Consider the following 81250-nt stretch of genomic DNA (forward strand, 5'->3'; position numbering starts at 1 on the left):
CGGTCTGGTCGTGGAACACCGCGCTGGCGCTGGTCTGCGGTAACGCGGTGATCTGGAAACCGTCGGAAAAAACGCCCCTCACTGCGCTGGCCTGTCAGGCCCTGTTCGATAAAGTCGCGGCTGAATTTTCGGATGCCCCTCAGTACCTCACCCAATGCATTGTCGGCAGCCGCGAAGCCGGTGAGGCGTTGGTCGATGACATCCGCGTCGCATTGATCAGCGCCACTGGCAGCACGCGCATGGGCCGCGAAGTGGCGCCGAAACTTGCTGCACGTTTCGCCCGCAGCATTCTGGAGCTGGGCGGCAACAACGCGATGATCCTGACCCCGAGCGCCGATCTGGACCTGGCCGTGCGCGCGGTGCTGTTCAGTGCTGTCGGCACGGCGGGTCAACGCTGCACCACCCTGCGCCGTCTGATCGCGCATTCGTCGGTGAAGGCCGAGTTCGTCGAGCGCCTGAAAGCCGCGTACGCGAAAGTGCGCATTGGGCATCCGCTGGAAGGCAATCTGGTCGGTCCTTTGATCGACAAGCAAAGCTACGAAAACATGCAGGAAGCGCTGGAGCAGGCGTTGAGCGAAGGCGGCAAGGTGTTCGGCGGCAAGCGCCAGCTGGAGGATAAATTCCCCAACGCTTATTACGTCTCGCCGGCCATCGTCGAGATGCCGGAACAGAGCGAGGTCGTGCGCAGCGAAACCTTCGCGCCGATTTTGTACGTGGTGGGCTATGAGGAATTCAGCGAGGCGGTTCGTCTGAACAATGACGTCCCCCAAGGTCTGTCGTCCTGCATTTTCACCATCGACGTGCGCGAAGCCGAGCAGTTCATTTCGGCACTGGGCAGCGATTGCGGCATCGCCAACGTCAACATTGGCCCGAGTGGTGCAGAGATTGGCGGCGCGTTCGGTGGCGAGAAAGAAACCGGCGGTGGCCGCGAATCCGGCTCGGACTCCTGGAAAGGCTACATGCGTCGCCAGACCGCGACGGTGAACTACTCCCGCGAACTGCCGCTGGCGCAGGGGATTACGTTTGATTGATGGTTTGTGTAGGAGCGTGGCTTGTCCCGCGATCTGGCGCGCAGCGGCAGTAAGTTCTTGAACCCGGTTTGTCTGAATCAACCGGGGAAACGCATTACGACTGCTGCTCAGCCGATCGCGGGACAAGCCACGCTCCTACAGGTTTAAGCCATCCGCGCGCATGCATTACCACGCGGAGCGTGGGAACGATCAATGGTCTGGCTGTCTCTTTCCGAGGTTTTGCGATGCCGTTACGCGAAGAATGTCTGTGGGAAACGCTGACGCCGCAAAGGCCGGAAGCGCCCGCGTTGAGCGGGGAAGTGACGGTCGATGTGTGCGTCATCGGCGCAGGCATCACGGGTTTGTCGGCGGCCCTTCATCTGCTTGAGCAAGGCAAGACGGTCGCTGTTGTCGAAGCTCATCGCACCGGGCAGGGCGGGTCCGGCCGAAACGTGGGACTGGTCAATGCCGGCCTGTGGATTCCGCCTGACGAAATCGAAGCCGGATTCGGCGAGACAGTCGGCAGCCAGCTCAACACCATGCTCGGCAACGCGCCGTCGCTGGTCTTCAGCCTCATCGAAAAATACGGCATCGACTGCCAGGCGACGCGCAAAGGCACGCTGCACATGGCCCACAACGCCAAAGGCGAGCTGGACCTTCGCAGCCGTGAAGAACAGTGGAAACGTCGCGGCGCGCCTGTGGAATTGCTCACCGGCAAGGCCTGTCAGGACGCGACCGGCACCACCGAGATCACCTCCGCTTTACTTGATCACCGCGCGGGCACCATTAATCCGATGGCCTATACCAGCGGGCTGGCGGCGGCCGTCACGCAGTTGGGCGGTCAGCGTTTCGACCACTCGCCGGTCAGACGCCTTGAGCGACAAGGCTCGCGCTGGTGCGTGATCACTGAAAACGGCGCGGTGCTTGCCGAGCAAGTCGTCATCGCCTCCAACGCCTACACCGAGGGCGAGTGGACGGAGCTTCGGCGCAACTTCTTCCCCGGCTATTACTATCAAGTGGCCTCGGGGCCGCTGACCGAAGACGCGGCGCAGCGGATTTTACCGGGCGGGCAGGGCTCCTGGGACACGCGGCAGGTGCTCAGCAGCATCCGTCGCGATGCCGATGGCCGGTTGTTGTTGGGCAGTCTGGGCAATGGCAATCAAAAGCCTGGCTGGTTTCTCAAAGCGTGGGCCGATCGTGTGCAACAGCATTATTTTCCGTACCTCAAAACGGTCGAGTGGGAATGCACCTGGACCGGCTGCATCGCGTTTACGCCCGATCACTTGCTGCGAATGTTTGAGCCTGCACCAGGACTGGTCGCGGTCACCGGTTACAACGGACGCGGCAACACCACTGGGACAGTCGTCGGCAAAGCATTCGCCGATTACCTGTGCAGCGGCAACGCCAGTGTTTTACCCATCCCCTTTGCGCAGATGCAGCCGCTGGCGGCCGTCGGACTGCGCAGTTCTTTGTACGAGGCTGGCTTTTCGCTATACCATGCGGGACAGTGCCTCAGAATCGTAATCTAAGAAGAATTCTCTCTCCAAAACAACGCTTTCTCCTACATCCACTACCCTCAAATGGTGCGGCCCGTAGCGGATCCGCACCGACGGTGTGCAGTTCGGTGACGCACGCTGTAACAACAGGGTTGTACAGGTGAGAACGGCGCGGTTGCGCGTCTGTCTCGCCAGGGTTGCTCTTTTAAAGTCGCGAGGTTGCACCTTGCGCGGTTTAGACGGTTGCACGCCCCGTGAAAAAGGGCAGAAATCAGTCGGATAGCGACAAAACGACGAGTTTCTCAAGAATAAAAAACCGATGGCACGCCACTTGCTCGCAGCAGCTCTGTGGTCGCAGTGCTAATTAAAAAACCCAGGAGCACCAACTCATGTCGCAGACGTTCTACAGAAAAGGCTTTCTCGCACTCGCCGTGGCTACTGCCATGGGTGCGGCTTCATTTGCGCAGGCAGCCGACATCAAGATCGGCGTTGCAGGCCCGATGACCGGCGCCAACGCCTCATTCGGCGAACAGTACATGAAGGGCGCTCAAGCGGCTGCCGATGCCATTAACGCTGCGGGCGGCGTCAACGGCGACAAAATCGTCCTGACCGCCTACGACGATGCGTGCGAACCGAAACAGGCCGTTGCCGTCGCCAACAAGGCCGCGTCCGACAAAGTTGCCGGCGTTGTCGGTCACTTCTGCTCCTCCTCGACCATCCCGGCGTCGGAAGTCTATGACGAAGCCGGCATCATCGCGATCACTCCTGGCTCCACCAATCCGACCGTGACCGAGCGCGGCCTGAGCGCCATGTTCCGCATGTGCGGTCGTGACGATCAGCAAGGCGTCGTTGCCGGCGACTACATCGTCGACGTGCTCAAGGGCAAGAAGATCGCCGTCATCAACGACAAAGACACCTACGGCAAAGGCCTGGCAGACGCCACCGCCAAGCAGCTCACCGCTCGCGGCGTGAAGCCTGTGCTGGAAGAAGGTCTGACCCGTGGCGAAAAAGACTTCAGCGCCCTGGTCACCAAGATCCGCTCCGTTGGCGCTGACGTCGTTTACTTCGGCGGCCTGCACCCGGAAGCCGGTCCACTGGTTCGCCAACTGCGTGAGCAAGGCCTGAAAGACGTGAAGTTCATGTCCGACGACGGCGTTGTGACCGACGAGCTGGTGACCACCGCTGGCGGCGCGCAATACGTCGATGGCGTGTACATGACCTTCGGCGCCGACCCGCGCATGCTGCCAGACAGCAAGGCTGTGGTTGAGCAGTTCCGCAAATCCGGCTACGAGCCAGAAGGCTACACCCTCTACGCTTACGCTTCGGTTCAGGCCCTGGCTGCTGGCTTTAACGGCGCCAAGTCGAACAAAGGCGAGGACGCTGCCAAGTTCCTGAAAGCCCATCCTGTCAAAACCGTCATGGGCGAGAAAGCCTGGGACACCAAGGGCGACCTGAAAGTCTCTGACTACGTGGTTTACCAGTGGGACAAGGACGGCAAATATCACCAACTCGAAAAGCAGAAGTGAGTTAAGCGCTTAGTCGGATCGGCCGTTTCCCGGGGGTGAGCCGGGAAACGTTCTGATCCGGTAATCGGCGCTGTCTGACAGCGGCGCCGGATTTCTTCTGTTGCCACTGTGTGCGCCGCTCTGTTCCTCACGAGGGAATGGTCGCCGCGCGTCAGGCTGGCCTTTCAAGTTCGTGAGCGTGCGTGATGGACGGTATTTTCCTGCAGCAAATGGTCAACGGCCTGACACTGGGCTCGGTCTATGGCCTGATCGCCATCGGTTACACGATGGTCTACGGCATCATCGGCATGATCAACTTCGCCCACGGCGACGTGTACATGATCTCCGCCTACCTCGCAGCCATTGGCCTCGCCGTACTGTCGTTCTTCGGCGTTGAGTCATTCCCCTTTCTGATTCTCGGCACACTGATCTTCACCATTGTGGTGACCGGTGTGTACGGCTTCGTCATCGAGCGCGTGGCGTATAAACCGCTGCGTAACTCGACCCGTCTGGCGCCGCTGATCAGTGCGATCGGCATCTCCCTGATTCTGCAGAACTACGCGCAGATCGCTCAGGGCCCACGCCAGCAAGGCGTACCGACCCTGCTCGAAGGCGCCATGCGCTTCGATGTCGGCAGCGGCTTCGTACAGATCACCTACACCAAAATCTTCATCCTGATCGCCGCCTTCGTCGGCATGGGCGTACTGACCTACATCATCAAGTACACCAAGCTGGGCCGCATGTGCCGCGCCACGCAGCAGGATCGCAAGATGGCCTCGATTCTGGGCATCAATACCGACCGGGTCATTTCCTACGTATTCATCATCGGCGCGGCCATGGCGGCACTGGCCGGCGTGCTGATCACCATGAACTACGGCACCTTCGACTTCTTCGCCGGCTTCGTCATCGGCATCAAGGCGTTTACCGCAGCGGTCCTGGGCGGCATTGGTTCGTTGCCGGGCGCCATGCTCGGCGGGCTGATCCTGGGGGTGGCCGAGTCGCAGTTCTCCGGCCTGATCAACTCTGACTACAAAGACGTGTTCAGTTTCGGCCTGCTGGTAGTGATTCTGATCTTCCGTCCCCAAGGCCTGCTGGGTCGCCCACTCGTGGCGAAGGTATAACCATGTCTGCACCTACTAAACCCATTGATATCAAACAAAGCCTGATCGACGCGGTGATCGCCGGACTGCTGGCGTTGATCGTGTTCGGCCCGATCGTCGGCATCGTGCTCGACGGTTACGGCTTCAACCTGCAACCAGGGCGCGTCGCCGTGCTGGTGGGCGTGGTCGTTGTCGGTCGTTTCTTCATGAGCCTGTTCCTGCAGACGCCGAAGGGCGTGGCCATCGCCCAGAGCTTCGAAAACTCGGGCTCAGGCGTGCACGTGCTGCCACCGGGTTACAAGACGCGCCTGCGTTTCATCATTCCGCTGATGATTCTGATTGCGGTGATTTTCCCGGTCTTCGCCGACAAGTATGTGCTGACCGTGGTGATCCTCGGCCTGATCTATGTGCTGCTGGGCCTGGGCCTTAATATCGTGGTAGGGCTCGCTGGTCTGCTCGATCTGGGTTACGTGGCTTTCTATGCGATTGGCGCGTACGGCCTGGCACTGGGTTATCAGTATCTGGGCCTGGGGTTCTGGTCGGCGTTGCCGCTGGCAGCCATTGCGGCGGCGCTTGCCGGTTGCATCCTCGGCTTTCCGGTGCTGCGCATGCACGGGGATTACCTGGCGATCGTGACGTTGGGCTTCGGCGAGATCATTCGTCTGGTGCTCAATAACTGGCTGTCGTTCACCGGCGGACCCAACGGCGTGGCGGTGCCTGCGCCGACCTTCTTCGGCCTGGAGTTCGGACGTCGCGCCAAAGACGGCGGCATCCCCATCCACGAGTATTTCGGCTTCGAATACAACCCGGACCTGAAATTCATTTTCATCTACACCGTGCTGTTCCTGGTGGTGCTGGCGGTGCTGTACGTCAAGCATCGCCTGACGCGCATGCCGGTCGGCCGCGCGTGGGAGGCACTGCGTGAAGACGAAATCGCCTGCCGCTCCATGGGCCTGAACCACGTGCTGGTCAAGCTTTCGGCTTTCACCATCGGCGCCTCGACCGCAGGGCTGGCCGGCGTGTTCTTCGCCAGCTATCAAGGCTTCGTCAACCCGACCTCGTTCACCTTCTTCGAGTCGGCGTTGATTCTCGCCATCGTCGTGCTCGGCGGCATGGGCTCGACCGTCGGCGTGGTTATCGCGGCGTTCGTGCTGACCGTCGCACCGGAACTGCTGCGCAGCTTCGCGGAATACCGCGTCTTGCTGTTTGGCATCCTCATGGTGCTGATGATGATCTGGCGTCCCCGTGGCTTGATCCGCATCAGCCGTACCGGCGTGCAGCCACGCAAAGGCGTGCTGGCTAAAGTGGAGGGCGCGTGATGAGCGACGAAATCGTTCTGTCCGTCGAAAACCTGATGATGCACTTCGGCGGCATCAAGGCCCTCAGCGACGTCAGCCTGCAAGTGCGGCGCAACTCGATCTTCGCCCTCATCGGCCCGAACGGCGCCGGCAAGACCACGGTGTTCAACTGCCTGACCGGTTTCTACAAAGCCACCGGCGGGCGCATCGAGCTCAACGCGCGGGGCAAGAAAACCAACGTCATTCAGTTGCTCGGCGAACAATTTCGCGCTGCTGACTTCGCGTCGCCCAAGCGCTTTGGCAGCCGCCTGTACTACAAAATGTTTGGCGGCACGCACCTGGTAAACCGTGCGGGGCTTGCGCGTACCTTCCAGAACATTCGCCTGTTCAAGGAAATGTCCGTCGTCGAGAACCTGCTGGTCGCACAGCACATGTGGGTCAATCGCAACATGCTGGCCGGCATCCTCAACACCAAGGCCTATCGCAAGGCCGAAGAAGACGCCATGAACACCGCGTTCTACTGGCTCGAGGTGGTGGATCTGGTGGACTGCGCGAACCGTCTGGCCGGTGAGCTTTCCTACGGCCAGCAACGCCGTCTGGAGATCGCGCGGGCGATGTGCACGCGGCCGCAGGTCATCTGTCTGGACGAACCGGCAGCCGGCTTGAACCCGCAGGAAACCGAGGCGTTGAGCGGCATGATTCGCCACCTGCGCGACGATCACGACATGACCATCGTGCTGATCGAGCACGACATGGGCATGGTCATGGGCATTTCCGACGACATCGTCGTGCTCGACCACGGCAACGTGATCGCCAAGGGCAAACCGGAGCAGATCCGCAACGATCCGAAAGTGATCGCGGCGTATCTGGGCGCTGATGAAGAGGAGTTGGTATGAGTAAGCCGATCCTCGAACTGAAAGAGATCGACGTGTATTACGGTCCGATTCAGGCCTTGAAGAAAGTCTCGATGCACATTGACGAGGGCGAGACGGTCAGCCTGATCGGCTCCAACGGCGCGGGTAAATCCACGCTGCTGATGTCGATCTTCGGCCAGCCGCGCGCGGCCAGTGGACAGATCATCTATCAGGGCACCGACATCACCCACAAGTCGTCGCACTACATCGCGTCCAATGGCATCGCGCAGTCGCCGGAAGGCCGCCGTGTGTTCCCGGACATGTCGGTGGAAGAGAACCTGATGATGGGCACCATCCCCATCGGCGACAAACACGCCAGCGAAGACATGCAGCGCATGTTCGAGATGTTCCCGCGGCTCAAGGAGCGTCGCAATCAGCGGGCGATGACGATGTCCGGGGGCGAACAGCAAATGCTCGCCATTGCGCGGGCGTTGATGAGCCGTCCCAAGTTGCTGTTGCTGGACGAACCGAGCCTGGGGCTGGCACCCATCATCGTGAAGCAGATTTTCGCAACGCTGCGCGAGCTGGCGCAGACCGGCATGACCATCTTCCTGGTCGAGCAGAACGCCAACCATGCGCTGAAGCTGTCGGACCGAGCTTACGTGATGGTCAACGGCGAGATTCGCCTGACGGGCACGGGTAAGGAATTGCTCACCAACGAGGAGGTCAGAAACGCCTATCTTGGCGGTCACTGATTGCTGATCAATGCGGCTCAAACAAGCCTCGGGTGGATAACTTCCGGGGCTTTTTTATGCGGGAGCCGAATTGTGGAAAACAATTTTGGGCAGATGCGAAAACGCGACATATAGCCGCTGCAAATCGCTGTTTTGTCACGCTTTTGACTTGTTCAGTTTTACTGTGGAGGTGACTGTGAATAAGTTGGGAGCAGCTGGCTGGAGGCCTTTATTTACGTGGCTTGCAGCATGCTGATCAATATTTGACCAGCGCTTTCGGCCGGTATTTTGAGGGGGTTTGTCAACGTTCTTGTGGCTGGTTTTTTATACAGTCTTTATAAGGTGTCTGCCTGTGGATAAGTCTGTGTGCAACCGTTGGAAAGACCGCCGCAGATAGCGCAATCTCTGGCGTTCACGCAGCAATCCTGTCCGCGCACCCAAGTCTTGAGAAAGTCGACGGCAGATGGCCCATGGCCGGTCAAGTAAAAACATGCGCTGAGTTACCCACACGCCGCGTATGCCGGGACTTTCGGCGTTTTAGAGTTGCCCCCAGAAAATGTACGTCTGACTGTGGATAAGGTGGGCAAAAGTGTCTGCAGGCCACATGGTGTAAGGGTTGGGAGCAATTGGTTATTTTTTATACAGCAGAGCGGTTGTATGACCATGTTGCGGATGGTGCTTGATCCCGGCCTGTGCGGGCGGGCATTCTCCAGAACCTTCCTACACGCAACGCTGCTTGCGTGACATTCCCGCTTGGCTTGATAAGCCCGCATCTTTAGTCAGGAGAAAGAAATGACCTCTACCGTATTCATTACCGGGGCCACTTCCGGGTTTGGCGAAGCCTGCGCCCGTCGTTTTGCCGAGGCGGGGTGGTCGCTGGTGCTGACCGGTCGCCGTGAAGACCGCTTGCAGGCGCTGAGCGCCGAATTGTCGAAACAGACCAAGGTGCACACGCTGACGCTGGACGTGCGCGATCGCGCAGGCGTGGAGCGCGCCGTGGAAAGCCTGCCGGCTGAATTCGCGAAGATCCGCGGCTTGATCAACAACGCAGGCCTGGCGCTGGGGATTGATCCTGCACCCAAGTGCGATCTGGATGACTGGGACACCATGATCGACACCAACATCAAAGGGCTGGTTTACACAACGCGCACGCTGCTTTCGCGTCTGATCGCCTACGGCCGCGGCGCCAGCATCGTCAACCTTGGCTCGGTTGCGGGGAATTATCCGTACCCGGGCGGTAACGTATATGGCGGCACCAAAGCGTTCGTCGGACAGTTCTCGCTGAACCTGCGCAACGACCTGGTCGGCACCGGCGTACGGGTGACCAACCTTGAGCCGGGCCTGTGTGAGAGCGAGTTCTCGCTGGTGCGTTTCGGCGGCGATCAGGCCAAGTACGACGCCACCTACGCAGGCGCCGAGCCGATCCAGCCCCAGGACATCGCCGACACCATCTTCTGGATCATGAACACGCCGGCCCACGTCAACGTCAACAGCCTGGAGCTGATGCCCGTGAGCCAGACCTGGGCCGGGTTTGCGATTGATCGCAGTCGCGGGGAGAAATAAGTAGGGTTTTAGGAGATTAGCGTCGCCCGACACGCGGCGCGTTCCAGAGGGCAGCGCCGTCCATGTGGGAGTGAGCTTGCTCACAAGACGGCATTCCAACCGCTGAATATTTAGCGGATGTACCTGCCCATTCGCGAGCAAGCTCGCTCCCAAAGGGGTCGCCGCCAATCTCTGATGGGATGGCCATCAGGGAATCAGCTCAGCCGATAAAAAACTCGGCCAGCCCGATGTAGCAGGTCGCCAGGTGATACGGCGTTGTCGACGGCATGTCGCTGCGGCTGATCTGTCCCTGGCTGTCGAGGCACTCGTTCCAGCCGGTAGGATGCAGGAACTGCGTTTGCAGCGCAGTCAATTGGCGCGCCAGCAGATGTTCGCTCTCAGGCCGTAACGTCAGCGCGCGCAGGTATTCAGCCTGAGCCCAGATGCGCTGCGTGCCGTCTTTTACCGAACCGTCCACTTCCAGCATCGCCGCGACCGCGCCAGTCGTCTGGTCGACACCCTGTGCTTCGGCGTGGGCGAATGCAGTCTCCAGCGAGCGATACAGCGGCGTGCCCCGCAGACGCGCGGACGATGCCAGCAGATAAAACCATTCAAACTGATGACCCGGCTCGGACCAGTTATCCACAGCGTCCAGCAGTTTCTCCAGCATGACGCCGTGATCGACGTCCACGAAGCGTCGCTGCATGGCTTCTACCAGGGCATCCAGCGCCGCCAGCGTGTCAGCGTCATCACGCACGGCCAAGGTGCCGAGAAATGCTTCGGCCAGATGCATCAGCGGGTTTTGCAGCGGGCCGGCGTTGAGCGAAGACCAATCCTCGGCCAGCACGGATTCGTACAAGCCATCGCCATCGGCGAAGCGTTCGGCGACCACGTTCAGCGCGGCATTAAGCACCGACTCCACCAACGGCTCACGGACCTTGCCCCAGTAGTGCGCGCAGGCGAAGACGATGAAGGCGTGAGTGTAGAGATCCTTGCGGCGATCCAGCGGTGCGCCCTGTGGATCAATGCTGTAGAACCAGCCGCCGTGCTCGGCGTCGTGAAAGTGCTGCTGCAACGAACGAAACAGCGAGGCCGCGCGGGTGGCGGCGTCGGGCACGTCGGGGTGATCGATCAGGCTTGAAAACAGAAACAGCTGACGCGCGCAGGCCATGGCCCGGTAGCGCTGTGGCGGCAAAGGCCGATGCTGGGCGTCGAGCGCCTCGAACGGCAACGCCATCTCGGCATTCCACCCCGGGCCCTGCCACAACGGCACGACCACGCGCATGAAGTGCTGCTGCAGCTCAGTAAACAGGGCGGACAGTTCAGACTTGGCGGTGGGAAGGGAAGCGTCAGGCATTGGATGGCGTCACGGCAGTGGCAAATTGCGCGACATGGTAGCAGGAGGTGAGGCGGGCGGGGCAGCGGGGATCGATTGATCCCCGCCGAACCCTATAACGCATGGTTTAGCCCGCGAACAACCAGATGCCGGCTGCGGCCGACAGCGCACCTGCGATCCGCACCACTGGTGCCGCCGCGGTTGGCAGAAACCGCACCACGGCATAACCCGCTGCATGCAGCGCAGCCGTCGCGCCGACGAATCCGAGGGCATAGCCCCACGGGCTCGACATTTCAGGGAGCTCCAGACCGTGGGCGACGCCGTGGAACAGCGCAAACAGCGCCGTCGCTGCTACAGCCATGAACAGTGGCGGGCGTACGGCCAGCGCGACCGCCAGGCCCAATGCAAACACCGATGCCGCAATGCCGCTCTCCAGTGCCGGCAATGCCAGGCCTTCAAACCCGAGCAAGCCGCCCATCAGCATGGTGCCGACAAACGTGCACGGCAGCGCCCAGCGCGCGGCGCCTTTTTGCTGTGCAGCCCAAAGCCCGACAGCGATCATCGCCAGCAGGTGATCGATGCCGCCCAGTGGATGGCTGATGCCGGCCACAAGACCGCTTTCATCATGGCCGGGGTGGGCGAAGGCCAGCGCCGGAACGAGGAGCAGCGCCAACGCGCCGAATACTTTTTTGCCGTTCATGAATGAATTCCTTGCTTCACTTGGGTGTTAGCCATTTGGGTGGACGAAATCAGGCCGCAGTCAGCAGACCCTGGCGCTCGATGAACGCGATGATCTGCTCCAGGCCGTGACCGGTTTTCTGGTTGCTGAACACGAACGGCTTGTCGCCGCGCATCTTCTTCGTGTCGCGGTCCATCATCTCCAGCGATGCACCCACCAGCGGCGCGAGGTCGATCTTGTTGATCACCAGCAGATCGGATTTGCAGATGCCGGGGCCGCCCTTGCGCGGCAGCTTGTCGCCGGCTGACACGTCGATCACATAAATGGTGAGGTCCGACAGCTCCGGGCTGAACGTCGCGGACAGGTTGTCGCCGCCGGATTCGACGATGATCAGGTCCAGCCCCTCGAAGCGCCGATTGAGCTGGTCGACCGCTTCCAGATTGATCGAAGCGTCTTCGCGGATCGCCGTGTGCGGGCAGCCACCGGTTTCGACGCCGATGATGCGCTCGGGCGCCAGTGCTTCATTGCGCACCAGAAAATCAGCGTCTTCACGGGTGTAGATATCGTTGGTGACCACCGCGAGGTTGTAACGATCGCGCAGGGCCAGGCACAGCGCGAGCGTCAGCGCGGTCTTGCCGGACCCGACCGGACCGCCGATGCCGACGCGCAAAGGTTGGCTGTTCATTCGTTCTCTCCGTTAAGCATGGTGTGCGGTTCGAGGTGCTGCGGCGATGGCAGCCACCTCATGATCGGAACAGGCGGCTGTACTGCCGCTCATGGTTCATGCTCGCCAGCGCCAGACCGAATGGCGCGCTGCCGATGTGTTCAGGATTCAGTACGGTCGCGTCGTGCTGGGCCTTCTGCAGCAGCGGCAGCAACTCACTGGTCAGGCGCTGTGCAGCTTGCTGCCCCAGTGGCAGGGTTTTCATCAGCACCGCCAACTGGTTTTCGAGCCAGCTCCAGAGCCAGGCAGCGAGCGCGTCCTGAGGGCTGATCTGCCAGGCGCGCGCGGCCAGTGCCCAACCCAGCGCCAGATGTGGCTCGCCCATACGCTGTAGAAAGTCCCGCGCGGGCTGATCCATTTCCGGCAGACCGTTGAGCAATTGCTGCAGCGAGTAGCCCATCTGCCGGCTTTCCAGATGCAGTTCGCGGGTTTCGCGGCTGGCGCGATGCTCTTCGCTCAATTGCAACAAGGCCGCCCAGTCGTCTTCGGCAGCCGCCGTGCAGTGCGCCAGTAAAAGCGGCGCCTCGAATCGTGCAAGGTTGAGCAGCAACTGGTCGCCAATCCAGCGGGCGGCGCTGGCCGAGTCGTGGACGGTCGATTGCTCGACCGCCATTTCCAGGCCCTGGGAATAGCTGTAGCCGCCGATCGGCAGCTGGGGGCTGGCCAGACGCAGCAGCGCCCAGGCTGCGTTCACGTGCGTACGCCGAATTGATGAATGCGCGGCGCGTAATTGAAATCTTCCTCACCGGCGCGCGAGTGGTGATGGCCGCCGCCATAGGCGCCGTGCTCGGGCTGGAAGGGGGCTTCGATGGATTCGGTCGTGGCGCCCAGTTGATCGAGCATGGCCTTGAGCACGTAGTCGTCGAGCAGACGCAGCCAGCCGTCGCCTACTTGCAGTGCCACATGGCGGTTGCCCAAGTGATACGCCGCCCGGGTCAGCTCGAACGTGTTGCTGCACGTCACGTGCATCAGTTGCTCGGGGCGCGCGCAAACACGCACGATCCGCCCGTCTTCAGCCTTGAGAAAGTCGCCATCACGCAGCGGCGGCTGGCCCCGCTCAAGGAACAGCCCGACGTCTTCGCCCTCGGCACTGAAACAGCGCAGCCGGCTTTTGCTCCGCGCCTCGAATATCAAATGCAGCTCTGCGGCCCATTCAGCCTGAGGTTCGACCCGTTGATGAATCACCAGCATCAGAAAGCTTCCAGCAATGTGCGATGCAAGGGCTAGAGCAAGTGGCTTGCCAACAGATGGACAGGGCAGAAATTGCCAGAATACGGTGCAGTAAGGGCGGGGCTGATCACCTGAGTGCGACTTATCGGTGCGTCAGTTGCGAAGGCGCACCTCCGTGGTGCGAAGGGAGGGTCATGAAGCCGTGTTGCAGAGGAGTGAAGCGTCGCGACTCACTCGGTGCTGCCCAATCCCTGCCAACGCTTGGCGCCGATGAAGATAAAGCGCAGTTGCTGAGTGATTTTCGCGCGGGGGGTCAAATGTTCGGCCAATGCCGGGGGCGGCGGATCGATCAGCTCCGGAAGCATGGCAAACACGCTTTTTACCACGAGGTCGGCCATGACCGAGAGGTCGTCGGTGTTCAGGTGATGGAATTTGGGCATCGACGCCAGGTCGGTCGCGAGGTCGGCGATGATGCCTTCGCGCAGCGCACCGAGCGCCTGTCGGACCTTCAGCGAGCCGCCGTATTGTTCGCGCGCCAGGAACAGAAACTGCGAGCGGTTGGCGGCCACGACGTCCAGAAAGATGCGGATGGAGGCGTCGATGATGCCGCTGTCGATGTTGTCGTTGTGCCGCACGCGGCGGATGGTTTCGCGGAAGGTCTGACCGACTTCGCTGACCAGCGCCAGGCCGAGGTGGTCCATGTCATCGAAGTGCCGATAGAAACCGGTGGGTACGATGCCGGCTGTTTTCGCCACCTCGCGCAGGCTCAGACTGCCGAAACCGCGTCCGCTCTCCATCAGACCCCGGGCTGCATCGAGCAGGGCATGGCGAGTCTGCTGTTTCTGTTCGGCGCGGGGCAGCATGGGGCGTGTATCTGATAGAGGCATGGGCCGCAACTCTAGCAAATGCGTTTGCGTGGCGTCGAACCCGGTTTGACGTCGGGCAATAAAAAGCCCGGCGATCAGGGCCGGGCTGTTCTCATCGTGGGGTTGTTGCGGATTGAGAGTGCTCAAACCGGCCTCTTCCCGGCTTAAGCCGGTTCCACTAACAAGCGCCGCGTTGTTTCCATAGGACTGGCTTTAGCCGGGAAGCTTTTGACGCAGCGGGTAAAAATCAGGAAATGCGCTGATACTGCTGAATCAGCCGATCAGGGCCGTTTTCGGCGACGCGCTGATATTGATTGATCAATCGGTCGGGGCCGTCCTGCGCAAGGGTCGGCAAACCGGAATGCTGTGTCGCCTTTGCTTCGCCGAGGATCGCTTGTTCGCTGGCAGGCATCGCGAACGCGCTCGAGGCAAGCAGGGAAAGGGTCAGGGCAATCAACTGGCGTTTCATGGAAGGATGCTCGGGTGTAAAGGGTGATGTGAACGTGCTGGCGATTTTACCGCTGCCCGCTTGATAAAGAAGTTCAGCGAGCTGATGGTGACCATCGACAGAAATGATGCGCCTCTGGACTCGTTGCCCGGCGGGCCTTTCAGCGAGTTTCAGAGGGATCGCCAAGCCCGTCTGGACGTACGGTATCGGTGGGGTGCGGAACTTTTCTGGCCTTGAATACAGATTTGATCAAACCGACGCGGCTTTTCTCAGTCGAAGCGTTACGACGTACGAGACGCGCCCTGGATGGCGCATCGGTTTTTGGGGAGACAACGCAATGACGCGAGGCCGTAAAATCTTCGCCTGGACAGCCGCAATCCTGCTGCTGTTGCTGGTGATTCTGATCATTGTGATCGCCACGTTCGACTGGAACCGACTCAAGCCGACCATCAACGAGAAGGTGTCTGCAGAACTCCATCGTCCCTTTGCCATCAACGGCAATCTGGCCGTGAGCTGGCACCGCGAGCCCGATGAAGGCGGCTGGCGCGCCTGGGTGCCGTGGCCGCACCTGTCGGCGGAAGACATCGCACTGGGCAACCCGGAATGGTCAAAGACGCCGCAGATGGTCACGCTCAAGCGCGTCGACCTGCGTTTGTCTCCCTTGCCGTTGCTGGCCCAGCGCGTGGTCATCCCGCGTATCAACCTGACCGAGCCCAACGCGAAGATCGAGCGTCTGGCCGATGGCCGCGCCAACTGGGTCTTTGATCTGCCCAAGAGCGACCCGAACGCCAAACCGTCGAGCTGGGTGGTCGACATCGGCTCGATCGGCTTCGACAAAGGCTTCGTGAGCTACAACGACCAGAAGATCAACACGGCCGTCGATGTCGTCATCGACATGCTGGGCAAGCCGATCCCCTACAGCGACATCGTCGGCAGCAGCGAGGCGAAGAAGGTTCAGGACAAGGGCGCTTCGGCTCAGGACTATGCCTTCGGCTTTACTGCCAAAGGCCAGTACCACGGCCAGAAACTCAACGGCAGCGGCAAGGTAGGTGGGCTACTGGCGCTGAAAGACGCGGCGTTGCCATTCCCGGTGCAGGCCGACGTCAGCGCGGGCGCCTTGCGTGTTGCGATCGCAGGCACGGTTACCGATCCGCAGAATCTGGGTGAACTGGACCTGCGCCTGAAATTGTCCGGCGACAGCCTCAGCAATCTCTATCCGCTGACCGGCGTGACGCTGCCGGATTCCCCTCCGTACTCCACAGACGGCCGCCTGATCGCGAAACTGCACGACCCGGCGGGTGCGTCGTTCCAGTACAAGGGCTTCAACGGCAAGATCGGCGACAGCGACATCCACGGTGATCTCGGCTTTGCCGCCAGCGAACCTCGCCCCAAGCTGACCGGCGCGCTGGTGTCCAACCAACTGCTGATGGCGGACCTCAAGCCGCTGATTGGCGCCGATTCCAATGCCGAGCAGAAAACCCGGGGCGGCGAGAGCAAGCAGCCGACAGGCAAGGTGCTGCCGGTCGAGGAGTTCAAGACCGACCGCTGGGCTGCCATGGACGCCGACGTCGAGTTCACCGGCAAGCGCATTGTGCAGAGCGCCGACCTGCCGTTCACCGACCTGTACACCCACGTGGTGCTCAACGATGGTGTGCTGAGTCTGGAACCGCTGCGGTTTGGTGTGGCAGGCGGCAAGCTCGACGCCGACATCAAGCTCAACGGGCACACCCAGCCGCTGGAGGGCCGCGCGAAACTGTCGGCTCGCGGCTTCAAGCTCAAGCAGCTGTTCCCCACCTTCGAACCGATGAAAACCAGCTTTGGTGAGCTCAACGGTGATGCCGACCTCAGTGGCCGTGGCAACTCGGTGGCAGCGTTGCTGGGCACGTCCAACGGCGAGCTGAAGATGCTGATCAACGACGGCGCCGTCAGCCGTGGCCTGATGGAGATTGCGGGCCTGAACGTTGGCAACTACGTGGTGGGCAAGCTGTTCGGCGACAAGGACGTGAAGATCAACTGTGCGGCCACTGATGTCGGCTTCAAGGACGGCTTGGCGAGCACGAAGGTGTTTGTGTTCGATACCGAGAACGCGATTATTTACGTCGATGGCACGGCGAACCTGAAGACCGAGCAACTGGACATGAAGGTGACGCCCGAATCGAAAGGCTTCCGGGTCTTCTCCCTGCGTTCGCCGCTGTATGTGCGTGGGCCGTTCAGCAAACCCAACGCGGGTGTTGAGTCAGGTCCGCTGTTGCTGCGCGGCGCGGGCATGGTGCTGTTGGGCGCTGCAGTCGGACCGGCGGCGGGATTGCTGGCACTGGTGGCACCGAGCAGCGGCGACGCGCCTAACCAGTGCACCGGGTTGCTGGAGCAGATGCGCTCGGGCAAGGCGCCTAAGACTGTGAAATAAGGTCGGCGCAGGATTCTGTGCCGTCTTCACTCACACAATATGCCCGGGTTCGGCGCAGGCTTGCTTGGTACCCGGTCCCACAGAACCGCGTTCGGCGCCTGATTCAGCGTCAGGTTGATCTGGCCCTTGTGGGAGCGAGCTTGCTCGCGAAGAGCCCGGTATCCGCTAAACATCCCGCCTGAAAGTTACCCACAAAAAAGCCAGGGCATGTGCCCTGGCTTTTTGCATTGCGTGTCGCGTATCAGAGGCCGTCGAGCAGGTCGGCCATGTCGTCGGCGTGCTCTTCTTCCTGCGCCAGGATCTCTTCAAAGATACGGCGGGTAGTCGGGTCTTGGTCGCCGATGTACTGAATGATTTCGCGGTAGCTGTCGATCGCGATACGCTCGGCCACCAGGTCTTCGGTGATCATCTCTTTCAGTGTGTTGCCGGCCACGTACTGGGCGTGGGAGTTCTTGCTCAGCAGGTCCGGGTTGAATTCCGGCTCGCCACCCAGCTGCACGATGCGCTCGGCCAGCTTGTCAGCGTGTTCGAGCTCTTGATTGGCGTGTTCCAGAAACTCATCAGCGGCGGCGTGGGACTTGATGCCCTTGGCCATGAAGTAGTGGCGCTTGTAACGCAGGGTGCAGACCAGCTCAGTGGCCAGCGACGAGTTCAGCAGACGCAGGACCTCATCACGATCACCGTTGTAGCCTTCAGTGACGGCGCCGTCTTCGACGTTTTTGCGTGCGCGCTCTCGCAGGGTGGCGACGTCGGTCATTGGGTGCAGATTGATCATCAGATTTCTCCAGGGCTTTTACGGTTTTTTCCGTCGCGCTCTGTTGCGCCATACGTCAAGCAGGCGCCCGGCGAGATCGGGTCTTAAGGTGTGAGTGGTGGGCGCTGGCAAAAGTTTGATTTTTGTTCGGGGACTTTTTGACGCAGTGTCAGATGGTCGGGTTGTAGGGGGACGAGGGTGATGCGGAGTCAAGACGGGGTGCGCTTGCTTCAAGGGAATCACTCGCGACAGCGGCAGCGCCGGGCATCTTTGCGATGCCTCGGCGCTCGTGATCGCGAGCGGACTCACCCATTCATACGGACGGCGTCAGATCACATGGCGCGTTCGTTGGCGTCACGCTGTTCGCAGGTCATGAAACCCTTGCTGTTGACGCGGCCATTGTTGTCGAAGGTGACGTAGTACGCCTGCTGATGGCCTTCGCGGTTCAGCACGTAGTTGTTGCAAGTACCTGGGTGGGCGCGACGCTGAATGGAGGTCGATGGCGTGCCGCCGATGGTCAGGACCTGTTCTTTGGTCATGCCTTCTTCGACTTGCTTGACCAGCGGCTCATTGCGATAGGTCGCGTAATCAACCGGGTTCGGCAGGGTGGTCGATGCGCAACCGGCCAATGCGGCCATGGAAATCACTACTGCCAGGGATTGCTTGAACATTCGAATCGCTCCGCGAAAAAGGCCATTGTTGGCCCGTTGCTGTTAGGAGCATTCAAGATGCAAAAGAGTTCGATCAAATTGATGGCGATGGGGCATTACCCGTACTGTCATGTTTTATGAATGTTTCCCGGCTACTTTGACGTGGCTGACTTGACCCCGCAGCGCTGAACAAAAACGCTCACTGAGGAACGCTCCTTAATGTCGCAAGAGCAGGCCACCCGTTATCCCATCGTCTTGGTACCGGGATTGATAGGCTTCGTGAAACTGGTGGTCTATCCGTATTGGTTCGGCATCGTGCCGGCGCTGCGTCGGGGCGGCGCGCAGGTGATTCCGGTCATGGTGTCGGCGGTCAATTCCACCGAGATTCGCGGCGAGCAATTGCTGGCCCGAGTCCAGGAAGTTCTCAAGGAAACCGGCGCGGCGAAGGTCAACCTGATCGGTCACAGTCAGGGAGCGCTGACCATTCGGTATGTTGCTGGCGTACGCCCGGACCTGGTCGCCTCGGTCACCTCCGTCGCGGGGCCCAACCATGGCTCCGAACTGGCCGACTACTTTGAAGCGCATTACCCGCCCCATACCCTGAAAGGGCGTGTGGTCAACGCTGCCATCCGCCTCACCACGCTCATCACCAGCCTGCTCGACACCGGTTATCGCGGTACGCGCCTGCCCGTGGATGTCGACGCTGCGCACCATTCGCTGACCGCACGCGGCGTGGCGCACTTCAACCGGCGGTTCCCCCAGGGATTGCCCGAACACTGGGGCGGGCAGGGCGAGGAGGAGGTCGGCGGCGTGCGCTATTACTCGTGGTCAGGGACCCTGCAACCGGGGCGTACCGACCGCGGCAAGAACCTCTTTGATACGTCAAATCTCACTTGCCGAATATTTGCTCGCACGTTCACGAAAGAGCGGGGTCAATCTGATGGCATGGTCGGGAGATGCAGTTCTCACTTGGGTAAAGTCATCGGTGATGACTACCCGCTCGACCATTTCGACATCGTCAACCAGCACTTCGGGCTGGTGGGCAACGGAGCCGATCCCGTGGGGTTGTTCCTTGAACATGCCGCGCGTCTCAAAGCCGCCGGTCTTTGACTTATTTGGCCGTAGTTCGTGATCAGTCGACCCGTGAGGTCGCGTAGGAAGAGATGCGATGAGCGATAAAGAGCTTTATGAAATCGAGTACACGCTGGCCGGTGAGCACCATGTCGATCTGATTGAAAACCTCGACGTGCCAATCATCGAGGTTGTGCACGAGCTGGCGCTCAAGCACAACGTGGCCGTTGAAGATGACCCCTTCGATACCGGTGAGGACACCATCGGTCTGCCCCACGTGCTGGGCATTACCGACGTGTCGATTCACGCTGCGCAGGAGCACGACAAAGCCTGATAGCCGGTTTCATCCGACGGACAGCGTTAATGCATTGCGGCCTTGCGCAGCGGTGTGGTCCAGCGTTCTGCCAGGATCACCCCGCCCAGCGTCAGGGCACCGCCGATGAAGTGATACGACGCCAGCTGCTCGCCCAGTGCGAGCGCAGCGACCAGCGCCGTCAGGATCGGCACCAGGTTGAAAAACAACGTGGTACGGCTTGGCCCGAGGATGGAAATCGCTTTCATCCACAGCAACGGCGCGAGCATTGAGGTCGGGATGCACGCGTAGAGCACCAACGGAATGTTGCTCGCATTCAGGCCGGTTTTCGGTGAAATCGCGAACAGCGGAAACAGCGCGATGATCGCCACCAGAATCTGCAAATAAAGCAGCTGCAACGGCGGCATGCGCAACTGCCACTTCTTCAGCAGCGTGCTGTAGGTCGCATAGGCCAGCGTTGCGACCAGCATCATCACGTCGCCGATGTTGATGCCATGGGCAATCAGCAAGCTCCAGCTCCCTTGGGACACCACCCACAACACGCCCGCAAACGACACGATCGCGCCGACCAGCGCGCCTGCGGTCAACCGGGTGCCGAGGCTGGCGATCGACATGCCCAGGGTCATCACCGGCACCAACGACAGAATGATGCCCATGTTGGTGGCCGTCGTGATGTTCGCTGCGTAGTACGCCAGGCTCTGATAAATCGCCATGCCCAGCACGCCCAGAACCACCACCTTGCCGATGATGGGTTTGATCTGCGCCCGATTGCGCAGCACGGGACCCAGCAGAAACGGCGTGAACAGCAAGCCGGCCAGTAACCAGCGATAGAAGCCGATCTCGGCCGGGAAAATACGGCCCGCGGCGGCTTTGGTGATGACGTTGTTGCCCGCCCAGATCATGACGGTGAGCAGTGGATAAAGGTATTGCATGACCGGCCCGGCGGCTGAATGAGGCGCCATTATCGGCCTGTCAGTGCGCACGTCCAGCGCACGCTGCGCATTTGCAGAAATATGCAGCAACATTCTTTGGCTACACTGCTCCGAAAGCCATGCAGGTGCGTGGCGCTTCCGGAGAAAAGCGATGACCATGCTGCGTATTCCTCTGCTGGTGATGGGCCTGCTGCTGAGCGCCCAGGGTTTTGCCGCCACCGCCCAACAAAACAAGATGACCACCTGCAACGCCGATGCCTCGGCCAAATCCCTCAAAGGCGACGAGCGCAAGGCGTTCATGAGCTCCTGCCTGAAGGCCGCGCCTGCGGCTGCCGCCACTCAGCAGGAAAAGATGAAAACCTGCAACGCCACCGCGAGCACCCAAGCGCTCAAGGGCGATGCGCGCAAGGCGTTCATGAGCGATTGTCTTAAAAAGAAATAATTTTCCGAGCCAATGGCGGGCGTCGAAAGGCGGCGCCGGCCCCTGTACTTTCTGCGATTGCGGCCGATGATCTGGCCTGCAATCGCAGCCTCCCAACGCTTGAGCCCTGAAGGGCTTTCGCGTCGCTGGTTCTCCACTCAGAACGCTGGCAGACTGCCCATCCTTCACGCCGCTCGTTTTGAGGCTGTATGCCAACGTTTACGCCCCGTCAAGTCTATCTGGCCAGTTGCATTCTCGTGTTCGGCGGGTTGCTGCTGGTCTTGCCGCTCAACCTTCTGCCCAGTCTGCTAGCGGGTTTGCTGGTGTACGAACTGGTCGACATGCTCACCCCACAGCTGCAACGGCTGATTGCCGGCGAGCGTGCGCGGTGGCTGGCGGTGGCGTTGCTGGGGACTCTGGTGGTGACGGTGCTGGCGTTGCTGTTTGCCGGCGCGATCAGTTTCCTGCTGCACGAGGCGGAAAACCCCGGCGCGTCGCTGGATAAATTCATGATTCTGGTGGACCGCGCCCGCGGTCAGCTGCCGCCCTTCATCGACAACTACCTGCCGGCCAGTGCCACCGAGTTTCAGGTGTCCCTCAGCGCGTGGCTGACCAAGCACCTGGGAGAGCTTCAGCTGCTCGGCAAGGGTGCGGCGCACATGTTCGTGACGTTACTGATTGGCATGGTGCTGGGCGCGATCATCGCCTTGCAGCGCATCCCCGATGTCACCAAGCGCAAGCCATTGGCGGCGGCACTGTTCGAGCGTTTGCACCTGCTGACTCAGGCCTTTCGCAATATTGTTTTCGCGCAGATCAAGATCTCGCTGCTGAACACGGCGTTCACTTCTATATTCCTGGCAGTGATCCTGCCGCTGTGTGGCGTGCACTTGCCGCTGACCAAAACCCTGATCGTGCTGACCTTCCTGCTGGGCTTGCTTCCGGTGGTCGGCAACCTGATGTCCAACACGCTGATCTTCATCGTCGGCATGTCGTTGTCGATCTGGGTGGCGGTGGCGGCGTTGGGTTATCTGATTGTGATCCACAAGGTCGAGTATTTCCTCAACGCACGGATCGTCGGCGGGCAGATCAGCGCCAAGTCGTGGGAGTTGCTGCTGGCGATGCTGATCTTCGAAGCCGCCTTCGGCCTGCCGGGGGTGGTGGCAGGGCCGATTTATTACGCGTACCTGAAGAGCGAACTGCGCCGGGCAGAGCTGGTGTAGCGGCAGGTTTCAACCATTCGCGGCTACCCGCGGTGTGGAGGACCGGCTTCAGCCGGGAAGAGGCCTGCGCGGACACCCTCAATTTCGCGGCATCACACCCGACGCCTTCCCGGCTAAAGCCAGTCCTACGATGCGCCTCCGATGTAGTAGGACCGGCTTCAGCCGGGAAGAGGCCTGCGCAGACACCCTCAATTTCGCGGCATGACACCTGACGCCTTCCCGGCTAAAGCCAGTCCTACGATGCGCCTGCGATGTGTAGGACCGGCTTCAGCCGGGAAGAGGCCTGCGCAGACACCCTCAATTTCGCGGCGTGACACCCGACGCCTTCCCGGCTAAAACCAGTCCTACTATGCGCCTGCGATGTGTAGGACCGGCTTCAGCCGGGAAGAGGCCTGCGCGGACACCCTCAATTTTGCGGCGTGACGCCTGACGCCTTCCTGGCTAAAGCCGGTCCCACTAAGTGCACACGGTCAGTCAGTGGGACCGCGATGTTCAGTAGGACCGGCTTCAGCCGGGAAGAGGCCTGCGCGGACAGCCTCAACTTCGCGGCGTGGCGCCTGACGCCTTCCCGGCTAAAGCCAGTCCTACGATGCGCCCGCGATGTAGTAGGACCGGCTTCAGCCGGGAAGAGGCCTGCGCGGACACCCTCAATTTCGCGGTGTAACACCTTGCAGTGGTCTAATTTCCCCGGACACCTCGATAAGTGGAAAATACATTTATCGAGGAGTTCTACATGACCAGAAAACGCAACAGGTTTGACGACAGCTACAAATTGGAAGTTGTAAAGATGGTCAGGGATCAGGGGCTGACCGTTCCGCAGGTTTGCCAGGACCAGAATCTCGGTGAGACGGCCGTACGACGGTGGATCCGCCAATACGACGCCGAGCAGTTGGGCCAGGCCGGGATAGGAAACCCGCTGACGGCTGAGCAACAGCGCATTCGGCAGCTGGAGCAGGAAAACCGGCAGCTCAAGATGGACAACGACATCCTAAAAAAGGCTACCGCCTTCTTTGCCCGCGAACTGAAGTGACGTATCGGCTTGTTCGGCAACTGCAACAGAAGGCTTATCCGGTGGCGCATGTCTGTCGTCTGCTGAACGTCAGTCGATCAGGTTTTTACGAGGCCCGTAAGCGTGCACAAGCACCTGTTCGGCTCAGTTGTCCCATTGTCGCGCAGCTCAAGGCATCGTTTGCCGTGAGCGACGGCTGCTCCGGCAGCCGCTCTTTAACCAAGGCTCTGCGGGCCAAGGGCATGGAAATAGGCCGCTGTAAAGTCCGCCGCCTGATGCGAGCCCATGGTTTGCGCTCGGCGTGGAAACCTAAGTTTGTGCATACGACCGACAGCAAGCATGACCTGCCAATCGCTGAAAATGTGTTGAACCGTCAGTTTGAACCGCAGGCTGTGAATACCGCCTGGGTCGCCGACATTACCTACATAGGAACGCGCAGCGGCTGGCTTTATCTGGCCGTGGTGCTGGACTTGTTCTCGCGCAAGATCGTGGGTTGGGCGATGGCCCCAAACATGCCTGCAGAGCTGGTGTGCAGCGCGATGCAGATGGCCGTCGCGCAGCGTCAACCGCCGCCTGGCCTGATCGCTCACTCCGATCGCGGCAGCCAATATGCGAGCGCAATCTACAGATCGCTGCTGGCCAGGCACGGCATGCAGCAAAGCATGAGCCGTAAGGGCAACTGCTGGGACAATGCGGTGATGGAACGCTTCTTCCTGAGCCTGAAAATGGAGCGGGTATGGCGGCGCAATTACGCCAACCATGGCGAAGCGATACGCGACATCACTCAATACATCGTTGGGTATTACAACAACGAGCGGCTGCACTCAAAACTGGGGTATCTGCCACCGACCGTTTACGAACGGACGATGGCCTTGAAACAACCTATCGAGGTGTCCGGAATTAGTTGACCACTACACCTGACGCCTTCCCGGCTAAAGCCGGTCCCACAAAGTGCACACGGTCAGTCAGTGGGACCGCGATATTCAGTAGGACCGGCTTCAGCCGGGAAGAGGCCTGCGCGAACACCCTCAATTTTGCCGCATGACACCCGACGCCTTCCCGGCTAAAGCCGGTCCCACAAAGTACACACGGTCAGTCAGTGGGGCCGCGATGTTCAGTAGGACCGGCTTCAGCCGGGAAGAGGCCTGCGCGGACACCCTCAATTTCGCGGCGTGACGCCTGACGCCTTCCCGGCTAAAGCCAGTCCTACGATGCGCCTGCGATGTGTAGGACCGGCTTCAGCCGGGAAGAGGCCTGCGCAGACACCATCAATTTTGCGGCGTGACACCTGACGCCTTCCCGGCTAAAGCCAGTCCTACAAGCGCCCCGCGGGGGATCAGCCGTAACGCTTCTTGGCTTCGATCGCCAGCCCGCTGCCGATGCTGCCGAAGATGTTGCCCTCGACGTGCCGGGCCTTGGGCAGCATGGCGGCGACGCTGTTGCGCAGGGCCGGGATGCCGCTGGAGCCGCCGGTGAAGAACACGGTGTCGACATCGGTCACACCCACGCCTGCGTCATTCAACAGATTCGTCACACTGCCGCGCACGCGTTCGAGCAAGGCGTCAATTGACGATTCGAACAACTGCCGCGTGAGGTCCACGCTCAGGCCGGGCTCGACGCGGTCCATCGGCACCAGGCGATTTTCCGAGTGGGTCAGCTGGATCTTGGTTTCTTCGACTTCCATCGCCAGCCAGTGACCGGCGCGTTGATCGATCAGTCTGAACAGCCGATCAATGCCCTGGGTGTCTTCGATGTCATAGCGCATGCTGCCCAGCGCCAGTTGCGACTTTTGCGAATACACCGAGTTGATCGTGTGCCAGGTCGCCAGGTTCATGTGTGTGCTGGTTGGCATGTAGGCGCCGCTTTTCATCCGGCTGCCATAACCAAACAGCGGCATCACGCCCTGCAGGCTCAGCTGCTTGTCGAAGTCGGTACCGCCGATGTGCACGCCGCCCGTGGCGAGGATGTCGGTGTGACGGTCATCAATCAGGCGACGCTCCGGCGACAGGCGCACCAGCGAGAAGTCCGACGTACCGCCGCCGATGTCGACGATCAGCACCAGCTCTTCACGGTTCAGCGTTGACTCGTAGTCGAAGGCCGCTGCGATGGGCTCGAACTGGAAGGAAACCTCCCTGAAGCCGATCTTGCGCGCCACATCGGCCAGCGTGTCTTCTGCCTCCTGGTCGGCGGCAGCGTCGTCATCGACGAAATGCACGGGACGGCCCAGCACGACGTGCTCAAAGGAATGACCGGCAGCAGCTTCAGCACGCTTTTTAAGTTCGCCGATGAACAGCCCGAGCAGGTCCTTGAACGGCATCGCTGTCCCGAGCACGCTGGTGTCGTGCTTGATCAACTTGGAACCCAGCAGGCTCTTGAGCGAGCGCATCAGGCGGCCTTCGTAGCCCTCGAGGTACTCGTGAAGCGCAAGACGACCGTAGACCGGGCGGCGCTCTTCGATGTTGAAAAAGACCACCGAGGGCAGCGTGATCTTGCCGTCCTCCAGTGCGATCAGCGTTTCCACTCCAGGGCGTAGCCAGCCGACCGTGGAGTTGGACGTGCCAAAATCGATGCCAAGGGCACGGGCCGGGGATGGAGTGCTCATCTGCTTTGCATACCAGTCAAAAAACGGCCGCGCAGTGTATGCGAGTGCGCGCCGGATGCGTAGCGCGAAACGTCGGTTTATCGCCCGTCCGGCATCTATTTCCAGCCCCTGGCTTGAACTGTGGCCCCGAGCCCCAATCTAGCAGGCAACTCTTAATGCATTTGGCCGGTCTGGACAGCGTTTCAATTCGCGGGACGGCGTGCCGATAACATTGCAACGTTCAACGCAGCCAGCGTTCACATGTGGAACACGCTGCGGACTGGGCTGGATATTCCAGAATTGGGTGACCGTCAGATGGACTTCAAAGACTATTACAAGATCCTTGGCGTAGAGCCGACGGCGGACGAGAAGACGATCAAGACCGCCTATCGCAAGCTCGCGCGCAAGTATCACCCCGACGTCAGCAAAGAGCCTGGCGCGGAAGACAAATTCAAAGAAGCCTCCGAAGCGTATGAAGCGCTCAGCGACCCTGAAAAGCGCGCCGAATACGACGAGATTCGCAAATACGGCAGTCAGGGCCGGTTCCAGCCACCGCCTGGCTGGCAGGGCCGCGGCGGCGCGGGCGCGGGCGCGGGTCAGGGCTTTGGTGGCGGCGGCTTCGAAAACGGCGATTTCTCCGACTTTTTCAGTTCCATTTTCGGTAATCGCGGTGGTCAGCAAGGCGGTCGGGCGCAGAGCCCGGGGCGTCGAGGGCAGGACGTGGAGATGGAACTGGCGGTGTTTCTGGAGGAGACCCTCTCCACCGAGTCCAAGCAGATCAGCTTCAAGGTGCCGCAACACAGCGCCAATGGTCAGCGCATGGCCGACATCACCAAGACGTTGAATGTGAAGATCCCCGCTGGCGTCACCGATGGCGAGCGCATCCGCCTCAAGGGGCAGGGCGCGCCGGGCGTTGCCGGTGGGGAGAAGGGCGATCTGTACCTGATCATCCGCCTGGCGCCGCACCCGATGTTCGACGTCGAGGGGCATGACTTGATTATCACGGTGCCGATCGCGCCGTGGGAAGCAGCGCTCGGCACCAAGGTGGCGGTGCCGACGTTGACCGGCAAGATCAGCCTGACCATCCGCCCGGACAGTCAGAACGGTCAGCGGCTGCGGGTCAAAGGCAATGGTCTGTTGAACAAGCAGGGCCAGCGCGGCGATCTGTACGCGCAACTGAAAATCGTCATGCCCAAATCCACCGATGAGGCGACCAAAGCGCTGTGGGAGAAGCTGGCCCAGCAGGCCGCGTTCGATCCGAGGGCTCAATGGAGTAACTGATCATGAGCAATACCCTGGTCATAGACATGCAGGAGTTCTGTGAGGTGGTCGACCTGCCGGCCGCCTTCGTCATCGAGATTGTCGAGCACGGCATTCTCGAACCCCAGGGAAGGCAGCCGGATGAGTGGCTGTTCGACAGTGCCGCGTTGTCGATCGGCAGGCGTGCGGTCAAATTGCATCGCGAATTGCAGCTGGAATGGGACGGCGTCGCTTTGGCGCTGGACCTTCTGCAAGAGCTCGAACACGTCAGGGCGGAAAACCGCATGCTCAGGCAGCGGCTGGGGCGGTTTGTGGATTGAAGCGCTGGACTGAAGCTCACTCCCCACACGGGTTGTGCTCGCTGCTCAACGCTTATTAACCTTTCTTCGGCAATTCCACGTTAAACGTCGTGCCGTCTCCGACGTTGGACACAACCGTGATGCTGCCGTTATGGGCATTCACCACCTCTTTCACGATGAACAACCCCAGGCCCAGGCTGGTGGAAGGGTTGTGGATGCCGGTTTTTTCGTTGGCCGAGCGGACCAGCGGGTCGAAGATGCTGCCGATGGCTTCCTCCGCGATAGGCTCGCCGCCGTTATGCACCGAGAGGCTCACATGGTTTTCGCTGCCGGTGAGCTTCACGGTGACCTGCCGCGTCGCCGCGCCATGCTGCAAGGCATTGCCAATCAGGTTTTGCAGCAACTGCGCGATGCGTGCCCGATCCCACTCGCCCCGGGTGTCACCGGTGCTGGTGAACACGGCGTTGCAGTCGGGCTGCCCCGCCGTCGCGGCGTCGATGGCCTCGCGGCAGGCGAGGGTCATCTCCATCGGCTTGCGCTCGACCGGCAGCGTGACCCCCAGACGGCTGCGGACGAACTCCAGCAAGTCGCTGATCATTGTCCCCATCAACAAACTGCTGCTTTTGATGCGTTTGATGTACCCAAGCTCGGCGTCTGCCAGCGTAGTCTTGCGCATCAGCACCTCGGACGACATACCGATGGCCTGCAAGGGCGCGCGCAGGTCGTGACCGAGAATGGCGAGAAAGATGTCACGGGAACGTGTCACGCGATCGGCGTAGGCCGCCGTCGACTCGGCCAGGGCTTCATCGATGGCTTCGTTGAAGCGGATCATGTCGGTGATGTGACTGACCTGTGGATCTATCTGGTTTTCTGCCCAGAAGCGCACGACCGTGGCCCGAAGGTGGCGGAACTCTGAAGTCATCTGCACCAGGTCAAACCCGACGATATGGCGCAATTCACCATGACTGGAGGCGGCCTGATCGAGTGTCGGGGTTTTGCCGATGTCTTCGCCTTGCGCCTTGGCGATGCGTTCGGCTTTGGTCTGAGCGGTGTTCATGTCACGCGCCGCCGCGAGCAGGATCGCCTCGGCATGGTCGCGCAGCTCGGCTGAACTCATCTGGGCGGCGGCGGGCGTCAGCGTGGCCGCAAACCGTTCCCACTCATCGACGATGCGATCCACATTCTGAACGATGAAGTCCGAAAGACGCATGGGGAACTACCTTGCTGCCGGGGCGCTGAATGAGAGCGCGCATAGTACCGCCATGTTGTTGCAGGAAGCATCACGCATTTGCACGCTTTCATTGTAGGAGCGTGGCTTGTCCCGCGATCGGCGACAAAGTCGTCGTGAAAAGCGGCGATCACGGAATAGCTTGATCTTCGCATTCATGGATTTCACTGGCGCTGCGCACCAGATCGCGGGACAAGCCACGCTCCTACAAAAAAGGACTAATACCCTTAGAACAGAAAATACCGCTGCGCCATCGGCAGCACGTCCGCCGGCTCGCACCACAACAGCACGCCGTCGGCCTTGACCTGGTAGGTCTGCGGGTCGACGTCGATGTTTGGCAGGTAGTCGTTGTGGATGAGGTCCGCCTTCGTGACGCTGCGGCAGCCTTTGACCACGCCGATCTGTTTCTTCAGGCCCAGCTGCTCCGGGACCCCGGCGTCAAAGGCCGCCTGGCTGATGAACGTCAGGCTGCTGGCGTGCAACGAGCTGCCGTAGCTGGCAAACATCGGGCGGTAGTGAACCGGTTGCGGGGTCGGGATCGAGGCGTTGGCGTCGCCCATCAGGCTGGCGGCAATCGAGCCGCCCTTGAGGATCAGCGTCGGTTTCACCCCGAAGAAGGCCGGCCGCCAGAGCACCAGGTCCGCCCATTTACCTACTTCAATGGAGCCCACTTCATGGCTGATGCCGTGGGTGATGGCCGGATTGATGGTGTATTTGGCGATGTAGCGTTTGGCCCGGAAGTTATCGTTGCCTTCGCCGTCCCCCGGCAGCGGGCCGCGCTGGCGTTTCATTTTATCGGCGGTCTGCCAGGTGCGCATGATCACTTCGCCCACGCGGCCCATGGCCTGGCTGTCGGAGCTGAGCATCGAGAACGCGCCCAGATCGTGAAGGATGTCCTCGGCGGCAATGGTTTCGCGGCGGATGCGGCTCTCGGCGAACGCGACGTCTTCGGCGATGCTCGGGTCCAGGTGATGGCAGACCATCAGCATGTCCAGGTGCTCGTCGATGGTGTTGCGGGTGAACGGCCGGGTCGGGTTGGTCGAGCTCGGCAGCACGTTAGGGAAGCCGCAGGCCTTGATGATGTCCGGAGCATGACCGCCGCCGGCGCCTTCGGTGTGGTAGGTGTGAATGGTGCGGTTCTTGAACGCCCCCAGAGTGGTTTCGACGAAGCCGGACTCGTTTAGCGTGTCGGTGTGGATAGCCACCTGCACGTCGTACTGATCGGCGACGCTCAGGCAGTTATCGATGGCCGCAGGCGTGGTGCCCCAGTCTTCGTGCAGCTTGAGACCGATGGCGCCGGCCTTGACCTGTTCGATCAGCGGCTCGGGCAGGCTGACGTTGCCCTTGCCGGTAAAGCCGATGTTCATGGGGAACGCTTCGGCAGCCTGCAACATGCGCATCATGTGCCACTTGCCGGGCGTGACCGTGGTTGCGTTGGTGCCCGTCGCCGGGCCGGTGCCGCCGCCGATCATGGTGGTGACGCCGCTCATCAGCGCTTCTTCGATCTGCTGCGGGCAGATGAAGTGGATGTGCGTGTCGACGCCACCGGCGGTGAGGATCATGCCTTCGCCAGCGATAACTTCGGTGGCGGCGCCGATGGCGATGGTCACCCCGGGCTGAATGTCCGGGTTGCCGGCCTTGCCGATGGCTGCGATGCGCCCGCCCTTGAGGCCGACATCGGCTTTGACGATGCCCCAGTGATCGACGATCAGCGCGTTGGTGATCAGCGTGTCGACGACTTCGGCAGCCACGCCCTGGCCCTGGCCCATGCCGTCACGAATGACCTTGCCGCCGCCGAACTTCACTTCCTCGCCATAGACGGTGAAATCCTGCTCGACCTCGATCCACAGCTCGGTGTCGGCCAGACGCACACGGTCGCCGACAGTGGGGCCGAACATGTCGGCGTAGGCTTGTCGGCTGATCTTCATACTTCGTTCCTCGAATCAAAGCGGCAAGCCTCAAGCGGCAAGCGGCAAGTAAAAGCGAATGTTGTGTACGCCGCGGACTGCTGTGCTTGGCGCTTGTGGCTTGGCGCTTGCAGCTTGACCTGGCTGGAAAGTGAACGCGTTTTACAGTTCACCCATAACTCTTCCCGCAAACCCGAAAACCCGCCTCAACCCGGCCAGGTCCACCAGTTCCACTTCCCGCGCCTGTCCCGGCTCGAAGCGCACGGCGGTGCCGGCGGGGATGTTCAGGCGCATGCCCCGGCTGGCGGCGCGGTCGAAGGTCAGGGCGTCGTTGGTTTCGAAAAAATGAAAGTGCGAGCCGACCTGAATAGGCCGGTCTCCGCTGTTGGCGACGCTAAGGATGATGGTCCGGCGACCGGCGTTGAGCTCGATGTCGCCGGGCTGGATCTGGTATTCACCAGGAATCATGCGCTCTTCCTCGACAGTAACTTGTAGTAAATGGCCGTGGCCTTGTATTCGCCGTCGGGGTTGCAGGCGTAGTCCGGCAGCAGGCCAGACAGCTCATACCCCGACGCGCGATAGAAATCTTCGGCATCGGAACCGGCCAGTGTGTCCAGAAACAAAAGCCCGCGCTGGTGCTGCTGCGCTGCCTGTTCCACGGCGGTCATCAACTGCGTCGCCAGCCCGCGCCGGCGTGCCTGACTGAGCACCAGCAATTTCTGTACCTCGGCGCGGTTCAGGCCATTGGCCTTCTGGCACAGCGCCAGTTGCACCGTCGCCAGCACCTGGTCTTCCTCTGCCACCACCCAGAGCAGCAGGTCGCCCTGCTCAACCTCGGCCTTGACCCCGTCCCACCACGTGGCCGCCTCTTCAGCGCCGAGATCGGCCATGAAGCCGACCGAGGCCCCGTGGCGGACGGCGTCCAGCAACAGCGCCACCAGGCCTGAGCGGTAATGCGCGAAGCTTTCTGACGTGACACGGCGTAAATGGGCGGCATTCATGGGCGAAATCCTTTCAGGATGAACATTCAGGCGACAGGCGTGATGCCGGGCGCTTGCGAAGGTGGGGCAGAGGCGCCGGGCGACAGGTCCAGCTGCATGAAGGTCAGGTCCAGCCAGCGACCGAACTTGTTCCCCACCTGGGGCATTTGCCCGGTGGTGATAAAACCCTCGCGCCCATGCAGGTGAATCGACGCCGCATTACCGCTTTCGATGGCCGCGACCATCATGTGCTTGTCGCAGGCGCGGGCGCGCTCGATCAGCGCTTTCATCAGCAGCGGACCCAGGCCGTTGCCCCGTTGATCGGCACGCACGTAAACCGAGTGCTCGACGGTGTGACGAAACCCCTCGAACGGTCGCCAGTCGCCGAACGACGAATAGCCCAGCACCTGATCCTCGTCGTCTACGGCGACCAGAATCGGGTACGCCTGTGCCTGGCGCGCAGCAAACCAGGTTTCGCGGTTGGCAAGGTCCACCGGCTGCTCGTTCCAGATCGCCGTGGTGTTGAGCACGGCGTCGTTGTAGATCGCCAGCACGGCCGGCATGTCAGTCAGCAAAGCGTCACGGATCGAATAGGTCATGTTCGTTTCCACGGGTTCCTGTGTGGCTGTTTCAACGGGCTTCTCAGGTTCAATGGGCCGTTCAGGCAATCGGCTGATGCACGGTGACCAGCTTGGTGCCATCCGGGAAGGTCGCCTCGACCTGGATCTCCGGGATCATTTCCGGGATGCCTTCCATCACCTGGTCACGGGTCAGCAGGGTGGTGCCGTAGTGCATCAGGTCGGCGACGGTCTGGCCGTCACGCGCACCTTCCAGCAGGGCGGCGGAGATGAAGGCCATCGCTTCCGGGTAATTAAGCTTCACACCGCGTGCCAGCCGTCGCTCGGCGACCAGGCCTGCGGTGAAGATCAGCATCTTGTCTTTTTCGCGTGGGGTCAGATCCATGGGTTTTGTCCGTCTTAAATAGCTGAATAAGTCAGCGCTGCAATGTACTTGTAGGAGTGAGCTTGCTCGCGATTGCGGTGTGTCAGAGGCATATTCCTATCTGACGGATCGCTATCGTCCGGATGCGGCCCAGACCAAGCTCACTCCTACAGGATGTCTATGCGTGTTCCCGAGGGAGCGGATCGGGGAACGCGCTCCATCAAGTACTCCAGATCCTCGGCGCCATCGCCTCCCGGCCCAACAGGGCAGGGCGCAGCAGCCTCCATAATTCAATCAGCCAGGCCCGCGCGTGCAGGGCTTCGTCTGCCAGGCAGCGGGCGATGATCAACCCTGGCAACTGGCTGAGGTCGCCGCGCACGGCTGAATGCGCGGCCAACTCGCGGCAGCGCTCCATCAAATCAGCATCGATTTCCCCGGTTACGATCAGCGTCGCAAACACCGGTTTACCGCACAGGCCAATAGGCGAATCCAGCAAGCCGTCATTGCCGACGATGCGCTGGCGCTCGTGCCACAACAGCTTGCCGTCACGCCGGATATCCAGATGCGCCTGAAAGTGGCCCTGATCGAAACGCTCGCCACTGGCCGGCCGGCCCAGCGCAACCACGTCCCAATAGAACAGCCGGGCGTCGCCTTCCAGATCAATCCGCGTGGTCAGTTCAGCCTTGGCTTCGCTGAAGACGATGGATTCCTGCGGCAGCCATTCCAGCGTGCCGCCTGCAGCGACGTTTATGTCCAGTTGCTGATAGGCCGGGCCCACCGCGCGGTACCACTTCGCTGCGCCGGGGCTGGTCAATTGCGCCCAGGCGTTGGCGCCGACGCTGGCGCTGATGTCCAGCCGATCGCCGCCGGCAATGCCGCCCGGCGGGTGAACGATGATGTGTTGGCAGACCTGCGGCCCTTCGGCGTACAGATGCTTTTGCACCCGCAACGGACCTTTGTGGCGTCGTTGCGTCGGGCGCGTGCTGTCGCCGAAACGCCCATACGCCAACTCCAGCTCGGCATGCCAGCTGGGGGTGAACAGGGCGGTGTGGGCAGGAAGATTCATAAGTCGATTATCGTGTTATCCAAGGACCGTACCTTAGCTGATCGGCGCATTAATTAAATGGTGACCAGACCCCGAACGCCTTCGGCCTCCATGTTATCGCCGCGCCCTTGCTGGACGATCTCGCCGCGGGACATGACGATGTACTGATCCGCCAGCTCGGCGGCAAAGTCGTAGAACTGCTCGACCAGCAGGATCGCCATGTCACCGCGGGCGGCGAGCTTTTTGATCACCGCGCCGATCTCCTTGATCACCGAGGGCTGAATGCCTTCGGTGGGCTCGTCGAGAATCAGCAGGCGAGGGCGACTGGCGAGGGCGCGACCGATCGCCAGTTGCTGTTGTTGACCGCCGGACAGGTCGCCACCGCGCCGGTGCTTCATCTGCAGCAACACCGGGAACAGCTCGTAGATGAACGCCGGGACTTCCTTCGCCTCCGATCCCGGAAAGCGTGACAGGCCCATCAGCAGGTTTTCCTCAACGGTCAGCCGCCCGAAAATCTCCCGGCCCTGGGGCACGTAGGCGATGCCGGAATGCACGCGCTGGTGGGGCTTGAAACCGGTGATCGTCTTGCCTTCCCACTGCACCACGCCTTCTTTGGCGGGCAGCAGCCCCATCAGCACTTTCAACAGCGTGGTCTTGCCCACACCGTTGCGACCGAGCAGGCACGTGACCTCGCCGATTTTTACGTCAAACGACAGGCCCCGGAGGATGTGGCTGCCGCCGTAGAATTGATGCAGCTGAGTGACGGTTAACAATTTGATTTCCTCGGATTCATCAGCTGCAAGCTGCAAGAAAAAGCGGGTCATGCGTTTGGCTTCAGCTCGCCGCTTGCAGCTAAAAGCTTGCCGCTGGGCGGTTTACCGCCCCAAATACACTTCGATAACTCTTTCATCCGCCTGCACGTCTTCCAGCGATCCTTCCGCCAGCACGCTGCCCTGGTGCAGGACGGTGACGTGGTCGGCGATGCTGCCGACGAAGCCCATGTCGTGCTCGACCACCATCAGCGAGTGCTTGCCGGCCAGGCTTTTGAACAGCTCGGCGGTGAATTCGGTTTCGGCGTCGGTCATGCCGGCGACAGGCTCGTCGAGCAGCAGCAGTTGCGGGTCCTGGACCAGCAACATGCCGATCTCCAGAAACTGCTTCTGACCGTGGGACAGCAGCCCGGCGGGGCGCGACATCGACGCGCTCAGGCGAATGGTCTCCAGCACCTCGTCGATGCGGTCGCGCTGTTCGCCATTGAGCTTTGCCCGCAGGCTGGCCCACACCGATTTGTCGGTCTTCTGCGCCAACTCCAGGTTTTCGAACACGCTCAGCGCTTCAAACACCGTGGGCTTCTGAAACTTGCGGCCGATCCCTGACTGGGCGATCTGCACTTCGCTCATCTTGGTCAGGTCCAGGGTTTCGCCGAACCAGGCCTTGCCGTGACTGGGGCGGGTCTTGCCGGTGATGACGTCCATCAGCGTGGTCTTGCCCGCGCCGTTGGGGCCGATGATGCAACGCAGCTCGCCGACGCGGATGTACAGATTCAGATCATTGAGGGCCTTGAAGCCGTCGAAGCTGACGCTGATGTCTTCCAGCGTCAGGATCGTGCCGTGCAAGGTATTCAGCCCTTTGCCGGCAGCCTGGCCGAGACCGATGGCGTCGCGGCTGGTACCGGCGTCGCTGTTTGGATCAAGCACTGGGTCGAATGCGGGCGTGGGAGTCACTTTCATTGCTAGCCCCTTTTCTTGATCAGGCCGATCACGCCTTTGGGCAGGTACAGCGTCACCACGATGAACAGCGCGCCGAGGAAGAACAGCCAGTATTCAGGGAAGGCCACGGTGAACCAACTCTTCATGCCATTGACCAGACCGGCGCCGAGCAGTGGGCCGATCAGCGTGCCGCGACCGCCCAGGGCGACCCAGACGGCCGCTTCAATGGAGTTGGTCGGCGACATTTCGCTCGGGTTGATGATGCCCACCTGCGGCACGTACAACGCCCCGGCCAGGCCGCACAGCACGGCGCTCAACACCCAGACAAACAGCTTGAAACCGCGCGGATCGTAGCCGCAGAACATCAAACGGTTCTCCGCATCGCGCACGGCGGTCAAGACACGACCGAACTTGCTGCGCGCCAGACGCCAGCCGACAAACAGGCTGCCCGCCAGCAGCGCCACCGTCAGCAGAAACAACACCGCGCGAGTGCCCTGGGAGGTGATGCTGAACCCCAGAATGCTGCGGAAGTTGGTGAAACCGTTGTTGCCGCCAAAGCCGGTTTCGTTGCGGAAGAACAGCAGCATCCCGGCGAAGGTCAGGGCCTGGGTCATGATCGAGAAGTACACGCCCTTGATCCGCGAGCGGAAGGCGAAGAAGCCGAACACCAGCGCCAGCAACCCCGGTGCCAGGACCACCAGGCACATGGCCCAGAGGAAATGCTGCGTGCCGACCCAGTACCACGGCAGTTCGGTCCACGACAAAAAGGTCATGAACGCCGGCAGACCGTCGCCCGACGCCTCGCGCATCAGGTACATGCCCATCGCGTAACCGCCCAGGGCGAAGAACAGCCCATGGCCCAGGGACAACAGGCCCGCGTAACCCCAGACCAGATCCAGTGCCAGCGCAACGATCGCGTAGCAGAGGATTTTGCCCACCAGCGTCAGGGTGTAGGCCGAGACTTGCAGGCTGTTGCTCTCGGGTAGCAGGGACAGCAACGGCAGGGCGATCAGCAAGGCAAGAATCACCACGCCGACCGCGACCGTGACTTGGGTGCCGGCGCGTTGCGCGGCAGTGACCATCAATGGCTGATTCATCAGTCGATCACCCGTCCTTTGAGTGCGAAGAGGCCTTGCGGACGTTTCTGAATGAACAGAATGATCAGCGCCAGGATCAGGATCTTGCCCAGTACCGCGCCGATCTGCGGTTCGAGAATCTTGTTGGCGATGCCCAGCCCGAAGGCCGCCGTGACGCTGCCGGCCAGTTGACCGACGCCGCCGAGCACGACCACGAGGAAGGAGTCGATGATGTAGCTCTGGCCCAGGTCAGGACCGACGTTGCCAATTTGGCTGAGTGCCACGCCGCCCAGGCCGGCAATGCCGGAGCCGAGCCCGAAGGCCATCATGTCGATGCGCCCGGTGGGCACGCCGCAGCAGGCGGCCATGTTGCGGTTCTGGGTGACGGCACGCACGTTCAGGCCCAGGCGGGTTTTGTTCAGCAGCAGCCAGGTCAGCACGACGACAAACAGCGCGAAGGCGATGATGACGATGCGGTTCCAGGGCAGCACGAGATTGGGCAGCACCTGAATGCCGCCCGACAGCCATTCCGGGTTCGCCACTTCGACGTTCTGCGCGCCGAACACCACGCGAATCAGTTGGATCAGTATCAGGCTGATGCCCCAGGTCGCCAGCAGTGTTTCCAGCGGGCGACCGTACAAGTGGCGAATGACCGTACGTTCCAGCGCCATGCCGATGCACGCGGTGACGAAAAACGCGATCGGCAGCGCCACCAGCGGATAAAACTCAAGGGCGCCGGGGGCGTAGCGCTGAAACATCATCTGCACGACGTAGGTGGCGTAGGCGCCGAGCATCAGCATCTCGCCGTGGGCCATGTTGATCACGCCGAGCAGGCCGAAGGTGATCGCCAGCCCCAGCGCCGCCAGCAGCAGAATCGACCCCAGCGACAGGCCGGCGAAGGCTTGCCCGAGGATCTCGCCGATCATCAATTTGCGTTTGACCTGAGCCAGGCTTGTCTCCGCCGCCAGACGCACGGTGGGGTCGGTTTCAACGTTGGGTTCGAGCAGGGTTTCCAGCCGGGTGCGGGCCAGCGGGTCACCGGTCTCACCGAGCAGGCGCACCGCGGCGAGCCGCACGGTAGGGCTCACGTCCACCAGCTGCAGGTTGGCCAGCGCCAGATTAAGGGCCGAATGGACGCTGTCGTCCTGTTCGCTCGCCACTTGTTGCACCAGCAGGGGCAATTGCGCCGGGCGCCCGCTTTTCTGCAGGATTTGCGCGGCGGCCAGGCGAACCTTGGGGTCGGCAGCGAGCAATTGATGGCTGGCCAGCGCGGTGTTGATCAGGCCGCGAAGGCGGTTGTTCAAGCTGATGGCCTGTGGCGTGTCGGGGTTTGGCGCATCGGCCAGCGCGGGAGCGGCAGGGTCGACGGCGATGAAGCTGTCGCCGTTCTGGATGAACGCCCGGTTGCTGCTGTCGGCGGCGACGCGGCCGTCCTGCAGGGCAACCAGCAACTCGACGCGCGCCGGATCAGGCCTGGCGGCCCAGGTTTCCAGCAGTTGGGCGCGCTCGGAGGATTGAGCCGCGACAAAGTCGCCGGCATCACTGGCATGGGCGGCGAAAGGCAGCCACAGGCACAGCGCGAGAATGAGGTGGTGGAAGTATCTGGGCATATCGAGTCCTGGGAGCACCCGCATGACGCAATGTCAGACGAGGAACTGTAGGAGTGAGCTTGCTCGCGATGGCGGTATACCAGCCGACATCATCGTCACAGGCAGATCGCGATCGCGAGCAAGCTCACTCCTACAGGGATAGGTTCAGCCGGAACATTTCAGCCGGCCGTTTACCCTGTGTTCCTTAGTTGCTCTTCACTGCGTAGTCAGGCTTTTTGTCGTTGCCCGGAATGAACGGACTCCAAGGCTGGGCGCGAATCGGCTCTTTGGTCTGCCACACCACGTTGAACTGACCGTCAGCCTTGATCTCGCCGATCATCACCGGTTTGTGCAAGTGGTGGTTGGTCTTGTCCATCGTCAGGGTGAAGCCCGACGGCGCGGCGAAGGTCTGTCCGGCCATGGCTTCGCGGACTTTATCCACGTCGGTGGATTTGGCTTTCTCGACCGCTTGCGCCCACATGTGGATACCCACGTACGTGGCCTCCATCGGGTCGTTGGTCACGGCCTTGTCGGCGTTCGGCAGGTTGTGCGCCTTGGCGTAGGCCTTCCAGTCGGCGACGAACTTGGTGTTGACCGGGTTCTTCACCGATTCGAAGTAGTTCCACGCCGCCAGGTTGCCCACCAAGGGTTTGGTGTCGACGCCGCGCAGTTCTTCTTCGCCGACCGAGAACGCCACCACGGGTACGTCGGTGGCTTTCAGGCCCTGATTGCCCAGCTCTTTGTAGAACGGCACGTTGGAGTCGCCGTTGACCGTGGAAATCACTGCCGTCTTGCCGCCCGCTGCGAACTTCTTGATGTTCGACACGATGGTCTGGTAATCACTGTGCCCGAACGGGGTGTAGACCTCTTCGATGTCCTTGTCCGCCACACCTTTGGAGTGCAGGAACGAGCGCAGAATCTTGTTCGTGGTGCGCGGGTAGACGTAATCGGTGCCCAGCAGGAAGAAGCGCTTGGCCCCGCCGCCGTCTTCGCTCATCAGGTATTCAACCGCCGGAATCGCCTGCTGATTAGGCGCGGCGCCGGTGTAGAACACGTTCGGCGACATCTCTTCACCTTCGTACTGCACCGGGTAAAACAGCAAGCCGTTCAACTCTTCGAAGACCGGCAGCACCGACTTGCGCGACACCGAAGTCCAGCAGCCAAACACCACGGCGACCTTGTCCTGAGTCAACAGCTGGCGGCCCTTCTCGGCAAACAACGGCCAGTTCGACGCCGGGTCGACTACCACAGGCTCAAGCATCTTGCCGTCGACGCCGCCCTTGGCGTTGATTTCATCAATGGTCATCAGCGCCATGTCCTTGAGCGAGGTCTCGGAGATGGCCATGGTGCCGGACAAAGAATGCAGAATGCCGACCTTGATGGTCTCGGCCGCCTGAGCGGTCCAGGTCAAACCCATCGCTGCGATCGATGCAGACAAAGTGAACGCTTTCAGCAAACTACGACGCTTCATTGGCTAGCTCCATTCTCTGATTTTTTTAGATGACGGCTGTTGGCGGTGCACAGTTGAGTCTGCTTAGGCTTTAGCAAACGCTGGGCCAAGGCTGCGCGCGTCGCAAAATGGAATCAAAACGTCGCGTGAACCCGGCGCCGCGCACCAATGTGGATCGATGCGGGGCGGGTGGTGCGTCATGCGCGCTCAACTGGTGCGAGCCTGTCGGGCATTACCGGGGAGGCTGGGATTAGCCGATTGGCCCGTGGTGCTACCTCACGAAAAGCTCACGCTCCCCCGTAAACAGATCAAAGGTTTCGTAGGCGATGTTGTCCGGCGCGGTGAAATAGGCAAACGCCTGTCCGTTCACTTCCTCAAACGCCCTGAGTTGCAGACGGGTGCCGGGCGGGATAGCGACATGGTCGGCAAGAAAATCCGAGAACATGTTCTTCTTCGGTACCGACGGCGCAAAGATCAGAAACACCGGGTGCGTATTACTTGATGCCTGGTCCGTCACGAACCTGTCCAGGCTCCAGCGCACGGCATTCCCTCGGCTGATCGACGCCGATTGCACCCCCGAGTCCACAAACACCGCGCCGAGCTCACGTCGCAGTTGCTGCAGACCCTCGTTCGTAACGCGCGCTGCACGGAACGCATCGCCTTTCCATGACCGCAAGCGGTAGAACTGGTTGAGAAACGCTTGGGTCCGGGGCGTCCGCGCTCCGCTTCTCAGGAGTTGATTGATCTCTGCGGAACCGCCTTCGATGTAGTCGAGCAGTTCGGGGTACAGCTCCGCTCTCGCGCGTTCGGCCAGGGCCAGGAACCGGGGTTCATCGAGGGACGGTTCAGCGATGCTAATGCCTTCAGACGGGAACGGCCATCCGGTGAGCAGCAGGCTTAGGTCATGCCGGGCCTGTCGACTCGCGCTCGGTGCCAGGCGCACCACCGGCTGCGAGACCTTGCGCCAGCCCCCGGTCCTTGTCCGCACAACGTATTCGTCCTCATGGATCAGCAGCGCGGGGTCTCGGTAATAGGTGCGGTACAGGCGGCACCGCCCGAACAGGTTGAACCGTCGAGCCACGTAGGCCTTTTCGGAATCGAGGGTGATCTCGGTGAATTTTTTCGGATCAAGCCGCGTGATCATGCCCGACTCGGTAAAGTAGGGCGCTCCAGCGGGTGACAGCAGATAGCCGATCTGCACCTGTCCATGGCGTCCGATGCGGCGGACCAGGTGCGGGCGTTTTATTGCCGCCAGTTGACGGCCCTTGAAGGCTGCGCCACCTGCTCGTGAGACACCGGCAGTCAGCAGATAACCGGCCGCGTCCATAAACTCCTGTGCAGCACCGTCCCAGTCGTTTTCATCGACTTTCTGAAAGCCGCTCCAGGCGTTGGCCAGGCCCATTCCAAGCGCGAGGGGGATCATGACCGGCGGGGGCAACAGCAGCAGCGCCACGCTCACGACCATGTCGAAGGTTTGCCACCGGGACTCGCCGGTGTCGGGCTGGATCAGCAGCGATTTCGCCTCCTCTTTCAACTGGCGGATCCTGACCCCGAAATAGTCGTCGAACAGATCGCCGGTCTGCGTCACAAACACCACTGGATGCGTAAAGTGGGACGGGATGGGAACCGGATTCGGCAGCGACGCCAGTACATCCGGGAGACGCCAGTGCTTGAGCGACTCCTCGTAATCAAGCATCAGTCGAGCCTGCCCCCTATCGGCCAGCGGCAGCAGCCTCGCCATGTAGGATTTGTACGTGTCGCGTTCCAGAAACGCCTGCGTGAGGTGGAACATGCTGTCGAATGCGCGGAACACTACGTTATCCGGGGCGTTGAGCGTGCAAAGGACAAGAGGCCCCTTGCTGAATTTGCCGACCGGGGCAATCAACATGACGTCCGGGATCATGACCCCGCTGATGTGCAGCATTCGTACCTCGATACTGAACTCGTCCACCTCTGTACGCTGCTGCGAATCCGGGCCGTCCAGTACCGCTTTGATCCAGCGCAGACGGTTTTCGGGAAATCCGTTGAGCTGACTCTCCGCATACGCCATGCCCAGTCTCGCCAGCAGCAACTCGCGGTGGTGGTGCTTCAGCTGGGCAGCGTACTCGGAGTGATCAAGGTGCTCGGCAAGGTAGTCGTCCAGCCGCTTTGGAATCTGGATTCGCGCCAGCAGCTCTTTCACGAAAACGCCGGAAAGCCCCGGTATCGCTGCACCGTGTTCGTCTGCAGCCCGTATATCGCTGGCGTACTGGATGGTCGTCCGTAGGGCGTCTTTGTGGGCCACTGCGTGCAACGAGTGGGTCTGCGACCGGGTTGTCGTTTCTGTCGGGGTAAGAGGGTAAAACAGGGACGCGTTGAGATGCGGGAACGTCGCAATGACCTGAATCTGTCGAGGCGCCAGTTGAATGTTTTTCTCTGCCAGTGCGGCGGTGACCGTGGCATCGACGTAGGCCGTCAGGACGTGGGCGCCGTCAGCTTGCGGCGTGTTGAAGTGCTCCAGACTGATGCGGCGGATGGCCCGGATAGACTGCGCGTAAGCCGTGGCATCGCGGGTCCATTCGGCCCGCTGTTCTTCACTCATTTTGTCCCACCAGTCAGGCATCTGCTCGCGGACCACATCGCAATCCAGCTGCCGCTCGATGCGGTGGTTGTCGAACAGCTGATCCGAGGCCATCAACTCGAGAATGAGGCGCTGAAACGACGGCTGATTGAGGTTCAGGGATTGAGCGATGTTCACTGCGTGGTCGAAGTCAGCCTTCTGTTTGATGATCTGCGACGTCAGCAGCAGGCTCATGAAATTATTGCCCAGCTTCTGCAGGCCCCAGCGTACAGGGGGCTGCTCAACGTCAGCGTTGGGCAGCGCCATTGTGATGACATCGTTGAGCCTGAGATGGCCCAGTAACTGGCGGCGTTGCGTCTCGTCGGCAAGGCGGCGGGTGAGGGTGGCGGTGAGCTGATTCACTGAATCGAATCGTTCCAGACTGCTGGCAGGGGTGTAAAGGACGACCTCTCCGACTGACTCGTCGTCGGTAGCCGGAACCTGATCGCTGCGTTGCTCGGTGATCACAAACGCCCCGGTCAGGGGAAACAGTGCGGTGGAGTGTGTTCTCAGCCACAGGTTGAACACGTCGTGTTTCTGCAGCGGGTCTGCCGAGGTGTCCATGCCGTAATCCAGCGTGGCATCGAGCATGCTGTACAGATGCGGCCGAAATTCACCTTTTGCGACCCGCATCTGGCCCTCCAGCCTGAGCAATTTGACCCGGTCGGCGAGGAAGTCCTCACGCCGCGTTTTGCCGGAGGGCTGAACCTCTGCCCAATGATCCGAGAGTGTCTGTTTGTAGCGGTCGGGCAGGGCCTGCGCGACGGCTGCATACAGAGCGATCAGTGCGTCGCGGTCCAGCCCGCCGATGGAGGGCGTGTCAGACAAAGGAAACTCGGTGGCGTAGAGCCCGGCAGACTCGACGTTCTGCCACTGAAAAAGCCCGGTGAAATGGGCTGTCAGGCTGGCAATCAGCGGGTAGCTGCTGGTGACTTCGGTTGCGCCGGGTTCGATGCTTCGCTCCTGGCAGACCAGCCGGGCACGGGCGTAATCGAACGCCAGCCCGCGATGGCTCAGGCGAAGGCAGTCAGTGAGCGTCTGTTCAAGGGCCTGGGTGAAATCGGGGAGTGTGTAAATCGTCAAGGCAGAGCTGTCGACGTCGAGCATGGATGGAGCGGTAACGTTCGTGGAATTCATGGCGCCTGTTCGTATGCATGAGGGATGACTCGCAGAACCGACGGGTTCGGCGACTCGTTTCATGGAGTCAGGGCGTGAGGCGTACGTCTGTAGGCGGAACCAGGTCTGGAGGTAAAGGAAAAGCGACCAGACGGGTAGGAGTTTTCGCGGAGGAGGTGGGGCATTCGACGAGCAAAAAAACAGGTGCGAAGCCTGAAACCCGAAATGAGGAGGAATTCATCACTAAACCACCCAAAAGAGGTTCCAGGCTCCGCGAGACGCAATCTAAGCTGTTGTCGCCGTTTTGGCAAAGCGCGAACGCACTATTCGATCGAGCATCCATACCGCCATCATCGAAACCCCTACCAGCGGAAACGCCACGCCCAGCGCGACCATCACCACGGTCGCAGTTTTCCAGCGCGGCAGGTCATGACGCAACGGCGGAACGCCGAAACCGTTCTGCGGGCGACGCTTCCACCAGATCACGATTCCGCTCACCGAACTCAGCAGCACCATCAGGCAGATGAACAGAATCAGCAGCTGGTTTACCCAGCCGTACATCTTGCCTTCGTGCAGCATCACGCCCAGTTCAGTGGCCTTGGACACGGTGCTGTAATCGCTGTAACGCACGTCCGCCAGCACCTTGCCGCTGTACTGATCGACATGCAGCGTGGCGTCATTGCGCGGGTCGTCGGCGAACACGGAGACGGTGAACACGCCATCGGCGGTTTTCGGTTGGGTGATGCTGTAGCCCGGTTCGATAGTGCGCGCCTTGGCGATGTCCACTACCTGCTGCAGGGAGATGCCCGGCGCTGCGGGAGCGCTGGACATGTGCGCGTGATTCATGTGCTCGGCGTGATCCCCGGACGACGCCGGCATCGGCGTGTTTTCCATGGCCCACGGCACGGTCTGCACACTGGCGCTGTTCAAGGCGCCCGCCTGCTTGTCCGACTTGGGCACGTCATTCCACATCGCCGCCGGAAACGTGTTCCAGACATCGGCATACACCTTCCCCCACATGCCGGTCCAGGTCATGCCGCTCAGCAACATGAACAGCAGCGCCACCGACCCCCAGAATCCGGTCACCGCGTGCAGGTCGCGCCAGAGAATGCGGCCTCGGGCGGAGAGACGAGGCCAGAGCACGCCGGCGGGTGATCGACCGCGTGGCCACCACAGGTACACGCCCGAAACCACCAGCACGATGCCCCAGCCGGCGGCCAGTTCCACCAGCCGATCGCCGACGGTGCCGATCATCAGTTCGCCGTGCAGTTCGCGCGCGATGGCTTGCAGGTTTTGCTTTGCGTCCTGGGTGCCAAGCACCGTGCCGCTGTAGGGATCGATGAACACGTTCATGTCGCGGCCTGCGTTTTTGACCACGAACTGCGCGCTGCCCTCGGCATTCAGCGGCGGCAGGTATTTGCTCACCTGAGCCTGTGGAAAGGCCGTCAGCACACGCTTTTGCAGGTCATCGGCACTGAGTGAGTGGTGCGCGGGTTTAACCGTCAGCAGGTCGCTGTACATCAGCGCGTCGAGCTGAGGTTTGAACAGGTAAATGATCCCGGTGACCGCCAGCAGAATCATGAACGGCGCGACGAACAGGCCGGCATAGAAATGCCATCGCCACGCCAGGTTGTAGAAAGACACATTAGGTTTGGACATGGTGCAACGCTCCCGTCAGGGAAAACACGGCGCAACCCGCTGGCAGCAGAGAAGCCGTCAGCGGGTGCGAGTCAATTTGTGGCGTTCAAACGACTGACGAGAGGGGCGGCGCGCGACTGCGGGCGTTGGGGAAGACGTTGCGTTGAGCGTGGCCGAGTTGCGTGGCTTCGTTGTAGAAGTCGGCGGGTCTGGGCGGGACAGGGGCCAGGACGGCGACGGTTTTGGTGAGCGCCGGGCAACTGAACAGCAGTGTGCAATAGCCGCATTTGGCCCAGATGACGTGATCGACGCCGGCGTCCAGTTCGGCCTTGGCGTGGCCGCTGTGTTCGCCCGCGCCCATCTCCATGGCCATGTCCATCGAGGCCGACATGTCCATTTCGCCCTGCATCGACATCGACATCGAAGTCGGCGCGGGCATTGCCATACCGCTGTGATGCTCCATGGGGATCGACTGGGAGATCAGCGGGCCGATGAAGATCATCAGCATGGCGAACAGGCTCAGCCACGCACCCTGCGAGTGACGAGGGGCGTGGGCTGATCGGGCGCGGTTCGCGGGCGGACGGTTCAAGGGGGCAGCGTCGGGATTCGGCGGGTCAGTGGGCGTGGGCCGGGGCAGCAGCATCGGGTGGCTGTTTCAATACCATCACCTCAACGGTCAAGTCGCCCGCTTTCTCAAAGTGCAGTGTGAGGGGGAAGCTCTGCCCGTCGATCAGTCGGGCGCGGTCTTTCAGATCCAGCAGCATGACGTGATAGGCCATGGGGGCGAATGTCGCGGTGCCGCCGCCGGGGATATCCACCGTCTCGACGTGCTGCATTTTCATCAGGCCGTCCTGGCTGACGTGCTCATGCAGCTGAGCGGCACCGGCGATGGGGCTGTCGACCGCTTTCAGCTTATCGTTCTCCGCGCCTCCATTGGTGATCACAAAATAGGCAGCAACGGTGGGCGCGTTGGGCGGCAACGCCATGGACCATGGCTGCGCAACGACGAGTTGGCCCTTGGTGTAATCCTGGGCTTCAACGAAAGCCGCTGGCAGCGCAAGGGCGATCAGCAGGAGGATTTTGTTCAGCATCAACGCAGGTCTCCGGTTCATTCAGGTGCGCCAGGGCAAGGTCGACTCATCAGACCCGGGGCGATGCGTGCGGATTGCGTTCAGGCCAGTGCTGACGGGGCGGCGCACGCAGCACCAATACCGCAACAGGGAAACGCACCGGTTCGACCAGGGCGAACAATCCAAAACCCATGAGGGTCGGCACTGCAACCAGTGGCGTGGCGTTTGGGCAGCAGGCGCAGTGCTGCACGAACGCGATGTCGGGGTGATAGGACGATTGTTTATCGATGACTTCAACGGGCGTCATGGCCAGGCGTGATGCGGCGTCTGTGCAGCCGCTTCCCCAGACCAGCCGCTCACCCTCGGGGCGCGGCATGGTCGGCGTCATCGGCATCGCCAGCACGCCGAACAACAGTGCGAAACAGGCCACCCAGGCGAACGCCCGGCGCCGCTTCTGCGTGATGATTTGATCTTGTTGTTTTCTCATGCCGGCCATTTAGCCTGATCGGCCGCCAGATGTAAAAAGCCCGCCCGCGACGTTATGTCGCGGGGCGGGTTTGGTTCAGGAAGGGTTCAGCAGGGGGCCAGGCGGATGCCACACAGCTAGCTGGCATCTGCAGCATTCTGCAACGCAGCCAACACCTCGCCCACACTCCACAACGCCCGATCCACCTCCGGCAGCACCGGCCGTTGCAACACCAGCACCGGCACCCCGCGCTGCCGTGCCACTTCCAGCTTCGGCTCGGTCGCGGTGCTGCCGCTGTTCTTGCTGATGAGGACATCGATATTGCGAGTCTCGAACAGCTCGCGCTCTTCTTCGAGAAGGAAAGGCCCACGCGCGCCGATCACTTCACAGCGTTCGTTGCCGGGGTAGATGTCCAGGGCCCGCAGCGTCCAGAACTGATGGGCGGGAATCTCGTGCAGGTGCTGCAAAGGTTCGCGGCCCAAGGTGAACAGGGGGCGTTGAAAGGGGGTGAGGGCGGCGATCAATTCTGCCCAGTCCGCAACTTCGCGCCAGTCATCGTCCGGCCCCGCCTGCCACGCGGGTCGACGCAATGCCCAGCAGGGAACACCGGTCAGCCTTGCCGCCGTGACAGCGTTCTGGCTCATCTGCGCAGCGTAAGGGTGCGTCGCGTCCAGGATCAGATCGATGCCTGTTTGCTGTACGAAGTTTGCCAGCCCTTCAGCGCCGCCGAACCCGCCCACACGGACTTCGCAGCGCAGGTCGGTGGGCACGCGACCCACGCCCGCCAGGCTGTAAACGTGCTGAGGCCCCAGCGTACGGGCGATCGCCAGTGCGTCGGTGACGCCGCCGAGCAATAGTACGCGTTTCAGGGTGTGTGAGTTCAATCAAAACCTCCCGCGTGGCCGACGATCCCGCCCTGCCGGTCGATGGCGAAGACCTCGACCTCAACCTGCGCCGGCACCACGCTGCGGGCGAAATTCAGCGCGTGCTGACAGACCGCATCACCCAGCGCGATGCCGACGGCGGAGGCCATGGCCAGCGCTTGCTGACTGGTGTTGGCCTGGCGAATGTTCTGTTGCAGCTCGGCGTCCGCGCCCACATCGGCAGCCCAGCGCGCGAGCTGAACCAGATCGATACTGGAGTGGCGACTGTGCAGGTCCATATGGCCCGCCGCCAGCTTGCTGATCTTGCCGAAACCGCCGCAGACACTGAGCCGCTCTACCGGGGTTTTGCGCAGGTGCTTGAGCACAGCGCCGACAAAATCCCCCATCTCGATCAGTGCGATGTCCGGGATCTGATACACGCGACGCATCGTGTCTTCGCTGGCGTTGCCGGTGCAGGCAGCGATGTGCTGGTAACCGTTGGTGCGCGCGACGTCGATGCCCTGGTGGATCGACGCGATGTACGCCGCGCAGGAGAAGGGACGGACGATCCCGCTGGTGCCCAGAATCGACAGGCCGCCGAGAATCCCCAACCGCGGGTTCATGGTTTTCAAAGCCAGCGTGCTGCCGTTTTCGACGCAGACCGTCACTTCAAACCCGCCGCCATAGCTCACCTCTTGGGCCAGATGCGTCAGGTGTTCGGCCATCATCCTGCGCGGCACCGGATTGATCGCCGGCTCGCCGACACCCAGCACCAGACCCGGGCGGGTGACGGTGCCCACGCCTTCGCCCGCGACAAATCGCACGCCGGGCTCAGGGACCAGCCTGACTTGGGCAGACACCAGCGCGCCGTGGGTAACGTCCGGATCGTCACCGGCATCCTTGAGCGTGCCGGCCTCGGCGCCGCCCGCAATCAGACGGCAGAATTCCAGGCGCATCTGCACGCACTTGCCTTTGGGCAGCGTGATTTCGATGGCATCGTTGGTCTCGCCGGCCAGCAACAGGCGCGCGGCGGCGAGGGACGTCGCCGTGGCGCAGCTGCCAGTGGTCAAGCCGCTGCGTAACGGCGCAGGCTGTTCGGCGGTTTCGTCGCGCATCAGGGTTTGATCGCTTCGAGCAAGGTGATCGGCAGCGCCTGACGCCAAGTGTCGAACTCGCCCAGTGGTTTGGCGTGGGCCAGGTGAATGCGGGTCAGTTCGCCGCCGTATTGCTCGCGCCAGTTAACCAGCATCGCTTCGCTTTGCAGCGTGACGGCATTGGCCACTAAACGGCCGCCGGAGCGCAGGTTTTCCCAGCACGCGTGCAGCACACCCTCGCGCGTTACGCCGCCGCCGATGAAGATCGCGTCCGGTTGTTCAAGGCCTTCCAGCGCATCGGGCGCACGTCCGCGAATCAGTTGCAGGCCTGGCACACCCAGCGCATCGCGGTTGAGTTCGATCAGTTGTTGCCGTCCCTCATCCGCCTCGACGGCGATGGCGCGGCAGGTCGGGTGCGCGCGCATCCACTCGATGCCGATGGAGCCGCAGCCTGCGCCCACGTCCCACAGCAGTTCACCGGGAACGGGGGCGAGCCTTGCCAGGGTGATGGCCCGCACGTCGCGCTTGGTGAGCTGACCGTCATGCCGAAATGCCTCGTCCGGCAGACCGCCCAGCGGCGAAAGACGCAATGCATCAGGCTGGGCGCGGCATTCGATGGCGACCAGGTTCAGCGCCGCGATGTCCGTGGCGTTCCACTCACCGGCGGTGCCTTCGATCTGTCGCTCGGCGCTGCCGCCCAAGTGTTCGAGCACCATCATGCGGCTCGGGCCAAACCCGCGTTCGCGGAGCTGCGCCGCGATGGCCGCCGGGCTGGAGCCGTCGTTGCTCAGCACCAGCAGCCGCAGGCCGTGTTGCAGGTGAGCATTCAAGGCCGCGGCCGGGCGGGCGACGACTGACAGCGTCACCACGTCCTGCAACGCCCAACCCAGACGGGCCGCCGCCAGCGAATAAGAAGACGGCGCTGGAATCACCCGCATCTCAGCGAAGGGGACGTGTTTCGACAGGCTCGCGCCGACGCCGAACAGCATGGGGTCGCCGCTGGCCAGCACGCAGATCGGGTCGCCACGCTGCTCCAGCACCGGGCTCAGGGAAAACGGGCTGGGCCACTGGCGCTGCTCGGCCTGAATGCACGGCGGCAGCAAGGCCAGCTGCCGCGGGCCGCCGAACACCTGCCGCGCCTGCAGCAGCGCGTGCCGAGCGTTTCGGCCCAGACCTTTATAGCCGTCCTCACCGATTCCCACGACTGTCAGCCACGGTGACATGAATTGCCCTCAACCCGATTGCGTGCAACAGGCCCGCCTGCTCGGCCTGTGAAAGTGGCCGGCATGATACCGCGCCGACGGGGCCGGTTCGTATGGCTTTGTGAATCCGACAGAGCGTCTTTTCATGGCAGCGGCCAAAGCAGGCATAATACGGCCCCTGTAACTTTTCGTTTCTCTTTGCGTCCGCCCATTCGCACCAGGTGATCCATTGACCGAGCCGTTGTCCGCTCGCCCCTCCGCTACGCCCATTCGCCCCTCGGCTTGCCCGGGGTTGCTGCGTATCGTCCCGGCGCTGGATGGCGGTATCTGCCGGATCAAGCTGCCGGGCGGGGTGCTTTCAGCGGATCAGGCGCTGGCCGTGGCGGATGCTGCCGAGGGGTTCGCCGGCGGTGTGATCGAGGCGACCAATCGCGGCAATCTGCAGATTCGCGGTATAGGCGCCAACCATGACGGGCTGATCGCCTGCCTGCTCGATGCCGGTCTGGGGCCAAGCAATCCGGCCAGTGACGACGTACGCAACCTGATGCTCAGCCCGACCGCAGGCATCGATCCGCAGCAACTGCTGGACGTGCGTCCGCTGGCCGGGCAGATCCTGCATACCCTTGAGCACCACCCGCGTTTCCATGAGCTGTCGCCCAAATTTGCCTTGTCGCTGGACGGCGGCGAGGGGTTGGCGATGCTCGAGCATCCCCATGACGTCTGGCTGTCAGCGTTGCAGGTCGATGGCCGGACGCTGCTGGGTTTCGGGCTGGCGGGCTGTCCCGCGACCGACTCACCGGTGGCTGCAGTGGCGCCGGAAGCAGCGCACGCATGGGTGGTCGCGGTGCTGGAAACCTTTCTGGATCTCGCTCGGCCCGATCAGGCGCGCATGCGCGATCTGCTGAAAGAAACGCCCGTGCACCGATTCCTCGAACACGTCGCCGCGCGTTTGCCGCAGCCATTCGTAGTTGATCAAAAAGTAACCAGCTGGCGGCGCGAACCGATCCGCTCTTTTGCGCACATCGGCACGTACGCCCAGGCAACAGCCGGCGTGGTGGCCGTGGGCGCAGGCGTGCCGTTGGGGCGGTTGCGGCCGTCCATGTTGCGTGAAGCCGCGCGATTGGCGATTGCGTGTGGCGACGGCCAGCTGTGCATGACACCGTGGCAAAGCCTGACGCTGCGCAATGTCCCGGCGGAAAAGTCAGCGCTCGCAGTGGATGGCTTGGGTCGGGCGGGCCTGCTCGTCGATGCCGCTCAAGCACTGTCGAAAATCGTCGCCTGCACCGGCTCCGCTGCCTGCGCTAAAGGGCTGGCTGACACCAAGGCCGACGGGCTGCGTCTGGCCGCATTGCTGCAAGAAAACGCCATCAGCCGCGCGGTGCACCTGTCCGGCTGCGCGCGCTCGTGCGCTGCTGCCCATGTGGCACCGGTGACCCTGCTGGCAGCGTCGCCCGGTCGTTACGACCTTTATTTTCGTCATGCAGAAAAGGCCGGGTTCGGCGATCTGCATGCACGTGACCTCACTATTGAAGCAGTCGGCGCGTTGTTGAGCGCCGACTCACGGAGCAACACCAATGATTGATTACATCCGCGACGGCCAGGAGATCTACCGCAACTCCTTCGCGATCATTCGTGCCGAAGCCCGGCTCGATTCCATCCCGGCCGACCTGGAAAAACTCGCCGTACGGGTGATTCATGCCTGCGGCATGGTCGATGCGGTCGAAGGGCTGCGTTTTTCGCCCGGCGCGGGCACGGCAGGTCGCCGCGCGCTGGCCGCCGGTGCGCCGATTCTGTGTGACGCACACATGGTCGCCGAAGGCGTCACGCGCACTCGCCTGCCCGCCAACAACCCAGTGATCTGCACCCTGAAGAACGAACGCGTGCCCGAGATGGCGCGGGAGCTGGGCAACACTCGCTCGGCCGCTGCGCTGGAGCTGTGGCGCCCGCATCTGGAAGGCGCGGTTGTGGTGATCGGCAACGCGCCGACCGCGCTGTTCTATCTGCTGGAAATGCTCGACGCCGGCGCTCCGAAACCCGCGTTGATCCTGGGTTTCCCGGTGGGCTTCGTCGGCGCCGCTGAATCCAAGGACATGCTGGCTGCCGACAGTCGCGGCGTGCCTTACGTGATCATGCAGGGCCGTCGCGGCGGCAGTGCCATGGCGGCGGCGGCGGTCAACTCACTCGCCACGGAGATCGAATGATGGCACCCCGCGGTCGTCTGATTGGCCTGGGCGTGGGGCCGGGTGATCCGGAACTCATTACCGTCAAGGCGCTGCGCCTGCTGCGCGAGTCGCCGGTGGTCGCGTACTTCGTCGCCAAGGGCAAGAAGGGCAACGCGTTCGGCATCATCGAAGGCCATCTGCAGCAGGCTCAGACGCTGATGCCGCTGGTGTACCCGGTGACCACCGAGGCTTTGCCCGTTCACCTGTCTTACGAGCAAGTGATCAGCGATTTCTACGACCGCAGCAGCGCCGATGTGGCGGCGCATCTGGACGCCGGACGCGACGTGGCGGTGATCTGCGAAGGCGACCCGATGTTCTACGGGTCTTACATGTACCTCCACGATCGTCTGTCCGATCGCTACGAAGCCGAAGTGATTCCCGGTGTCTGCTCGATGCTCGGCGGCGCGTCGGTGCTGGGTGCGCCGCTGGTGTACCGCAATCAGAGCCTGTCGGTGCTGTCTGGCGTGTTGTCCGCCGAGGAACTCAAACGCAAGCTTCAGGATGCCGACGCTGCGGTGATCATGAAGCTGGGGCGCAACCTGCCGAAAGTGCGCCAGGTGCTGATGGAAACCGGCTTGGCGGAGCGCGCGCTGTACGTTGAGCGCGCGACCATGGCCAATCAGAAGATCGTGCCGCTGGCCGAGGTTGACCCAATGTCGTCGCCGTATTTCTCGCTGATCATTGTCCCCGGCGAACGGTGGCAAGGCTGATGGTCACGACCAGCATCAAGGCTCCGGCGATTGTCATCCTGGGCAAAGGCGCGCTGGCGACGGCGCGACGTATCCAGCAGCTGTACCCCCAATCGCTGATTTACGGGCTGGCCGGGCGCGTCGAAGAGGCCGACCGCAGCTACTCGGAGTTTGGCGCGACACTGCGTCAGCTGTATCAGCAAGACACGCCGATCATCGCGCTGTGCGCAGCGGGCATCGTCATTCGCACGTTGGCGCCGGTGTTGCTGGAGAAGGGCGTCGAGCCGCCGGTGCTCGCCGTTGCCGAGGATGGCAGCGCAGTAGTGCCGCTGCTGGGCGGACTGGGTGGCGTCAACGTCATGGCCCGGGAAGTGGCCGCCGCGCTGAACACCGCAGCAGCTATCACCACCAGTGGCGAGTTGCGCTTCGGCACCTGCCTGCTTAACCCTCCAGCCGGTTACGCGCTCGGCGACCTGGAGCTGGGCAAGCGCTTCGTCAGCGACTTGCTGTCGGGCGAAAGCGTGCGTGTCGAGGGCGCGGCGCCCTGGTTGGCCCAGGCCCAGTTGCCTGAGGATGATCAGGCGCAGCTGGCGATCCACGTGGGTTACGCCGAGCGCGAGCCCAGCGATCACGAGCTGCTGATCTACCCGCGCAATGTGCTGGTGGCGCTGAGCGGTGATCTGGCCGATCCCGCCGAGGCGGTAAAAAGCGCGCTCCACGATTCGCGCATTGCCGTGCAGGCGCTGGGTTGTTTACTGGCCAGCAAGGCCGAGATGGCCAGTCCGGCGCTGCACGCGGCTGCCGAATCACTGGGCGTACCGTTGCGTTTCACCGCCGCCGGTACCCCTGCGGAAATGACCCAGCAGGTGTTGCCACAACTGTTGCCACCGCTCACCCCGGCGGCGGGCATCGCCATTGCTGTCGCGCCGCAGCCGCTGGAGGTGCAGGAGATTGGCTGTGCACGGGGGCGGCTGGCGGTGATCGGCCTCGGCCCGGGCGCTACCGACTTCATGATTCCCGCCGTTAAAGCCGAGCTGGCGCGCGCCAACGATGTGCTGGGCTACGAGACTTACGTGCGCATGGCCGGGCCGTTCCGCGCCGACCAAGTGCTGCACTGCACCGACAACCGCGAAGAAATGCTGCGCGCCCGGCACGCATTCGAGCTGGCCGCTGAAGGGCGCTCGGTGGTAGTGGTTTCTTCGGGTGATCCCGGCGTCTTCGCCATGGCGGCGGCGGTGCTGGAAGCGCTGCATGAGTCGGACAATCCCGACTGGCACCGGGTGGATCTGCACATCCTGCCGGGCGTGTCGGCTTCGCTGGCAACCGCCGCGCTGGCGGGTGCCCCGTTGGGCCACGACTTCTGCGTCATGTCCCTGTCGGACAACCTCAAGCCGTGGGAGATCATCGAGAAGCGGCTGGACCTTGCCTGCCAGGCCGATCTGGCGCTGGCGTTCTACAACCCGATTTCGCGCTCCCGGCCCTGGCAGTTAGGGCGCGCCCTGGAAATCGTCCGCCAGCATCGAGGCCCTGACACCCCGGTGACCCTGGGACGCGACATCGGCCGGCCCGCCCAGACGTTACGGGTCATCACCCTCGGCGAGCTGACGCCGGAGCAAGTCGACATGCGCACAATGGTGCTGGTGGGGTCGTCGCTGACCTGCGTATTCCCTCGCGCCAATGGCCAGCCGTGGGTCTACACGCCGCGTTGGTATGGTGCCAAGCCGGCGTGACTGACTGTTCGGTTTGCGCTGTGGGATTTGTCTCATAGCTGACGCAGGCCTATCAGCCGGTCGATGGCGAAACCTATCCAGCCGCCTGTAGAAACGCCAGCCGGTGGACGACTGGGCGCGTCGTCCACTGCCGTTGCCTTGCGCGAAGCTGCTGCCAACCGCTTGCTTTGCTTGATGTTTAGCTCTCCCCATGGCCAGTAGCGGTGCCGTCGCTTTGTAGGAATAGTTGCCTGAATGTGCCGAACCCGGCTACCAACCCTTGGGTGGCGCGGCGGGCAATGTTCGTTAATCTCGGAGGTGTCCACGACGGACTTACCTGCCAGTTAAAGGATTAACGAATGAAACATGAAACAAGCATGACCGACGCCGAACGCAGTGCTTTCATCGACCAGTGCCAGATGGCCAACTGCACCCACTCGTTGATCGAGCACTTCTCCGCAATGGATAACGCTGTTCCGGATCTCCCGGACGACCCAAGCCAAGGGGCCGTTGCGGCGGGCAACCTACTGGCCTTCGCCGAAGGCGTTTCGCGGCAGAACAAAGACGACGTCATTGACTCCCTTCTGTTCGCCACGCTCGTCGCCAACAAAGCGTTCAACCCGGAGAAGCAGAGCGAGCAGTGGTACCAGCAATACAACAAGGTGTTGACGACGCTGGGCTGGTTTTCCACCAATTGGAGGTACAGCCGCTATTACTCGACGCACCGTCGATTCAGCATGGAGCAAGCAGGGCTGGAGATCATCTCTTCCGCTATCGCCGCCGCCGCACTGCCCGGGCCTGCGTCCGTCGCCATGCTGAAGGTCGCCGGTGATGCCGTCGCCGCGCTGAAAGCCCAGGAAAAACCGCTGCGAATTTTCGAGCGTCAGACCAAGACCCACCGTGGCGCGAATTTCCGCATCGGCGCTTGTACTGAATCCAGCGACGGCACTGTCAACCTGGCGATGGGTGCGGTGAATTTCTCCACCGATTCGGCTGTCACCAACGTCCTCTTTTGGGAATGGAACAGTGCTGAAGTGCAAGCTTTCCGGGGTGAGAACCATCTGGTGTTGAACACACGCGTCTATGCGGCACTGCGTACACAGATCCAGCAGCGTTTGAACAAGAGCGCCTCAGCCGCCATCGAGGAATTCCAGATCTAATCAGATAGGGGGAGGCGCCCGTCGCCTCCTTCTCAAGGAGATGTGCCCATGCATCAGGGAATGATCGAAACGCAGGTCAGCGCAGGGTGCCTGCTGTTCACGCACAGTGCCTGTACTGACTTAGAGAAAAGTGACGCCGCCGATTGCGTGCTGTACACGCAGCTTGCGGCGACCAAGAAACACGCTCGCTTTACCTCCACCTCTGCCTGGAACGACACATGGCTCGCTGCTTTCATCCGTTTCGGCTGGGCGCTGAACACCCATGAGACGTTGAGTTGCCCGGCGCTGGAACTCGGGCCCGGCTCGGTGTGGGGATGGTTGAAGAGCAAGTGGCCGATTTTCATGCCCAACGACATGCTGTCTGACAGTGAGTCGGCCCTCTGGCGTTCTGTTTCCAGCCGACCCAATCAGCCAGCAGTCGACCTGTTGGCCCGCCAGGCGCTCGGGCCCTTAGTGCCGAGGGATACAAGCGACGTGCAAAAAGGCCAGAAGGTGGTGCTGCAGTTCGGCTTTCTGAACCTGAACGCAGGGCTGTCCGTTGCGCTCGTGAGCTTCACGCACCGAACTGCGCTGAAAGACGACTTTGTGTTCGAGACGCTGCAGCCCCACGATATCGTCGGCAATATCGATCTGCGCTTCTATTCCCTGCGACTCATGGACCTGGTCTACACGCCCCTGCGCAAAAACGTCAGCCAGGCGCTGGAGGGTCGTCGCCCCAGCCTGGTGTGCGCGTTGGCGGGAGCTGACGCATGAGCGCGACAGGCGCGGTAGTCGGCAATGGTCTGGTCTCACTGTCCGCCGGCATCAAGAGGCAGGATCGCGAGGACTTGTTCGACTGCCTGCTGCGAGCCGAGCGAGTGGCGGGTAAGGTCAGTCGGGATGAACATTTCACCTACTGGGCATACCGGTATGGCACGGCACTGGAGCAACGAAGTTTCAGGAAACTGAGCCCGATCATTCATGAACCAATGGTGATCGGGAGCGCGTCGGAACTGGAGGAAATCAGCTTCAGTGTTATCGAATCACGCGGCTCCGCTCGGTTGGCGCGACAGGCGAAGGCGTCGCTTCAGTCCATGCGCATCCATCGTTATGCGACGCATTTTTTTGAGAGCATCAACGCCAGCAGCGTCATCGCCGGCTTTCAGGTCATTCCGTGCGTGGCGGACCCTTCGGGGAATGTGATGGTGCTGCTGTGCGGCATCCAGATGACCGGCAACGTCGAGACGAGGGATTTCGACTTCTGGTCTGAATCACGCAGTGAGCTGACATTGCGCATCACCGGAGGGGTCTACCGTTTTGACCGCACCGACTACGCCAGACACCGAGATGCCGTTGCCAGGGAGCTGGACGGCCATGGCGCACGGGCGATTCAGACCTTTGCGATCTGAGCGCCCATCAGGTCAGCAGGTAGCCCTTGATGCCCGTGAAAATGATCTGGGCGGCGAGCGCGCACACAAACAACCCCATCAGGCGGCTGACAATCTGCAGGCCTTGATCGCCGAGAATCCGCTCGATGCTGTTGGACAGATAAAGGATGACGCCGACGGTCAGGCTGGCCAGCGCGATGCTGACGATGGCCGTGAGTTTGTCATCCCAGTGCGGCTGGCTGATGCCCATTACAAGCAGTGCGCCGATGGTGCCGGGGCCGACGGTGATGGGGATGGTCAGCGGCACAATCGCAACGTCCTGCTGGACGTTGTCGGTCTGCACGCCGGATTTGCCCTGCGCCATGGCCAGCGCGGAGATGAACAGCACGCTGCCGGCACCGATACGGAAAGCGTCAGCGGTAATGCCGAACACCCCGAAAATCACCCGCCCGAACAAGTACAGCAAGACGCTGGACACCAGCGTCGCGAAGGCGATCTTCCACGCCAGGCGTCGGCGTTCCTTGCGCGAATAACCGCGGCTCAGGGAAATGAAACAGGACAGGACGAAGAACGGGCTATAGAGCACCAGCATCTTCAGGTAAACGCTGAACAGCACGTGAAGCATGGTTTGAGCTCATGGCGGCAGACTGGGACGGCGCCAAGTCTATCAGCCCGTAACGGCCACCTGGCGGTCAGTTTTGCTCGTAACGGTCTTCGCCGCGGGTGGCGCGGGTCGCGTCATCCCGGGCACGTTGCTCCACCCAGTATTCGACCAGATCGCGTAACTGCGACATCTCTACCGGCTTGGACATGTGCCCGTCCATGCCGGACTGCCGCGCGCGATCCTTGTGCTCCGCCAGAATGTGCGCGGTCAATGCCACCACAGGGGTGCGAATGCGCTGGTTTCCGGTTTCCCAGGCGCGGAACTGCTGCGTCGCCGAGAACCCGTCGAGGATCGGCATTTCGCAGTCCATCAGCACCAGGTCATAGCGCCGGGTCTTCATCGCCAGCAGCGCCTCTTCGCCATTGCTGGCAGTGTCCGGCTGCAGGTTGAGCTTGCCGAGCATGCCACGAATGACCTTGGTGGAAATGCTGTTGTCTTCGGCAACCAGAATGCGGAAGTCGCTGGGCACGTCGATGTCGCCGATCGCCCCGGGGACTGCAGAAAAGGGCGCATTGCCTATGTTGCGCTGATTGAGCTCGTCCGCCAGCGTGGTCTTCAGCGTGTACCCGGCGACCGGTTTGGCGAGGATGCGTTTAACCCCGGCATTGCGCGCGATGATCTTGCTCGGCGCGTTGCTGATGCCGGTGAGCATGATCAACAGAATGTCGTGGTTCAGGCTCGGGTCTTCCTTGATCTTGGCGGCCAGTTGCATGCCGGTCATGCCGGGCATGTTCTGGTCGAGCAGGACGATATCGAAATAGTCGCGCAGGTGAGCCTTGGTGCGCAGCAGCGCCAGCGCCTCTTTGCCCGATGGCACGGCGCTGACGTTGAGCCCCCACGCGCTGCACTGCTGGACCAGCACCTTGCGGCAGGTATCGTTGTCGTCGACCACCAGAACCCGCGCGCCTTTGAGCGGGCTGTCCAGATCGGCGGGGGGCTGCTCCAGTCGTTGTGCATCAAGGGGCAGACTCAGCCACAGCGTGCTGCCCTGATTGGTGCCGCTCTGAATGCCGAACTCGCCGCTCATCAACAGAATGAGCTGCCGGGCGATGACCAGCCCCAGGTGACCGCCCACCTTGCTGGCCGCCAGGAAATTCTTGCTATGCAGTTCAGCGTGCAGCAGCGCGTCGCGCTCGTTGGGCGTCAGCGGCGTGCCGCTGTCCTGAACGGCGATGCGCAGTCGTGGCTTGCCGCCGCGGGAGTCGAGGGCGACGACCAACAGGATCTCGCCCTCGTCGGTCTTCTTTAAGGCGTTCTCCAGCAAGCTGAGCAGCGTCTGTCGCAGGCGTGTCGGGTCACCGCTGATGACGCGCGGCACCTGGGGCTGAATGAAGCTGATCAGCTCGACACTTTGCTGTTCGGCCTTGGCGCGGAAGATGCTCAGGCAGTCCTCGATCATCGCATTGAGATCGAACTGCACGTCGTCCAGCTCGATCTGACCGGACTCCAGCTTGGTGATGTCGAGGATCTCGTTGATCAGGGTCAGCAGTTCGTTGCCGGCACTGTGGATGGTCTGCACGTAATCGCGCTGCTTGACCGACAGCGGCGTGCCCAGCAGCAGCTCGGTCATCCCCAGAACGCCGTTCATGGGGGTGCGGATCTCGTGGCTGATCTTCGCCAGAAACTCGGCCTTGGCGTTGATCTCCGCTGTGCTGGCGGCGAGTTCGCGGCTGATGCTGAAGTTGTCTTCAGTGATGCTGCGATGACGCTCGCTCAGGGCGATGCTCATCAGCAGGCCGCACAGGCAAAACACCGCCAGCACCCCGATGATCAGCGTCTGCGCGGGAATACTCGTCAGCCAGAGCATGGCCGGCAGTACCACGAGGTTGCCGAGATTGAACGCGATCATGGCGATCACGAACGGCCGGGCAGGGGAGTAGCCCTTCTGCAGGTGGTAGATCGACACGAGGGTGATGCTGACCGTGGTCAATGCCACCAGCAGGAACGTCATGATGTTCAGCGGCAGGGTGTCAACGAACAGCACCAGGAGCGCACCAAAGCCCACCACCAGCAGCACGCCCATCAGCAGCCGATTGAGCATCTCGACGCCGCGCTGAACGAAGAAACAGTAGGTGTACATCAGCCCGGTCGCGGCGGCGAGGAGCAGGGCGAGGTGAGCGCTCGGCGTCTGCGCCAGATGCCAGCGCGGCAGCCACGGCGCCTGAAGGTTGAGCAGCAACAGCGCACTCAGCCCCAGAAACGCCTCGCACGCTGCCAGCCACAAGCTGCTGATCGAGCGAGACTGGGCGAAGCGCGTGAGGTTCTGCACGATCAGCATGGCCAGCGAGCCGAAGAACAGGCCGAGCAGCAGGGGGCGGCGCTCGTCGGCGGCGCTGGTGACGGCGGACTGCAGCGTGATGTTAGGGCGCAGCTCCTGCTCGGACTTGAGGCGCAAATACAGGTCGAGCGGCTTGTCGCTGTGGGGCACCGGCAGCAGGAAATCCAGTGACGGCAGGGGTTGGGCTTCGCGCGGCACCCGGTTACCGGAGCGCGAATGATCGATCAGGCTGTCGCCGTCGAGCACGTACATGTCGACCGTCGCCAGGTCAGGCGCGAAGATCCGCACCAGTTGTTCATGGGTGGCCGGGGGCAGGCGGTAGTGCAGCCACAGCGCGGCGTCGCGATTGGTCGCGCGCACCTTGTCGAGTTCGACCGGGCTGAATTGGGATTCGTAATGGGGGGAGCGAATGTCGCTGAGGTTCAGGTTTGCCTGATCGTCGACAAGGGTTGACCAGCCTGCACCGACCTCGGCGGCCGCCGAAGTTATACAGAGCAGGGTCAGCAATGTGACGGTCAAACGAGTGGCAATCCTGAGCCAGCGCACGGCGAAATCCCTTCGTGAATGAAGCCTGTTTAACTCTGGGGCACCGGATGCCCGATCAGCGACTCAACGAGGAATCGCCGATCGGGCCGAGGCTCACGCCAGATCTTCGCCGCGTTCCCGGGCAATGGCGCGATAGCCGATGTCCGTGCGGTAGAAACAACCTTTCCAGTCAATCTTTGCAGCCAGCTCGTACGCTTGTTTCTGCGCATCGCCAACGCTGTCGCCCAGCGCTGTCGCGCACAGCACGCGACCGCCGGAGGTCACGATACGGCCATCCTGCAACGCAGTGCCAGCGTGGAACACTTTGCCCGGCAACGCGGCCGCAGCGTCCAGCCCGTGAATCTCGTCGCCCTTGGCGTAGTCGGCCGGATAGCCGCCGGCTGCCAGCACGATTCCCAGACTCGGACGCGGGTCCCACTGAGCATCCACCGTATCCAGCGTTTGCGCCAGAGCGGCTTCAACCAGGGTCACCAGGCTCGACTGCAGGCGCAGCATGACAGGCTGGGTTTCCGGATCGCCAAAACGGCAGTTGAATTCGATGACTTTCGGATTGCCAGCCTTGTCGATCATCAGACCAGCATAGAGGAAACCGGTGTAAATGTTCCCCTCGGCGGCCATGCCCCGGACGGTCGGCCATATGACTTGATCCATCACGCGCTGGTGAACCTCGGCGGTGACCACCGGGGCCGGGGAATACGCACCCATGCCGCCGGTGTTCGGGCCGCTGTCGCCATCGCCGACGCGTTTGTGGTCTTGACTGGTGGCCATGGGCAGTACGTTCTTGCCGTCGACCATGACGATGAAGCTGGCTTCTTCGCCGTCGAGGAATTCCTCGATCACCACGCGCGAACCGGCGTCGCCGAAAGCATTGCCGGCCAGCATGTCGCGCACGGCGTCTTCTGCTTCTGCGAGGGTCATCGCGACGATCACGCCTTTGCCCGCCGCCAGGCCGTCGGCCTTGATGACGATCGGTGCACCTTTCTCTTGCAGGTACGCCAGCGCCGGTTCGATTTCAGTGAAGTTCTGGTAGTCGGCAGAGGGAATGTTGTGGCGCGCGAGGAAGTCCTTGGTGAATGCCTTGGAGCCTTCCAGCTGTGCGGCGTCCTTGGTCGGGCCGAAGCACTTCAGGCCACGGGCGCGGAACAGGTCGACAACACCGGCGACCAACGGCACTTCCGGGCCGACGATGGTCAGCGCGACGTTCTTCTCGGCGAAGTCAGCCAGTTGCTCCAGCGCCAGCACGTCGATGGCGACGTTTTCACACTTGGCTTCAGTGGCGGTGCCGGCATTGCCGGGAGCGACGAAGACTTTCTCGACACGAGCGTCCTGCGCGACTTTCCAGGCCAGAGCGTGTTCACGGCCACCGCTGCCAATGATCAAAACATTCATTTCCAAAACCTCTATATCGACGACGCGTAAAAATCCGAACGCAAACAGTGTGGGACGGCGAACGCAGACTGTGGGACCGGCTTTAGCCGGGAAGAAGGCAGTACATCCGACACATATGTCGGGTCAGTCATTCCGCTTTCCCGGCTGAAGCCGGTCCTACAATAGCCAGCAGCGTAAACCGTATCAGTGACGGAAATGGCGCATGCCGGTGAATACCATCGCGATACCCGCTTCGTCCGCTGCTGCAATCACTTCGGCGTCACGCATCGAGCCGCCTGGCTGGATCACTGCCGTGATGCCAACCTTGGCCGCGTTGTCGATGCCGTCCCTGAACGGGAAGAACGCATCGGAGGCCATGACAGCGCCCTGCACCTGCAAACCGGCGTGTTCGGCCTTGATCGCCGCGATGCGGGCAGAGTTCACCCGGCTCATCTGGCCTGCGCCGACGCCGATGGTCTGCCGGTTCTTGGCGTAAACGATGGCGTTGGACTTGACGTACTTGGCGACCTTCCAGGCGAAGATCAGGTCGTGAACTTCCTGCTCGGTCGGCGCGCGTTGGGTGACCACTTTCAAGTCGTCTGCGCCGATCATGCCGATGTCGCGGCTCTGCACCAGCAAGCCGCCGTTGACTCGCTTGTAATCCCAGGCCGGCGCGCGCTCTGCGTCCCACTGGCCGCTGGTCAACAAGCGCACGTTGGCTTTGCTGGCGATGATGGCCTGGGCTTCAGCGCTGACGCTCGGGGCGATGATCACTTCGACGAACTGGCGCTCGACGATAGCCTTGGCCGTCTCGGCATCCAGCTCACGGTTGAAGGCGATGATGCCGCCGAACGCCGATTCGCTATCGGTGGCATAGGCCAGCTCGTAGGCCTGACGAATGCCGCCTTCTGTATCCAGGCTTACTGCAACGCCGCACGGGTTGGCGTGCTTGACGATCACGCAGGCAGGCTTGACGAAGCTCTTCACGCACTCAAGCGCCGCGTCGGTATCGGCGACGTTGTTGTAGGAAAGCTCTTTGCCTTGCAGTTGGGTGGCGGTCGCAATACCGACTTCGGCAGGCTTGGCTTCAACGTAGAACGCCGCGCTCTGGTGCGGGTTCTCGCCGTAGCGCATTTCCTGCGCTTTGATGAACTGGCTGTTGAAGGTGCGCGGGAATGCGCTGCGGCCTTCGGTGCTCAGGGTGTCAGCGGACTGGTCAACGCTGCCCAGGTAGTTGGCGATCATGCCGTCGTAGGCCGCAGTGTGCTCGAAAGCCTTGAGCATCAGGTCGAAGCGCTGCGCGTAAGTCAGGCCGCCGGCCTTGAGGCTTTCCAGCACGTTCGTGTAATCGCTGGCGTTGACGACGATGGCGACGTCTTTATGGTTTTTAGCGGCGGAGCGAACCATGGTCGGGCCGCCGATATCGATGTTCTCGATGGCGGTCGGCAGGTCGCAGCCCGGCTTGGAAACGGTGGCTTCGAACGGATAGAGATTCACGGCGACCAGGTCGATCGGCTTGATGCCATGTTCGCTCATGATGGCGTCGTCGATGCCGCGACGACCCAGGATGCCGCCGTGGATTTTCGGGTGCAGTGTCTTGACCCGGCCATCCATCATTTCAGCGAAGCCGGTGTAGTCGGCGACTTCTACCGCTGCAACGCCGTTGTCCTTGAGCAGCTTGAACGTACCACCGGTGGAGAGGATCTCGACACCGAGGGCTTGGAGTTCACGCGCAAATTCAAGGATACCGGTCTTGTCGGATACGCTGATCAAGGCGCGGCGGATCGGCAGGCGGGTCGTCTGGTCGGTCATCTCAACTTCCATCAAAAGCAAAAGAATTTTGCAAAAAAAACGACCGCATTGAGGTGAGGTCGCTTGTTTTTCGGATGCTTACAGCAGGTCGTACTGCTTGAGTTTCTTGCGCAGGGTGCCGCGATTCAGCCCCAGCATCTCGGAGGCCTTGGTCTGGTTGCCCTTGACGTAGTTCATCACGCACTCGAGCAACGGCGCCTCGACTTCCGAGAGCACCAGGTTGTAGACATCAGTGACGGCCGCACCTTCCAGATGAGCGAAGTAGTTGTGCAACGCCTTCTCGACGCTTCCGCGCAGGGTCTGACCCTCTTCGCTCGGCGTATTGAGGTGTTGTTTCAAATTGACGTTGTCGCTCACGGGTGTTGTTCCACTCACTAAAGTCTCAGTCATCATCGTCATGCGGCCACCTCTTCTTCGTTCCCTGCTGGGAGGGATTTATCGCGCTGGGAAAAGAACTCCCGAACGTTGGCGCACTGTGCTTCTGTATCTTCCAAACGGTTGAAAAGGGCGCGAAACTCCTTGGCGCCCGGCAACGTTGCGAGGTACCAGCCGACGTGTTTACGGGCGATTCGCACGCCCATCACGTCGCCATAGAAGGTGTGAAGCGCAGCCAGATGCTCTAGCAGAATGCGTTCCACTTCACTGACGGGCAGGCCTGGAAGTTTTTCCCCGGTCTGCAGGTAGTGTTCTATCTCGCGAAAAATCCATGGGCGCCCCTGGGCGGCCCGGCCAATCAACAGCCCGTCGGCGCCGGTTGCGTCGAGGACGTAGCGGGCCTTTTCCGGTGAATCGATGTCGCCGTTGGCAAACACCGGGATGGACACCGCCTGCTTGATGGCGGCGATGGTGTCGTACTCGGCTTCACCGGTGTAGAGATCGGCACGGGTTCGCCCGTGCACCGCCAGCGCCTGAATGCCGGCTTGTTCGGCAATTCTGGCGACGGTCAGACCATTCTTGTTCGCCCGGTCCCAGCCGGTGCGAATCTTCAGCGTGACCGGTACCTCGACTGCCGCGACCACCGCGTGCAGGATTTCGGTCACTAACTGTTCATCTTTCAACAACGCTGAGCCAGCGGCCTTGTTGCAGACCTTTTTTGCCGGGCAACCCATGTTGATGTCGATGATCTGCGCGCCGAGTTCGACGTTGGCGCGTGCTGCGTCCGCAAGCATCTGCGGGTCCCCGCCAGCGATCTGTACCGAGCGTGGCTCGGGATCGCCTTCGTGAATCATGCGCAACCGCGACTTGCGGCTGTTCCAGAGGCTCATGTCGCTGGTGACCATTTCCGAGACCACCAGGCCTGCGCCGAGCTGGCGACAGAGTTGTCGGAAGGGCTGGTCGGTGACACCCGCCATCGGGGCGAGAATCAAGCCGTTTTGCAATGTGTAAGGGCCGATGCGTACCGCCGACATAGGGTGACCTGTTGTGGGGCCGAATCACGAGGTCTGGTCCGAAAAGTGCTTCAGCGCCAATTCAGACGGGACCCAGAGTATGAAAAAGGGTGGGCATGATACCCGCTCTCGATGACTGGATAAAGGCTGAATTGGATAAAATCTGAACAGTTCCGTTCTTAACGCGAACGGTTAGGTTTAGGCCGGGATTGTCATAAAAGTGTCGTCGGATTTCGGGCATCCCGTCCCTTGTAAGGTGCTGCATTTCGGTGCGGACAAACCCGCCACGCCCGGGTTTTCACTCCGGCGAACGGAAGCTCAGGCTGTAGTTCGCCGCCTTGGGGCCCGGGTCGAGGACGTCCAGTGCGATGTGAATCGGCGTCTGGGGTGGCATTTCGTCCTTGCCCGCCAGCTCGCCGCTCAGGTACTCGCCCGGTTTGAATCGACGGCTGGCGATGAGTTGACCCGTCGCATCGGCAAAGCGTAGTTCGAGCAGCGGGAACGGCTGGGAGAATGACGCACGGTTATAGATGATCGCGTCGACGACCAGCGCGCCCTGAAACTCGGGGTGGCTGCGCACGACAAGGTTGCTGCTCTTGAGCAGTTTGATATCAACCTTGGACGGGACCTTGCAGCCGAGGGACGGGCACAGCTCCATAAAAATGGGGCGGTATTGATCCTGTCGCGCCAGCTCTTCGAAGTGGTACGCAATGTATTGGCCGGCCAGTGCGCCCAGCCCAACCAGGATCAATAGCATCCACAGCAGACGCCGTCCCCAGCGTGGCTTGGGTTTCTGCCAGGACAACTGCAGCGGGTCATCCGTCAGGTCGACCAGCGCCCTGTCCCGCAGGCCCGGTTCGTTGCGGCCGCCACGCTTGTCGGCAGCGGCGTGCGGAGGCTCATCGTCGCCATCATCATCGTCACGGGCGCTGAGGCGATCCTGATGCTCGTGGGTGTCCAGAGCGGAGAAGCGTTCCGAGGACGGCTCATCGTCGGGGTCGGCGTGAGGCTTGAGCGAGTGGGGGTGATCGGGTTCGTCGCCCAGATCGTCCGGGCTCAGCGAGAATGAAGGCTCGGTGCGATGGCGTTCCTGCTGATTGATGGGCTCGTCCAGCGGGCCTTCGTCTATCGAGTGGTCGGTATGCGCTTCGCGTTCCTCGACGACTTCGGCGCGCAGCTCGGGCAATCGGTCGACATCCTCGTGACTCATGCCGTGGGCCCACGACTCCTGCGCGACGTCAGGCTCATCGCGTCGGGCGCTGAAGGACTCGACTTCGTCGTGATCGCGCGCCTTGCTGACACGCCCGAAAGACTCGGGCAGCTGAATCTCGCGCTGTTCGAGACGGGCCAGCTCGACATCGAGATCGTCCAGATCAAGGCTGTCCAGGTCCACCCCACGCTCTTCACGCTTGACCGGCAACGGCGCTGGCTGTGTCACGACGAGGGATTGTGGCGCGAGGATTTCCGGCGTCTTCTCCACGCTTTCGATGTTCGGCGCGGAAGGCGAGGGCGTTTCCGGCGTTGCATCGGCGCGTTGTTCCAGCAGTTGCTTCGCGGCGTTGAACACCTGCAGGCATGAGCCGCAGCGCACCATGCCTCGGGCCACGCTCAACTGGGCGTGACTGACGCGGAAACTGGTCTGGCAATGCGGGCACTGAGTGACGAAGCTGTCGGTCATGCGGGTATCCGGGGTTAAAGAGCGCCTGATGGTTGGATCTTAGGGCAACTGGCTGTCAGCGGCGACGACCGGTGATCCGCACCCAGCCCTCGCGGTTGGCGATCGGGTCCAGCTCGAAGGTGTCAGCGTACGCGGCAGCGACTTCATCGCCTTGCTCGGCAAGGATACCGGACAGCGCCAGACGGCCACCGGGTTTGACCAGGCTCGCCAGCTGCGGCGCCAGAGCAACCAGCGGGCCCGCGAGGATGTTGGCCACCAGCACATCGGCCGGCACCTGGGGCAGGTCTTCAGGCAAATACAGCGGGAATTTCTCGGCCGGGACATTGTTGCGGCCGGCATTGTCGCGCGACGCTTCCAGGGCCTGGACGTCGATGTCGGTGCCGACGGCTTGTTCAGCGCCCAGCAGCAGTGCGGCGATGGCGAGAATGCCGGAGCCGCAGCCGAAGTCCAGCACGTTGCAGCCGGCGAGGTCCTGGCCGTCGAGCCACTCGAGGCACAGCGCGGTGGTCGGATGAGTACCCGTGCCGAATGCGAGGCCCGGGTCGAGCAACAGATTGACGGCGTCCGGCTCCGGTGCGGCGTGCCAGCTCGGCACGATCCACAACCGCTGGCCGAAGCGCATCGGGTTGAAGTTGTCCATCCAGCTGCGTTCCCAGTCCTGATCTTCGATCACTTCATGGGTGTGTTCCGGCAGCTCGGCGTCGGTGAGCAATCTCAGGTGAGCGAGGACGTGATCGGCATCGGTGTCGGCTTCGAACAGCGCCAGCAGGTGCGTGTGCGACCACAGCGGCGTGGTGTTCAGCTCTGGCTCGAAGATCGGCTGGTCTTCAGCGTCCATGAACGTCACCGATACGGCGCCGACTTCGAGCAGGGCGTCTTCGTAGGTTTCGGCTTGTTCGGGGCTAATGGCGAGACGGACTTGCAGCCAAGGCATGGCGGGTGACCTTCGAGTTGAAAAATTGAAATGCGGCCGACGGCCACGAAAGACCGGCAAGTTTACGGGGTTCGTGGGGAAACAACAAAGTGGGTGTCGCGATCTGTGGCGTCCGTGTTCACACCGCAACCCTGATGGCGATCGGACCGGCCTCTTCCCGGCTAAAGCCGGTCCCACTGAATGCCGCACCCCACAACCAGATCGCACGCCCCGAAAACAACAAAGCCGCTCGAGAGCGGCTTTGTTGGTCTGTAGCACTTACTGGCAGATCAATGCTTGTCAGCGGCCAGTTTGTGTTCCAGGTAGTGGATGTTGACGCCGCCTTCGCAGAAGCCTTCATCACGGGTCAGATCACGGTGCAGCGGGATGTTGGTCTTGATCCCGTCAACCACGATTTCATCCAGGGCGTTACGCATGCGCGCCATGGCTTCTTCGCGGGTCGCGCCCCAGGTGATCAGCTTGCCGATCAACGAGTCGTAGTTGGACGGAACCTTGTAGCCGCTGTACAGGTGCGAATCCACACGCACGCCATTACCGCCTGGCGCGTGGAAGTGCTTGACCAGGCCCGGACTCGGGACAAAAGTCTTCGGATCCTCTGCGTTGATCCGGCACTCCAGCGAATGCCCGGTAATGACCACGTCATCCTGGGTGTACGACAGTTTGTTGCCGGCGGCGATGCTGAGCATCTCCTTGACGATGTCGATACCGGTGACCATTTCCGAAACCGGGTGCTCCACCTGAACACGGGTGTTCATTTCGATGAAGTAGAAACGGCCGTTCTCGTAAAGGAACTCGAACGTGCCAGCACCACGGTAGCCGATGTCGATGCACGCTTTGACACAGGCCGCGAACACGTCCTTGCGGGCTTGCTCGTCGATGAACGGTGCAGGCGCTTCTTCCAGAACCTTCTGGTGACGACGCTGCAGCGAACAGTCGCGGTCGCCCAGATGGATCGCCTGGCCCTGACCGTCGGAAATGACCTGGACTTCCACGTGACGTGGATTGGTCAGGTACTTCTCGAGATAGACCATCGGGTTGCTGAACCACGCAGCCGCCTCAGCACGGGTCTGCTTGGCCGCTTCGATCAAGTCTTCTTCCTTGTGCACCACGCGCATGCCGCGACCACCACCGCCGCCAGCGGCCTTGATGATCACTGGGTAGCCGACTTCACGGCCAATGCGCAGCGCGATCTCTTCGTCTTCCGGCAGCGGGCCGTCTGAACCGGGAACGGTTGGCACGTTGGCAAGCTTCATGGCGTCTTTGGCGGAAACCTTGTCGCCCATCAGGCGAATGGTTTCGGCTTTAGGGCCGATGAACGCGAAGCCGGATTTCTCGACCTGTTCGGCAAAGTCTGCGTTTTCCGCGAGGAAACCGTAGCCCGGGTGAATCGCCGTGGCGCCGGTCAGCTCTGCAGCCGAAATAATGGCCGGAATGTTCAGGTACGACAGGTTGGCTGGCGCCGGGCCGATACAGACAGTTTCGTCTGCCAGGCCAAGGTGCATCAGCTCACGGTCTGCCGTGGAATGGACCGCGACGGTCTTGATGCCCAGTTCTTTACAGGCACGCAAGATGCGCAAGGCGATTTCGCCGCGGTTGGCGATCAGGACTTTTTCCAACATCGCAGGCTCTCCCCGGTTCAAACGATGGTGAACAGCGGCTGGTCATACTCAACCGGCTGACCGTTTTCTACCAGGATGGATTCGATCGTGCCGCTGACTTCAGCTTCGATGTGGTTCATCATTTTCATCGCTTCAACGATGCAGATGGTGTCGCCTTTCTTGACGGTCTTGCCGACTTCAACGAACGCTGGCGAGCCAGGCGCCGGAGTGCGGTAGAAGGTGCCGACCATTGGCGATTTGACGACAGTGCCGTTGAGCTTCGGAGCAGAGGGTGCTTCGGCGGCTGCGGCCACTGGGGCTGCAGCCGGGGCAGGTGCCGGAGCGGCAACCGGGGCAGGCGCGTAGTACTGCTGTGCTGGAGTCTTGCTGTGACGGCTGATCCGTACGGATTCTTCGCCTTCACGGATCTCCAGTTCGTCGATGCCGGACTCTTCCAGCAGTTCGATCAGTTTCTTGACTTTACGGATATCCATTAATCATCAACTCCCAAGGGACGGTCAGGGGGATTTGGTAGCCGGTTCCGGCGGTCTGGCTCAGTACGGGACTGTGCCGTTCACGCCTCCGAACGCTTGGCCAATTGTTCCAGGGCGGCCTCCAGGGCCAGTCGGTAACCGCTGGCGCCAAGGCCGCAGATCACGCCTACAGCAACATCTGAAAAGTAGGAGTGATGGCGGAAAGGTTCGCGCTTGTGCACGTTTGACAGGTGCACTTCGATGAATGGGATGCTCACTCCCAGCAGCGCGTCACGTATCGCGACGCTTGTGTGCGTAAAAGCAGCCGGATTGATCAGAATGAAGTCCACGCCTTCATCGCGTGCAGCGTGGATGCGATCGATCAGCTCGTACTCAGCGTTGCTCTGCAGGTACATCAGGTGGTGACCGGCTTTGCGCGCACGCTGTTCCAGATCCTGGTTGATATCGGCCAACGTGATCGAGCCATAGATCCCCGGTTCACGGGTCCCCAGCAGGTTCAGGTTAGGTCCGTGAAGAACCAGAAAGGTCGCCATCGAGTGTTCCTTGTTGTCCGCGTTTTCGACGCTCACGTACAGAGTGAGCCGCTGATGGGCAGCGACTATGCCGGAAAGTACGATGGACTGTCCAGTTACCCACAATATTCAGCACGATGCCCGATGTTCGCGCGAAGTTTGTGACCATGGCGCTAGATTTGGTCATTTGCTCTAGAAAGCCGCTCTGAGAACGCTTCGACGTCGATTTCGCCGACGACACGTGCGTTTTCCAGCTCATTGCCGTTTTTTCCGAAAAACAGCAGCGCGGGAGGGCCAAACAGTTTGTAGCGATCGAGCAATGCGCGTTGCTCGGCATTACTGTCCGTCATGTCGAAGCGGATCAGCTTGAAGGCCCCCAGTTGGCTGACGACTTTTGGATCTGGCAGAACCTCATGCTCGATAACCTTGCAGCTGATGCACCAGTCGGCGTACCAGTCGACCAGCACGGGTTGGCCGGCGCTTTTGGACGCTTCAAGGATCCGGTCCAGCTCGCTGGCCTGGGTCACGGTCTGCCAGCGGCTTTCCGAGGCCGGTTGGGCAGGGCCCGAATCGAGCCGGGATTGACCCAGCGGACGCAGCGGATCGGTCTGCCCGCTGAAAGCGCCGTACCAGCAGGCAAGGGCGTAAACCAGCAAGAACAAGCCAAGCAATTGAGCGAGGCGGCCCCGCGTGGTCTTTTCGCCGAACTCCAGCGCACCCATAAAGATCGCGACGCCGGCCCACAGCAGCCCGATCAACAGCAACGTGGCTTGCCCCGGAATCACCCGGCTCAGCAAGCCGATGGCCAGGGCCAGCAACAGCACGCCGATGGCATTTTTGACCGCCACCAGCCACGGCCCGCTTTTAGGCAGCCACGCCGCCCCGCCCGTCGCCACCAGCACCAGCGGCGCGCCCATGCCCAGGCCCAGAGCCAACAGCTTCAAGGCCCCGCCCAGGGCATCGCCGCTGGCGCTTATATAAAGCAGCGCGCCGGCCAGTGGTGCCGAGACACAGGGCGAGACCAGCAGGCTTGAAACCACGCCCAGAACCGCCGCGCCCCACAAAGACCCGACCTGGGTATTGCCGGCGATGCGGTCCAGTCGGTCATTGAGCGCGCGGGGCAGGCGCAGCTCGAACGCACCGAACATGGCCACGGCGAACAGCGCGAAAAAACCGGCGAACGGCACGAGCACCCACGCCGATTGCAATCGCGCCTGCAGATTGAGGCTGGCGCCGAACATGCCCATCACTGCGCCAAGGATCGCGAAGCAGAGCGCCATCGGCAGCACGTAGGCCAAGGCCAAAGAGAACCCGCGCAACCCGCCGATCTGCCCGCGCAGGACCACGCCGGAGAGGATCGGCAGCATCGGCAATACGCACGGCGTGAACGTCAGGCCGACGCCGGCGAGGAAAAACAGCGCCAGTTGTTTCCAGCTGAACTCGGCGTGGGTGACATTCCCGGCAAGGGGGGTATCGGACGCTGCAGGGCCCGCGCCGCCGATGCTCAGTCGCTCGGTTTCCGGCGGGTAGCAAAGGCCCTTGTCCGCGCAGCCCTGATAGGTGACGACAAGGGTGAAGGGCCGCGTGTCTCCGGTTTTGCGCGGCAGGGTGACGTCGAGGATGCCGTGATAGACCTCAACGTCGCCAAAGTACTCATCGTGCTTCTTTTCGCCGTCTGGCAGTTGCGCGGCGCCGAGGCCGATGTCGGCGGGCTCGGTGCGGAACTGAAAGCGATGGCGATACAGGTAATAGCCTTCAGTGGCGACGAACTGCAGCTTGACGGACTCTGGGCTGGTGTCGCTCAGGTTCAACTGAAACGCCTGACGCACCGGCAGAAAATCCTTGCTGTTGTCGACAGCTGCGCCGCCCAGTGTGGTGCTCGATCTGTTCTCCAGAAAGCTCGCGCCGACGGCGGGCAGGGCACAGATCAGCAGTAACAGACAAAGCAGGCGGCGCATGGCGGTCTCGCATCACAGAAGTCCGCGCATGATAGCGGAGTGGCTGCGGGCGTGCAGGGAGGGCTAGAGTTCTTCGGTCTGAACTTCGGTCTGAAAATGATGCAGGACGCAACCTGTCAAACGCTGTCCGGCTGGGTGTGTTTGCTGTGGCGCGACACTGCTGCATGTACTTCTAGCCCGTGCACTTGGTTGCGGCCTGCCTTTTTTGCGCGGTACAGCGCTTCGTCTGCTTGCGAGGCCATCATCAGCGCGTCGTCGTCCTCGGTGATCTCTACCACCCCAGCGCTGAATGTGCAGAACAGGTCCACAGGCTCCGCGGGGTAATGGATTTCGGCGAAGCGCTGGCGAATTTCGTCTAGCACGCCGTGGGCCGCTGCGAGATCAGTGTCCGGCATGACCACGGCGAACTCCTCACCGCCATAGCGACCGATGTAGTCGGTCTTGCGCAGTCTTTGCTTGAGGAACAGCGCCAGGCTTTTGATCACGCGGTCGCCCATGGGGTGGCCGTGGCTGTCGTTGACCTTCTTGAAATGGTCGATGTCCAGCATCGCGAAGCTCAGCGGCTTGTTCTCTCGTCGCGAGCGGAAGCTGCAATCTTCGAGCAATTGCAGGATGTGCGTGTGGTTATACAGGCCGGTCAGGCTGTCGCGGATCATGCGCGCCTTGAGGTTGCGCGCCCGTGCCGCGCGATTGCGCACGGTGGTGATCAGGTGGCGAGGCTTGATGGGTTTGGTGAGAAAGTCATCGCCGCCTTCGCTCATCGCGTCCAGCTGTTTATCCAGATCGTCTTCAGCCGAGAGGTAGATGATCGGGACGCTGACGTAGCGATCATTGTGGCGGATCACTTTGGCCAGCTCGGTGCCGGTGCAGCCGGGCATGTACATGTCGAGGATGATCAGGTCAGGCTGAAATTCGGCCAGCTCAGCCATGGTCTTGATGGGGTCGAGCAGGGTACGGGTGACGATTCCGGCCCCGTTCAGCAAGCGTTCGGTGTGCTTCGCCTGTGCGCGCGAATCGTCGATGATCAGCACCTTGTAGGGTTCGTACTGCGCGACTCGGGTCAGGATTTCGATCTTCTCCAGCAAGCTTGACGCTTCGAGCGTGCCGGTCAGGAATTCCTCTCCACCGGCGCGCACGGCGGCGAGGCGCGTGGGCGTGTCCGTCTCGTGATGGCTGAAAAACAGCAGCGGGAGTTTTTGCTCGAGTCCTTCCTGCATCTGGGTGGCGAGCTTCAGGCCCTGGCCTGCGCCACCGAAGTCGACGTCCATGACGACAGCGGCAGGCAAGCGCTCGGCCATCGTCATGTGGAAGGTGTCGACGCTTGCGAGGGACTGCGCGCTCAGACCGAAGAACTCCAGTTGCTTGGCCAGACGCTCGCCGCGTTCATGGTCCTCCAGCACAATGTAAATCGGTTTGCGCAGGGGCGGCAGAGCGGTTTGCTCAAGACGGTCGCCATGCCTGAGGCCTGCATGGGACAAGCGTTGCATCAGACGGTTGAGGTCAGTAATCAGGGCGCTGCTCAATCGACCGCGATTGGCCTCGACGTCGAGCAATGCCAGGTTAATCGCGGTGGCGAGTTGCACGTGTTCGGCCTGCTCGAAGCGTTCGGCAAACCGCAGCAGCCGCTCGTTGGCCTCGGTGAGTTCAGCCATGTCCGTTGCCGACCATTCACTTTGCTGCAGGCGCTGCCACACCTCAAGGATCTGACGAGCCTGATGGATAACGCGCTGGGCAAAGTGGTGTCTGAGCCGGTCGCGGCTCGGATCTTCTGCTTCGGTCATGTCCTGACTTCTTTATAGGGGAAACCCCGATATAAGTGGTGGCGCTATGCTAGCACTACTTTCTGCGGCTAAGGATGCCGCAAGTCATTTTCTCGTGATTTTTGACGATTTTATCCGTCAAATTTCCAGCTTTTAACCCGTTTGAGTGTACGGACCAGTTGGTTCGATTCAGGCCATGCAGACCACCCGTAGTTGCGGACGGTAAGAGAATGGATGAGGTGCCATAAAGCGTAACCCTGATGGCCTCAGCATCCGCCTCCTCCCGGCTAAAGCCGGCCGGGAAGGCGCTCGACTCAGTTGCTCAACAATTGCACCTGCCATCGCATTCCTGCCAAACGCACCTTGCTGTAAGGTTGCGGTCAGAAGCAGTGAATTCCGTGATTGAAAGGACAAGGCCATGCTGGATTGGAAGAAGCGCTCGGGCAGCGCGGGAACTGAACGCGTTGACGAAAAACCGATGGGCAAGGCGCCTCGCGGTTCTCGCGGTTATTGGGGCGGCCTGTTGTTCAGTCGCGCCGTCGGGGCCGTGGTGGGTATCTACCTGGTGGTCACTGTGGTGCTCGGCATCTGGTGGAGCAGCGAACCGCCCCTGTTTCCGGTCCAGCAGCAAGCCCAGGCCGCCGCGCAAAGCGAAGGCAAGCAGATGGTGCTGGGCTACACCACCGTCGAAACCCTCAAAACCGTCGCCTCCACTCTGCTGGACAAGCCGGGCGGTTACATTTCCAACGATCGCTCGCCGCCCGGCCTGTGGATGGACAACATGCCGAGCTGGGAATATGGCGTACTGGTCCAAGTGCGCGACCTGAGCCGTGCCCTGCGTAAAGACTTCGCCCGCTCGCAGTCACAGTCCGCCGAAGATGGCGACCTGGCACGTGCCGAGCCGTTGTTCAACTTCGACAACAAAAGCTGGGTGCTGCCTTCGAGCGAGTCTCAATACCGTGACGGTATCGCTGCGCTGAGCCGCTATCAGGCGCGCCTGTCTGACCCGAATCAAAAGGGCGCTCTGTTCTACACCCGCGCCGACAATTTGAATAACTGGCTGGGCGACGTCGGCACGCGACTGGGTTCTCTGTCCCAGCGGTTGTCCGCCAGTGTGGGTCGGGTCAAACTGAACAGCACCCTGAAAACCGAGGCGCAATCCACGGTTACGGTCAAGCCGGGCGAAGTGCCGCAGGTTGACGAAGAAATCGTTGAAACCCCATGGATGCAGATCGATAACGTCTTCTACGAAGCACGCGGTCAGGCCTGGGCGCTGTCGCATCTGCTGCGCGCGATCGAGGTCGATTTCGCCGATGTTCTGGCGAAGAAGAACGCGACCGTCAGCGTGCGTCAGATCATTCGTGAGCTGGAAGCCTCGCAAGAGCCGATCTGGAGCCCGATGATCCTCAACGGCAGCCCGTTCGGCATTTTCGCCAACCACTCGCTGGTCATGGCCAACTACCTGTCGCGTGCCAACGCGGCGGTGATTGACCTGCGTCAGCTGCTGTCCCAAGGCTGATCGATGAGTGTTTCCGATCAAGAGGCCGCCCACCGTGCGGCCTCCGATGCCGAGTTGATTGCCTGGGTTGATCGTCATGACCAACCCCTCGGTTCTTTACCCAGGGCAGATCTGCGTGACCGCGGGCTCATCGGGCGCGGCACCTATATCCTTCTGTTCAATTCGGCTGGCGAGCTGTGTGTGCACCGACGCACGCTGAGCAAGGCCATTTATCCCGGCTACTGGGATGTGGCGGCGGGCGGTATGGTGCAGGCCGATGAAAGCTACGAGCTCTCGGCGGCGCGCGAACTGGAGGAAGAACTGGGCGTTTCCGGCGTGGCGCTTGCGGCTCACGAGCGGTTCTTCTTCGATCAGCCGGATAACCGCCTGTGGTGCGCCGTGTTCTCGGCGATCTGGGACGGGCCATTGAAGCTGCAGCCGGAAGAAGTGCTGGAAGCGCGCTTTCTCAGCATTGATCAAGTACTGCGCGAAACCACTGAAAAGCCTTACTGCCCGGACTCGTTGGCCGCGCTGAAGCGCTATTTGGAAGGCGTCGCAAATGTCCCGTAAATTGGCGCATATTTGCACTTAGCATCGGCGCCTTTTGCCGTTACACTGCGCGACTTTTCACGCCGGACCGCCCTTGCGATCCGGTAGCGCTGCCCCTGCCTGAGTGGGGCTTCGCGGTCGGCTCCCGTCGGCCAGACTTCGCTCCTCAAGAAGAGGATTGCCGGTGGCCAAAAAAGCCGCATCCTTCGCCGCCCTCGGTGGCCTGGTATTTTCAACCGATGCCGGTCGGCATTGTCCCGACTGCCGTCAGCCTGTCGACGCCTGCACCTGCAAAAGCACGCTCATCCCGGAAGGTGATGGCATCGCCCGTGTGCGCCGTGAAAGTAAAGGCCGTGGCGGCAAGACCGTCACGACCGTCACCGGCGTTCCGCTGGCCGAAGACGCGCTCAAGGACCTGGCAAAGACCCTCAAGCAACGGTGTGGAACCGGCGGCGCGCTGAAGGATGGCGTGATCGAGATCCAGGGTGACCACGTCGACACGCTGTTGGCCGAGCTGGTCAAACAGGGTTTCAAGGCGAAGAAGTCGGGCGGTTGAGCCGTCTGTTTCGAGCCCGTTGATTTTGTCGTCGGTCTGGCCGCAGTCATCCATGCAAACTCTGCTGCGCAATGCGGGTCTATTGCCCCACAGGCGAGCAGGCGCCAAACCGTCATTTCCACGCTCTACACTGCGCCCAGCCGGTCAGGCCGGGGCTTTATGACTTTTCTATAGGGGACTTTGATGTCCGTACGACGCACACGCAAAGACGATGGCAGCCAATGGACCGTGGCAGACAGCCGCAGTGTCTACGGGATCCGTCATTGGGGGGCCGGTTATTTCGCAATCAATGAAGCCGGCCGCGTTGAAGTTCGCCCCAACGGGCCGACCAGCTCGCCCATCGATCTTTACGAGCAGGTCGATCAGCTGCGCAAAAGCGGCTTGTCCCTGCCACTGCTGGTGCGTTTCCCTGACATCCTGCAGGACCGCGTGCGTCAGTTGACCGGTGCGTTCGACGAAAACATCGCCCGCCTGGAATACCAGAGCAAATACACCGCGCTGTACCCGATCAAGGTCAACCAGCAGGAAGCGGTGGTGGAAAACATCATCGCCACGCAAAACGTTTCCATAGGCCTCGAAGCCGGCTCCAAGCCTGAGCTGATGGCCGTGCTGGCTTTGGCGCCGAAGGGTGGCACCATCGTCTGCAACGGCTACAAGGATCGCGAATTCATTCGCTTGGCCCTGATGGGGCAGAAGCTGGGCCACAACGTCTTTATCGTCATCGAGAAAGAATCCGAAGTCGAACTGGTCATCGAAGAAGCCGCCGAGCTGAAGGTCGCGCCGCAAGTGGGTTTGCGCGTGCGCCTGTCGTCCCTGGCCTCCAGCAAATGGGCCGACACCGGTGGCGAGAAGTCCAAGTTCGGGCTGTCCGCCGCGCAGTTGCTGTCGGTCGTCGAGCGCTTCACCAAGGCAGGGCTCGATCAGGGCATTCGTTTGCTGCACTTCCATATGGGCTCGCAGATCGCCAACCTGGCCGACTATCAGCACGGTTTCAAGGAAGCGATTCGTTATTACGGCGAGCTCCGCAACCTCGGCCTGCCGGTGGATCACATTGATGTCGGCGGCGGTCTGGGTGTGGACTACGACGGCACGCATTCGCGCAACGCCAGTTCGATCAACTACGACATGGACGATTACGCCGGTGTCGTGGTCGGGATGCTCAAGGAGTTCTGCGACGCGCAGGGCCTGCCGCATCCGCACATCTTCTCGGAGAGCGGCCGTTCGCTGACTGCGCACCACGCCATGCTGGTGATTCAGGTGACCGACGTCGAGCGTCACAACGACGAAGTGCCGGAGATCACCGACAAGGAAAGCCTGCCGGAAACCCTGCAGTGGCTGATCGACCTTCTCGGCCCGACCGACATCGAAATGGTCACCGAGACCTACTGGCGCGCCACGCACTACATGAGCGACATCGCGTCCCAGTACTCCGACGGCAAGATCACCCTGGCGCAGAAGGCCTTGGGCGAGCAGTGCTATTTCGCAGTGTGCCGCCGTTTGCACAACTCGCTGAAAGCCCGTCAGCGTTCCCATCGTCAGGTGCTCGACGAACTCAACGACAAGCTGGCCGACAAGTACATCTGCAACTTCTCGGTGTTCCAGAGCCTGCCGGATACCTGGGCGATCGATCAGGTGCTGCCGATCATTCCGCTGCATCGCCTGGACGAAGAGCCGCTGCGTCGCGCTGTGCTGCAAGACCTGACCTGCGACTCCGACGGCAAGATCAATCAGTACGTCGACGAGCAGAGCATCGAGACCAGCTTGCCGGTTCACTCGTTGAACGAGGGTGAGGACTACTTGCTGGGCGTGTTCCTGGTCGGTGCGTATCAGGAAATTCTGGGCGACATGCACAATCTGTTCGGTGACACCGATTCGGTGAACATCTATCAGAACCAGGATGGCAGTGCCTATTCAGCTGGGATCGAAACCCACGACACCATCGAAGACATGCTGCGCTACGTGCACTTGTCGCCGGAAGAACTGATGACCCATTACCGGGACAAAGTGGCCAGCGCCAAGATCACCCCGCGGGAACGCACGCAGTTTCTGGATGCCTTGCGACTGGGCCTGACGCGGTCGTCCTACCTGTCGTCGTGATGATGTAGCTACTCCTAAAAACGGGCCTTTGTGGCCCGTTTTCGTTGTCTGCACAGTCAGGCGTCCTTCACTGTTTCGGGAGCATGAACGATGATCAAACTGGCGCTCAAAGCAGTGCTCGCCGCCTGGCTGATGACCTTGCTGATGGCCTGCTCGCCGTTGAAGGTGCTCAACGCGTTTACCCCGAGCAGCACGTTCAGCAGAACGTCCGATCTGGCGTACGGCCCGGACCCGCGCAATAAACTCGACGTCTACACGCCCAAAGATGCAGCGCCGGACGCGCCGGTCGTCGTGTTCTTCTATGGCGGCAGCTGGACCAGCGGATCGCGGGGTGATTACGCCTTTGTCGGTGAGGCGCTGGCGTCCCGGGGCATCGTTGCGGTACTTGCCGATTATCGGTTGTACCCGCAAGTGCATTACCAGGAGCTGCTGCAGGACAGCGCCCAGGCAGTGGTCTGGACCCGCGATCACATTCGTCAGTTCGGCGGGGATCCGGCGAAGTTGTATGTGATGGGCCACAGTGCCGGGGCTTACAACGCGGCGATGCTGGCCCTGGATCCGCAATGGCTGGCGGCGGCGGGCACCACACCTTCCATCATCAAGGGCTGGGTCGGTCTGGCCGGGCCCTATGATTTTCTGCCCATCGAAGACGCGGAGGTGAAGCCGGTTTTTTACTTCCCGAATTCGCCACCGGACTCCCAGCCGATCAACCATGTCAGCGCAGCGTCACCGCCGGCGTTGCTGATCGCTTCCGTGGACGACACGGAAGTAAACCCGCAACGCAACACGGGGGGCATGGCCAGTCGGTTGCGCGCTCAGGGCGTGTCAGTGCGCGAGGTGTATTTCTCTCGCACCAGTCATCGCACGCTGGTGGGTGCACTTGCCCGCCCGTTACGCAGCCTGGCGCCGGTGCTGGAGGAGGTTGCAGCGTTTATCCACGCCCAGGATCAGGCGCAGGTCTCCAGCGTCTCGGTCAGCCGTTGAACCAGGCGCCGCTGCGGTTGAGCTTCAACGCCAGATATCCCAGCGTCAGCGCCCTCAATGCCATGAACAGCAAGAACACCAGCCACAGCCCGTGGTTGCCGAACCCGCTTGCCAGCCAGGCGAACGGTGCGGTGATCAAGGCAGTGACGATCATCGCGTTGCGCATCTCGCGAGCACGGGTGGCGCCGATGAACAGGCCGTCGAGCAAATAGCTCCAGACCGCGACAAAGGGCAGAACGGCGAGATAGGGCAGATAAACGAAGGCGATGTCACGCACTGCGGTGATGTCGGTCTGCATCTCGACGAACAGGTGCCCGCCCAGCAGAAACAGCCCCACAAAAGCGACGCTGCAGATCAGCGACCAACCCCCGGAGACGTTCAACGAGCGCCGCAGCGCCTCGCGATCCCGCGCGCCGATGGCGTGTCCGCAGAGGGCTTCAACGGCGTGGGCCAGTCCGTCCAGCGCGTGGGCCATCAGCAACAGCCCATTGAGCAGCAGCGCGTTGGCTGCCACGGTGGCGTCGCCCAGTCGAGCGCCTTGCACGGTGATCAGGAAGAACACCGATTGCAGGATCAGGCTGCGAATGAAGATATCGCGATTGACCGTGAGCAGCGGTCGCCAGCTCTGCCAGCGCTTGAGCGCGGACACCGCCAGCTGTCCGGGATACGCGCGCAGACCTCTGTGGGTGAGGGCGAGACCGAGGAGGGCGCCAGTCCATTCGGCGATAACCGACGCACGTGCGCTGCCGACCACGCCCCAGTCCAGGCCCATGACGAACCACAGATTCAGCGCGATGTTGACCAAGTTGGTGGTCAGCAGAATCGCCAGCGGCGCTCGAGCGTTTTGCAACCCGAGGAACCAGCCCACCAGCGCATAACTGGCTAGCGCGGCCGGTAAGCCGAACAAGCGGGTATGGAAGAAATCGCGGGTCAGGTCGTTGAGATCATTGGAGGGCTGCATCATTTCCAGCGCCAGGTGCTGGAAGGGCAGGCCGATCAGCCCCAGCAGTACAGAAAATCCCATCGCCAGCAGCAAGCCCTGCAACAGCACCTGGCGCAGCGCCGCGCCGTCGTTGCGCCCGGCGGCCTGGGCGGCGAAGCCGGTCGTGCCCATGCGCAGAAACCCCATGGCCCAGGCGAGAAAGCTGTAAAGCGTGCCGCCGACCGCCACCGCGCCGAGCTGGTGGGCGTGGGGCAGATGGCCGATGACCGTGCTGTCCACCAGCGAAACCAGCGGCACGGAGATATTCGACAGGATCATCGGCGCGGCCAGCGCCCACACCTGCTGATGCGTGGCGCGCTGACGCCAGTCGTTGAAAAAGTTGGACATGAAGGCTCCCGGGCAAGCGCGCGAGTGTAGCGATGACGACGCGTGAATGCAGGACTTCTGCATTCCCGTGCACCAGCCTCGAGGCGTGGCCTGGATTCCGAGTCGACCAAGCTACTCACACCTTTCAGCGGCACTGCCTGAATTCCGAGTTGCCCCCGATCATGTGGGAGTGAGCTTGCTCACGAAGAGGTTGGTACATCCGCCGCATCTTCATCTGTAATGAAAATGCCTTCGCGAGCAAGCTCGCTCCCACCAGTCCTGGGGCGTGATTGAGAACTCGAGCCGAAACCCGATAGTGTGGGAGTGAGCTTGCTCACGAAAGCGTCAGTACATTCAGCGCATCTCCATCGGGAGCGAAAATGCCTTCGCGAGCAAGCTCGCTCCCACCAGTCCTGGGGCGTGATTGAGAACTCGAGCCGAAACCCGATAGTGTGGGAGTGAGCTTG

At 61.6% G+C, this 81250-nt stretch carries 73 protein-coding genes (1 of these 73 only partly in view); 28 read left to right on the forward strand and 45 right to left on the reverse strand.

Annotated elements, in window-relative coordinates:
- The 8 genes from QWI18_RS14260 to QWI18_RS14295 all read left to right on the forward strand — a co-directional run.
- Positions 1-1031 carry the 3' portion of an aldehyde dehydrogenase family protein gene (locus QWI18_RS14260; protein WP_369319104.1) on the forward strand. 460 nt of this gene lie to the left of the window's left edge, so 1031 of the gene's 1491 nt are visible here — the last part of the coding sequence; the start codon falls outside the window, past its left edge; the stop codon is at positions 1029-1031.
- Between the two features lie 224 nt (positions 1032-1255).
- Positions 1256-2539 (forward strand): NAD(P)/FAD-dependent oxidoreductase, encoded by a 1284-nt coding sequence (locus QWI18_RS14265; protein ID WP_369319105.1) that lies wholly within the window; start codon positions 1256-1258, stop codon positions 2537-2539.
- A 356-nt stretch (positions 2540-2895) separates the two neighbouring features.
- Entirely contained in the window at positions 2896-4032 is a 1137-nt protein-coding gene (locus tag QWI18_RS14270; RefSeq protein ID WP_065987781.1) for an ABC transporter substrate-binding protein, read from the forward strand.
- 185 nt (positions 4033-4217) lie between these two features.
- Positions 4218-5132, forward strand: coding sequence for a branched-chain amino acid ABC transporter permease LivH (locus tag QWI18_RS14275; protein WP_065987780.1), 915 nt, complete (start codon positions 4218-4220; stop codon positions 5130-5132).
- Positions 5133-5134: 2 nt separating this feature from the next.
- On the forward strand, positions 5135-6430 hold the full coding sequence (gene livM, locus QWI18_RS14280) for a high-affinity branched-chain amino acid ABC transporter permease LivM (RefSeq protein ID WP_065987779.1): 1296 nt from the start codon (positions 5135-5137) through the stop codon (positions 6428-6430).
- A complete protein-coding gene (locus QWI18_RS14285; protein ID WP_065987778.1) occupies positions 6430-7305 on the forward strand; it encodes an ABC transporter ATP-binding protein in 876 nt (291 codons plus the stop codon). Before livM ends, QWI18_RS14285 begins: the two co-directional genes overlap by 1 nt.
- A complete protein-coding gene (locus tag QWI18_RS14290; protein ID WP_065987777.1) occupies positions 7302-8018 on the forward strand; it encodes an ABC transporter ATP-binding protein in 717 nt (238 codons plus the stop codon). Before QWI18_RS14285 ends, QWI18_RS14290 begins: the two co-directional genes overlap by 4 nt.
- A 771-nt stretch (positions 8019-8789) precedes the next feature.
- The gene (locus tag QWI18_RS14295; RefSeq protein ID WP_065987776.1) at positions 8790-9560 is read left to right on the forward strand and encodes an SDR family oxidoreductase; all 771 of its coding nucleotides are present in this window, start codon (positions 8790-8792) and stop codon (positions 9558-9560) included.
- Between the two features lie 199 nt (positions 9561-9759).
- On the opposite strand, the gene QWI18_RS14300 is transcribed toward QWI18_RS14295, so the two are convergent.
- The 7 genes from QWI18_RS14300 to QWI18_RS14330 form a co-directional block, all read right to left on the reverse strand.
- Positions 9760-10896, reverse strand: a complete 1137-nt coding sequence (locus tag QWI18_RS14300) for an AGE family epimerase/isomerase (RefSeq protein WP_369319106.1) — start codon at positions 10894-10896, stop codon at positions 9760-9762.
- A gap of 106 nt (positions 10897-11002) precedes the next feature.
- Positions 11003-11575, reverse strand: coding sequence for a HupE/UreJ family protein (locus QWI18_RS14305; protein WP_065987774.1), 573 nt, complete (start codon positions 11573-11575; stop codon positions 11003-11005).
- 49 nt (positions 11576-11624) lie between these two features.
- Positions 11625-12239, reverse strand: a complete 615-nt coding sequence (gene ureG, locus QWI18_RS14310) for an urease accessory protein UreG (protein ID WP_074891382.1) — start codon at positions 12237-12239, stop codon at positions 11625-11627.
- A gap of 58 nt (positions 12240-12297) precedes the next feature.
- Entirely contained in the window at positions 12298-12972 is a 675-nt protein-coding gene (locus QWI18_RS14315; RefSeq protein ID WP_192135308.1) for an urease accessory protein UreF, read from the reverse strand.
- Positions 12969-13469, reverse strand: coding sequence for an urease accessory protein UreE (gene ureE / locus QWI18_RS14320; RefSeq protein WP_192135307.1), 501 nt, complete (start codon positions 13467-13469; stop codon positions 12969-12971). The genes QWI18_RS14315 and ureE overlap by 4 nt, the downstream gene beginning before the upstream one ends.
- 209 nt (positions 13470-13678) lie before the next feature.
- The gene (locus tag QWI18_RS14325) at positions 13679-14311 is read right to left on the reverse strand and encodes a TetR family transcriptional regulator (protein ID WP_065987770.1); all 633 of its coding nucleotides are present in this window, start codon (positions 14309-14311) and stop codon (positions 13679-13681) included.
- 250 nt (positions 14312-14561) lie between these two features.
- Positions 14562-14948 (reverse strand): hypothetical protein, encoded by a 387-nt coding sequence (locus QWI18_RS14330; protein WP_369319107.1) that lies wholly within the window; start codon positions 14946-14948, stop codon positions 14562-14564.
- A gap of 151 nt (positions 14949-15099) precedes the next feature.
- Here QWI18_RS14330 and QWI18_RS14335 point away from each other — a divergent pair, with 151 nt between their 5' ends.
- Positions 15100-17169: an AsmA family protein gene (locus tag QWI18_RS14335; protein WP_192135301.1), complete on the forward strand. Its 2070-nt coding sequence runs from the start codon at positions 15100-15102 to the stop codon at positions 17167-17169.
- Positions 17170-17410: 241 nt separating this feature from the next.
- Here the strand turns inward: QWI18_RS14335 and QWI18_RS14340 are convergent, their stop codons facing one another.
- Both QWI18_RS14340 and osmE read right to left on the reverse strand, forming a co-directional pair.
- Entirely contained in the window at positions 17411-17944 is a 534-nt protein-coding gene (locus QWI18_RS14340; RefSeq protein ID WP_065987767.1) for a bacterioferritin, read from the reverse strand.
- A 311-nt stretch (positions 17945-18255) separates the two neighbouring features.
- Positions 18256-18594 carry an osmotically-inducible lipoprotein OsmE gene (gene osmE / locus QWI18_RS14345; protein ID WP_065987766.1) on the reverse strand — a complete coding sequence of 113 codons (339 nt, stop codon included), beginning with the start codon at positions 18592-18594 and terminating at the stop codon, positions 18256-18258.
- Positions 18595-18792: 198 nt separating this feature from the next.
- Here osmE and QWI18_RS14350 point away from each other — a divergent pair, with 198 nt between their 5' ends.
- Together QWI18_RS14350 and QWI18_RS14355 are read left to right on the forward strand one after the other, a co-directional pair.
- Positions 18793-19683, forward strand: a complete 891-nt coding sequence (locus QWI18_RS14350) for an esterase/lipase family protein (RefSeq protein WP_369319108.1) — start codon at positions 18793-18795, stop codon at positions 19681-19683.
- A 58-nt stretch (positions 19684-19741) separates the two neighbouring features.
- Positions 19742-19978 (forward strand): hypothetical protein, encoded by a 237-nt coding sequence (locus tag QWI18_RS14355; RefSeq protein WP_074891368.1) that lies wholly within the window; start codon positions 19742-19744, stop codon positions 19976-19978.
- 26 nt (positions 19979-20004) lie between these two features.
- On the opposite strand, the gene QWI18_RS14360 is transcribed toward QWI18_RS14355, so the two are convergent.
- Positions 20005-20889 (reverse strand): DMT family transporter, encoded by an 885-nt coding sequence (locus QWI18_RS14360; RefSeq protein ID WP_369319134.1) that lies wholly within the window; start codon positions 20887-20889, stop codon positions 20005-20007.
- A gap of 151 nt (positions 20890-21040) precedes the next feature.
- Here QWI18_RS14360 and QWI18_RS14365 point away from each other — a divergent pair, with 151 nt between their 5' ends.
- The 3 genes from QWI18_RS14365 (at position 21041) to QWI18_RS14375 (ending at position 24447) form a co-directional block, all read left to right on the forward strand.
- Positions 21041-21331, forward strand: coding sequence for a PsiF family protein (locus QWI18_RS14365; protein WP_369319109.1), 291 nt, complete (start codon positions 21041-21043; stop codon positions 21329-21331).
- 188 nt (positions 21332-21519) lie between these two features.
- The gene (locus tag QWI18_RS14370) at positions 21520-22530 is read left to right on the forward strand and encodes an AI-2E family transporter (RefSeq protein WP_065987762.1); all 1011 of its coding nucleotides are present in this window, start codon (positions 21520-21522) and stop codon (positions 22528-22530) included.
- Between the two features lie 733 nt (positions 22531-23263).
- A protein-coding gene (locus QWI18_RS14375) for an IS3 family transposase (protein WP_369319110.1) occupies positions 23264-24447 on the forward strand; the annotation gives its coding sequence in 2 pieces (ribosomal slippage) (positions 23264-23528 and positions 23528-24447; 1185 coding nt in all).
- A gap of 428 nt (positions 24448-24875) precedes the next feature.
- On the opposite strand, the gene QWI18_RS14380 is transcribed toward QWI18_RS14375, so the two are convergent.
- Positions 24876-26141: an Hsp70 family protein gene (locus QWI18_RS14380; RefSeq protein WP_192133274.1), complete on the reverse strand. Its 1266-nt coding sequence runs from the start codon at positions 26139-26141 to the stop codon at positions 24876-24878.
- 294 nt (positions 26142-26435) lie between these two features.
- Between QWI18_RS14380 and cbpA the strand changes: the two genes are divergently transcribed.
- Positions 26436-27401 (forward strand): curved DNA-binding protein, encoded by a 966-nt coding sequence (gene cbpA / locus QWI18_RS14385; RefSeq protein ID WP_369319111.1) that lies wholly within the window; start codon positions 26436-26438, stop codon positions 27399-27401.
- Positions 27402-27403: 2 nt separating this feature from the next.
- The gene (locus QWI18_RS14390) at positions 27404-27700 is read left to right on the forward strand and encodes a chaperone modulator CbpM (protein ID WP_065987760.1); all 297 of its coding nucleotides are present in this window, start codon (positions 27404-27406) and stop codon (positions 27698-27700) included.
- 55 nt (positions 27701-27755) lie between these two features.
- Here the strand turns inward: QWI18_RS14390 and QWI18_RS14395 are convergent, their stop codons facing one another.
- The 20 genes from QWI18_RS14395 to cbiE form a co-directional block, all read right to left on the reverse strand.
- The gene (locus QWI18_RS14395; RefSeq protein WP_065987759.1) at positions 27756-28889 is read right to left on the reverse strand and encodes a sensor histidine kinase KdpD; all 1134 of its coding nucleotides are present in this window, start codon (positions 28887-28889) and stop codon (positions 27756-27758) included.
- A gap of 245 nt (positions 28890-29134) precedes the next feature.
- Complete coding sequence (ureC, locus tag QWI18_RS14400) at positions 29135-30835, reverse strand: urease subunit alpha (protein WP_065987756.1); 1701 nt, start codon at positions 30833-30835, stop codon at positions 29135-29137.
- A 141-nt stretch (positions 30836-30976) separates the two neighbouring features.
- Complete coding sequence (locus QWI18_RS14405; protein WP_192133266.1) at positions 30977-31282, reverse strand: urease subunit beta; 306 nt, start codon at positions 31280-31282, stop codon at positions 30977-30979.
- Entirely contained in the window at positions 31279-31815 is a 537-nt protein-coding gene (locus tag QWI18_RS14410; RefSeq protein WP_065987754.1) for a GNAT family N-acetyltransferase, read from the reverse strand. Before QWI18_RS14410 ends, QWI18_RS14405 begins: the two co-directional genes overlap by 4 nt.
- Positions 31816-31841: 26 nt before the next feature.
- Positions 31842-32393 (reverse strand): N-acetyltransferase family protein, encoded by a 552-nt coding sequence (locus QWI18_RS14415; protein WP_369319112.1) that lies wholly within the window; start codon positions 32391-32393, stop codon positions 31842-31844.
- Positions 32394-32454: 61 nt separating this feature from the next.
- A complete protein-coding gene (locus QWI18_RS14420; protein ID WP_065987752.1) occupies positions 32455-32757 on the reverse strand; it encodes an urease subunit gamma in 303 nt (100 codons plus the stop codon).
- Positions 32758-32956: 199 nt separating this feature from the next.
- Entirely contained in the window at positions 32957-33802 is an 846-nt protein-coding gene (locus QWI18_RS14425; protein WP_369319113.1) for an urease accessory protein UreD, read from the reverse strand.
- A 53-nt stretch (positions 33803-33855) separates the two neighbouring features.
- The gene (gene urtE / locus QWI18_RS14430; protein WP_296314543.1) at positions 33856-34554 is read right to left on the reverse strand and encodes an urea ABC transporter ATP-binding subunit UrtE; all 699 of its coding nucleotides are present in this window, start codon (positions 34552-34554) and stop codon (positions 33856-33858) included.
- A 102-nt stretch (positions 34555-34656) separates the two neighbouring features.
- Entirely contained in the window at positions 34657-35511 is an 855-nt protein-coding gene (urtD, locus tag QWI18_RS14435; protein ID WP_369319114.1) for an urea ABC transporter ATP-binding protein UrtD, read from the reverse strand.
- A gap of 2 nt (positions 35512-35513) precedes the next feature.
- A complete protein-coding gene (urtC, locus tag QWI18_RS14440) occupies positions 35514-36587 on the reverse strand; it encodes an urea ABC transporter permease subunit UrtC (protein ID WP_369319115.1) in 1074 nt (357 codons plus the stop codon).
- The gene (urtB, locus tag QWI18_RS14445) at positions 36587-38176 is read right to left on the reverse strand and encodes an urea ABC transporter permease subunit UrtB (RefSeq protein WP_369319116.1); all 1590 of its coding nucleotides are present in this window, start codon (positions 38174-38176) and stop codon (positions 36587-36589) included. Before urtB ends, urtC begins: the two co-directional genes overlap by 1 nt.
- A gap of 184 nt (positions 38177-38360) precedes the next feature.
- The gene (urtA, locus tag QWI18_RS14450; RefSeq protein ID WP_369319117.1) at positions 38361-39626 is read right to left on the reverse strand and encodes an urea ABC transporter substrate-binding protein; all 1266 of its coding nucleotides are present in this window, start codon (positions 39624-39626) and stop codon (positions 38361-38363) included.
- A 250-nt stretch (positions 39627-39876) separates the two neighbouring features.
- On the reverse strand, positions 39877-43341 hold the full coding sequence (locus tag QWI18_RS14455; RefSeq protein ID WP_369319118.1) for a DUF6543 domain-containing protein: 3465 nt from the start codon (positions 43339-43341) through the stop codon (positions 39877-39879).
- A gap of 264 nt (positions 43342-43605) precedes the next feature.
- Positions 43606-44979, reverse strand: coding sequence for a PepSY domain-containing protein (locus QWI18_RS14460; RefSeq protein WP_296312280.1), 1374 nt, complete (start codon positions 44977-44979; stop codon positions 43606-43608).
- Between the two features lie 85 nt (positions 44980-45064).
- Positions 45065-45547: a DUF2946 domain-containing protein gene (locus tag QWI18_RS14465; RefSeq protein WP_369319119.1), complete on the reverse strand. Its 483-nt coding sequence runs from the start codon at positions 45545-45547 to the stop codon at positions 45065-45067.
- 25 nt (positions 45548-45572) lie between these two features.
- On the reverse strand, positions 45573-46049 hold the full coding sequence (locus tag QWI18_RS14470; protein ID WP_369319135.1) for a copper chaperone PCu(A)C: 477 nt from the start codon (positions 46047-46049) through the stop codon (positions 45573-45575).
- Between the two features lie 49 nt (positions 46050-46098).
- Entirely contained in the window at positions 46099-46515 is a 417-nt protein-coding gene (locus tag QWI18_RS14475) for a DUF2946 domain-containing protein (protein ID WP_369319120.1), read from the reverse strand.
- 116 nt (positions 46516-46631) lie between these two features.
- A complete protein-coding gene (locus tag QWI18_RS14480) occupies positions 46632-47363 on the reverse strand; it encodes a cobalt-precorrin-6A reductase (RefSeq protein WP_369319136.1) in 732 nt (243 codons plus the stop codon).
- Between the two features lie 11 nt (positions 47364-47374).
- Positions 47375-48472 (reverse strand): cobalt-precorrin-5B (C(1))-methyltransferase, encoded by a 1098-nt coding sequence (locus QWI18_RS14485; RefSeq protein ID WP_369319121.1) that lies wholly within the window; start codon positions 48470-48472, stop codon positions 47375-47377.
- Positions 48472-49674: a precorrin-6y C5,15-methyltransferase (decarboxylating) subunit CbiE gene (gene cbiE, locus QWI18_RS14490; protein ID WP_369319122.1), complete on the reverse strand. Its 1203-nt coding sequence runs from the start codon at positions 49672-49674 to the stop codon at positions 48472-48474. The genes QWI18_RS14485 and cbiE overlap by 1 nt, the downstream gene beginning before the upstream one ends.
- A 208-nt stretch (positions 49675-49882) precedes the next feature.
- On the opposite strand from cbiE, the gene cobG reads away from it, so the two are divergent.
- The 7 genes from cobG to QWI18_RS14525 all read left to right on the forward strand — a co-directional run bounded on the left by cobG (position 49883) and on the right by QWI18_RS14525 (position 56821).
- On the forward strand, positions 49883-51235 hold the full coding sequence (gene cobG / locus QWI18_RS14495) for a precorrin-3B synthase (RefSeq protein ID WP_369319123.1): 1353 nt from the start codon (positions 49883-49885) through the stop codon (positions 51233-51235).
- On the forward strand, positions 51228-51854 hold the full coding sequence (locus QWI18_RS14500; RefSeq protein WP_065987740.1) for a precorrin-8X methylmutase: 627 nt from the start codon (positions 51228-51230) through the stop codon (positions 51852-51854). Before cobG ends, QWI18_RS14500 begins: the two co-directional genes overlap by 8 nt.
- Positions 51854-52585: a precorrin-2 C(20)-methyltransferase gene (locus QWI18_RS14505; RefSeq protein ID WP_296307670.1), complete on the forward strand. Its 732-nt coding sequence runs from the start codon at positions 51854-51856 to the stop codon at positions 52583-52585. Before QWI18_RS14500 ends, QWI18_RS14505 begins: the two co-directional genes overlap by 1 nt.
- Complete coding sequence (gene cobJ / locus QWI18_RS14510) at positions 52585-54294, forward strand: precorrin-3B C(17)-methyltransferase (protein WP_369319124.1); 1710 nt, start codon at positions 52585-52587, stop codon at positions 54292-54294. The genes QWI18_RS14505 and cobJ overlap by 1 nt, the downstream gene beginning before the upstream one ends.
- Positions 54295-54632: 338 nt before the next feature.
- Entirely contained in the window at positions 54633-55433 is an 801-nt protein-coding gene (locus tag QWI18_RS14515) for a hypothetical protein (protein WP_065987738.1), read from the forward strand.
- 48 nt (positions 55434-55481) lie between these two features.
- Positions 55482-56186 (forward strand): hypothetical protein, encoded by a 705-nt coding sequence (locus tag QWI18_RS14520; RefSeq protein WP_369319125.1) that lies wholly within the window; start codon positions 55482-55484, stop codon positions 56184-56186.
- Positions 56183-56821 (forward strand): hypothetical protein, encoded by a 639-nt coding sequence (locus QWI18_RS14525; RefSeq protein ID WP_369319126.1) that lies wholly within the window; start codon positions 56183-56185, stop codon positions 56819-56821. Before QWI18_RS14520 ends, QWI18_RS14525 begins: the two co-directional genes overlap by 4 nt.
- A 7-nt stretch (positions 56822-56828) precedes the next feature.
- Here QWI18_RS14525 and QWI18_RS14530 read toward each other — a convergent pair whose 3' ends face one another.
- The 13 genes from QWI18_RS14530 to QWI18_RS14590 form a co-directional block, all read right to left on the reverse strand.
- Positions 56829-57425 carry a MarC family protein gene (locus QWI18_RS14530; protein ID WP_065987735.1) on the reverse strand — a complete coding sequence of 199 codons (597 nt, stop codon included), beginning with the start codon at positions 57423-57425 and terminating at the stop codon, positions 56829-56831.
- A 67-nt stretch (positions 57426-57492) separates the two neighbouring features.
- A complete protein-coding gene (locus QWI18_RS14535; RefSeq protein ID WP_296307661.1) occupies positions 57493-60288 on the reverse strand; it encodes a hybrid sensor histidine kinase/response regulator in 2796 nt (931 codons plus the stop codon).
- Positions 60289-60381: 93 nt separating this feature from the next.
- A complete protein-coding gene (gene purD / locus QWI18_RS14540) occupies positions 60382-61677 on the reverse strand; it encodes a phosphoribosylamine--glycine ligase (protein ID WP_296307660.1) in 1296 nt (431 codons plus the stop codon).
- A 183-nt stretch (positions 61678-61860) separates the two neighbouring features.
- On the reverse strand, positions 61861-63468 hold the full coding sequence (gene purH / locus QWI18_RS14545; RefSeq protein WP_192133229.1) for a bifunctional phosphoribosylaminoimidazolecarboxamide formyltransferase/IMP cyclohydrolase: 1608 nt from the start codon (positions 63466-63468) through the stop codon (positions 61861-61863).
- Positions 63469-63546: 78 nt separating this feature from the next.
- Positions 63547-63867, reverse strand: a complete 321-nt coding sequence (fis, locus tag QWI18_RS14550) for a DNA-binding transcriptional regulator Fis (protein WP_015093301.1) — start codon at positions 63865-63867, stop codon at positions 63547-63549.
- A complete protein-coding gene (gene dusB / locus QWI18_RS14555) occupies positions 63864-64877 on the reverse strand; it encodes a tRNA dihydrouridine synthase DusB (protein ID WP_369319127.1) in 1014 nt (337 codons plus the stop codon). The genes fis and dusB overlap by 4 nt, the downstream gene beginning before the upstream one ends.
- A gap of 277 nt (positions 64878-65154) precedes the next feature.
- Positions 65155-66534 carry a DUF3426 domain-containing protein gene (locus tag QWI18_RS14560; protein WP_369319128.1) on the reverse strand — a complete coding sequence of 460 codons (1380 nt, stop codon included), beginning with the start codon at positions 66532-66534 and terminating at the stop codon, positions 65155-65157.
- A 55-nt stretch (positions 66535-66589) separates the two neighbouring features.
- Positions 66590-67468 carry a 50S ribosomal protein L11 methyltransferase gene (gene prmA / locus QWI18_RS14565; protein ID WP_065987729.1) on the reverse strand — a complete coding sequence of 293 codons (879 nt, stop codon included), beginning with the start codon at positions 67466-67468 and terminating at the stop codon, positions 66590-66592.
- Between the two features lie 269 nt (positions 67469-67737).
- Entirely contained in the window at positions 67738-69087 is a 1350-nt protein-coding gene (gene accC, locus QWI18_RS14570) for an acetyl-CoA carboxylase biotin carboxylase subunit (protein ID WP_065987728.1), read from the reverse strand.
- Positions 69088-69104: 17 nt separating this feature from the next.
- On the reverse strand, positions 69105-69560 hold the full coding sequence (gene accB / locus QWI18_RS14575; RefSeq protein ID WP_065987727.1) for an acetyl-CoA carboxylase biotin carboxyl carrier protein: 456 nt from the start codon (positions 69558-69560) through the stop codon (positions 69105-69107).
- 80 nt (positions 69561-69640) lie between these two features.
- The gene (gene aroQ / locus QWI18_RS14580; RefSeq protein ID WP_369319129.1) at positions 69641-70093 is read right to left on the reverse strand and encodes a type II 3-dehydroquinate dehydratase; all 453 of its coding nucleotides are present in this window, start codon (positions 70091-70093) and stop codon (positions 69641-69643) included.
- 152 nt (positions 70094-70245) lie between these two features.
- Positions 70246-72030 (reverse strand): protein-disulfide reductase DsbD, encoded by a 1785-nt coding sequence (locus tag QWI18_RS14585; RefSeq protein WP_369319130.1) that lies wholly within the window; start codon positions 72028-72030, stop codon positions 70246-70248.
- 116 nt (positions 72031-72146) lie between these two features.
- Positions 72147-73811, reverse strand: coding sequence for a diguanylate cyclase (locus QWI18_RS14590; RefSeq protein ID WP_369319131.1), 1665 nt, complete (start codon positions 73809-73811; stop codon positions 72147-72149).
- Between the two features lie 397 nt (positions 73812-74208).
- Here QWI18_RS14590 and QWI18_RS14595 point away from each other — a divergent pair, with 397 nt between their 5' ends.
- The 5 genes from QWI18_RS14595 to QWI18_RS14615 all read left to right on the forward strand — a co-directional run bounded on the left by QWI18_RS14595 (position 74209) and on the right by QWI18_RS14615 (position 79474).
- Entirely contained in the window at positions 74209-75309 is a 1101-nt protein-coding gene (locus QWI18_RS14595; RefSeq protein ID WP_192173430.1) for a DUF2333 family protein, read from the forward strand.
- A 3-nt stretch (positions 75310-75312) separates the two neighbouring features.
- Positions 75313-75858, forward strand: coding sequence for an NUDIX hydrolase (locus QWI18_RS14600; protein ID WP_192133218.1), 546 nt, complete (start codon positions 75313-75315; stop codon positions 75856-75858).
- A gap of 163 nt (positions 75859-76021) precedes the next feature.
- On the forward strand, positions 76022-76393 hold the full coding sequence (locus QWI18_RS14605) for a translation initiation factor Sui1 (protein WP_065987874.1): 372 nt from the start codon (positions 76022-76024) through the stop codon (positions 76391-76393).
- A gap of 183 nt (positions 76394-76576) precedes the next feature.
- Positions 76577-78490, forward strand: coding sequence for an arginine decarboxylase (gene speA / locus QWI18_RS14610; RefSeq protein ID WP_065987722.1), 1914 nt, complete (start codon positions 76577-76579; stop codon positions 78488-78490).
- Positions 78491-78580: 90 nt separating this feature from the next.
- Positions 78581-79474, forward strand: a complete 894-nt coding sequence (locus tag QWI18_RS14615) for an alpha/beta hydrolase (RefSeq protein ID WP_192133216.1) — start codon at positions 78581-78583, stop codon at positions 79472-79474.
- Here the strand turns inward: QWI18_RS14615 and QWI18_RS14620 are convergent.
- On the reverse strand, positions 79464-80804 hold the full coding sequence (locus QWI18_RS14620) for an MATE family efflux transporter (protein ID WP_369319132.1): 1341 nt from the start codon (positions 80802-80804) through the stop codon (positions 79464-79466). The two genes, QWI18_RS14615 and QWI18_RS14620, sit on opposite strands and share 11 nt — an antisense overlap.
- Positions 80805-81250: the final 446 nt, after the last annotated feature.

Origin of the sequence: Pseudomonas sp. W2Oct36 (assembly GCF_041060465.1) — a bacterium.
GTDB classification, from domain to species: domain Bacteria; phylum Pseudomonadota; class Gammaproteobacteria; order Pseudomonadales; family Pseudomonadaceae; genus Aquipseudomonas; species Aquipseudomonas graminis_B.

Excerpts from the sequence above, each read along its gene's own strand:
- QWI18_RS14380 (WP_192133274.1), bottom strand. The coding sequence starts at position 26,141 with ATGAGCACTCCATCCCCGGCCCGTGCCCTTGGCATCGATTTTGGCACG.
- urtB (WP_369319116.1), bottom strand. The coding sequence starts at position 38,176 with ATGCCCAGATACTTCCACCACCTCATTCTCGCGCTGTGCCTGTGGCTG.
- QWI18_RS14615 (WP_192133216.1), top strand. The coding sequence starts at position 78,581 with ATGATCAAACTGGCGCTCAAAGCAGTGCTCGCCGCCTGGCTGATGACC.
- purH (WP_192133229.1), bottom strand. The coding sequence starts at position 63,468 with ATGACCGACCAGACGACCCGCCTGCCGATCCGCCGCGCCTTGATCAGC.
- QWI18_RS14395 (WP_065987759.1), bottom strand. The coding sequence starts at position 28,889 with ATGCGTCTTTCGGACTTCATCGTTCAGAATGTGGATCGCATCGTCGAT.
- QWI18_RS14415 (WP_369319112.1), bottom strand. The coding sequence starts at position 32,393 with ATGACCTATTCGATCCGTGACGCTTTGCTGACTGACATGCCGGCCGTG.
- QWI18_RS14590 (WP_369319131.1), bottom strand. The coding sequence starts at position 73,811 with ATGACCGAAGCAGAAGATCCGAGCCGCGACCGGCTCAGACACCACTTT.
- QWI18_RS14325 (WP_065987770.1), bottom strand. The coding sequence starts at position 14,311 with ATGCTGCCCCGCGCCGAACAGAAACAGCAGACTCGCCATGCCCTGCTC.
- QWI18_RS14515 (WP_065987738.1), top strand. The coding sequence starts at position 54,633 with ATGAAACATGAAACAAGCATGACCGACGCCGAACGCAGTGCTTTCATC.
- QWI18_RS14275 (WP_065987780.1), top strand. The coding sequence starts at position 4,218 with ATGGACGGTATTTTCCTGCAGCAAATGGTCAACGGCCTGACACTGGGC.
- QWI18_RS14265 (WP_369319105.1), top strand. The coding sequence starts at position 1,256 with ATGCCGTTACGCGAAGAATGTCTGTGGGAAACGCTGACGCCGCAAAGG.
- QWI18_RS14530 (WP_065987735.1), bottom strand. The coding sequence starts at position 57,425 with ATGCTTCACGTGCTGTTCAGCGTTTACCTGAAGATGCTGGTGCTCTAT.
- fis (WP_015093301.1), bottom strand. The coding sequence starts at position 63,867 with ATGACGATGATGACTGAGACTTTAGTGAGTGGAACAACACCCGTGAGC.
- accC (WP_065987728.1), bottom strand. The coding sequence starts at position 69,087 with ATGTTGGAAAAAGTCCTGATCGCCAACCGCGGCGAAATCGCCTTGCGC.
- QWI18_RS14405 (WP_192133266.1), bottom strand. The coding sequence starts at position 31,282 with ATGATTCCTGGTGAATACCAGATCCAGCCCGGCGACATCGAGCTCAAC.
- QWI18_RS14360 (WP_369319134.1), bottom strand. The coding sequence starts at position 20,889 with ATGCAATACCTTTATCCACTGCTCACCGTCATGATCTGGGCGGGCAAC.
- urtD (WP_369319114.1), bottom strand. The coding sequence starts at position 35,511 with ATGAAAGTGACTCCCACGCCCGCATTCGACCCAGTGCTTGATCCAAAC.
- QWI18_RS14410 (WP_065987754.1), bottom strand. The coding sequence starts at position 31,815 with ATGAATGCCGCCCATTTACGCCGTGTCACGTCAGAAAGCTTCGCGCAT.
- livM (WP_065987779.1), top strand. The coding sequence starts at position 5,135 with ATGTCTGCACCTACTAAACCCATTGATATCAAACAAAGCCTGATCGAC.
- QWI18_RS14285 (WP_065987778.1), top strand. The coding sequence starts at position 6,430 with ATGAGCGACGAAATCGTTCTGTCCGTCGAAAACCTGATGATGCACTTC.
- prmA (WP_065987729.1), bottom strand. The coding sequence starts at position 67,468 with ATGCCTTGGCTGCAAGTCCGTCTCGCCATTAGCCCCGAACAAGCCGAA.
- QWI18_RS14620 (WP_369319132.1), bottom strand. The coding sequence starts at position 80,804 with ATGTCCAACTTTTTCAACGACTGGCGTCAGCGCGCCACGCATCAGCAG.
- QWI18_RS14600 (WP_192133218.1), top strand. The coding sequence starts at position 75,313 with ATGAGTGTTTCCGATCAAGAGGCCGCCCACCGTGCGGCCTCCGATGCC.
- ureG (WP_074891382.1), bottom strand. The coding sequence starts at position 12,239 with ATGAACAGCCAACCTTTGCGCGTCGGCATCGGCGGTCCGGTCGGGTCC.
- QWI18_RS14350 (WP_369319108.1), top strand. The coding sequence starts at position 18,793 with ATGTCGCAAGAGCAGGCCACCCGTTATCCCATCGTCTTGGTACCGGGA.
- QWI18_RS14420 (WP_065987752.1), bottom strand. The coding sequence starts at position 32,757 with ATGGATCTGACCCCACGCGAAAAAGACAAGATGCTGATCTTCACCGCA.
- urtC (WP_369319115.1), bottom strand. The coding sequence starts at position 36,587 with ATGAATCAGCCATTGATGGTCACTGCCGCGCAACGCGCCGGCACCCAA.
- QWI18_RS14340 (WP_065987767.1), bottom strand. The coding sequence starts at position 17,944 with ATGATCAATCTGCACCCAATGACCGACGTCGCCACCCTGCGAGAGCGC.
- ureE (WP_192135307.1), bottom strand. The coding sequence starts at position 13,469 with ATGCTGGTGATTCATCAACGGGTCGAACCTCAGGCTGAATGGGCCGCA.
- QWI18_RS14520 (WP_369319125.1), top strand. The coding sequence starts at position 55,482 with ATGCATCAGGGAATGATCGAAACGCAGGTCAGCGCAGGGTGCCTGCTG.
- urtA (WP_369319117.1), bottom strand. The coding sequence starts at position 39,626 with ATGAAGCGTCGTAGTTTGCTGAAAGCGTTCACTTTGTCTGCATCGATC.
- osmE (WP_065987766.1), bottom strand. The coding sequence starts at position 18,594 with ATGTTCAAGCAATCCCTGGCAGTAGTGATTTCCATGGCCGCATTGGCC.
- speA (WP_065987722.1), top strand. The coding sequence starts at position 76,577 with ATGTCCGTACGACGCACACGCAAAGACGATGGCAGCCAATGGACCGTG.
- QWI18_RS14305 (WP_065987774.1), bottom strand. The coding sequence starts at position 11,575 with ATGAACGGCAAAAAAGTATTCGGCGCGTTGGCGCTGCTCCTCGTTCCG.
- ureC (WP_065987756.1), bottom strand. The coding sequence starts at position 30,835 with ATGAAGATCAGCCGACAAGCCTACGCCGACATGTTCGGCCCCACTGTC.
- QWI18_RS14365 (WP_369319109.1), top strand. The coding sequence starts at position 21,041 with ATGACCATGCTGCGTATTCCTCTGCTGGTGATGGGCCTGCTGCTGAGC.
- cbiE (WP_369319122.1), bottom strand. The coding sequence starts at position 49,674 with ATGTCACCGTGGCTGACAGTCGTGGGAATCGGTGAGGACGGCTATAAA.
- QWI18_RS14525 (WP_369319126.1), top strand. The coding sequence starts at position 56,183 with ATGAGCGCGACAGGCGCGGTAGTCGGCAATGGTCTGGTCTCACTGTCC.
- accB (WP_065987727.1), bottom strand. The coding sequence starts at position 69,560 with ATGGATATCCGTAAAGTCAAGAAACTGATCGAACTGCTGGAAGAGTCC.
- QWI18_RS14370 (WP_065987762.1), top strand. The coding sequence starts at position 21,520 with ATGCCAACGTTTACGCCCCGTCAAGTCTATCTGGCCAGTTGCATTCTC.
- QWI18_RS14475 (WP_369319120.1), bottom strand. The coding sequence starts at position 46,515 with ATGAGAAAACAACAAGATCAAATCATCACGCAGAAGCGGCGCCGGGCG.
- dusB (WP_369319127.1), bottom strand. The coding sequence starts at position 64,877 with ATGTCGGCGGTACGCATCGGCCCTTACACATTGCAAAACGGCTTGATT.
- QWI18_RS14505 (WP_296307670.1), top strand. The coding sequence starts at position 51,854 with ATGGCACCCCGCGGTCGTCTGATTGGCCTGGGCGTGGGGCCGGGTGAT.
- QWI18_RS14425 (WP_369319113.1), bottom strand. The coding sequence starts at position 33,802 with ATGAATCTTCCTGCCCACACCGCCCTGTTCACCCCCAGCTGGCATGCC.
- QWI18_RS14390 (WP_065987760.1), top strand. The coding sequence starts at position 27,404 with ATGAGCAATACCCTGGTCATAGACATGCAGGAGTTCTGTGAGGTGGTC.
- cbpA (WP_369319111.1), top strand. The coding sequence starts at position 26,436 with ATGGACTTCAAAGACTATTACAAGATCCTTGGCGTAGAGCCGACGGCG.
- QWI18_RS14560 (WP_369319128.1), bottom strand. The coding sequence starts at position 66,534 with ATGACCGACAGCTTCGTCACTCAGTGCCCGCATTGCCAGACCAGTTTC.
- aroQ (WP_369319129.1), bottom strand. The coding sequence starts at position 70,093 with ATGGCGACCTTTCTGGTTCTTCACGGACCTAACCTGAACCTGCTGGGG.
- QWI18_RS14355 (WP_074891368.1), top strand. The coding sequence starts at position 19,742 with ATGAGCGATAAAGAGCTTTATGAAATCGAGTACACGCTGGCCGGTGAG.
- QWI18_RS14595 (WP_192173430.1), top strand. The coding sequence starts at position 74,209 with ATGCTGGATTGGAAGAAGCGCTCGGGCAGCGCGGGAACTGAACGCGTT.
- QWI18_RS14500 (WP_065987740.1), top strand. The coding sequence starts at position 51,228 with ATGATTGATTACATCCGCGACGGCCAGGAGATCTACCGCAACTCCTTC.
- QWI18_RS14485 (WP_369319121.1), bottom strand. The coding sequence starts at position 48,472 with ATGCGCGACGAAACCGCCGAACAGCCTGCGCCGTTACGCAGCGGCTTG.
- QWI18_RS14470 (WP_369319135.1), bottom strand. The coding sequence starts at position 46,049 with ATGCTGAACAAAATCCTCCTGCTGATCGCCCTTGCGCTGCCAGCGGCT.
- QWI18_RS14455 (WP_369319118.1), bottom strand. The coding sequence starts at position 43,341 with ATGAATTCCACGAACGTTACCGCTCCATCCATGCTCGACGTCGACAGC.
- purD (WP_296307660.1), bottom strand. The coding sequence starts at position 61,677 with ATGAATGTTTTGATCATTGGCAGCGGTGGCCGTGAACACGCTCTGGCC.
- QWI18_RS14295 (WP_065987776.1), top strand. The coding sequence starts at position 8,790 with ATGACCTCTACCGTATTCATTACCGGGGCCACTTCCGGGTTTGGCGAA.
- QWI18_RS14460 (WP_296312280.1), bottom strand. The coding sequence starts at position 44,979 with ATGTCCAAACCTAATGTGTCTTTCTACAACCTGGCGTGGCGATGGCAT.
- QWI18_RS14270 (WP_065987781.1), top strand. The coding sequence starts at position 2,896 with ATGTCGCAGACGTTCTACAGAAAAGGCTTTCTCGCACTCGCCGTGGCT.
- QWI18_RS14300 (WP_369319106.1), bottom strand. The coding sequence starts at position 10,896 with ATGCCTGACGCTTCCCTTCCCACCGCCAAGTCTGAACTGTCCGCCCTG.
- QWI18_RS14335 (WP_192135301.1), top strand. The coding sequence starts at position 15,100 with ATGACGCGAGGCCGTAAAATCTTCGCCTGGACAGCCGCAATCCTGCTG.
- QWI18_RS14290 (WP_065987777.1), top strand. The coding sequence starts at position 7,302 with ATGAGTAAGCCGATCCTCGAACTGAAAGAGATCGACGTGTATTACGGT.
- cobJ (WP_369319124.1), top strand. The coding sequence starts at position 52,585 with ATGGTCACGACCAGCATCAAGGCTCCGGCGATTGTCATCCTGGGCAAA.
- QWI18_RS14585 (WP_369319130.1), bottom strand. The coding sequence starts at position 72,030 with ATGCGCCGCCTGCTTTGTCTGTTACTGCTGATCTGTGCCCTGCCCGCC.